This is a genomic window from Burkholderia contaminans, assembly GCF_029633825.1.
GTDB lineage: Bacteria > Pseudomonadota > Gammaproteobacteria > Burkholderiales > Burkholderiaceae > Burkholderia > Burkholderia contaminans.
On the sequence record NZ_CP090641.1, the window covers coordinates 2,513,668 to 2,629,010 of the forward strand.

Consider the following 115,343-nt stretch of genomic DNA (forward strand, 5'->3'; position numbering starts at 1 on the left):
CCGGCGCGCGTAGTCAAGATACACGTCGCCTTCGGGCGTCAGCATCATGCGCCGCGTCGTGCGGTTCACGAGCGTCACGCCCGCGCGCCGCTCCATCTGCGTGAGCCGCTTGCTGACGGCTGCCGCGGTGAGCCCGAGTTCGCGCGCGGCCGCGCTCAGGCTGCCCGACGCGGCCAGCGTCGAGAAGAAGCCGAGATCGGCCGGCTGGACGGTATCCGCCATGTCGCGATTCATGAATTAAAGTTAAAGATGCTTTGAGTCTAGCACCGGTTCCCGCACTGTCGGTTCGGTAAAGTGAATCCACGCTGACGATCAATCGAGGATGTGCGCATGAAGACCTACCGTATCGCAACGATTCCCGGCGACGGGATCGGCAAGGAAGTGGTGCCTGCGGCCAAGCAGGTGCTGGAAGCGCTGGCCCGCGGCAGCGACCGCTTTGCGTTCGAGTTCGAGGATTTCGACTGGGGTGCCGACTACTACCGCCAGCACGGCGCGATGATGCCGGCCGATGGCCTCGACGCCTTGCGCGGCAAGGACGCGATCCTGTTCGGCTCGGCGGGCGACCCCGACGTGCCGGATCACGTGACGCTGTGGGGGCTGCGCCTGAAGATCTGCCAGGGCTTCGACCAGTACGCGAACGTGCGCCCGACGCGCATCCTGCCCGGTATCGACGCACCGCTGAAGCGCTGCGGGCCCGACGACCTGAACTGGGTGATCGTCCGCGAGAACTCCGAAGGCGAATACGCGGGCGTTGGCGGCCGCGTGCACCAGGGTCACCCGATCGAGGCCGCGACGGACGTGTCGATCCTCACGCGCGCCGGCGTCGAACGCATCATGCGCTTCGCGTTCCGGCTCGCGCAGTCGCGCCCGCGCAAGCTGCTGACCGTGATCACGAAGAGCAACGCGCAGCGGCACGCGATGGTGATGTGGGATGAGATCGCGAAGCAGATTGCGCGGGAATTCCCCGACGTCACGTGGGACAAGGAGCTCGTCGATGCGGCGACCGCGCGCATGGTCAACCGGCCGGCGTCGCTCGACACGATCGTCGCGACCAACCTGCACGCGGACATCCTCAGCGATCTCGCCGCCGCGCTCGCGGGCAGCCTCGGCATCGCGCCGACCGGCAACATCGATCCCGAGCGCCGCTATCCGTCGATGTTCGAGCCGATCCACGGCTCCGCGTTCGACATCATGGGCAAGGGGCTCGCGAATCCGGTCGGCACGTTCTGGTCGGTCGTGATGCTGCTCGAACATCTCGGCGAAACGGCAGCCGCCGCGCGCGTGATGCAGGCGATCGAGGCCGTGACGGCCGACCCGTCACTGCATACGCGCGACCTCGGCGGCAGCGCGACGACCGCGCAGGTGACGGCGGCTGTGTGCGAGCGCGTCGCGAACGCGGTGGTCGCAGCCTGATGACAAGGGTGGCGATGTGCAGGCGGGCCGCGACATAGCGGCCAGCGACGAGCGACCAACGGCGGCGCGTGTGCGCAACCGGTTACCGCGCGTCGCCCGTTCATCGTCCCCGGGATTTTCCTGCCCCGAGACTCGCGCGCCCGACGCGAGCCGGGCGCGCCGGCTCACGCGTTTCGCCGCGGCGCCGGCGAGCATTCATACACCGAGCACGACTCGACGGCTCGACCTCGAAGGAGGAGACACATGCAAGCGGATCTGGAAACCCGCGTCGCGCGGAAGCTGATGTGGCGCATCATTCCGTTCGTGATGCTGCTTTACTTCGTCAGCTTTCTCGATCGCGTCAACGTCGGCTTCGCCGCGATGACGATGAACAAGGCGATCGGCCTGTCGCCGACCGCGTTCGGGTTCGGCGGCGGCCTGTTCTTCATCGGCTACTTTCTGTTCGAAGTACCGAGCAACCTGATCCTCCATCGCGTCGGCGCGCGCATCTGGATTGCGCGCGTGATGATCACGTGGGGGATCGTGTCGGCTGTATCTGCATTCGCGTCCGGGCCCACGAGCTTCTACGTGCTGCGTTTCCTGCTCGGCATGGCCGAAGCCGGGTTCTTCCCCGGCATCATCCTGTACCTGAGCCTGTGGTTTCCCGCGAAGCAGCGCGCGGTGGCCGCGGCGTGGTTCATGGCGGCCGCGCCGATCTCGACCGCGATCGGATCGCCGCTGTCGGGCGCGATCATGCAGATGCCGCCGATGTTCGGGCTCGCCGACTGGCAGATGCTGTACATCATCGAAGCGCTGCCGGCGGTCGTGCTCGGCTTCGTCGTGCTCAGGTGCCTGACCGATGCGCCGTCGAAGGCCGCGTGGCTGCGCGCGGACGAGCGCGACTGGCTGGTCGCGAGGTTGAAAGCCGAAGCCGATGCGCGCCACACGCATGCCGGGCATACGGCCGGCGCGTGGCAGGCGCTGCGCGACCCGCGCGTGCTGGCGCTCGCGCTGATCTACTTCGGCACGTCGGCGGGGCTGTACACGCTCGGCCTCTGGGCGCCGCTGATGGTCAAGCAGTTCGGCTTCACCGCGCTGCAGACGGGGTTGCTCACCGGGGTTCCGAGCATCGCCGCCGTCGTCGCGATGATCGTGTGGGCGCGGCACTCGGATCGCACCGGCGAGCGCACGTGGCACGTCGTGGTTCCGTGCGTGCTCGCGTGCATCGGCTTCGTGTTCGCGGGGCAGGCGAGCACGGCGCTGCTGACCGTGCTCGCGCTGGTGGTCGTCAACATCGGGATCAGCGCCGCGAAGGCGCCGTTGTGGGCGATGCCGAGTGCGTTCCTGTCCGGCGCCGGCGCGGCGGCGGGCATCGCGATGATCAATTCGATCGGCAATCTCGGCGGATTCGTCGGGCCGTTCGCGATCGGCTGGTTGAAGCACGTGACGGGCGGGTATGCGGCGGGGTTGTATGTGGTGGCGGGCACGCTCGCGGTGTCGGCGGTGGTGACGCTGATGTTGAGTCGGAAGGGGGCGAAGGAAGCCGTCGTGCCGGGTGTGCGGCATCACTCGTAAGCGCGACGCGTGCATCGAAACGCCGGACGGCCGCGCATGATGTGCGCCCGTCCGGCTTCATGCGTCTTGCCGAGCGATCAGCCATGCGTGAGCGTCAGCGCATGGAACTTCACGACGGTGCCGGGCGTCGTCAGCGGTGTGCCGGACACGGCCGTCTGGTCGTAGTCGCCCGCCTTGAAGTAGAAGCTTTCGCCGTCGAAGCTCGAATCCATCGTGAAGGTCTTCGTCGTGCCGTTCGCGGTGACGGTGATCGTCGTGCCGCTCAGGCTCAGCGCGTAGCTGAACTGCTTGCCGACGCCGACCGTGGTGATCGGCGTGGTCGTCGACTTACCGCCCTGGTTGGTGCTTTCGAGCAGCAACTGCACGACGCCGCCGGACGTGAACTGCAGCTCGCACAGTGGCTTGCTCGGGCCGGTGCCCTGGAAGATCTGGCCGATCGTCGTGTGATCGGGCACTTGCGTGACGGCCACCGTCGCATTCAGCCGGTTCGTGCCGGAGGTCGGCCAGATCGCGTTCTCGCGTAGTTCGGTGCGCGGATGCAGCGAGCCGGACGTCGTCCAGCCCTGCGTCGGGTCCATCATCACCATCGATCCGTCGCTGGCGTCCGTATAGAAATACGTCGGGTTCACATAGCCGCCCGCGAGCGACGAACCGCTCACGGTGTCGACCTTGCCGGACGCGCCGGTCGGCAACTGCAGCGTGAACGGCGCGAGGTTGAAGTTCGAGCCGGGCGGGTTCGACGGGCTGAGCGCCATCGCGGTGGCCTGCTGGCGGGCGGCGGCGGCCGGGCTGGCCGGATCGTCGCCGCCGCACGCGGACAGGCACGCTACGGACAAAACGGCGACGACGCACGGGATGATCCTGTTCTTCATGGTGTCTCTCTCTCTGATGGTCCGTGGCTGGGCGCCACGTTGTTGGATAACGTTTTCCTTTTAAGGCGCGCGATCGTCGGAGCGAGATCGGTTGCCCGTAGAAAGCACTCCAAAATACAGAAAGCAGGTGAGGCTCGGAAGTTGGAACAGCGATGCCGGGAATTGCGGAAATTTCAAGGCTTGCAATCGGCTTTCCGTGAATCTGGCCACGCCGATCGAGGACGATGCTAGCAAGAAGTGTCGGGAGAGTAAACGTTTTCCAATCCAGGCCGGAGAAATGGCATTTTGCTGGCTGCTGCGAGGTATCTGCGTGCCGGTGTGCCGTTCACGACTCCGTCGCCGCGACGTGCTGCGCAATCCTCGCCGCACAAGCATCGGGCGTCACATCGGACGTATCGAGCACCATCTGGCTGAACGGCCGCGACGCATAGCCTTCGCGATACATCTCGGCGATCCGGTTGCGCTCCCAGTCCGTCAACGCACGTGAGCCGCGATTCGACGACGCGATCGCTTCGGGCGGCGCGAGCGTCACGACGTACAACCGCGCACTGCATGCATCGCAGGCGGCGCGCAGCCGCTCGAATTCCGGCTCGCCGATCGGATAGGCGATGACCAGATGACGCTCGCGTGCGTGGGTGATCTGCGTGACGAGACGTTCGAGCGCGATCGCCCACTGCACGTCGAACGGCGCATCCTTGGGCGCATCGCGATCGTCGCCGTCGATTAAGCGCGCGTCGGGCAGCACGCGTGCGAGCGCGACACCGATCGTCGTCTTGCCGCTGTTGATTGGGCCGTTCAGGTGGATGACGGTAAGGGCGGTCATGGGTGAGCGCAGGACTCGGAAGATTCGCAGCTTGCCATGACTGGCGCGGCGATGCCGTGCCGTTGGCACGTCACGCGGGGCGAGGCGATTGCAGAGGGGAAAGCAGACAGGCGGGGGAGAGGCGGAGGAAGCGGCAGGCTGCGTGCGCGAAGAGGATGCGCCCACGCAGCCTGCCCGGCCGTACCGCATCCAGCGATGCGGCACGGCGTCGAGCGAAGCGACTTACTTCTCGTCGCCCTTGATCTGCGGCAGCGCCGACGTCTCACCCGGCGTCAGCAGCCCGACTTGCGAATACACGCGCAGCTTGTCGCGCGTATCGGTGATGTCGAGGTTGCGCATCGTCAGCTGGCCGATCCGGTCGCGCGGCGAGAACGTCGACGCCACCTTCTCCATCGACAGGCGTTCCGGCTGGTACGTGAGGTTCGGCGACTTCGTGCTCAGGATCGAGTAGTCGTTGCCGCGGCGCAGTTCGATCTTCACTTCGCCGGTGATCGCGCGGGCGACCCAACGTTGCGCGGTTTCGCGCAGCATGATCGCCTGCGGGTCGAACCAGCGGCCTTGGTACAGCAGGCGGCCGAGGCGGCGGCCGTTCTCGCGGTACTGCTCGATCGTGTCTTCGTTGTGGATGCCGGTGACGAGACGCTCGTACGCGATGTACAGCAGCGCGAGGCCCGGGGCTTCGTAGATGCCGCGGCTCTTCGCTTCGATGATGCGGTTTTCGATCTGGTCGCTCATGCCGAGGCCGTGGCGGCCGCCGATGCGGTTCGCTTCCAGCAGCAGCTCGACCTGATCCTTGAACTCGACGCCGTTCAGCGCGACCGGCTGGCCGGCTTCGAAGCGCACCGTCACTTCTTCGGCGGCGATCTTCACGTCGTCGCGCCAGAACGCGACGCCCATGATCGGGTTCACGATCTTGATGCCGCTTTCGAGGCTTTCCAGATCCTTCGCTTCGTGCGTCGCGCCGAGCAGGTTCGAATCGGTCGAGTAGGCCTTCTCGGCCGACATCTTGTACGCGAAACCGGCCTGATTCATGAATTCGGACATTTCGGCACGGCCGCCGAGCTCGTCGATGAACGTCTGGTCGAGCCACGGCTTGTAGATCTTCAGATCCGGGTTCACGAGCAGGCCGTAGCGGTAGAAGCGCTCGATGTCGTTGCCCTTGTACGTGCTGCCGTCGCCCCAGATGTTGACGCCGTCTTCCTTCATCGCGGCGACGAGCATCGTGCCCGTCACGGCACGGCCGATCGGCGTGGTGTTGAAGTACGTGACGCCGGCCGTCGTGATGTGGAACGCGCCGCTTTGCAGTGCCGCGATGCCTTCGGCGACGAGCTGCGCGCGGCAGTCGATCAGGCGGGCGCCGGCTGCGCCGTATTCGATCGCGCGTTTCGGGATCGCGTCGTAATCGTCTTCGTCGGGCTGGCCGAGGTTCGCCGTATATGCGTACGGGACGGCGCCCTTGAGTTTCATCCAGTGCAGTGCAGCGCTGGTGTCCAGGCCGCCGGAGAAGGCGATACCGACCTTCTGGCCGGTCGGGAGGCTTTCGAGAATCGTGCTCATAGGAATTACCGTGGATTGAAGCCGGTGGGATCGTATTTCGCGGAATATGCGAGTATCGGCTGTCCGGGAGGTTGGGGCAAGGGGTGAATTTTGCGCGGAACCGTCGTCGGGCCTGTCGCGGCGGGCCTGGCGGGCGGTTAACCGGGTGGAGAACACCCCGCCGGCCGGCGCGAAATCGCAGTAAAAGAGGGCGCAGACGTGCGCGGCCGCGAGCCATGTTTCCGGGGCCGGATCGACTGAGGGGCGGGGCGGCCCGCCGTCAGAATGTCGATGTACTGCAATGAAAGCTATATGAAAGTTTTGTGCGCGAAACCCGGATTCCCGCGACCGTCAGATGTTCCACGACTGCGCGGTATCGAGCAGCTTCTCGCGCAATTGATCGACTTCCCCGGCCAGCTTGGCCGTGATCGACACGTAGCCGGACAACTGCGGCGGCGGCGCGTCATGCGGCGGGTCGACCGGCTGGCGGCGCGGCGAGAGCCGGCTCGGCGTACCGAACTTGAGCGCGCGGCTCGCGCCGACCAGCGTGTCGCGGATGCGCCGGTTCACCGCCTTCATTTCGATCCGCATGTATTCGCGGGCGGCCAGGTCGTCGCGGGCCGGTACCGCGCTCGACAGGATCTCCAGATAACCGATGCACAGGCGCAGGCCGCGCTGGATCGCCTCGAGCTGCGTGACCGGGATATCGCATTCCTTCGATACCGACGGCATCAGCGAGCGCAGTTGCACGAGCAGCGCGCTCAGCGCGGCCATTTCCTTCAGGTGCGCGTCGTCGCTGACCTGGCGATCGCCCGCGAGCCGCGCATGCACGGCCGCGCACGCGCGCAGCGCGTCGGCGAGCTTGTAGCGCCACGAATAGGTCGCGTAGAGCGGCAACGCGAAGGAAAACGCCAGCGCGATCGCGATGCCGACCAGCACGTTCACCGCGCGCCACAGGCCGTCGACGATCTCGTTGTCGCCGTGCCCGGCGACGATCACCATCGTGATCGCCGACAACAGCGCGATGTAGCCGGCCTTGCCGATCGCGTGATACGCGCAGATACCGCACCCGACGGCCATCAGCAGGTAGATCGCGAACGGCGCGTGCAGGAACGAGTAGAGGAGGATCAGCCCGAGCCCGGCGAGCGCGCCGATCGACGTGCCGAGCGCGCGCTCGGCCGCCTTCTTGCGGATGTTGCCGTGGTGCTGCAACCCGCCGACGACGATCAGCACGGTGATCGTCGACCACTCGCCGTGCGGCACGTTCAGGCCGGTGGATAGCGCGATCGACACGAGAATCGCGAGCGAGACGCGCGCCGCATGGATCAGCTTCGCGTGCCGGTAGCGGCGATACGGGTCGAGTAGCGGGCGGAGCGCGTTGCGCATGAGTGGCGGCAGCCGGGTAGGGAGTGGGGTGGTCATGGTGGAGCTGGAGTGGCCGGAACGCGCACGGCGGGCTGCGCGGGCCGGCGCCGCGCCGCGTGCGCAGCAGGTGTAACGCTAGCCGAACACGGGAGGGCTGTCCACGGCGCGGTCATCCGGCCCGGCCGGCCGCCACGCGGCTGCACGTCACGTCACGACGATGTCATGCGCCGGCGGCGCTCGGTTGCGCCTCCAGCACGCGGTTGCGGCCGCCGGACTTCGCGCGGTACAGCGCCTCGTCGGCCCGCCGCAGCAGCGTCGCGGCGTTCACGCGGCCGTCGGTGGCGGTCGCCGCGCCGATGCTTGCCGTGACGCGCCCGTACGGGCTTTGCACGTGCTCGATGTCGAGCCCTGCGATCGCGCGCCGGATACTTTCAGCGACGTTCAACGCGCCTTGCGCATCGGTGTCGGGCAGCGTGACGACGAATTCTTCGCCGCCGTACCGTGCGACGTGATCGCTGTCGCGGCGCAGGCACTGCGATGCGGTTTGCGCGACGCGCCGGAGCACGTCGTCGCCGGCCGGGTGGCCGTAGTAATCGTTGAACGCCTTGAAGTGATCCACGTCGACGAACAGCACCGACAGCGGGCGGCCGCTGCGCGACGCACGCTGCGTCTCCTTCGCGAGCACCGTGTCGAACGTGCCGCGGTTGTCGAGGCCCGTCAGCGCATCGGTGTGCGCGAGCCGGTACAGCTTCGATTCGGCGACCTGCCGGCGCTTCAGCTCGCGCGACAGCGCCAGCGACCCCCACGCGATGAACCCGGTGAACAGGCACATTAGCACGACGGTCCAGATCGCGCGGTGGTGCCACGGCGCGTAGATGTCGATCTCGGCGGGCGCGACGTCGACGATCAGCGGCAACGCGGCGAGATGCTTGTAAACATAGATGCGCCGGATGCCGTCGATCGCGCCGACCCCGGTCAGCACGCCGTCGCGGGCGCGCTGCGATTCGATGAACAGCGGCGAGTTGTGCAGGTCGAGGCCGACCACGTGCGGGTCGTACGGCAGGCGCGACACGAGCGCGCCGTTGTCCTCGACGATCGCCGCGCTGCCGTGCTTGCCGACCGCAAGGCCGTCGAGCAGCGCGCGGAAGTAGTCGATGCTGAGCGTGCCGACGACGATGCCGGCGAACGTGCCGTCGGGCCGGTTGATCCGGCGGCTGAGCGCGATCGTCAGTGCGCCGCCGCGCAGCCGGGCCGCATACGGCTTGCTGATGTAGAGGCCCTGCGCGAGCCCGTCGCGATGGACGGCGAAGTAGTCGCGGTCGCCGAAATTGCCTTGCCGCGCGGGCGATGCGCTCGAATCGATCACGATGTTGCCGTGCGCGTCCATCACGAAGATCGACCCGAGAAATTCGCCGGTGGCCGCGCGGTCGAACAGCAGCCGGTGGCGCTGGCGCGGCGGCAAGGCCATCAGTTCGGGGTCGGCAATGCCGTCGACGACGTTCTGCAGCGACAAATCGTAGAGCTCGATATTGCGCGCGATATCGCGTTCGATCAGCAGCATCAGGTTGCGTGCATTTTCTACCGCATGGTCATATGCATCGCGCCGCGCCTCGATTAAAAGCGACGTGGAAAGCCCCCAGCTGAACATCAGCAGTACGATCCCCGCAACGAGCACGCCGCGGGGCGACAGAATGCGTGCCACGATCGACGCGGTATAGCGGCGCAGCGTGGCGGGCAGCGTGAATGACTTCATCCTCGAGGGGCTGGCGGGCGGCGGATTTTCGCGTCGTCGGCGATTCCGTACGCTGATTATTTCGAATCGGGCCGCATTATCTCGCGAATTCCGGCCATTCGCGTGTTGCATGCAAAACATGCATGCAGATACGGCGATTCCGATCTGTTACGCATCGTTACTGCTTTACTCCGGATGATTTGATTTGAATCAATCGCCGCGACCGGTTCTATTGTCTGAATAATATCGCGATTACCCGGCGATTAAGTCTGTCGGCGCGGTATCGGGCGGATGGCGACAGGAAAACGGCGAAACGACGGGTGGGCAGGAGAACCGGATGACTGCCCGCGTCGCGTGCTCTTTACGCGGGCACGCGGCCCCGGCTCGCTCCGGCGCGGCCAACTCCTTGATTCTGCTGAATCTCCGCGGCGGTGGTGGCGCGCGGCGGCAGGCGGCGCCACCTGAGCGGCCCCCGTGACGAATCAGGTAGAATCCGCGCTTCGCCGCAGGCGCCCGCCGCGCAACGCGTATCGGGGCCGCATCGAATGCATCGCAGGACGCGCACCGCGCTCCGATTTCGCATGCGCCGGCTACGGATGCCGGCCCGCTCAACGTTCGTCTCGTTTATGTCCGCACTTCCGAAATCCGACCCATCCGGTTCGTCAGCGAACCCACCCAAGCTTCATCGCGCGCTGAAGGCGCGCCACCTGACGATGATCGCCATCGGCGGCTCGATCGGCACGGGCCTGTTCGTCGCGTCCGGCGCGTCGATCTCGCAGGCCGGCCCCGGCGGCGCGATGGTCGCGTACATGGCGATCGGCCTGATGGTCTACTTCCTGATGACGAGCCTCGGCGAAATGGCCGCGTTCATGCCGGTGTCCGGCTCGTTCGCGACCTACGGCGCGAAATACGTGGACGAAGGCTTCGGCTTCGCGCTCGGCTGGAACTACTGGTACAACTGGGCCGTGACGATCGCGGTGGAGCTGGTCGCCGCGCAGCTCGTGATGCATTACTGGTTTCCGGACGTGCCGGGCGTGTGGTGGAGCGCGGCGTTCCTCGGCGTGATGTTCCTGCTCAACGCGCTGACCGTGCGCGGCTTCGGCGAAGCCGAATACTGGTTCGCGCTGATCAAGGTCGTCACCGTGGTTGCGTTCATCGGCGTCGGCCTGCTGATGATCTTCGGCATTCTGAAGGGCGCGCCGAGCAACGGCTGGGGCAACCTGACGATCGGCGACGCGCCGTTCGCGGGCGGCCTGCCGGCGTTGATGGGCGTCGCGATGATCGCCGGCTTCTCGTTCCAGGGCACCGAGCTGATCGGCGTCGCGGCCGGCGAATCGGAAAACCCGCGCACGACGATCCCGCGCGCGGTGCGCCAGGTGTTCTGGCGGATCCTGCTGTTCTACGTATTCGCGATCTTCGTGATCGGCGTGCTGATTCCCTATACCGACCCGAACCTGCTGAAAACGGACGTGACCGACATCGGCGTGAGCCCGTTTACGCTCGTGTTCCGCCACGCAGGCCTCGCGTTCGCGGCCGGCGTGATGAACGCGGTGATCCTGACGGCCGTGCTGTCGGCCGGCAACTCGGGCATGTACGCGTCCACGCGGATGCTCTACAACCTCGCGACCGAAGGCCGTGCGCCGAAGATCTTCGCGAAGCTGTCGCGCGGCGGCGTGCCGCGCAACGCGCTGTACGCGACGACGGCAGTCGGCGCCCTGTGCTTCTTCACGTCGCTGTACGGCGACAAGACCGTATATCTGTGGCTGCTGAACACGTCCGGGATGACCGGTTTCATCGCGTGGCTCGGCATCGCGGTCAGCCACTACCGGTTCCGCAAGGGCTACGTGAAGCAGGGCTACGCGCTCGACCAGCTGCCGTACCAGTCGAAGTGGTTCCCGTTCGGTCCGCTGTTCGCGTTCGTGCTGTGCCTCGTGATCGCGCTTGGGCAGGACTATCAGGCGTTCCTCGCGAACCGGATCGACTGGGCGGGCGTGGCCGCAACCTATGTCGGCATTCCGCTGTTCCTCGTCGTGTGGCTCGGCTTCCGGTTCCTGAAGAAGAGCCGCTTCGTGCGCTACGAAGACATGGAGATCGCGCCGTGGATCGCCGCGAGCCGCGGCGCGCAGCGCCAGCCGGTGGCGAACCGCGAAACCGCGGGCTGACGCGGGCGCGGCGCGTGGCCGCGTGACGTACGACGAAACGGGAAGCCTCGCGCTTCCCGTTTTTTTTGCCCGGCTTTTGCCTGAACGGGGTCAAAGCCGGTTATATTGCCCGACCCTACCGGGCCACGGCCCGGCCGGCGCGAGGCGCGCAGCGCGGATCGGCATCCGGCGCGCGCGACATGCGGCGGCCGGCGCGAGGCCCGGCGTTTTCATCGTTCCATCCGGGCCGATACGGCCCGCGGAGCGCGCAACCGAGAGGAATCCATGAGCGCATCACCCGCCGAGCGGAAGGCCGGACCCGTTTCCATCGTGCGACTCGAAGCCGCGATCAACGCGTGGCGCGAAGTGTACCCGCCGGCGCCGGACGGCGAGGACGGCTACGCGCTCGACGCCGGCAGCAATTGCCTCGCCGAGCTGTACGGCACGATGATCTGCTACCAATTGCCGGACGTGCCGCTCGACTCGCTGAGCGACGCGCAGCGCGACGCGCTGTACGCGACCGAGGGGTGATGCCCGGCCCACACGGTGCCGCGGCGCGGTATCGGTGAACGAACGGGAAGCGTTGGCTTCCCGTTTTGCTTTGCGCGGCGCCGGCCGCCGCTGCGAGCGCATTGCGGTTCGCGCCGGGATCGATGCCGGCTGAGGTATCGTGACGGGATCGGGAAGCAGGTGGCCGACAGGGCCGGTGTGGACGACCGGCGCCCGCGCGGTGCGCGGTGCCGAATGAACACCCGTCGCCTGCCCGGGAGGATTCGAACATGGAGTTGAGACACCTCCGCTACTTCGTCGCAGTTGCCGAAGAGCGGAATTTCACGCGGGCGGCCGAACGGCTGCATATCGCGCAGCCGCCGCTGAGCCGGCAGATCCAGCAGCTCGAGGAAGCGCTCGGCGTGCCGCTGTTCGAGCGCAATGCCCGGCCGCTGAAGCTGACCGATGCCGGCCGCTTCTTCTATTCGCACGCGGTGCAACTGCTCGCGCAGACGACCGAACTCGAATCGATGACGAAGCGGGTCGGCAAGATCGAGCGCAGCATGTCGGTCGGTTTCGTCGGCTCGACGCTGTACGGGATGCTGCCGAAGATCATCCGGCGCTTTCGCAGCGAGTATCCGGCGGTCGAGCTGAGCCTGCACGAGATGTCGACGATGGACCAGATCAAGGCGCTGAAGGAAGGGCGCATCGACGTCGGGTTCGGGCGCATCCGCCACGAGGATCCGAGCGTGCGGCGCGTCGTGCTGCGCGAGGAGCGGATGATCGTCGCGCTGCCGGTCGGCCATCCGCTCGACAGCGCGAAGCCCGTGCTGTCGCTGCACGATCTCGTGAACGACACGCTGATCATCTTTCCGAAGGCGCCGCGCCCGAGCTATGCGGACCAGGTGCTCGCGGCGTTTCACGATCGCGCGTTGCAGCCGCGCAAGATCTACGAGACGCGCGAACTGCAGATCGCGCTCGGCCTCGTCGCGATGGGCGAAGGCGTGTCGGTCGTGCCGCACAGCGTGTACGGGCTGAAGCGCGACGACATCAGCTACAAGCCGCTCGACGATCCGAACCTCGTGTCGCCGATCATCATGAGCATGCGGATGCTCGACGAATCCGAGGATATCCGCGCGATGCAGGCGCTGATCTACCGGCTGTACGACGAGGCGCAGATGGAGTATCTGCCGCCGCAACCCGAATGAACGCGCGGGCGGCGGGGGCTTGCTTGACGTTGCGTGCGGGGGCGGGCCACCATCGCAGGATCCGATCCGGCCGCCGAGGGGCGGCCGCTTTCATGCAGACGACACACACATGACCGATATCCCGATCGAGGAGACCACCGTCGAGACGCCGCAAGGGTGCCTCTTTGCGAAACGCTGGCGCGGTGGCTTGGCGCAACACGCGGCGGGGGCGTCGAAGGCGAATGTACCTGAGCCGGCCGCACCTGAGCCGGTCGCACCTGAGCCGGCCGCACCTGAGCCGGCCGCACCGATCGTGCTGCTGCACGATTCGCTCGGCTGCGTCGACCTGTGGCGCGACTTCCCCGCGCAACTCGCGCGCGCCACGCAGCGCGACGTGATCGCCTACGATCGCCTCGGCTTCGGCCGTTCCGACCGCCATCCGGGGGCACTCGGCACGACGTTCGTGCGCGACGAGGCCGATCATGCGTTCGCGGCACTGCTCGAACAACTCGATGTCGACGCGTTCGTCGCGCTCGGGCACAGCGTCGGCGGCGGGATGGCGGTCGGGTGTGCGGCCGCGCATCCGGCGCGTTGCCGTGCGCTCGTGACGATCGCCGCGCAGGCGTTCGTCGAGGATCGCACGCTGGCCGGCATTCGCGACGCGGGGCAGCAGTTCGACGAACCGGGCCAGCTCGACCGGCTCGCGCGCTATCACGGCGACAAGGCCGAATGGGTGTTGCGCGCGTGGGTCGACACGTGGCTGTCGCCGGCGTTTCGCGACTGGAATCTCGACGACGACCTGCCGCGCGTGCAATGCGCGACGCTCGCGATTCACGGCGAAGACGACGAATACGGGTCCGACGTGCATCCGAAGCGGATCGCCGCGCGCGTCGCGGGGCCGTCGTCGTATCTGTTGCTCGGCCAGTGCGGGCACATGCCGCACCGCGAGCGAACCGGCGACGTGCTGACCGCCGTCGCGACGTTGCTGCGCGACGTGCGCGCCTGAGCGCGCTCGCCATCGCCAGCGGGCGGACGCCCGCCGGCCGTCAGAACGAAAGCTGGATCGCGAGATCGATCGCCAGCAGCGCGATCGAGAGACCGATGCCGAGAATCACGTTCGGCAGCCGGTGCTCGAAGTCGCGATTGTCGCGACGCATCGCGGCGCCGAGCAGGAAGATCGCCTCGACGACGATCTGCAGCCCGACGAACAGCAGCATCAGCAGATACTCGTAACCCATCTGCTTGAACGCGGCGAATTGCATCCCGTGATCGCGGATCCATTGGCCGACGCGCAGCAGTTCGTACACGAACAGCAACGCGGGAAACAGGTAGCTGATGAAATAGGTCGGCGCGGTGGCGTGCCGTAGTTCGAGGTGGAAATGCTGATGCGTGGTGGCCATCACGAATCCCTCCTTGCAACGCATGATTGCGGTCGCGACGGCGGCGCGACAACGTGCAAACGAAGGGATAACCCGAAGCGTCGTGCGCGGCCGTACGACATCAGCATACTGCTGCGCGGGAAATTTGGCATGCGATGCGTGCGTTCGTCGTAAAAATGCATCTGCGCCGCGCGATTCCGCTATCGCACCGTATTCGCCGGATGCGCGGCGCCGGCCGCCTCAGTGGCGCTCGCGCCTTGCGGTCGTGCCCGGGCGCTTGCACCGGGCGAGCGCCCGAGCGGCCACCGGCCATCGCTTGCCGGCACCGTTCAGCGTTTCGCTTGAGCGCCTTCGACGAACAGCTTCGCCACCGCCTGGAACTCCCGTTTCAGCGACAACCCCGGCACGGTCAGCCAGCGCAGCATCGCCGCGAGATACAGGTGATGGAACCACGTGGCGAGCTGGTCGGCCCGCAGCGTGCCGTTCAGTTCGCCGGATTCCTGCCCGGCCGCGATCAGTTGCTGCCACACGAGCGCGATATCGCTGCCGCTCTCTCCGCCACTTGCCGATTCGACCGCGCCGATGCTCAGGAAACGATGGCGCAGATACGCGAGCAGGTAAGCGGGATGCTGCTCGCACCAGGCAGCCGACGCATCGAGCACGCAGCCGATGCGCGACGCGAAGGTCTTGCGCCGCGCGACGTCACGCTGCAGATGCGCGAGATCGCGTGCGAGCTCACCCTCCAGCCAGTGCGCGAGCACGGCTTCCTTCGTTGCAAAGTGGTTGTACAGCGTGCGCTTCGCGACATCGGCCTGCGCGGCGATCTGTTCCATCGTGACGGCTTCGTAGCCGTGCGCGTCGAACAGGCGTGCACCGGTGGCGGCGAGATGCGCGAGCATCTGGATACGTTTGCGTGCGCGGCGGCCCGGATCGTCGGTCGGCGTCGTCATGGCGGGGGATTGACTGAAAGTGTACGAGTTGCATTAGTATGCGACGTGCATTTTTTTGAATCCACCCATTGCCGTCGGGCACGAGGAGTCACGCATGAAACTCGTCATCGCCACCTACGGCACCGAAGGCGACACGCGCCCGCTTGCAGCGCTTGGCCGTGCGCTGATCGACGCCGGCCACGAGGTCCGGCTGCTGGCCGATGCGGCGACGCTCGGGTCGGCCGCGATGCTTGGCGTACCGTCGACGCCGTTGTCCGGCGATATCCGCCGGGCAATTGCGCCGGATGGCGCGTTGGCCGATGCGGTGCGCGGGCGCGGCGGCTTCAACGACACGTCGAAGGCGCTCGCGGCGATTGCCAATGCGAACACGGCAGCATGGATGCGCGAAATCGCGGATGCGTCGGAAGGCTGCGACGCGATCCTCGTGTCGGCGCTCGCATCGTTCGTCGGCTTGTCGGTCGCCGAGTATCGCGGCGTGCGGGCGATCGGCACCGGCATGATCCCGATCACGCCCACTGCGGCATTCGCGTCGCCGTTCCTGCCGCCGGGGAAGGTGCCGCGCTGGCTGAACCGTGCGAGCCACCGGTTCGTGAACGCGCTGTTGTGGCAGGCGTTCAAGAAGGCGACGAATGCGGCACGAGCGAGCGTGTGCGGGTTGCCGCCGCGCAAGCATGTGTGGACCGATCATCCGATGCTGTACGGCGTGTCGCCGGCGCTGCTGTCCGACCCGGGCGACTGGCCGTCGAATGTGCAGGCATGCGGCCAGTGGCGGATCGATGCGAGCGCCTGGGCGCCACCGTCCGAACTCCAGGCATTTCTCGACGCGGGCGATCGCCCCGTCTACATCGGCTTCGGCAGCATGGCCGGTTTCGACCGTGCCGCGATGGTCGCCGCGCTCACTCAAGCGCTCGCTGGCCGGCGTGCAGTGTTCTATCCGGGCTGGAGCGGTATCGATGCGTCGATGTTGCCGAAGAACGTTCACGTGATCGGCGATACGCCGCATGACCGGCTGTTCCCGCGCGTATCGATGGCGATCCATCACGGCGGCTCGGGTACCACGCATTCGGCGGCTCGCGCCGGCATTCCGTCGGTCGTCGTGCCGTTCGCGGGCGATCAGTTCTTCTGGGCGGACCGGCTGCAACGGCTCGGCGTCGCGGATGCGCCGGTGGCGGGGCGACGCGTGGACGCCGCTACACTTGCACGGGCCATCGCCGTTGCCGAACGGGCCGAAACGCAGGCGCGCGCGATCGAACTCGGCGCGCGCATCGCGCAAGAGGAAGGGTTGAAGCGGGCCGTCAGCGCGATCGAGCGATGGGGGCGACCGGGCGCGCGGTAAGCCCGCGCATCCACGTCAGAAATGCCCGGTGAACCGGTAGCGGCTGCCCGGGTGCCACAGATTGGCGACCGACGCGACCATCCCCTGCGACCACGTGCGCCGATGCAGCAGCAGGCACGGCTCGCGGTCGTCCATCGTCAGGTGGCGGCGCGTTTCGGTGTCGGGCATTGCGGCCTCGATCCGGTATTCGACGCGCTGCAGCGGCGCGACGCGCGTCAGGTACTGGTTCGGCGTCGTGGTCGTGAAGTCCTGCAACGCGTACTCGGGCGCGCAGGCCGGATTGACCCAGCGCTCCTCGAGCTGCACGGGCGTGTCGTTCTCGAAGTGCAGCACGCGCGAATGGAAGATCGGGCTGCCCGTGTCGATCTGCAACTCGTCGGCGAGCTTCGCATCGGCGACGGCCGCGCCCACCTGCAGCACCTGCGCGCGGTAGCCGTGGCCGCGCGCGGCGACTTCGTCCGAGATGCTGCGGATCGCGACGAGCGTCGATTCGTACTTCGGTGACGCGACGTACGTGCCGGAGCCGCGCGTGCGCGTGAGCACCTGTTCGGCCGTCAGCTCGCGCAGCGCGCGGTTGACGGTCATCCGCGCGACGTTGAATTCGCGCGCGAGCTCGTTCTCCGACGGCACCTGGTCGCCTTCCGCCCATTCGCCGGCATGAATGCGCGCGAGGATGAAGTCCTTGATTTCCTGATAGATCGGTGTGGTCATGGGATCACGATTCCAGAGTCGGCCGCGGCCCGCCGCCGAATGCCGATCCGGCGCGCGCCCGGCGCCGAGTGTACCGGTTTCGCAGGCGCGCGGGCCCGGATTCCCCGAATGATCCCTGTTCGGCCGGCGCGCGTCCATGCGGGATTGCACAGAGCGGCCGGCGCTGGGCGGCTGGCGATCGGTCAGAACCGATGCCGGATGCCGACCGTTGCGACCACCTGCGTGTTGGTCGACGAGGCCGCGAGCCCCGTGACGTTCGCAAAGCCGAGCGTCGCACCCGCCGGCACGCCGAACTGGTGCTGGTAGACGGTTTCCGCGTACACGTCGGTGCGCTTGCTCAGCGCGTAGTCGGCCATCAGCGTCACCTGATGCCATTTCGGCCGATGGCTGCCGGTTGCGTCGTCGTAGCGGCCGTCGGTGAACGTATAGGCGCCCGCGAACGAGACGGCCGGCGTCAGCGCATAGCGCGCATTGACCTCGAAGTTGTCGAAGCGCAGCGCATTCAGCGCGCCGGGCAGCGACGACGCGGCCGTTTCGTCGAACATCGAATGTGTCCACAGCGCGCCGACCGTCAGCCGGTCGAACGCGTAGCTGCCGCCCGCGCCCATCACCCGCTGGCGCACGGCCGGGAAGTTCGGGCCGTCGTTGGTCGACAGCGCCCCGCCGGCCGTCAGCCCGCCGCGGTTCAGCTGCAGGTACGCGGCGCCGAGGCTGACCGGCCCGTTCGCATACGACACGCCCGCGCTGTACGCGCGGTTGTTCGCGAAGCCGCCGGCCGCGTTGCTGAACCCGTACAGGCCGCCGAACTGCCAGCCGGCAAGCGTCGGGCTCGTGTATTTCACCGCGTTGTCGATGTAGAACGAATCGTCGATGTTGTCGTTGTCGAACGGATGCGACGCGAGGTTGTTGCCGTCGCCGTTGTTCGCCATCGCGAGCGGGCCGAGATAATCGACCACGGCATCGTACTGGCGGCCGAGCGTCAGCGCGCCGTACCGGTCGCTCTGCAGGCCGACGTACGCGCGGCGGCCGAACATCGTGTTCTTGTAGGACTGCGTGCCGTTGTTCAGGTTGAAGCCGTTCTCGAGGCGGAACAGCGCATGCAGGCCGCCGCCGAGATCCTCGTTGCCGCTCAGGCCGAAGACCGTATTCGACAGCAGGCCGCTGCCTTGCTGCCATGCGCTTTTACCCGACTGGTTGTTCGTATAGGCGATACCCGCATCGAGCATCCCGTAGAGCGTGACGCTGCTTTGCGCATGCGCGGCGGTGCTGAGGAATGCGAGGGAGAGGGTACCGGCGACTGCTTTTTTCATCGTGAGTGCTTCCTGGAAAGGCCCGTGGCGACGGGAACGACGATCCGGCGCGCGCACCGGTGGCGTACGGGCGCGGCTCGTGACGAACCGCACGCGTTCGCACCGCAGACGCGCGTTCGAATCGATGAAAGGGGAGCGGGCGCGTGACACGTGTCACGCGCGGCCGCATCGGATGCCGGCTAGTGCAGCAGCAGGCGGATCGTGCCGAACTCGGCGGCCGGCAACAGGCGGAGGATCGACAGGATCGCGGGCGAGGCCTGCGACCGTGCGACTTCGAGCTCGATACACGCGCGCCCGGTGCGGTTGTCGATCGCGGCCGTGTAGAGGTTGAGCGCGGCGCCGACCGCCTGGTGCAGCAGGCGCCGCACGACGGCGAGGTTGTCCGATTCGACGCGGATCGACAGCAGCACGAGCTCGTCGGCAGGGTGCCGGCGCCGTGCACGAACGGGCGGGAGATCGCGTGAAGCGGCGGATTCGGTTCTGGTCGGTTTCATGCTGGCATCCCCGGGTCGCATCGTGCTCCGCACCGCGGAGATCTCGTCTTGGACATGCCGCCCATTCTAGGAATGGCGGTGAAGATACGGTGTATAGACTCGTATTGGCCCTGAAAAGAACGCATAAAAACGCCATCGCCGCCGGCTTTCGTCTTTACGGCTTTTTTACTTTGCGTAAGGAAATTGAACACCGCTTTGATACGCGGATTTCTACACTGTCGCATCCCATTCGCCAACTGAGCATGGGGGCGTCACACGGGCCTGCGCCAGCGCGGCGAGGCCCGATGCGCCGACGATCGCGCGGCGTTGCCGCGCATACAGAAAAAAGGGGAAAGCCATGTTGTGGATCACCGGCGCATTGTCGCTCGCGCTCTTTATCTATCTGTTTCATGCGTTGATCCAACCCGAGCGGTATTGATCGGCGCGATTCAACAGGAATTCGAAAATATCGGTGAATGTCATGAGCGATCTGCTTTTCATTCTGTTCACGCTCGCGTTCTTTGCGTTGACGGCGGGTTTCATCACCGGCCTTGACCGGATCTGAGCGAGCGTCGACATGTTCAACAATCTCATTCAATTCGCGATCGTTCTCGCGATCATGCTGGCGCTGGTGCCCGTCGTCGGGAAATGGCTCGCGCACGCCTTTACGAGCCCGCGCCACGCGTGGGTCGAACGCCGTACCTATGCGCTGCTCGGCGTGAACCCCGACGAAGCGATGTCGTGGCAGCGCTACGGGATGGTGCTGCTGCTTAGCAATGCCGGGATGATGCTGCTCGGCTACCTGCTGCTGCGCATCCAGGACACGCTGCCGTTCGATGCGCTGCGGCGCGCGTCGCAAAGCCCCGACCTCGCGTTCAACACCGCCGCGTCGTTCATCACGAACACGAACTGGCAGGCGTATGCGGGCGAAAGCAGCCTGTCGAACTTCTCGCAGATGGCCGTCATCACGTTCCTGATGGTGGCCAGCGCGGCGACCGGCGTCGCGGCCGCGGGCGGCTTCATCCGCGGGCTGAGCCGCAAGAGCGCGGCGGACATCGGCAACTACTGGGTCGACTTCACGCGCGTGACCTATCGCGTGCTGCTGCCGCTCAGCTTCGTGATGGCGCTCGTGTACGTGTGGCAGGGCATGCCGCAGACGCTCGCGTCCGACGCATGGGCGACCACGCTCGAAGGCGCGCGCCAGCAGATCGTGATGGGGCCCGTAGCCAGCCTCGAATCGATCAAGCACATCGGCACGAACGGCGGCGGCTTCTTCAGCATGAACGCCGCGCATCCGTTCGAAAACCCGACGCCGCTCACCAACACGCTGCACATGCTGTCGATGCTGCTGATTCCGTCCGCGCTCACCTATGCGCTCGGCACGATGATCGGCCGGCGCCGCCAGGGCTGGGTGATCCTCGCCGCCTTCGTCGTGATGTTCGTCGGCTTCCTGGCCGTGATCTATTCGGCCGAGCAGCACGGCAATCCGCTCGTGACCGGGCTCGGCGTCGACCAGCAACCGAGCGCCACGCAGCCGGGCGGCAACATGGAAGGCAAGGAGATGCGCTTCGGCATCGCGCAGACGAGCCTGTTCGCCACCGTCACGACGGCCGCGACCACCGGGTCGGTCGATGCGATGCATGACTCGCTGACACCGCTCGGCGGGCTCGTGCCGATCGCGCAGATGATGCTGAACAACGTGTTCGGCGGCGACGGCGTCGGGCTGATCAACCTGTTCACGTTCGCGATCCTCACGGTGTTCCTGGTCGGGATGATGATCGGGCGCACGCCGGAATTCCTCGGCAAGAAGATCGAGGCGCGCGAGATGAAGCTCGTGATGCTCGCGGTGCTCGCGCATCCGTTCAGCATCCTCGGCTTCACCGCGGTGGCGTCGATGCTGCATTCGACGATGGACAGCCTCGCGAACCTCGGCCCGCACGGCTTCAGCGAAGTGCTGTACGCGTATACGTCGGGCACGGCCAACAACGGCTCCGCGTTCGCGGGCCTGAACGCGAACACGCCGTTCTTCAATACGACGATCGGCTTCGCGATGCTGATCGGCCGCTACCTGACGCTGCTGCCGATGCTCGCGGTCGCGGGCAGCCTCGCCGCGAAGAAGCGCGTGCCGGAAAGCGCGGGCACGCTGTCGACGTCGACGGGCCTGTTCGCCGGCCTGCTGGTCTTCGTGATCCTGGTCGTCGGTGGTCTCACGTTCCTGCCGGCGCTCGCGCTCGGCCCGGTCGTCGAGCACCTGATGATGTCGGGCGGCCAACTGTTCTGAGGAAAACATCATGATGCAAGGCAATCGCCAGGCAGCGGCCGCCGCCGCGCCGGCACCCGGTTCTTCGTTCGGCGCGGCGACGCGCGGCCTCGTGCGGCCCGTGATCGCGTCGTCGGTGCTGTTCATGCTCGTCACGGGTGTCGCGTATCCGCTGCTCACCACGGGCGCCGCGAACATGCTGTTCCCGTCGCAGGCGCGCGGCAGTCTCGTGCAGCGCAACGGCACGACGGTCGGCTCGGCCGTGATCGGGCAGAACTTCACGCGTGCCGGCTACTTCCACGGGCGGCCGAGCGCGACGGTCGGCACCGATCCGGCCGATCCGTCGAAGACGGTCGACCAGCCGTATAACGCAGCCGGCAGCGGCGCGAGCAACCAAGGCGCTACGAGCAAGAAGCTGCTCGCGGATATCGCACAGCGTGTGCGCGCCTACCGGCAGGAGAACGCGCTCGCCGCCGGCACGCCGGTGCCGGCGGATGCGGTGACCGCATCGGCGTCGGGGCTCGATCCCGAGATCTCGGTCGCGAACGCGCGGCTGCAGGCGGCGCGGGTCGCGCAGGCGCGCGGCGTCGATGCCGCGCAGGTTGCGGTGCTCGTCGACCGGATCGCCCTGCCGCGCCAGCTCGGCGTGCTCGGCGAACCGCGCGTGCGCGTGCTCGACCTGAACCTCGCGCTGGACCGCGCATTCGGTCACGCGGCCGGCGCGAAGCAATAGCAGGAACCACGGAGTCACTCATGTCCCATATCGAAACCCCGATCAATCCAGTGGCGATGCCGGTCGGCGGCGTGCCGCCGATGCGCTGGACGGCCGTGCTGCGCGAGGCATTCCGCAAGCTCGCGCCGCGCGTGCAGTTGAAGAACCCCGTGATGTTCGTCGTGTATCTCGGCAGCATCGTCACGACCGTGCTGTGGCTGCAGGCGCTGACCGGCACCGGCGACGCGCCGGCCGGCTTCATCTTCGCGGTCGCGTGCTGGCTGTGGTTCACCGTGCTGTTCGCGAATGCAGCCGAGGCGCTCGCCGAAGGGCGCGGCAAGGCGCAGGCCGACGCGCTGCGTGCGGCGCGCAAGCGCGTGTATGCGAAGGTGCTCGACGAGCCGAAGCAATTCGGCAGCACCAGCCATCGCGTGCCGAGCGACGAGCTTGCGGCCGGCAGCATCGTGCTCGTCGAAGCCGGCGACACGATTCCGGCCGACGGCGAAGTGATCGACGGCGTCGCGTCGGTCGACGAATCGGCGATCACCGGCGAATCCGCGCCGGTGATCCGCGAGTCGGGCGGCGATTTCTCGTCGGTGACGGGCGGTACGCGCGTGCTGTCCGACTGGATCATCGTGAAGATCACCGCGCAACCGGGCGAGGCATTTCTCGACCGGATGATCGCGATGGTCGAAGGCGCGAAGCGCGGCAAGACGCCGAACGAGGTCGCACTGACGATCCTGCTCGTCGCGCTGACGATCATCTTCCTGCTCGTGTGCGTGACGCTGCTGCCGTTCTCGCAGTTCAGCGTGCTGCTGAACGCGTCGGGCACGGCGGTGAGCCTGACCGTGCTGATCGCGCTGCTCGTGTGCCTGATCCCGACGACGATCGGTGCGCTGCTGTCGGCGATCGGCATCGCGGGGATGAGCCGCATGATGCGCGCGAACGTGCTCGCGACGTCGGGCCGCGCGATCGAGGCGGCCGGCGACGTCGATGTGCTGCTGCTCGACAAGACCGGCACGATCACGCTCGGCAACCGCGAAGCCGTGCAGTTCCGGCCGGCGCCGGGCGTGGACGAGCGCGCGCTGGCCGAGGCCGCGCAACTGTCGTCGCTTGCCGACGAGACTCCGGAAGGGCGTTCGATCGTCGCGCTCGCGAAGCAGCGCTTCTCGCTGGACGTGGCGGCAGTCGCCGGCAGCATCACCGTGCCGTTCAGCGCACGCACGCGGATGAGCGGCCTCGATATCGGCGAGCGTCAGGTGCGCAAGGGCGCGGCGTCCGCGATCCGCGCGCATGTCGATGCGCTCGGCGGCGTGTTTCCTCAAGCGGTCGAGACGGCCGTCAACGACATCGCGCGACGCGGCGGTACGCCGCTCGTCGTGGCCGACGGTTTCCGCGTGCTCGGTGCGATCGAGCTGAAGGACATCGTCAAGCACGGGATCGCCGCGCGTTTCGCCGAGCTGCGCAAGGTCGGCGTGAAGACCGTGATGATCACCGGCGACAACCGGCTCACCGCGGCCGCGATCGCGGCGGAAGCCGGCGTCGACGACTACCTCGCCGAAGCGACGCCCGAGGACAAGCTGCGGCTGATCCGCGAGCACCAGGCGAAGGGCCATCTCGTCGCGATGACCGGCGACGGCACCAACGACGCACCCGCGCTCGCGCAGGCCGACGTGGCGGTCGCGATGCACAGCGGCACGCAGGCGGCGAAGGAGGCGGCCAACATGGTCGACCTCGACAGCAACCCGACCAAGCTGATGCAGGTGGTCGAGGTCGGCAAGCAGATGATCATGACGCGCGGCGCGCTGACCACGTTCAGCGTGGCCAACGATCTCGCGAAGTATTTCGCGATCATCCCGGCCGCGTTCGTCGCGACGTATCCGGCGCTCGGCGCGCTGAACGTGATGGGGCTGCACAGCCCGACGTCGGCGATCCTGTCGGCGGTGATCTTCAACGCGCTGATCATCGTTGCGTTGATCCCGCTTGCACTGAAAGGCGTGAAGTATCGCGCGGAGCCGGCCGAGAAGCTGCTGGGGCGCAACCTGCTGATCTACGGCGTGGGCGGGATCGTCGCGCCGTTCATCGGCATCAAGCTGATCGACATGCTGTTGACGCCGTTTATCTGACCGAACGCGCCGTCGCGGCCCCGCTCATGCCTTCATGGCGTGCGCGGGGCCGTTCGGCGTTTCAATTGCCGGAAGCGATCATGGATGTGAATGTGAACGTGAGCGAAGCGAATCGACGGACAACGGGGCAGCGTGACACCGCTGCCCGCCTCAGTGGTGACGGCGTGGGTCGCGACCGCTGGCGCGGCATGCTGCGCGCATGCGCGGCACTGGCCGACCGCATCGCGGGCGCCGGACCCGACACGCAGCCGGCGCTGGCCGTGCGCGAAGCGCATCCGCGCACGCACGTATGGGTGTCGCAGTACGCGGCGCCGCTGCTGCTCGCCACGCTCGTGTGCGCGCTGGCCACACTCGCGGCGAGCGCGCTGCTGCGCGTGTTCGACCTGTCGAACGTCGTGATGCTGTTCCTGATGACCGTCGTGCTGATCGCGCTGCGGCTCGGCCGGCTCGCCGGCGCGTGGGCCGCGTTCGTGTGCGTCGGCTGCTTCGACTTCTTCTTCGTCGAGCCGAGGCTGTCGTTCGCGGTGTCCGATACGCAGTACGTGTTCACGTTTGCGCTGATGCTGGCCGTCGCGCTCGCGATCGGCCAGCTCGCGGCGCGCCTGCGTGCGGAGGCGCGGGCCGCACGCGCGAACGAGAAACGCTCGGCGGCGCTGGCGCGTGTCGCGCATGACCTGTCGGCCGCGATCGAGACCGAGCAGATCGCATCGATCTGCACCGGCACGATCGCGCCGCTGCTCGGCGTGCGCGTCGCGCTCGTGCTGCCGGATGCAAATGACCATCTGATGCCGGCGCAGCACGCCCGGTTCGTCGAAGCACCGATCGCCCGCTGGGTCTACGAGCATGCGCGCGGCGCCGGGTGCGGAATGCCGCCGTTCGAGCGCGCGGCCGCGCAGTACCTGCCGCTGAAGGCGCCGATGCGCGTGCGCGGCGTGCTCGTGCTGTTCGGCGACGCGCAGCCGGTCCCCACCGATCCCGACGATCGCCGCCTGATCGACGCGCTGTGCTCGTCGATCGCGATGGCGCTCGAACGCGTGCACTACGTCGGCGTCGCGCAGCACACGCTGGTCCGCATCGAAGGCGAGCGGCTACGCAACGCGCTGCTTGCCGCGGTATCGCACGACCTGAAGACGCCGCTGACCGCGATCCGCGGGCTCGCCGAGACACTGGAGCGGCCCGAGCGGCTGGCCGACGGGCAGCCGGCCGCACTCGCGCACGGCATCCGCAACCAGGCGGAGGCGCTGCACGGGCTCGTCGTGAACCTGCTCGACCTCGCGCGCATGCAGAGCGAGGGCGTGCGGCTGAATCGCGAGTGGCACATGCTCGACGAGATCGTCGGCAGCGCGCTCGCGCATTCGGCCGGCGTGCTGGCCGGCCGCGACGTGAGCGCCGACTTGCCGGCCGACCTGCCGCTGATCGACGTCGATGCGCTGCTGATCGAGCGCGTGCTGATGAACCTGCTCGACAACGCGGCGAAGTACGCGGGCACGGACGCGGCCGTGGCGGTGCGCGCGCGCGTGTTCGGCGAAACGCTGTACGTATTCGTCGAGGACGACGGGCCCGGCTTCATTGCGCGCAACACCGAGCCGCTGTTCGAGCCGTTCGAGCGAGAGCGCAAGGAATCGTCGATCAGCGGCGTCGGGCTCGGGCTCGCGCTGTGCCGCAGCATCGTCAACGCGCACGGCGGCTCGATCCGCGCGGTGCCGCTCGATCCGCACGGCGCGCGGTTCGAGATTCGCCTGCCACTGGGCGCGCCGCCCGATATCGAACACGAGAGCCGGACATGATCAGATCGCGCGTACTTATCGTCGAGGACGAGTCGGACATCCGCCGCTTCGTGCGGATGGCGCTGGAACAGGAAGGGCTCGACACCTGCGAGGCGTCGACGGCCCGCGAGGCGCGGATGTATGCGTCGAGCAGCAAGCCCGATCTCGTGATCGTCGATCTCGGGCTGCCGGACGACGACGGCAAGACCTTCATCCGCGAGTTGCGCGAATGGTCGACGGTGCCGGTGATCGTGCTGTCGGCGCGGCAGCAGGAAGTGGAGAAGGTCGCGGCGCTCGATGCGGGCGCGGACGACTACCTGCCGAAGCCGTTCGGCGTGCCCGAACTGCTCGCACGGGCACGCGCGCAGTTGCGGCGCGCGGCGTTCGTGTCGGCCGACGGTCAATCGTCGTCGATCGTGCGGTTCGGCGACGTGACCGTCGATCTCGGCCGCCACGAAGTGGCGCGCGGCGGCGAGCCCGTTCACCTGACGCGCCTCGAATTCCGGCTGCTCGCCGCGCTGATCCGCGCGCGCGGCGGCGTGATTGCCGCGCGGCAATTGCTGGCGGAAGTCTGGGGCATCCACGACGCGGACCGCGCGCACTACGTGCGCGTGTACATGACGAACCTGCGGCAGAAGCTCGAACCGGTGCCGGCGCGGCCGCGGCACCTGCTGACGGAGCTGCAGTTCGGCTACCGGCTGGTCGGCCTGGAAACGGTCGGCATGGCGGACGGGCCGCGCGGCGCGGTATCGGCAGGTCTAGACAACTGAAATCGCGCGTCCGGCCGTGCGCCGGCGCGCGGAGAAAGCTGTTGTTTAGCTCGATGTAATTCGCAATTAATTGAAATATAAGGAAATTTGCGACCCACGATCCTATTGAACCGACAATTAGAGATAAACACGGATTGCTGGCGCACCTTCTGAAAAGGCAAAGTTGTATGTACAACTTGGGGTGTCGCCGGAAGGGGCGGACTCCGGGTTGGAAGGGTTCACGGCGGCGCCGCCCGACGGGACCCCGCCCAGTTCGCCTCTGACAGGAACGCCATGAAGAAACTCGCGCTCAGTATTGCCCTTGCCTGCATCGCGGTCGGTGCCCACGCCAAGGATTGGTCGACGATCCGGTTTGGCGTCGACGCCAGCTATCCGCCGTTCGAATCGAAGGACGCAAGCGGCAAGGTCGTCGGCTTCGACGTCGATCTCGGCAACGAGATCTGCGCCCGCCTGAAGGCGAAATGCGTGTGGATCGAGAACGACTTCGACGGGATGATTCCCGCGCTGAAGGCGAAGAAGTTCGACGGCGTGCTGTCGTCGATGTCGATGACGCCGGCGCGTGCCGAGCAGATCGCGTTCTCCGACAAGCTGTTCAACACGCCGACGCGCCTCGTCGCGAAGAAGGGCACGAACCTGCAGCCGACGGCCGAATCGCTGAAGGGCAAGTCGGTCGGTGTCGAGCAGGGCACCATCCAGGAAACCTACGCAAAGGCCTACTGGGCGCCGAAGGGCGTGCAGGTCGTGCCTTACCAGAACCAGGACGGCGTGTACCAGGACCTGATGTCGGGCCGCCTCGACGCGGCGCTGCAGGACGCGGTGCAGGCCGACATCGGCTTCCTGAAGACGCCGCGCGGCGCGAACTTCGAGTTCGCCGGCAAGGACATCGACGATCCGAAGACGCTCGGCAACGGCGCCGGCATCGGGCTGCGCAAGGACGACGCCGACCTGAAGGCGAAGATCGACCACGCGATCGCCGACATCATCAAGGACGGCACGTACAAGAAGCTCGAGAAGAAGTACTTCGCGTTCGACGTCTACGGCGGTTGATTCCCCCCGCGGCGCGCATCGGTTGCGGTGCGCGCCGCGCCTGTCGTGGGTGCAACCCGCTTCGCGCGATGCGTCCGACTTGATGAGCAGGCTGCATCAGGTAGTGCGCAGATATCGTTTGATGCGCGGGTAATGGCTATTGACAATCCAGCCACATCGTTCTGGATCCCTCCTATGATCTTCCAAGGATTTGGCCCGCTGTTGTGGGCCGGCACGGTGGAAACCGTGAAGCTCGCGGTGCTGTCGCTCGCGGCGTCGCTCGTGCTGGGCCTCATCGGCGCAAGCGCGAAACTGTCGACGAACCGCATGCTCAAGTCGATCGGCACCTTCTACACGACGCTGATCCGCGCGGTGCCGGACCTCGTGCTGATGCTGCTGCTGTTTTACGGGATCCAGATCCTGCTGAACAACGTCACCGACATGCTCGGCTGGGACCAGATCGACATCGACCCGTTCGTGGCCGGCGTCATCACGCTCGGCTTCATCTACGGCGCGTACTTCACCGAGACGTTCCGCGGCGCGTTCCTCGCGGTGCCGCGCGGCCAGCTCGAAGCGGGCTTCGCTTACGGGATGAGCGGCTGGCGCGTGTTCCGCCGCATCCTGTTCCCGCAGATGATGCGCTTCGCGCTGCCCGGCATCGGCAACAACTGGCAGGTGCTCGTGAAGGCCACCGCGCTCGTGTCGATCATCGGCCTTGCCGACGTGGTGAAAGCGTCGCAGGACGCGGGCAAGAGCACGCTCGATTTCTTCTTCTTCACGCTGGCTGCAGGCGCGATCTACCTCGCGATCACGACGGTGTCCAACGTCGTGCTGCATCACCTCGAGAAGCGTTATTCCGTCGGCGTCCGGAGGCTCGTACTGTGATCGAACTCGTCAGCCAGTACTGGCAAAGCTATCTCTACACCGACGGCTACCGCTTCAGCGGCCTCGCGATCACGCTGTGGCTGCTGGTGGTGTCGATCGCGTTCGGCTTCGCGCTCGCCGTGCCGCTCGCGATCGCGCGCGCTTCGTCGAACCGCTGGATCTCCGGCCCGGTGTGGCTCTATACGTACGTGTTTCGCGGCACGCCGCTCTACGTGCAGCTGCTGATGTGCTACACGGGCATCTACAGCCTGCAGGTCGTGCACAACCACGTGCTGCTCGACACGTTCTTCCGCAACGCGATGAACTGCACGCTGCTCGCGTTCGTGCTGAACGAGTGCGCGTATGCTACCGAGATCTTCGCGGGGGCGATCAAGGCGACGTCGGCCGGCGAGATCGAAGCCGGCATGGCCTACGGGATGTCGCGCTTCAAGCTCTATACGCGGATCATCCTGCCTTCCGCGCTGCGCCGCTCGCTGCCGAGCTACAGCAATGAAGTGATCCTGATGCTGCACGCGACGACGCTCGCGTTCACCGCGACCGTGCCCGACATCCTGAAGGTCACGCGCGACGTCAATTCGGCGACCTACATGTCGTTCCAGGCCTACGGCATCGCGGCGGTGCTGTACGCCGCCGTCGTATTCACGCTCATCTGGGCGTTCCGCAAGCTCGAGACGCGCTGGCTCGCGTACCTCGCGCCGCGCGGCCACTAACGCTTTCGCAAGATTCGCAAGGAAGGACCCAGCATGTACAAGCTTACCGTTGACAACCTGCACAAGAAGTTCGGCGACAACGAGGTGTTGAAGGGCGTGTCGATGAAGGCGAAGGCCGGCGACGTGATCAGCATCATCGGCTCGAGCGGATCCGGCAAGAGCACGTTCCTGCGCTGCATCAACTTCCTCGAGCAGCCGTGCTCGGGGCAGATCACAATCGGCAGCGAGCCGATCCAGACCACGCGCGACCGCAACGGCTCGCTGCGCGTGGCCGACCAGAAGCAGCTGCAGCGGATGCGCACGAAGCTGTCGATGGTGTTCCAGCACTTCAACCTGTGGGCCCACATGACGGTGCTCGAGAACATCATCGAAGCGCCGATGGCCGTGCTCGGCGTCGGCAAGGACGAAGCGATCGCGCGGGCGCGCAAGTACCTGGAGAAGGTTGGCCTCGCGCCGCGCGTCGAGGGCATGTATCCGTCGCACCTGTCGGGCGGCCAGCAGCAGCGTGTGGCCATTGCACGCGCGCTGGCGATGGAGCCGGAAGTGATGCTGTTCGACGAGCCGACGTCGGCGCTCGATCCGGAGCTCGTCGGCGAAGTGCTGAAGGTGATGCAGAAGCTCGCCGAGGAAGGCCGCACGATGGTCGTCGTCACGCATGAGATGGGTTTCGCGCGCAACGTGTCGAACCACGTGATCTTCCTGCACCAGGGGAAGATCGAGGAAGAGGGGAATCCGCAGGAGATTCTCGTGAACCCGAAGAGCGAACGGCTCGGGCAGTTTCTGTCGGGGCGGTTGAAGTAAGCCGGCAGGCGGCGTCGCGGGTTGTCCGGGGCGCCGCACACTGGAACGCTAAATGCTTGTCACGCGGGATCCTTTCGATGAAGGAGCACCGCGATGAGCACACCGACCCCCACCGCCTTTTCCCATGTGAAGCCGCAGGACACCGCCTATCACGGCGAAGGCCTGCGCGACTTCTTCCTGTATCGCGATCTTGGCATCGCGGCCGCGACGAACGGCAAGGTCGTCGCGCAACTCGTCCGGGCGAATCATGCACCGGAGGCGGGCACCGGCTGGCACCGTCACGAGGCCGAGTTCCATATCGTGATCATGCTGAAGGGCTGGGCGCGCTTCATGTACGGCGAACGGGAGACGCTGGTGAGCGCCGGCGACTGCGTGCATCAGGCGCCGGGAATCGTTCACTACCTGTTCGACTACTCGCCGGACATGGAGTACCTGGAGATCGTCGGGCCCGCCGATTTCACGTCGATCGATGTCGAGGGGCCATGCGCGGTACCGCCGCCGACGCCGTGGGGAGAGGCGGGGGCGTAGCTGCCGCGCATGATGTGCACGCTTGCGACAAACCGCCTTCGGGCGGTTTTTTCGTTATGGCGCACCGAGCGCTTCCGTTGGCTCCGCGCGCACCCGCGATCCGCTTTCCCCTTCGTCACATTCTTTCGGATCCTGACGGTCGCGATGCTGAAGATCCGGAAAGAAAAGAAAGACATTCGTCAGCTTCGATGCGTTGACGGCGCCACGTTGTCAAAGATCGTCAATTGCGGGGGGATGCGGTGCACGGCCTGTCGTCGACCGGCGTTAAGGAGGTACAGCCGGATCACCGGTTGAGTTACCCGGGAGAGTTTCATGAAGCGTATCGCGAAGATCCTGACGGCCACCGCAGTGGCATGTGCCGTTCTCGCTCCGGCACTGGCCGAAGCGCATTCGCACCGTGTGTGTCATGTCGATCACCACCACCATCGCGTGTGCCGCTGGGTGCGGTAACCGCGACTTTCCCGGGGATACCCGGAACGCAGGCTTTATTCAGGCAAATCAGGAGAGGACTATGAAAAAGACGATGTTGATCGCCGCGCTGGTCGCTGGCATGGGTATGTCGATCGGTGCATTCGCGCAGGTTCCGGCCAGCGCGCCGGCCGGCACGACCGGTCTGTGCAAGGACGGCTCGTTCTACTCGGGCGCATCGAAGAAGGGCGCGTGCGCAGGCCACAAGGGTGTGAAGACCTGGTACGGCGCATCGTCGGCGGCAGCCGCGAGCGCACCGGCCGCAGCGCCGGCGACGGCAGCTTCCGCAGCAGCCCCTGCGTCCGGCACCGCGCCGGCGAAGAGCGCGGCTGCAACGACCGCGGCGGCAGCGCCGGGCGGCGGCGCGGGCAAGGTGTGGGCGAACGACAGCACGAAGGTCTACCACTGCTCGACCGACAAGTACTACGGCAAGACGAAGCACGGCAGCTACATGTCGGAAGCCGATGCGAAGGCGAAGGGTTACCACGCGTCGCACGGCAAGGCCTGTTCGTAACGCAGGCTGACGCGCGAGCCGCTCCCTCGCGCGTCGTCCGCACACTGCAGCAACGCACGCCCCGCCATCAACGGCGGGGCGTTTCATTTTCAGCGTCGTCCGGCTTCAGTGAGCTTGATGCGACGGCGTGTCGGTCGCCACCTCGCTCATGGTTGCGCGCGCATCGAGCAGCGCGCGCAGCGTCACGTAATGCGTGCCGTCCTCGTTGCCTTCCGCACCCGCGGTGCGATCGTACGGCTCGTTGTCGTGAATCGTCGCCCGCACGATCGGATAGATCTGCGTTTCCCAGCGGCTGCCGTTGAACACGCCGTAGTGGCCTGCGCCCGTCTGTACGTGATGCGTCTTCAGGTACGGCGGCAACCCCGAACACAGTTCCTGCGCGGCCACCGTCTGGCCCACTGCGCAGATATCGTCCTTCTCGCCTTCGATCGTCAACAGCGCGGTGCGATGAATCGCCGCCGGCTCGACGAGCCGCTCGCCGACCGTCAGCTCGCCGCGCGCGAGCGCGTATTGCTGGAACACCTTCTCGACCGTTTCCAGATAGAACTCCGCGGTGAGATCGGCGGTGGCGAAGTATTCGTCGTAGAAGTGCCGCAGCGTGTCGGCTTTTGCCGGGTCGCCTTTCGCGCGCTGGTAATACAGATCGGCGAACGATGCCGCATGGCGATCGGGATTCATCGACATGAACGCGCCGACCTGCACGAAACCCGGATACACGCGTCGTTGCGCACCGACGAAGCCCGCCGGCACGACGCTGATCAGGTTGCGCGCGAACCATTCGATCGGCTGGCTCGTTGCGAGCGCGTTGACCTTCGTCGGATTCACGCGGCAATCGATCGGCCCCGCCATCAGCGTCAGGCTCGCGGGCTGCGCCGGATCGCCGCCGGCGGCCATCAGCGCAACCGCCGCGAGCGCGGCAACGGTTGGCTGGCAGATCGCGAGCACGTGCGCATCCGGGCCGATCTGGTGGATGAAGTCGATCACGTGCGCGACGTATTCGTCGAAGCCGAACCGTCCGGCCGTCAGCGGGATGTCGCGCGGGTTGTGCCAATCGGTGATGTACACGTCGTGGTCGGCCAGCATCGTATGCACGGTGCCGCGCAACAGCGTCGCGAAATGCCCGGACATAGGAGCTACGATCAGCACGCGCGGCTGACGCGCCACCGGCCGCGCCTTGCGGAAATGCAGCAGCGTGCCGAACGGGGTGCCCGCGGCGGCTTCCTCGACGATCGGCACCGTTTCGCCGTCGACGACGATCGACGCGATGCCGAACGGCGGACGCCGATGCGAGAACGCGCAGCATTCGAGCAGTTCGCACAGCGCGTCGAGCATGCGGCCGGTCGGCGTCGCGGTGGCGGGCGGCCACAGCGACATCGTCGCGCGGGTAGCGGCGGCCCATGCGCGCGCCGGACGCGTGCATTCTGCAGACCATTGATAGAACGGATAGGCAAGCAGATTCATGGCTGTCGCTCGTTGTGCCGCGTTGCAAGGAACGAGGCAAGCGATGTGCCAGCTTGCGGCTGGCACGCGCGTTGCACGCGGTTCGGGAACGCGGCGACGCAGGCGGCGTGCGACAGCCGGCAGCCGCGCGCGATGCGTTGCCGGGCCGGTCGGACGTGCGACATGTGCAGCGACAGCGTGCGGCGCTGCGCCAGTTCGGCGAATGCGCGGCACCGGCATGGTGCGGGTGGCGCCACATGGCGTCTGTTTTGGTGCAGGGGCACGAACGGTCTTGAACAGGGGAGCGACATGGAAGTCACCGGAGGACAGACGACGCTGACCATCAGCAGCCGCAATTACTCGTCGTGGTCGATGCGCGGCTGGCTGCTCGCGAAGCTGAGCGGGCTCACGTTCGAAACGGTCAGCGTGCCGATCGATGCCGCGTCGCGCGCGGAGTTGCTGCTGTTGTCGCCGTCGATTCTCGTGCCGTGCCTCACACACGACGGCAACACGGTGTGGGACACGCTCGCGATCGCCGAGTACCTGAACGAAGTCCGGCCGCAGGCGCGATTGCTGCCGGAAGACCGGAGAGCCCGCGCGCATTGCCGGTCGATCTGCGGCGAGATGCATTCCGGTTTCAGCGCATTGCGCTCCGCGTTGCCGATGAACCTGCGCGCGCATTTCCCCGGCTTCCGCATCTGGTCGCGCGCGCAGCACGACATCGAGCGGATCGTGACGATCTGGCGCGAGTGCCTGGCCGCATACGGCGGCCCCTGGCTGTTCGGTGCGGAGATCGGCATCGCCGATGCGATGTATGCGCCGGTCGTCACGCGCTTCCTGACCTACGACGTGAAGCTCGAGCCCGACATCGCCGAGTACTGCATGCAGGTGCTCGCGCATCCGTTCGTCGCGGAGTGGATCGATGCGGCGAAGGCGGAGCACGAAGACATCGACGAACTCGACATGGAGTTCTGACGCGCCGGATCACGTGCGGCACTCGCGTTGTCACGCATGACGCGCTCAAATATCGGATGAATGGCGTCTGATCAAAGCGCGCTTAAATCGGACGAATCGCCGCCACGGCGTGAGGCCCCGTGCGGCGGGCCACGTGCGTTATCGGGGTAAACATCGCGGGCGCGGTGCCGATAACGCAGGTCCAGTGACCGCAAGAGAAACACGTGAAACCGTTCGTCATGCTTGTCTTTGCCGCTGCGCTCGTCACGTCAGCCGGCTGCGCCCAACTTCAACCCGCACACCAGGACGCGAATACGCACACCGATGCGCCGTCCGCATCGACGTCGCTCGTCGATTTCGTCATACCAGCCGATGCGCTTGGTGCGCGCGATCCTCAGTTGACCGCGTTGCTCGCGAAAGTCGGCGCGCTGGCATCGAAGCAGTCGCAACCGATGACGATTCGCGTGGCTGCGCTGCCGCAGGATTTCGGCTACCTGAACCAGTCGATCAAACGCGGCATTGCGACGCCGCGTGCTGCGGCGGTGCGCGTCGAGAACGTCGCGGCCGGCAGTTGCAGGCCGTACAGCGTCCAGGTCGGACCGAGCCAATAACAGGAGATCCCGCGATGCTACGACTGTCGATCTGTGCCGCCGTGTTCGTGTGCGGCACCGCGTGTGCGGCGACGCCCGGCGATGGCGTGCCGTTTGCCCCTGCTGCATCCAACCAGGTGTTTCCACCGCTGCCGCCATTCGCGTCGCTGCCGCCGGGAGCGGGCGGCGACGACGAAGTGCAGGCACCCGCACCGACGGGCGGCCGTCACGCGAAGAAGCTGCGCCACGCATCGCCCGCGAAGAAGGCGCCGGAATTGCAGGTGCGTCTCGTCGTGACCGACGAGTCGCGCGCGGCCCTCGCCGCCGAGGACAAGAAGCTCGACGACGCGTTGGCGAAAAGCACGCACGAGCGGCGCACGACGGGGGCCGGCGCGGCAGCGCTGGCGATGACGCCATGAGCCCGCGGATTCGAAACGGCGGATACGTGACGGCCCGAACCGGAGCGGCGTCGATGCAACGACGTTGCACGCCATGGCTGTGGTTCGCGATGTTGGTGTTGAGCGCGCTCATCGTCACGCCGGTGCGTGCCGCCGACGACGCGCCCGGCAACGAATGCTTCGAGCGCGCGGCCGGCTATCAGGGCGTCAACCCGCATATCCTGCGCGCGATCGCCTGGTACGAATCGAAGGGCAATCCGGCTGCCGTGCATCGCAACGCGGACGGCAGCATCGACGTCGGCCAGACCCAGATCAACTCGGTGCATTTCGGCGAACTGCGCCGCTATGGCGTGCCGCCACGCGCGCTGAAGGATGCGTGCGTGAACATCTACGTCGCGGCGTGGATGCTGAAACGCAAGATGGTCCGCTACGGGAACACCTGGCAGGCGATCGGCGCCTATCACTCGGAAACGCCGCGCTATCGGGACGAATACGCGCGAAACATCCATGCGGTGGTCGTGTCGTGGGGCTTGCACGAATGAGCCGCCTTTTGGTGAGTGTTGAAGGCCGGAAGTAAGGATCGCGGCGGGCTCGGCCGGTTCGACGAACGTGCCGCAGCCTGTCGTTTTCCCGAATGCATCAAGCCGATTCTGCTGCGCAAACGATTTACATCAAATTCTGCTCAAGGAACCCCTGCGACGAGGTTAAAGAACTCCACCGCGTATGTCGTAAACGGGAGCACGGGGAACGGCGGCGATGATCGCGCATGCAGCGCGACGCGCCGCCGCACAAGAAAGCAAGCGCAGCAGGGGAATCGACTTGAATCGTCAGCAATCGTGGACGCGTACGGCGGCGCCCGGAGAAATCATCTACTCCGAGGGCTTTGCGGGTGAGCCCGTCATCTTCTTGATCACCGACGGCAAGGTCGAGCTGTCCACACGATGCGAAGACAAGCGCGTCGTCGTCGCGACCCTCGGCCGCGGCGAGTTCTTCGGTGAATCGGCGTTGCTCGCGGCCGAGCCGCGCGCTCATACCGCGAAGGCACTTTCATTCTGTCAGCTCACGGTCGTGCCGGCCGGCATGCTCGATGAAGAAATCGAGCGCGTGTCGGCGCTGCTGCGCCACATCGTGCGAACGATGATCCGCCGCGTGAAGCGCAAGGACGACCAACTCGCCACCTACACCCATGCCGACTTCATGCCGGGCGTGCTGTCGTATGCGCATGTGCTGTCGCTGATGGCGGGCGCCGAAGCGCGCGATGGCGGCGACACGTGGGCGCGCCGGCCGATGCAGGCCCATGCGGCCGAAACCTCGGTGCCGCTCGCCGAAGTGATCCGCAAATGCCGCGCGATTGCCGGCCATTCGCGGCCGCACGTGCTCGCGATGCTGCGACGCATGGAGAAGCTCAATCTCGTCACGATCGAAGCAGCGCAGGCGGACCATGCGGGCGGGGCGGTCGACTACGCGGCGTCGTCGGATGCGCGCCAGGTCGTCACGTTCGACGCCGCGCGCGTGATCGATCGCGCGCAGCAGGTGGCCGATCACGATCTCGACCTGTCGATCAACAGCGAACTCGAACTCATCGAGCTGGCCGATCTCGAAGCGCTGATCGGCGTCGAGAAGACGATGCTGCTCAACAAGCTGTCGAACGGCGAGATTGCCGACGAGTTGTTCGCGTTCCGCAAATCGAAGGTCCTCAGTTACGTCGAACAGAAGGGCGTGACGTACTTCTCGCGGCGCAACGCGCGCCGTGGAGAGGTGCGCTCGCTGGAGGATCTCGTGTCGATCGACCAGCGCACGCTGTTCGACGTCATCAGCACGTTCGACACCTACGATCTCGCGAAGCTCGTCGCGAATCTCGACGATCGCGCGGTGGCCGACAAGCTGTTCTCCGTGATGACCGAGGCGCGGCGCAACGAGGTGTCGTGGGTGATGCGTCGCGAGCTCAAGCTCGATCCGGTCGAGATCGAGGATATCGAGCAGCGCGTGCTGGATGCCGTTCGCGCGGCAAAGGCGCCGGCGGTGGGCACCGTGCCTGTCGCATCGGCTTCGGACGCATGACGAGGAGACGCGCATGGACCTGTTGACCCTGGCCGGTGTGCTGTTGGGCGGTGCGGCGATCGTGTTCGGTTTCGCGCTGGAAGGCGGGCATTTCTCGATGCTGTTCCAGTTCGAGGCGCTCATCATTGTGCTCGGCGGCACGCTCGGCGCGGTGATGATCCAGAACACGTGGGCGCGCTTCTTTGACGCGGTGAAGCAGCTGCGGCTCGCGTTCGTCCGTGCGCGCGAGGTCGATCGCAAGAACCTGTCCGACCTGCTCGAATGGGGCGACCGCGCGAAGCTCGACGGGCTGCTTGCATTCGAATCGATGGACGTGAGCGGCATCCATCCGTTCGCGCGCCGCGGGCTCGAACTGCTGGCGAACGGCGTATCGACCGCCGTGCTCGAAGACGCGCTGCAGCGCGAACTCGATGCCTACGAACGCAGCCGCCTCGCCGCTGCGCGCGTGTGGCAGCAGGCGGGCGGCTATGCGCCGACGTTCGGCATTCTCGGGTCGGTGCTCGGGCTCGTGCAGGTGACGAGCCATATGCTCGAACCGGCGCAGCTCGGGCCGGGCATCGCGGTTGCGTTCATCGCGACGCTGTACGGGCTGGCGTTCGCCAACCTCGTGTTCCTGCCGCTTTACGGCAAGCTGCGCGCGCAGATCGACAGCGAGCTGCGGTTTCGCAAGCTGTATCTCGACGGCTTGCTCGCGATCTCGCGCAAGGAATCGCCGCACACGATCGAGACGCGCCTGACCGGCGACGTGCGCGGGCGCGCGGTCGAATCGCTCGCGTGATGCGCGTGTGTCGTACGACGAACCCGGAATGCCAATCGCATGACTGCTCGAACTGACGGCGCATCCGCCGCCGACCGCGACGACGACGAACTCGAAGGCGCGCAATCTGGCCGCTGGCTGATTTCGTACGCGGATCTCATCACGACGCTGATGGTGCTGTTTCTCGCGTTGTACGTGCTCCAGCTCGCGAAATACAACGCGCTCGATGCGCGGTACCAGACGCTCGCGCGGCATGCGGAAAGCGCGGTGAGTGCATCCGCTGCTGCGACCGCTACCGTGACGCCTGAGCACTCGCCGCCGTGGCTCGCCTTGCTCGATTCGTTGAAGTCGAATGGCCGGATCTCGCTCGTGAAAGCGCCGCATGGCGTCGAGATCGGCATCGACGCGAAGATCCTGTTCAACGTAGGCGATGCGCGCCTGCTGCCCGATTCGTCGCCGGTGCTGAACCAGATCGCGCAGGCACTCAGCGATCACGCGACCGGCGAGATTCTCGTCGAAGGCCACACCGACAGCGTGCCGATCGCGAACGCGAAATACGAATCGAACTGGGAGCTGTCGTCGGCGCGGGCGGGGAGCGTCGTGCGCTACCTGACCGAGCGCGGCGTCGCACCGCACCGGCTCGCGGCGATCGGGCGGGCCGATACGCAGCCGCTCGTCGCGGGGGACGATGCCGCCGCGCGGGCGCGCAACCGGCGGGTGACGATCTTCGTTGCATATTGATTGGCGCTGAATTTTCGTTGTTCGCGCATCTATAAGCGGCCGCATATGTCCGCCTGACAACGACATAACGAATCTCGCATGATGAACATGTGAGATCAGCGATGCGGTTCTGCGCGTGCATGCCGATAACCCAAACTGGCTCAGACCGAGCGGTTATCGAGGGTTCCCCATGCATTTCTGGCGCAAGCTTTCCATACAGAACAAGCTGATTCTCAGCATGACGAGTTGCCTGCTCGTGTTCGTCGCGATCTCGAGCGGGCTCAGCATCCGCCTGATCGGCAACGCGGTGCGCGATCGCGTCGTGCGCGAAGAGCTGCCGACGGCCGTGAACGGCATCCGCGCCGACGTGCAGCGGCAGATGGCCGGGCCGATCGCCGCGTCGCGGATTCTCGCGCGCGATGCGTTCCTGCTGCAATGGGAAGCCGAGGGCGAACCCGACGCCGGCACGCGCAACTGGATCCAGCTCGCGAAGAACGTGAAGGACGAGCAGAAGGCCGCGTCGGTGCAGTGGGTGTCCGTGAAGAGCGGCAACTACTACAACGAATCGGGCCTGCAGCGGAAGGTGACCGACAAGGATCAGTGGCTGACCGGCTTCCTGTCGTCCGGCAAGGCGTTCGACGTGAACATGGACCGCGAAGTGACTGTCGGCGGCTACATGATGTTCATCAACAGCCGTGTTGAACTCGATGGCGTGCCGATCGGTGCTGCGTGCATGAGCCTGTCCGTCGATGCGCTCGCGAAGGGTATCGCTGCTTACCGGATCGGCGAGACCGGGTTCGCGTATCTCGTGCGTCCCGACGGCGCGATCATGATGCATCGCGATTCGTCGCTGATCGACGGCAAGCATTTCATGAAGGATCAGCAGGGGTTGCCGGGGGATGCGTCGTCGACGCTGTTGGCCGGGCGGCCGTATGCGTACCTGAGCTACAACGGTGATGGCGGGGCGCGGTTCATCGCGACGTCGTTCATTCCGGAGTTGAACGCGTATGTGGTCGTCGAGGTGCCGCAAGCTGAGTTGCTGGGGCCGGTGACGCGTGCGATCCGCAGTGCCGCGCTGGTTGCGGCGGTGGTGGGGCTGGGTGTCGCGTTGCTCGTGATCTGGCTGGTGGGGCGTGCGATTGCCGCGCCGATTCGTCGCGCGGCGACACTGCTGTCGGAGATCGCCAGCGGGCAGGGTGACCTCACGCGCCGGATGACGGTCGAGAGCCAGGACGAGATCGGGCAGTTGTCGGATGCGTTCAACCGGTTCGTGTCGTCGCTGTCGACGCTGGTGCACAGCATTCGCGCGGCTTCCTCGTCGATTGCAACCGGGTCGGCGCAGATTGCGACGGGGAATGCGGACCTCAGCGAACGCACCGAAGGGCAGTCGAGCAACCTGGAGCGCACGGCTTCGTCGATGGAAGAGATCACGGCCGTGGTGCGGAACAACACCGAAACGGCAACGACGGCCGCGAAGATGATCAACGGTGCCGCCGATACGGCGGCGCGCGGCGGGCAGGTGGTGGGCGAAGTCGTGACCACGATGCAGGAGATCAGCGACGCGTCGCAGCGGATCTCCGAGATCATCGTGATGATCGACAGTATTTCGTTTCAGACGAATATTCTTGCGTTGAATGCGGCTGTGGAGGCGGCGCGGGCCGGGGAGCAGGGGCGCGGGTTTGCAGTGGTGGCTTCTGAGGTGCGGAATCTGGCGCAGCGCAGCGCGCAGGCGGCGAAGGAGATCAAGACGCTGATCGAGCATAGCGCGGGGACGGTGAATACCGGGTCGCGGCTGGTGAGTGAGGCGGGGAAGGTGATGCGCGATGTTGTTTCGCAGGTTCAGGGGGTGAGCGCGATGATGAGCGAGATCGCTGAAGCGAGCCTGGAGCAGAGCGCCGGGATCGATCAGATCGGGGACGCGGTGCAGTCGCTCGATCAGATGACGCAGCAGAATGCGGCGTTGGTGGAGGAAAGTGCAGCGGCTGCCGCGAGCTTGAAGCAGCAGGCGGCGGAATTGACTCGATTAGTGTCGGCTTTCAAGGTGGATGAGTAAAGTCTGATTCGCGATTTAGAATAAGGCGTTTCTGAGGGACGGCTGTCGTGGATTCACGGCAGCCGTTTTTGCATGTCGGCGCGGGATTCGGTAACGCTTATAAAAATGAAACGCATTTCCAAGTGGAAGATCGGAGTGGGGCCGGTGATGCTCGTCGCGGTGGTGGCTGCGGTGGGGCGAAGGTGATTGCGTTGTCTACCGATTCCTATCTTTCTTATCGGAAGAAAGCCGTCGACGCGATTACAGCAGCGCGGGTGGAGGATCAGGTGGATCTGGACAAGAAATACATGGTCGAGGTGAATGCGCGTCTGGTTAAGCTTGTTGGCGCCGTCAAGGCGAAAGGGCTTTCCGGGAAGGTGGGGACTACCGTGCAGAGCCTCGTTGTCGATAACGGGATGACGCCGAGGGCGGATGGGGTTTTCCTAAAGTCGAATGACGGGACGGTGAGCCTTGTTGTCACAACGGTGCCGCTTTTGAAGGCTTGGGTAGGGGATGTGGGGATCAAGTATACGGATGATGTTGCCGTTATCTTCGAGAGCGAGACGTTTTATACGGACTTGTTTGGGGATGATGAGGCGGTGTTTCCGTTTCCATGTCGAAACGAATGCAATTTATTCTGGCTTCCGCAACGCTTACCGTATACATTGAACAGACACTAAACCTAATGGCAGGTATCGCCTCTGTGAGGCCGACCGTGCCCACGACGTAGCACGGACTTGCCGGCAAAAAACGGGGACCATATGGGAAATATTATAATCGAGGCTATCGCTAATAAGAAATTAATTGAGTTTTATTATAATAATTGTCTGAGAATTGCCGAGCCTCATGTATATGGGGTTACAAATGGCGTCAGGCAAGTTCTCGCTTATCAAATCGGGGGGCAAAGCAGCAACGGTGTACTCCCTGACTGGCGGCGTTTCGACCTCGGCCAGATGTCAAAAATTGCGATCCTCGCTCAAACATTTCCTGGGCGCCGTCCCATCCCGTCTGGGAAGCATAGCTCTTGGGATTCGCGTATAGCCATCGTTGACTAGATTTCCGCAGACACGCGCTAATGGTTTTTGCTGGATACCTCAGCAAACCGGACAGTCGTAGGTCGCAAGATAGCGGTGCGATAAACGTTTGCAATTGAACCAGCGATAGAGTGCTTTTTGGGGATGCCACATCGGTGTCGGCAGATCTATCTTCGCTAAAAAGGCACAAGAAGCTCGAGCCCATAATGAAGATACAATCCGTTCGAATAAAAAATTTCCGCACGTTGAAAGACGTGGCGATTCCCTTCGATTCCATTACGACGTTCATCGGGCCCAACGGGGCCGGCAAGTCCACTGTGCTTCGTGCCCTCGACTGGTACTTTAACGGCAAACCCGGTTCACTAACGGAGAAGGACTGTTCTTTCGGGGCGACCGACGAAGACGTCGAGGTTCAGGTTACATTCGCTGACCTTACCGACAAGGATCGAGACGAGCTTGGCAAGTATGCTCCTGCAGGGGTCATGACCTTCACCGCGTGGAAGCGCCGCAGCCCAGACGGAGCTGAAAGTTTATCTGCGAACTCGAAGAGTTACCCACCATTCAACGCCATCCGCAGCAAAGGATCCGCTGCCGATAAGAAAGTGGCTTACAACGATCTGCGGAGCTCTGATTCGTCGCTGGCTCTTCCGGCTTGGACTAGTGCAGACGCTGCTAACCAAGTTATGACGGCTTGGGAGGCTGGCCATACTGAGCAACTGACCGAAGCTCCGGAGTCTTTGCAGACCAACTTTTTCGGCTTCAATAGCGGGGGCAAGATGAGTGGACTTTTTGACTTCGTCTTGGTCACTGCAGACCTTCGGGCGAGCGAGGAGTCGATCGACGGAAAATCGAGCATCATTGGTCGAATTCTTGAGCGTTCAGTCGATCGCGCTGCGGCTGATGAGGAGATTGCGAAGATCGTCGAGGAGTCACGCGCAAAGCAGCAGAATATTTACGAGGAGAAATTCAAAGCGCAGCTTGACGCCATAACGGCGCAGCTCAACGAAGTCGTCTCATCTTACTCACCCGGTCGGGCTGTCAGGGTTTCGCCTGCAGAGGTTGAGCTCAAGGCCCCTCGAACCACATTCGAGGTGGCGATACGCGACGGTACAACCGAGACTGCGGTAGAGCGGCAGGGGCATGGTTTTCAGCGCACGCTTTTGATTTCCGCGCTTCAGCTTTTGGCGCAGTCGGGGGCAGCGTCGACAGAAGGTGTCATCTGCCTGGCGATCGAAGAGCCAGAACTATTTCAGCACCCTATTCAAGCTCAGACGTTCGCGAAGGTGCTCAGGTCGCTTGCCGAGGACACCGGTAAGCGCATTCAGGTAGCTTATGCTACTCATAGCCCTTACTTCCTTGAGGCCCGACATTTCGATCAGGTCCGGAGGCTGACGAGATCATCTGACGAGATTCCTGTCGTAACTGTCCACCTCGCGACGGTTGCTGACGTGAAGGCCAAACTTAACGGTGTGGTTAGCGCCGACACAGTTGAGCGCCAGTTGGACGGCATCGTGGCAAATCAGCTTACTGTGGCACTCTTCGCGCATCGCGCCTTTCTCGTGGAGGGTACGACAGAGTCGTCAGTGTTCTATGGTATTGGCGATAAGACTTCGCTCGGCTCGCTTGAGGCCGCTGGCATCTCCATCGTCCCGGTGGGAGGTAAGGCATCCATTCCACTTGCTCACGCGATCCTGACTTGTATCGGTATCCCGGTCTACGCGCTCTTTGATGCGGATGGCGGATTTGAGGCGCGGGCGAAGGCCAATGGGAAGGCGCAAAGCAAGATCGATGAGGAGCGGAAGGGCCATGTAGCAGCGAATCGTGCGGCGCTTAGGTACTTCTGTCGAACCGAGGAGGATTTCCCATCTGCCATCGTTGCAGATCAGGTAGCGATCTTTGAGGATCACCTTGAATCATTCTTGACGGCGAACTGGGTTGAATGGATCACCGCTTGTAAAGACGTTGAGGCTGCGGCAGGAATTAGTCTCGCGAAAAATCAACTCGCATATCGGACGGCTACACTTAAGGCCGATGGCACGGTGCCAGAAATGCTCATGCAGATTCTGGCCAAGGTGGAGGGTGAGTAATCGTGCACGAAATCATCTGCCCGCATTGTGGGAGCCCGACGATGGCGACTAAATTCGCCGAACTTAAGAATGACGGCGCATCCGATTCTGAATGAGTCAGAGTACCTATGTCCGGGGCGCGTCTTGTACACGTAGATCACCTGTATAGGGCTGAGCCAGGCCAAACAGACAGCGTTATATCGTCTGACTCAGCTCGGCCAGTTTCGGTTAGTCGACATAGGCACTCGGATCGCCGACAATTACTGAAAATACGCACTTGCAAATGTGCACAAATTTCTTGCCGGAGCATGCATGACTCACGCCGCAACCGAACACGATTTCAATCGAATTTCGGAAACTGCCCTTGGCGACGCCGACCTCAAGGTACAACTGATCAAGTACTTCAAGACGGACAAGCTTTCATTACCGTCAAAGTCGGAGTTAGTTGCGTCTACTTGCGATGTAATCATGTGGGCCGTAATGCAAGCTCGGCACGGCTATGTGCGCAACCCCAAGCAACTCGTGTGTGTAATCTCAGCGTCTGAGCGTGCCAATGCCCTCGCCGTTTGGGGGGGCACGGGGCACGACTGGATTGTTATCAGCGAAGGTCTTATGAAAATCCTACACGCGGCGGCCGACGATATGGGAGATCGCGTTGCGGCAGCATTTCCGGAACTATTTGAATCGCGGCTTGGGCAGAGCTTGGTGGACATTCCTCCGCTGAAGGGCGGATTTCGGAGCACACTGGGATCTTTTTTGTATTTTGCGGGAATCTCGTATTTTGTCGGTCATGAGGCTGGCCATCATCTGTCGGGACACGATGGCTATTATCTGAGCGGCGCCCATGCCGAGGCCGACGATAACTTGGATCCGCAGCAGAGCGAGACGAAGATAACGGAGCAGGCGCTTGAGCATCAGGCCGACCAAGTGGGGCTCACAATATGCCGAATCGTCGTGACGAAGCTGCTCGCCAAGCTGTGGGATGTGCAGTCATTTAGCGAGGCCGAGAAAGTCGAGTATCAACGAGCGCTTGCGATACTACTCACCGGTGGCGCGATGATGTCTGTCGTTAAGATCAAGCCGACAACCTTCGATTGGTCCGATGTCCCGGGGCGAACTCACCCGCCGGCCGTAGTGCGCATAATCAGCGTGGCAATGCAACTATCAGCAGCTCTCAGGAAGAACTTCGGACACTTGGACAAGGTATCCCGCAAATGGATTCGTCTAAAGTGCTTGGAGGTTGCAGTTGGAGCGACGATAAAGCCAAGGTCCGAAGAAGACAAGATTTTTCAAGAACGGGCGAACCGAGGTGAACCTGCGGCAATTCGCGCGGTAGGGATAAGAAAAGCAATACATGATCCCCGGCTCAGGAAATACTACAGGCAACTCGCCGAAAGCCTTGAAGCCGTGCGCCCACAGTTGCGTCCGCGAACTGCGAACACTCCTAACTCATGAGATCCGTCTATCACTTGGCGATTGGAACGGGCCTGTCGGTGACCGGTAGCGATACGCGTGCGGAGTGCATAGCGTCAATTGCAGATGCGATGTGGCAAAGACGAGATTCACGTCAAGCTAGAAAGAGGCCACCATGTCGAAGGATCTAGCGAGAGGTCCGGAGTCGTACCGGAACGAGGAACTGATTCTTGAATTGCTGCCGGGCCTGCTCGAACAGAACGGGTTTTCCGGCGTCACCACGTCGAAGCATGGTGCGATGAAGTTTGTTGACGCAACGACAGCTGATGAGACAGCGGTACGGTTTTGGATGAAACAAGGTTGGACGGGTCCACAGAAATACGCAGCCATCCAGTTCGGAATGCTCGAGACGGGACATAAACCAGACGAGGACTTCATTGAGTACGTCGCGGCGCGCGTGCGCAGCGCAAAGAAGCATGGAGCCACGCATGCGTTGTTTGTTCACATGGGCGAGACGCACATCACAAATTATGTGGCACTGGAGATCGATGATGTTGATAGGGCATACCGTAGGCAGATTAAGCTGTGGCCGGAGCGAGCGCGTGCCACCAAGGCCCCGTCCCTCTGGTTCGAGGATTCCCGGGTGCACCATTCAGCCAACTGTGTCAGAGCGGTACTCGATTTTGAGCTTCCCCTATCTTCAATTTGTGGCGCGAACGACGAACCGAAAGGAACGGGTATTGGCTCAAAGAAGGTGACCGTCGAGATGGAACGACGCATGCGGCAGAGCATATTTCGCTTACGTGTCGGTGATCGCTGTCGCTGGCGATGCGTTGTGTCGGGGGCCGAAGTGAGAGCAGTGCTTGATGCGGCACATCTGCCCGGCCGGAACTGGCGTTTTCACAACGACGCGCATGATGGCGTGATGGTACGGACGGATATCCACCGTTTGCTGGATAAAGGGCTTGCGGAATTCAGGGATGGCGCGTTCTGGGTAGCTGATAAAGCTCGCAAGGGCGAATATGCGGAATTCCACGGGCGCTCGGTCAATGTGGGCTCGTAGGGACTACCGGTCTGGGAAGTTTGCAGCTGAACGTTCAAATGTCCGTTCTTGATTAATGTGAAAGACCGCTGTGGGTCGGTAACGGCTGCCCGCCGCCGTTAGGGGGTCGGCGCTCGCAAAGGGCGTTGGATGAGAAGGGCGAAGCCAAGCCGGCAGGCCGCACGAACCATCGCAACGGTACCAGCCGCAAGCGCATCGCGACCGACGACGATCTGCTCGACGTCGAGATTCCGCGCGACCGCGAAGGCACCTTCGATCCGGTGATGATCGCCAAGGGCGAGCGACGTTTCAGTTCGCTAAGTAGATCCATCGGATCGGGTGGATTTGTCTTGGCGAAAAACCCCATTCCAACAAGGATTGGCTGGTGTGTTGCTTTCAGCGAAGGCGAATTGGAATTCTTGCGGTAACCCAGTCGATAATGGTCGGCGGCATCGAGATCGTCCTTTTACTGTCGTACTCGTCCGCTGCGTCGAAATAGATCAACTTGGCATCGTGGATTTTGATCGAATCTTCACCTGGCCGGCCGTCCCAAAAAACGAAAAATAGGCGACTGGCGAGCACGGAACCGTGCGCATCGGTGACGACGAGCTTGACCTGCTCGTTCTGATCCGCAAAAAATCCATGTCCGCGAGGACCACTTCCGCAGACGTTGACGATGTAGGTCGTGCCGTCGACCTGTTTGATCCCACCATTCATCTTGTCGTTGTAGTTGAAGCGCTCACAATCGGTGCCGTCAACCGTGACCCCGCCAAAAATGATGAGCGAGAAGCAGCCCAACAAGCCCAATGTGGCGATCAACAGTCCTGCCCGCTTCGCTCGGCCGAAACGGGCGATATTTCCAAGAAGCCAGTAGAAGTAGGCTGCAAAGATGACTGCGCCGACGATGACGAACGCTGTCTTCCCGTTCCTGAGTGCGAAAATCGCGATCGCATTCGTGCCGTCAGGCGGAAGGAACGCCCACATGGCTGCGGCCATCAAGGTCACGGCCCCGACTACCAGGATCGTTCTGAGGATGGAGTGAGTCATCTTCATTGCTCCGCCGGGATTGGTTTGCATACGGTATCGAGTTTCAAAACTATCGGTTTGTCCAGTTTCACGAGTTTGGGCCTACTGTAAACCATGAAGTCCCCGCCACGATTGTGTATCGCTCTCCAGTCGCGGTACGTCTTGTTGTGCACCGGCCAGTACACATCCTTCTTCATGAACCTCCGAAAGAGACTCGTCCGTTTGTCAATCGGTTTGTTGACCTCTTCGCCTTCAGGGAGATAGTGCCACTTTTCGATGGTTGAGTTGCCGACGTTCAAGTTACTGCTCTTGAAGAAATCGTTGGCAGCAGCGACATACGACAGCACCATTCCGTTCTTGTTCCAGTGGCCAAGATACTGGCTCTTGGATGACGAATCATCATTGAATGAATAACTATCCTTGATGTAGACGTAGACATGGGTGATCTGCACAACAGGCTCGAAACAGAACGTTTTGTCCTTGCCTTCATACTTGTAGTAGCGTTCGCCGGTAACGATCGCCTTCCCGATAGCAGCGTAGAAATTGAAGTTTGCCAACGCGCCGGTTAGATCGGTCAACGCGGTACCGTCGAGTGTGTCGACGGATGACACCGACTGGTACTGAAATCTCCAAGCGATATGAAACTGAAGCAGATTCGTGAGAAAGGGCACAGTGTCGATCACGATACCTGCCGCATTCATTTGTCCGCCTACAAAGCTCTTCTCGATTACTGGCGCAAGCGTATTCCTCGCTGATTCAGCAGCATTCGGGGTGTAAATCGCTTTCCGGACGAGGTGATTGAACCGCTGAAGTGCACCGTCAAATCGCAACGCCCAATCGAGAGTGACTGTACTGTCGTCGATCGGTTGCACCGAGTTGAGTTGGTCGTTATAGACGTGCTTGGGACTTGCAAACCACTCTCGTGCCAGCTTGGCCGAGATCGGCCAGCCCATCTTGTCCATTGCCTTGGGAATGTCCTGCAGATCAAACTCTGGCAGTTTGTCCGCTTGTTCGGCGTCTTGAGGTTTATCACTCGGTTGTAGCTTGGTGGGTGGTTTGACTGGGGCTGGAGCAGGTGGCTTTTGCGGCGCGACTGGCGCAGCTGTCTTCGGTGGCGGTGGTGGCTCGTTGGGTGCAAGCCTATCGAACGAGATTTTTTGCTGCGTGTCGATTGGAACGCAGCCGACCACACCGGAATAACATTTCCACCGTTTGCTGGAATATAGAACCCCGGATTCTAGTTGGTAATATGGGATTTTTTTTACGTCTGGCATAGGGAATTGGATAACTCTGCATGTATTGGTTGCCGTTAGGACAATCGATGCCCTGACAAGTCCTGCGGAAATAATGAAAAAATCCGCTAGATCAGGCCGCGATCGTGCAGGATGAAAAGATTGAGGCAATTCGCGGCACGACAATTGGCACAGATGGCTTGTTCGCCAAGCGAGACAATGTTGTGCATTCTAGTATCTCGAGATGTTCGGATTCCAACTGGGGGATCGCGTTCAATTTCGATCCTCGGTACATCACCATCAAACCTGACCGGGGTGCGTTGAACTGGCGAGAGCAGCCTTATGGTGCGGCTGCCTCAAGAAGAGGAACAGGCATAAGCAGCGAGGGCCGCTTCGCGCGGCCCTCGCTGCTGGATTGCAGTTTTCGCGTGAACACGACCGAGAGCGGAGGGCTATTGCCGGCTCCGTGTCCGTGTTGATGCTCACCTTTAACGACTGTCACGACCGATATTCAACCCGTTGATGCCGCGAATTGATGAAAGCGCTCAGCCAGTGTATCGAAGTCCAATGTCGTTCGAGGCCACGCACCTCCCTATACCTAACGGCCAATCCCCCTCAATCCCCCATTTCTGAGATGCCAGCCCGACTACACTGGTCTTGAAGCTTTGCTTCTCGTCATCGGAAGTAGAACGCAGTCCCCTTCGCACCGATGGTCGAACGAAAGCCGTCTTGCCCAACAAGACGCAGCGAAGAGGGGAGAAAGAAGGGGAAACCCAAGGCATCAAAGAAGCGCGGGCCGCATGGGCGGCAACCCATACGACCCGCTGACCACCACCAACTCACCCAAGGAGTCGGAAATGGCTGACGCCAATACTAAGCCACGTCGTAGAAAGAACAAACCGGTCAACATGCAAAAGACGTTTGAGCTGGTCCTGCGCAACTACCCGGACCTTCCCAAGCGAGGCTGGCCGTATCTGCCGTGGATGAAGGCGATCGATATTGATTTCAAGATCTTCGGATTCAAGCCTGGCGACCGCGTATACGTGGACGCCAACTACGCGACCCGGCAGATCACGATCACGCCGGATTACAGCCAGTTGGCGTTGCGAGAGCAGCCGTACCACGATTCTGACCGTGGACCGTCGCCGCTATAACGCCTGCAAGGGCCGCTTGATGCGGCCCTAGCGAGTGGAATGCAGGCGTTTCCCGAATGCGACTGACTGCCGGGGCGACACCGCCCCGGCCATTGCCGCAAACGCCGCGACTCACACCTCCAGCCACCTTCAACAACTGTCACGACCGCAAGGCTCGTGAGGCGACACGTCGCCTGCCGAAACAGCCGAATGGCGTCAAATCATCAAATCAACGCCCGCCGGCTTGCCGCTTCACAAGCGTCCCCCGCTGCAACACATACTCGACCCGTGCGCCTTCATCGGCCACGACTCCGATATCCTCAAGCGGATTCCCATCCAGCACGACGAGGTCGGCGATCGCCCCCACGGCAATCACCCCAAGCTGCCCCTGCATATTGACGATCTCCGCCGCCACGGTCGTCGCCGATCTAAGCGCTTCCAGATTCCCCAGCACCTCCGCCCGAATCCGAAACTCTCCGCTTTGAAACGCGTGCATTTCCCCGAGCAGATCCGACCCGAACCCCATCTTCACGCCGGCGTTCGCATAGATTTCCAGCGATTCGCGTCCTTTCTGCTGAACGGAAGCCACCTTTGCCACCGATTCGGGCGGCATCCCGAACTCTGCGCCGTGTTTGGCCAGCGCGTCATAAGTGACAAGCGTAGGCACCACAAACGCCCCATGCTCATGCATCAACTTCGCCGCCGCCTCATCCACGAGATTCCCGTGCTCGATCGTCCTAACCCCACAGCGCACCGCCCGAGCAATCGCCCGCCCCGTATACGCATGCGCCATCACATAAGTATTCGCTGCCTCGGCCTCATCCACGATGGCCCGAATCTCATCCTCCGAATACTGCGTGTTCGCAATCGGGTCGGTCGGCGAAGCCACGCCACCTGACGCCATGATCTTGATCTGCGTCGCGCCTTTCTGAATTTCTTCACGCACCGCAAGCCGCACACCTTCGACCCCGTCCACCACCCGCGCAATCGCCCCCGTCCTGAAACAGCAAGAACAAGGCTCCAGCAAATCCCCGCGAGGCCGAAAATCCCCATGCCCACCGGTCTGCGACAACGCCTTTCCCGACGGAAAAATCCGCGGCCCCGACACCAGCCCGGTTTCGACAGCCTGCATCAAGCTCCAATCCGCGCCCCCTGCATCCCGCACGCTGGTAAACCCACGCGACAACATCGCATCGAGAATCGGCAACGACCGAATCGCCGCAAGAATATTCGGCTGCGTCGCATTCACACCGAGGTTCGCATTCGAAGCCAGCACGTGCACATGGCAATCGATGAACCCCGGCATCACGGTCTTGCCGCGCACGTCGATCGCCTGCGCATTCGGCAAATCCACCGGCCGATCGGTGACTTCGACGATCCGTTCGCCGTCGATCACGACATGATGATGTTCGAGCAGCACGCCCCGTTCGAGATCGAGTACGTTGCCGCCTTGAAGCACGGTAATGGTCATGGAGAGGGATCCTTATCGATTGACGGAAGCGGCCCGCTTCGCATCCTTCACGAAGCGCGTGCCGACGAAGCTGACGGCCGCCGCGAGCGTCACGTAGAAGGCCGGCGCCATGTTGCTGCCGGTGCGGGCGATGAGCCACGTGATCAGGAACGGCGCGAAGCCGCCGAAGATCGTGACCGCGAAGTTGTAGGCGACGGACAGCCCGGTCGACAGCACCTTGGTCGGGAACAGTTCGGCGAACGCCGCGAGGATCGGCCCCGTGTAGGTCGCGATCAGCACGCCGAACACGGCCTGGAACACGAGCAGCGACGTGAACCCGGGCGCATGGTTGATCCACGCGAACATCGGCCACGCGAGCACGAAGATGGCCAGCGCCGATCCGGACAGGAACACGCGCCGTCCCCACACGTCGGCGAGCCGGCCGACGATCGGCGAGCAGCACATGATCATCAGCCCGCCGACCATGCCCGCCGCGAAGCCGGTCGATTGCGGCAGATGCAGCGTGCGCACGGAATACGTCGGCATGTAGAAGAGCAGCACGTAGGTGCAGACGGTCCACAGAATGACCATCGAAAAGCTCGCGAACGTCTCGCGCGGGTAGGTGGACAGCACTTCCTTCAGCGGCGAGCTTTCTTTCGCCTGCGCTTCGACGGCACTGAACGCGGGCGTCTCGTCGATATGGCTGCGGATGTAGTAGCCCACGGGCCCGACGATGATCCCGAGCAGGAACGGCAACCGCCAGCCCCAGCTATGCAGCGCCTGCGCGTCGAGCGACGTCGTGACGAAGGTGCCGGTCGCGGCGCCGAGCAGCACCGCGAAGCCGATGCTCGACTGGATCCAGCTCGAGTAGTACGCGCGCTTCTCCGGCGGCGCGTATTCGGTGAGGAACGCGGTGGCGCCGCCCATCTCGCCGCCGGCCGAGAAGCCTTGCAGCAGCCGCGCGACGACGATCAGCAGCGGCGCGGCGATACCGGCCTGTTCGTAGGTCGGCGCGAGCCCGATGAGCGCGGTGCCGGCGGCCATCATGAGGATGGTGAGCGACAGCGCGGCCTTGCGGCCGACCTTGTCCGCGTAGATGCCGAGCACGATGCCGCCGACGGGCCGCATGAAGAAGCCGACGCCGAACGTCGCGACGGTCAGCAGCACGGACGTCAGTTCGTTGCCGGTCGGAAAGAACAGTTTCGCGATGATGACCGCGAAGAAGCTGTAGACGGTGAAGTCGAACCATTCGAGGCCGTTGCCGATCACGGTCGCGACGATGGCGCGGCGGCGCTGCTGCACGGCCGCGTCGACGGCAGGCGCGGCGCGCGGGGAAAGCGTTCCTTGCATGGTCTCTTCCTCTATCCGAATCAGAAGACGGGACGGCTGCCCCGCGTGAATCCATGCTAAAGACAGCCGGATTTTTTTCTGAAACGAAAGATTCGCATGCACGCATGCGCTGGGCGCATGCGTTGCGTTCCGGATGGGTCAGGGCGCCGTCTGTCGCTCCGCCTGTTCGAACAGCCAGCGGGTGAACAGGCGTGCGGCGTGGTTCTGCGCGCGGTCGTTGGGCGAGATCACGTAGTAGCCGCCACCGTTGCTCGCGGATGCGTCGGTCACGCGCACGAGCAGCCCGGCCTCGATGCACGCGTCGATCATGTAGCGCCAGCCGAGCGACACGCCCTGGCCGAGGATGGTCATCTGCACGATCTGCGGATACGAGTTGATGGTGATGTCCTGCGGCTGCGCCTTCTGCCGGTCGATGTCGTTCTGGTCGAACCATTCGGACCACGACATCCACTGACGCTGCCCGTCCTCGAGGCGCAGCAGCGTCTCGTGCGCGAGATCGGCCGCGTCGAGCGTGCGGCCGGCCAGGTAATCCGGCGCACAGACGGGAAACACTTCCTCGTCGAAGAGGCGCCGCGCGGTGTATTCGGCGGGGGCCTGCTGGCGCACGTAGTAGATGCCCACGTCGAACTCCGCCGGCGACATCGACGCGAGCCCGTCGCGCACGATCAGCCGCAGCTTGATGTTCGGATACGCGGTGCGAAACGCGGGCAGGCGCGGCGTGAGCCAGAGCAGCGCCACGCCGGACGAGCATGCGATCGTCAGTTCGAGATCGCCGTAGGGCTTCATCACGTCGTGCGTGGCTTCCGCGCACTGCGTGAGGAGGTGATGCACCTGCGCCGCGTATTGCTCGCCGGCGATCGTCAGCCGCAGCGAACGATGTTCGCGCACGAACAGCGAGCGGCCGAGGAATTCCTCGAGCTGCTGGATCTGCCGGCTGATCGCGCTTTGGGTCAGGTGCAACTCGGCGGCCGCGCGCGTGAAGCTCGCGTGCCGCACGGCGGCTTCGAACGCGACGAGGCACTGGAGGGGCGGCAGGGGCGTGATGCGCATGGCGGGCGTGAGGGTGGTGTGGCTCGCGACATCATAAGCGGGGATCGCGACGGAATCGCAACCCCCCGCATGAGTGAAAGCCCGACCCTCTGCAGCGTGCCCGCCTCAAGCCGCCGGCAGGTAGCGCAGCTTGTACTTGCGTTGAAGCGCGGCAAGCGCGTCGGCGGAAGGCTTGCCGGGGGCCGCCAGCCGCACGAGCTCGCCCGCTTCCTTGAAGAACCCTTCCGCCCCGCCGGGCGTGAACGTCGTCAGGAATCGGCAGGGCGCCGTGCCGGCATTGTGGAATTGCTGGGTGACCCCCTTGGGCGCGACCACATAGCTGCCCGCCTTTGCGGTGTACTGAACCTCGCCGATCTGCATCGTCAGCTCGCCTTCGAGAATGAAATTGTTCTCGTCCTCGTCCTCATGGATGTGCAACGGCACGGTTCCGCCGGGGGGCAGCACGGTTTCCATGAGCGAATAAGCCCCGCCCGTTTCGGCGGCGAAAACCTTGATGTTCATCCGGGCGCCCGACGGATGCAGGACAGGGTGTCCATCGGCGGATTCGATCATGCGCGCGATCGTGGTGGCGTCAGTCATTCGTTCTCCAGTGGCATGGGGCAGGGGGACGGAGGCGTCCGTCGTTCGGCATGCAGGTTACTGGAGGGGTAGGCTTGCGGATATCGTGTATTTTGACAAAAAATAGGTGTAACTCGACAAACCGTGGTGTGCATCTCCTCGCGCTTCGACTGATGACCTTTTCCGTGACCGCAGCGCGCTTCGGCGCCTTGAGTGAAAGCGTGGCAGGCCGCCGCCATACCCATCCTGACGGGCAGCTGGTTCTGTCGCTTCAGGGTGTGGTGGCTTGCGAGGCGCGCGATGCGCATTGGATCATCCCGCCGCATTGCGCACTGTGGCTCCCGGCCGGATTGCCTCACGTCAGCCGCGCTTCGCCGGCGGCCGAAGGGTGCTTCGTCTTCATTCACCCATCGGTGACGGGGCTGCCGGATGAATGCCGCACGCTGCGCATCAGCCCGATGCTGCGCGAGATCATCGTCGAATTGGCAAACAGGCCACCCCAACCCGGCGTCAGGCGAGACGCGTTGATGGTCGAGCTGTTGATCGAAGAGCTCGCCATCATGGAGCGGGTGGACACGCACTTTCCGATCCCGAGGCACCCTCGTATCAGGCAGATCGCGCAGGCGCTGATCGCGTCGCCGGGCGATCGCCGTACCGTGGAAGAATGGTCCCGCCACGTCGGCATGGGCGAGCGAACGTTGTCGCGGCGCTTGTTCGAGGAGACCGGCATGTCGTTCGGCAAATGGCGGCGGCAGTTGCATCTGATGGTCGCCCTCGAGGCGCTGGCGAAAGGCAGAAGCGTGCAGCAGGTCTCGGATGAACTGGGCTACGAGGCCGTGACGAGCTTCATCAACATGTTCAAGCAGGCGCTGGGTACGACACCCGCGAAATACCGCGCGCTTCAACCCAGGCCGTAGTGCGCCCCGGCCGCCGAACGCCGGCATGGCGAAGCGCGCCACCGGAGCCGGTCGGCAAGCCGGTCCCGTATGGCGGATGACATTGGGTCGCGTTGACGGCAGGCTCGTCGCCCTGCGCGATTCATGCGACGATTGGCGATCAATCTCCATGAATCGAGGCAGACGTGACCCGATCAACCTCCGAGAGCAAGCCGGACGCCGCCCATCCGCCGTGGATGCCCGTCGCGATGGCCGAACTCGGCATTCGCCGCCATCCTCCCGGAAGCGTCAACCCGCGCATCGTCGAATACAACAACCAGACGAACCTGGTCGGCTACGACGACAAGATTTCCTGGTGCTCGTCGTTCGTCAACTGGTGCATGACGCACGCCGGCGTTCGCGGCACGGGCTCCGCGCTCGCGCGCTCGTGGCTCGAATGGGGCCGGCCGCTGGAGCGCCCGGTGTACGGCTGCATCGCGATCCTCACGCGCGACGATCCCGCGAGCTGGAAAGGGCATGTCGGGTTCTACCTGCGTCACGACGACGAACAGGTATATCTCTTCGGCGGCAACCAGCTGGAAGAAGTCCGCGAGCTTGCGTACCCGTTGACCGAAGTGATCGGATACCGCTGGCCCGACGCCGGATGATCTCGCCGCGGCAGCGGACACAAAACTGCAATCAACGGCGCATCTGCTGCTGCTAACCTGTCGCACAACCGCATCGACCCACCCGAAGCCTGTCGGCGCATCAACGAGCCGCCGCCGGCCTTCGCACCCACAAGGAGCCAGCAGTGCAAACCGGTCATCTCCGTCTCTACGCCGATACGCAATACGCGAGCCCTTACGCGATGTCGGTTTTCGTTGCGCTCGAGGAAAAGGCGCTGCCTTACGAACTGGTGACCGTCGATCTCGGCAACCGCGCGCATTTTGCGCCCGACTACGCGGCGACGTCGCTGACGCAACGCGTGCCGACGCTCGTGCACGACGATTTCGCGCTGTCGGAATCGTCGGCGATTACCGAGTATCTCGACGAGATCTTCCCGGGCACGCGGCTCTATCCGGTCGAGCCGCGCCAGCGCGCGCGGGCGCGGCAGGTGCAGGCGTGGCTGCGCAGCGACCTGATGCCGGTTCGGACGGAGCGGTCGACCGAAGTGCTGTTCTACGGGCCGTCGAGCGAGCCGCTGTCGAGCCTGGCGCAGGCGGCCGCGCAGAAGCTGTTCACGGCCGCCGACAAGCTGCTCGCGCCGGGCGCGGCCAACCTGTTCGGCGAGTGGAGCATTGCCGATGTCGATCTTGCGGTGATGCTGAACCGGCTGGTGCTGAATGACGATCCGGTGCCGCAGCGCCTCGCCGACTATGCGCGGGCGCAGTGGGAGCGGGCGTCGGTGCAGCGCTGGGTGAAGCTGAAGCGGCCGCCGCTGTAATTCGAGGAGGCGGTGGCGCAGGCACTCGACCAATTCAGGCGGTCCAGGGACCAGGGCGCCTAGAATAGTCGAGTGCTCTCCTCAGTGATTGCCTGGGTGGTGGGTTCTTTTTCGCATTTTGCGAATATGCGAAAACGCCACCGTCGCAACCGCTGAAAATGGTGGTTTGGCACGATGCACGGCCCGGTAAGCCTTATGCGCCGGAGCTTTCCAGCCTTCGGCCGTAGCCAGACTGGAAGCGGCCAACGTGTTTCCGGTTTAACGCGTTAACGTACTCGTACGCTACGAGGCTTGTGAGGTTTGCGAGGCGCCGGAGTCCCGAGTATCTGCGCGACCTTCTTGTCGTACTCCCAGCGAAGCAGGTCGTATTCATATATTGTTCGGTGACTCCTGTACCTCGTGACATATGAGTATCCCGCTTCCAGCCTCTGGAGTTGATGCCATTGGTCCAACGTCTTGCAGGGCATGAGCTTAATCATTTCATACGCAGACTTCCTGGCAGACGGGGAACAACCAAAAGCTGAGTACGACAAGGCTGCATAGACCCTGCGGCCCTTATCTTCGTGACTTAGAAACGGCAGAAGGCGAGCGGCAAGCTCGGTATGCGGCGCGCACGCCGACCCATTGGAATCAAAGTAGATAGGTCTGCGCGTCGTAAGCGCTAGCGTTCCTACTAAATCGCACCAATTGATACAGCCCAGAGCCTTGGCAATGACCTCTTGCGTACGTTGGAGGCCCAGAGGGCGTGCCTCGCTGTCGTTCGCCGCCGACGCGTAGCTCAAGCAATAGAACTGAAAGGCCTTATGTAGTGCAAGGGCGTTCTCTTTTGCTTCGGCGATGCTGAAAAATGGGAGTATGTGCACGTCGAACCTCTTGTCTTGATGCGGGTCGACGGTTGCTCGCTCACCTGGGACCCGCTACAAGAAGCTGGTGCAATGGTATGGAAATGCGGCAGAGCCCGACTGGGTTTCTCCATTCGCGAGCGGAACGCTATCTGCGAAGCGTTGGCCTCCATTGTGAGCGAATGAACCTGCTTAATGCAAGGGCAGCCAATCCAATTGCATTTGTTGGCCACTGGCTCGCTGCTCGCAAGGCGCACCTCGGTATCTGCGCAGTTTTGAGCAGATACTCCCGGACATCAGAGGTGGCCTCGCTCGTTCGGACAGATTTCTGAGATTATTAAGTGGGCCGTCCGAGGTAATCATGCTGCCGATTTGATCGCAGGCAGCGTCGCGAAGTATGCCTCATCCGGTGTCTGATCCGCCAGGCTCGAATGGGGTTGTTTTCGGTTGTACAGCTCACTGTATTCGACGATGGAACGTAAGGCGTGGCTGACCGACTCGTATGCTTTCAGATTGTGTAATCTTTTCTTACGCGGAGTCGTATCGTGCAGGGCAGTGGTGCGCCAACCCTGCACAACCGGGCGCTCAGTTCTTCGCCACCGCAACCACCCCGGGCCCACCCGCCGTATCATTCCTGCTCCACCCACCCCCAAGCGACCGATAAAGCGCCACCGCCGCCAGCGCATGCTCGCGCTTGACCTGATTCAGCGAATCCGAATCCCGCAGATACACCTCCTGCGCGGACAGCACATCCAGAAAATCCGTCGCACCGCCCTTATAGAGCTGATTCGCCAATCCGAGCGCTTTATCCGACGCAGAAAGCGCGCTACCGAGCTTCTGCGTTGCCTCATCGGAGCTGACGAGATTCGCGCGCGCATCCTCGACTTCCCTCAACGCCTGCAGCATCGTCTGCCGTAGCCCGAGTTCCGACTCGCGCATCCGGCTTTCGCTCTGCGAGATGTCGGCGGTAATGCGCCCCGCATTGAAGATCGGGCTCGTCGCGCTCAGTGCCGCGCTGAACAGGTTATCGGTCAACGTCGGCAAGCCAAGATACGAAGCGGCCAGAATCCCGTCCGTCAGGTTCAACGAAAACTTCGGATACCGCTCGGCCTTTGCCACGCCGACTTGCGCGGCCCGCCGCTCGACCTGCGCATAAGCCGTCAGCACATCCGGCCGCCGCAATAACGCCTGCGAAGGCAGCGTCCCCGGCGCGCCAACCGGCGGCGCCGGAATTTCCCCCGCCTGCGCCAGCACGAGCCGATCGACCGATTCCGGCGTCCGCCCCGAATACACCGCGATCAGATTGAGCTGATGCGCGATCTGCGCCTGCGTCGGCGGAATCCGCGCTTCGAGCGCATCGAGCTGATTCTGCGCACGCGTAACGTCGAGCTCGGTCGACAGCCCGAACGCCTGCCGCTTGCGCGTGAGTTCGAGCGCATGCTGCCGGATCTTCGCGTTGTCCTGCAGGATCTTCAGTTCCTGCTGCGCCCAGCGCAGATCGACATACGCGGAAGCCGCATCGGCCGCGAGCGCGAGCCGCATCGCGTCTTCCGCATGTTTCTGCCCGACGAGCTCGGCCTGCGCGGCCAGCAGATCGAGCCGTTCGCCGCCGAACACATCCGGCGACCAGCTCAGCGCGAGCCCCGCGCCGGCCTGCCGCACATACCCGAGCGGCGGCGGCGTGTTCTGCCGTGCGTCGGCCGCATGCGCGGTCGCATCCAGTTCGGGCAGCAGCACCGCGCGCTTCTGCACGGTCAGCGCCTGCGCCTGCTTCACGCGTTCGGCGGCGGCCTGCAGATCGAGGTTGCCGTCGAGCACGGTGGCGATCAGCCGGTCGAGCACGGGATCGTGGAACTGCGCCCACCATGCGGCGGCGTCGATGTCCGCGCGCGGCACATCGGTATCCCAACCATCCGCTGCGAGCGTTCGAACCGATTCCTGAAGCGCCGGATGCTGCGCGGGCTGCACCGCACATCCTGCGGCGAGGGCGCTGACGGCGAGGGCGACGAGAAGTTTTTTCATGATGGTGATGACCTCAACCTCAGTGCGCGTCCGGCGGCGGCGCGTTCAGGGAAATGGGTTTGGAGAAGACGACCGCGATCAACGCGACGACGAAGCACAGCGACAGCGCGTAGTACGCATCCGCATAGGTGAGCGTCAGCGCTTCGCGATAGATCAGGTGGTGCAGGTTCGCGAGCCCGGCTTGCGCGGTGTCCAGCGTGTTGCCGGCCACGGACGACCAGTACGCGGCCTGCCGATCGAGCAGCGACGCGACCTGCGGCTGGCCGGCGCTCACGTGCTCGTTCAGGCGCAGGTAGTGAAAGTTCAGCCGGTCGTTGAGCATCGTCGCACTCACCGCGATGCCGATCGCCCCGCCGAGATTACGCATCAGGTTGAACAGGCCGCTCGCCGATTTCAGGCGCGACTGCGGGAGCGAGCCGAGCGCCATCGTTACGATCGGCGGCACGCTGAACTGCTGGCCGATGCCGCGCAGCGCCTGCGGCAGCAGCAGTTCGCGCCAGCCCCAGTCGTGCGTGATCGGCGTGTACAGATAACAGCCGAGCCCGAAGCAGATCAGCCCGAACACGAGCAGCGAACGCAGGCTGAAGTAGCGCGCGGCGAACGCATACGCACAGAGCGCGACCAGCTGGAACGCGCCGACCGACAGCAACGCGATGCCGATCTGCAGCGAGCTGAACGCACGCACCTGCGCAAGAAACAGCGGCGTCAGGAACACGGTCACGAAGATCCCGATGCCGGTCACGAACGACAGCAGGCTGCCGATCCCGAAGTTGCGCACGACGAGGGCGCGCAGGTCGACGATCGGGTCCTTCGCGGTCAGCGCATGCACGATGAACAGGAAGCCGCAGATGCCGGAAATCCACGCACAGATCACGATCGCGTCGTCGCCGAACCAGTTCTTGCGCGGGCCTTCTTCCAGCACATATTCGAGGCAGCCGAGGAAGCCCGACATCAGCACGATGCCGAGATAGTCGCCGCGCTTGATGAGGCTGAGGTCGGGTTCGTCGATGTGCACGTAGCGCGGCACGAGCGCAGCCACCGCGATGCCCGGCACGAGGTTCAGGTAGAACAGCCAGTGCCACGACCATTGATCGGTGATCCAGCCGCCGATCACGGGGCCGATCGCGGGGGCGAGCGACGCGAGCGCGCCGATGGTCGTCGACGCAATCAGCCGCTGCTTGCCGGGGAACAGCACGAACGCGGTAGTGAACACGGTCGGGATCATCGCGGCGCCGAGCGCACCCTGCAGCCCGCGAAACAGGATCATCGAGTTGATGTCCCATGCGACGCCGCACAGCATGCTGGTGATCGTGAAGCCGACTGCCGATGCGGCGAACAGCCAGCGCGTCGACATCACTTTCGACAGCCAGCCCGACATCGGGATCACGATGATCTCGGCGATCAGGTAGGCCGTTTGCACCCACGACAGTTCGTCCTGGCTGGCGGAGAGACCGCCGCCGATGTCGCGCAGCGACGATGCGACGATCTGGATGTCGAGCGTCGCCATGAAGAAGCCGATGCACATCAGCGCGAACGCGAACACGCGCTGCTTGGTCGGTTGCGACGCCGGGTCGCCGGAAAACGCGGTGGTCATCGTCGTCTCCCGCTCAGTTCGCGCGGTCGGTATGCACGGTCACGACCGCGGAGAGCCCGGGGCGCAGCACCTGCTCGAGGCCCGGCTGCGGATCGAGATGCACGCGCACGGGCACGCGCTGGACGATCTTCGTGAAGTTGCCGGTCGCGTTCTCGGGCGGCAGCACGCTGAAGGTCGCGCCGGTGGCGGGCGCGAGGCTGTCGACGCGGCCGTGCAGTTTCGTGCTCGACGCATCGAGCGACACGTCGACGCGATCGCCCGCGTGCATCTTGCGCAGCTGGTCTTCCTTGAAGTTCGCGTCGATCCACAGGCCGGACGCCGGCACGACCGTCAGCAGCGGTGCGCCGACGTTCGCGAGCATCCCGACGCGGCCCGTGCGATTGCCGACGTAGCCATCGACCGGCGAGCGGATCGTCGTGTATTCGACGTTGAGCGCGGCGACGCGCTGCGCGGCAAGTGCAGTGTTCACGCGGGCCCGCGCATCGGCGAGCTGCGCGCCGAGCACGTCGAGCTGCCGCTTCGACGCGAGCAGCGCGGCGTCACTGCGCTCGACGGCGGCGCCGGCCTTCGAGTAGTCGGCGTCGGCACGTTCGACGATCTGGTTCGACACGGCGTCGGATTTCACGAGCTCGCGGTAGCGCACGCGATCCGACGCGGCACGCGTCAGCTCGGCCGACGACGCGTTCTTGTCGGCCGCCTGCTGGCCGATCACCGCGTATTGCAGTTGCTGCTTCGCCTCGAGTTCGGTCACGGCGGAGCGGGCGCTGTCGACTTCGGCGCTGGCCTGCGCGAGCTTCGCGTCGTAGTCGCGCGCGTCGAGCTGCACGAGCACGTCGCCGGCCTTTACGCGCTGGTTGTCGGTCACGAGGATCTTGTCGACGAAGCCGTTGACCTTCGGCGCGAGCACCGTCACGTCGCCGCCGACATACGCATCGTCGGTGCTCTCCTGAAAGCGCAGCACGAACAGCCAGTCGAGCGCGGCGGCGACGACGACGACGGCGACGGCACCCACCGCGATGCGCATCCACGGCACGCGGCGCTGTTGCTTCGCGGGCTGGTCGAGTGTGGCTGCTTCACGGGATGAGGCAGCGGCTTGGGTCGTATCCATCGATTCACCTATGTATATGCACTTATCAAGTCGATCGACGGCATGTCGTCGATCGGGGAAGGGGCTAGCGTTCCGGCAGGTTGTGCGTGATCCGGAACAATTCGTCTCTCAGGCGGGCCGCCTGCGTCGACCCGAACCGCTGCTCGAACGCTTCCTGCGCGGCGAGCCAGTGCACCTGCGCGTCGGCGACCTTCGTTTCGCCGTGCGCGGTCAGCGCGAACGTCTGGCGGCGGCACCGCGGCTCGATCTGGCCCGCCACCAGCGCCGCGCCGACGAGCGGCTTGAGCGCGCGCAGCAGCGCGGTGCGTTCGATCACCAGCACGGTCGACAGCGTCGCCATCGTCAGGCCGGGCCGGTCGCGCAGCAGCGCGAGAATGCTGTACTGCGACGGCGTCACGCCCGCCTGCGACAGGTAACGCTCGTAGAACTGCGAGATCCGGCGGGCGGCTTGGCGGACCGCGAAGCAATCGTCATCGGTGAGCGTCATCTTGTGCATGTACACATGTTAGGGGGCAATGCCGCCCGGAGCGAGCGGCGGGGCGCGATCAGATTGTTGCCGCGGCCGTACCAATCGGCGTCAGGCTGCAGCCGGGACGATCCAGCCTTCGCGGTCGCAATAGGCGGCCGTGTAGTCGATGAATGCCTTGACCTTCGCGGGCAGCAGCGCGCGGTTCGCGTAAGCCAGTTTGATCTCGACGAACTTGTCGACGAGGTCGGCATCCGCGAGCAGTTGCACGAGCGCGCCCGACGCGAGTTCGGCCTGGACGAGCGTTTTCGGCACGACGCCGATGCCGAAGTCGTGCATCACCATCTCGCGGTTGAAGACGGGGCTGTTCGACGAGATGTCGAAGCGGAACGGCACGGTCAGCAGGTCGCCGTCGACGCGGAACGACAGCGCGGGCCGGCGCAGCGACGGCGACATCGGCACGAACAGATGGTCGGCGAGATCCGCCGGCGCGACCGGGTGGGAATGGGCGCGCAGGTACGCGGGTGTCGCGACGATCACGAGCGGAATCCGCTCGATCATTCGCACGACGGTCGATTCGTTGGTCAGCATGTACGGCACGACGATGCCGATGTCATAGCCTTCGCCGACGAGATCGACCGGGCGCTCGGTCAGCGTCACGTCGAGGCGCACCTTCGGGTGTGCGGCCTTGAAGCCGGCGATCAGCGGTACCAGCCGGTTCAGCGCGGCCGTCGTGTGCGCGACGAGCCGCAGCAGGCCTTCGGGTTCGCGCGTGGGCGCCTGCGCTTCCGCTTCGAGCGAGTCGAGTTCGTCGAGCACGGCCGCGCAGCGCTCGTAGATGCGCTCGGCCGTTTCGGTCAGCGACACCTGGCGCGTGGTCCGGTGCAGCAGCCGGCTGCCGAAACGTGCTTCCAGATCCGCGACCGCGCGCGACACGACAGGCCGCGCGAGGCCATGCATGTCGGCGGCACGCGTGAAGCTGCGCATCTCCACCACCGACCGGAAAATCCGCAGCTTGTCGATGTAGTCCATGTCCGTCTCCTTGACGCGAGGGCCGGCCGCCGGCCTTGTTACGGCGGAGTGTACATTGACTTTATGCATATGCACATTTAAATTGCGAAACATGAACGACACCTCGATTGCCCAAGCGTGCCACTGTCTCGCGCTGCGCCAGGCGGCGCGCTTCGTCACGCAACTGTACGAGCGCCATCTGGCCCCGGTTGGCGTCACGCCCGCCCAGTTTTCGATCATGGCGAACCTGACGCGCCAGCCCGGCCTGTTGATGAGCGAACTCGCCGATGCGCTCGTGATGGATCGCACGACGCTGCTGCGCGCGCTGAAGCCGTTGCAGCGCGACGGGTTCGTCGCGACGGCCGCGTCCGAGCACGATACGCGTGCGCATGCGCTGAGCCTCACGAAGCTGGGCGAGCGCACGTTCGCCGAAGCGAAAGTCGCATGGCAGGCCGCGCAAGACGAATTCGAGACGCGGTTCGGCCGCGATCGCGCGAAGGCGCTGCGCGACGAACTGTTCAGTGTGACCGCGGAACGCTAGACGGCGGGCTGGCGGCAAACTGGAGCGGAATTCGAGCCATTGGTCGCTTCCGTGGCGCTCAGTGGCGTAAATTGGTTTTTGAAACTGTCCGGATCGATGGCGATCTGGACAGTTTTTATTTCCAGTTGTAGAGTCCCCTGACGGATTTCACGAGCCGGCGCCGCCGGCACGCGTCAGAGGAGCAACCGATGCTGCAGTTGAGTGACCGCGACAGCGCCATGCTGCGCGGGGATTTCGGCGACGGCGTCGCGCGCGCGATGCGGATCGTCGCGCGCACGGCGCAAGTGATGTCCGCGCCACGCCTGATCGACATCACGTCCGCCCATATCGACGGCTGCCTTTACCACGGCCAGACCAGCCTCGACTTCGTCGAGTATTTCGTCGATACGGGCGCGAAGGTCGCGGTGCCGACCACGCTGAACGTCGGGTCGCTCGACCTGATCCATCCCGAGCTGTACCACGGCGACCGCACGATCCGGCGCGATGCGCAGCGCCTGATGGACGCGCATCTGCAGCTCGGATGCGAATCGAGCTTTACGTGCGCGCCCTATCAACTGAAGAACCGTCCCGCGAAAGGCGAGCAGATCGCATGGGCAGAATCGAACGCGATCGTGTTCGCGAATTCGGTGCTCGGCGCGCGGACGAGCCGGTACGGCGATTTTCTCGACCTGGCTGCCGCGATCACCGGGCGTGCGCCGTACGCGGGGCTGCATGTCGAAGCGAACCGCGCCGCGCGGATCGTGTTCAACGCACCGGATTTCAGCCGCCTGGCGTCGCGCGACATCCATTTCGCCGCGCTCGGGCTCCTGATCGGGCGGATCGCGGGCGCGGTGGTGCCGGCGATCGTCGGGCTGCCGGCGGACACCACGGAAGACGAACTCAAGGCGTTGGGCGCGGCTGCCGCATCGAGCGGCGCCGTCGCGCTGTTCCATGCGGTTGGCGTGACGCCCGAGGCGCCCACGCTCGACGCCGCGTTGCACGGGCAAGCGGCGCAACGCACGGTCGATGTCACGATGGCCGATCTCGACGAGATTCGCCGCACGCTGAACCACGGCGCGGCCGGCGATGCGCTCGTCGCGGTGGCGCTCGGCACGCCGCATTTCTCGCTGGCCGAATTCCGCACGCTCGATACGTTGCTCGACGCGTTCGACGGCAAGCCGGCCTGTGATTTCTACGTGAACACGAGCCGGTTCATCCTGTGGGAGCTGGAAGAAGCCGGCCTCGCGGAGAAATTCGCCGCACGCGGCATCCAGATCGTCGTGGACACCTGCACGTACATCACGCCGGTGATGAAGCAACTGTCGGGGCTCGTGATGACCAATTCGGGGAAATGGGCGTCGTATGCGCCCGCGAACATCGGCGTGATGGTCGCGTACGGCAGCATGCGCGAATGCGTTCGTTCGGCATACGAAGGAAAGGTGCGATTCGATGACTGACGCCACGCACAAGGGTTTGACGGGCGACACGCTCGTGCCGGGCAGCGCGTGCGCGCGCCCGTTCGTGCTCGACAAGCCGCTCAGCTTCTGGGGCGGCTACGACTCGGGCGCAGGAAAGATCGTCGATCGCGGGCATCCGCAGGCCGGTGCGAGCCTCGCCGGCAAGGTGATGGTGATGCCGCACGCGAAGGGCTCGAGTTCGAGCAGCAGCGTGCTCGCGGAAGCCGTGCGCAACGGCACGGGGCCGGTCGCGATCGTGCTGAAGGAGCGCGACCTGATCATCTCGATCGGCGCGATCGTGGCCGCCGAGCTGTATGCGATCGCGGTGCCGGTGGTGTGCGTGAGCGATCACGTGTACGACGCGATCGTCGCCGCGACGGGGGACGTGCGGATCGAAGCGGAAGAAGGGGATGGCGGCGCGAGGATTTGCGTCGACCTCTGACGTTTCGTGCGCGGGATCGGCTCAGATGAAGCGAATGTGCGACGTTTCTTCGTTCGAGAGCGACAGTGCGTGCCGGGCAGCATTCATCTCGCGCTTGCCGCCTGGCTGCCTGAGCCGCCGGATCTCGGGCCACAAGATTGCGCCGAACACGGTGCGCAGGATCGTGCTCAGCAGGAAGAGCGCGATCGCGGCGCCGCCGAACCACGTGGATATCTCCAGCACGCTGTCCGTGCTGCGTTCCGTCGCGGACACGAGGCCGATGGTGATGGCCATGGCGACCAGCATGCCGATCGTTACGACGATATCCATGCGGGCAGCCGCGACTTTCGCAGTGCGAACGAGATATACCGAGCCGTCGGTCGCGTTGCGGATAGCGTAGATGGCGCGGCGATCCCGATCTTGCGTGTATGCAACGGTCAACCGGTCGCCCGCGACGATGAACACGCTTCGCGTGCTGTCCGTCCTGAGCGTGAGCGGTGCGTCGACCGTGTCGAGCTGGAGCGCAATCTCCTCGATGCTTTGCGTGGTCATGCCGAGGTTGTTGCTCCAGACCTTCGTACTGATCGTGTTCTGGCTGACCGACGTCACGCAACCGGACGCGATCTGCATGGTGCGATCGCTCATCCGTTGCTCCTTTCCGCCGTGAAACTGGCCGGTTCGTATTGCCACTTTTCCTGGGCTTCGCGCCGCTGGGGCCGGAAGACCAGTTCGGACAGGCCGGCGATCGCGAGCAGGGTGCCCAGCAGGCTGATGATGCCGACGACCAGGGTCACCGCGCCGACGAACGCCCAGCCCGATTTGAAGGCGGCGCCGTCGATCAGCAGGCTCAGCATGAAGATGCATGACGCCCAGATGAGGAGCGACACGTTGCTGCTCTTTTGCCTGAACACGTTGTAAGGAGCGATTGCGACGTCGTTGCCTTTGATCCACGCGATGCTGCGGCGACCGCGATCGTCGAAGACACACGCGCGCACCGCCATCCCGGGCTTCAATCGATCGATCTGCTTGAACGCCTCCGCATCGATATCGTCCGCCGCGATGAAGTAGCACGCGCCCTGCATCGTCAGGCGATACAGCGGCACCTTCTTGATATCGGACGCGACACGAATGAGGTTCGTGTCGATACGGTCGATCGTCGCATCGATCAGGGCGGTGTGATTGGGCATGGGGCGGGAGAGTGCGCCGGCGGGCGCCGCTTTGGCGTGGCATTGATCATACCGATGAAATGCCGCGCAGGCACGTCGTGCCGCCCGCAGCCCCGCATCATTCGTGCGACGTGCCCGCGGCGGCGTCCCGATACGCACTCGGCGTCTGCCCGGCCCAGCGCCGGAACGCGCGCGTGAAATTCGCCGGGTCGGTGAATTGCAGCCGCTCGGCGATCGTCTTCAGGTCGAGATCCGACGCGGCAAGCAACTGCTTCGCGTCGCGAAACCGCGCTTCGTCGAGCAATTGCCGATAGCTCGAACCGGCTTCTTCCAGCCGGCGCCGCAGCGTGCGTGTGGATACGAGCAGCGCGTCGGCAAGTGTCTCCGGCCCCGGGTAATCGCCGGCGCCGCGTGCCAGCTCCGCGCGCACGCGTTCGACCAGGTCGCCTTCCTCCTGGCGCACCTGCGCATATTCACGCTCCACCTGCACGAGTGCCTGCCGGTGCGCGACTTCATCCGCGAGCGGCAGCGGCCAGTCGAGCACGTCGCGCGCGATCCACAGCGCGTTGGCGGCGCAGCCGAATTCGACCGGCGGGAGCTGGTCGCGATAGCGCGCGAAATAGGGCGGCTCCGGCCACGCGAATTGCAGCTTGATCGGCGGCGACACGCGCCCCGCCCATTGAGAGATGTTCTGCGCGAGCCCCGTCAGTACAAATTCGAACATCACGTGATGCTGCAGCACGGGGCTCGCCTGCACGCCGTGCAGTTCGAGCGTCGCGCCGCGTTCGTCTTCTGCATAGGTCAGCCGATATTGGCGGTTGCGCATCCGGAAGTAGCGCTGCGTGACGGAGAGCGCTTCGCGGATGTCCCGCGCGGTCAGGGTCGCATAGCCGAGAAAGCCGTGCACGGTCGGCTTCAGCAGCAGCCCGAACGCGAGCCCGATGCCCGGATCGCCGCTGATCTCGATCGCGTTGAGCACGAGCCGCCCCCATTGCGACGGCGCGACGCGCGCGTCCGGTTCGGCCAATACCGCGTCGCGCAGGCCGGTGCCGGCGCGCACGGCGGCCAGGTCGACACCGCGCGCGGCCAGCGCCTGCAGCAGCAGGCGCGGATAGGCGACCGGAATCGTCGGCCGGCGCAGCCCGAGGCGATCCTTGGCGAGAGGGGAGGTCATGTCGTCTTGGCCGGAAATGACAAGCATTATGGCTGTTTGCCCCCTCACGTTCAAGGCGGCGCGCGCCTACGATGTCACGCATCGCTCATTGGCACGAATTGGCACGCTCATCATGACCACGACCTTTCCCCACCTGCTTGCCCCGCTCGATCTCGGCTTCACGACGCTGAAGAACCGCGTGCTGATGGGCTCGATGCACACGGGCCTCGAGGACAGCCGCAAGACGCTGCCGCGGCTCGCCGAATATTTCGCCGAACGCGCGCGTGGCGGCGTCGGCCTGATCGTGACGGGCGGCTTCGCGCCGAACGTGGCTGGCTGGACCAAGCCGTTCGGCGGCACGCTGATGACGTCGGCCGCTGCACGGCGGCATCGCGAGATCACGCAGGCCGTGCACGCGGAGGACGGCAAGATCGCGCTGCAGATTCTGCACACCGGTCGCTACGGCTATCACCCGTTCGCGGTCGCGCCGTCGAAGATCAAGTCGCCGATCTCGCCCTTCGCGCCGCACGAACTGAGCGCGCGCGGCGTCGAGCGGCAGATTCGCGCGTTCGTCCGCTGCGCGAAGCTCGCGCGTGAAGCCGGGTACGACGGCGTCGAGATCATGGGCTCCGAAGGCTACCTGATCAACCAGTTCATCTCGATGCATACGAACAAGCGCACCGACCAATGGGGCGGTTCGTACGAGAACCGCATCCGGCTGCCGATCGAGATCATCGAGCGCACGCGCGAAGCGGTCGGCCGCGATTTCATCCTGATCTACCGGCTGTCGATGCTCGACCTGATTCCGGACGGCAGCGACTGGAGCGAAACCGTGCAGCTCGCGAAGGCCGTCGAGCGGGCAGGCGCGACCATCATCAACACGGGGATCGGCTGGCACGAGGCGCGGGTGCCGACGATCGCGACGTCGGTGCCGCGCGGCGCGTTCGCGTGGGTGACGAAGAAGATGAAGGGCGAGGTCGGCATTCCGCTCGTGACCACCAACCGGATCAACCGCCCCGAAGTGGCCGAGCAGATCCTCGCGGACGGCTGCGCGGACATGGTGTCGATGGCGCGCCCGCTGCTCGCGGATGCCGAGTTCGTGGTCAAGGCCGCGCAGGGCCGTGCCGACGAGATCAATACGTGCATCGGCTGCAACCAGGCGTGCCTCGATCACGCGTTCAAGAACAAGATCGCGTCGTGCCTGCTGAACCCGCGCGCGTGCCACGAGACGGAGCTGAAATACACGCCCGCCGCGCAGCCGAAGCGTATCGCGGTGGTCGGCGCGGGGCCGGCCGGGCTCGCGTGCTCGACCGTGCTCGCGCAGCGCGGCCATCAGGTCGACCTGTTCGACGGCGCGGCCGAGATCGGCGGCCAGTTCAACATGGCGAAGCGGATTCCGGGCAAGGAAGAGTTTCACGAAGCGCTGAGCTACTTCGGCCGCCAGGTCGAACTGACCGGCGTGAACCTGCACCTGAACCGCCGCGTGGACGCGAGCGACCTGATCGCGGGCGGTTACGACGAGATCGTGCTCGCGACCGGCGTCGCGCCGCGCGACCCGAAGATCCCGGGGCAGGACGGGCCGAACGTGCTCAGCTATATCGACGTGCTCGCGGGCAAGCGGCCGGTCGGCCGGCGTGTCGCGGTGGTCGGGGCCGGCGGGATCGGCTTCGATGTCGCCGAGTATCTGGTGCAGGAGGGTGAGTCGCCGGCACTCGACCTGGAAGAGTGGAAGGCCGAGTGGGGCGTGACCGACCCGGTCGTGACGCGTGGCGGCGTGACGCGTGCGCAGGTGACGGCGCCCGCGCGCGAAGTGACGTTGCTGCAGCGCAAGGCCGCGCCGCTCGGCAAGGGGCTCGGGAAGACGACCGGCTGGATTCACCGCGCGACGCTGAAGATGAAGCAGGTGAAGATGATCGGCGGCGTGAACTATGAACGGATCGATGCGCGCGGGCTGCACGTGTCATACGGCGAGCAGCGCACCGATCACGAGCTGATCGAAGCCGACACGATCGTGCTCTGCACGGGGCAGGAGCCGCAGCGCGCATTGCTCGCGCCGCTGCAGGCGGCGGGGCGCTCGGTGCACCTGATCGGCGGCGCGGAACTGGCCGCCGAGCTCGACGCGAAGCGCGCGATCGATCAGGGCTCACGGCTCGCCGCGCGGCTATAACGGGCGGCTGCCGCAATGGCCACCCGAAGGTACGCCGCGTGGCGGTGATCCGCTTGCGCGGCGGTTCCTGGCCCTTCGGTTGATGCACTGATTCGCGGGCGCAGCGCTGCAACGAGCAGCAGCGCCGGCCGCGCCGCCACGCAATGTGGCGGCGCTACGCCGACAGACCGTGGCCGCGAACGGCCATCACATCGCTCACGCTGCTTCGGCGCGTTCTTCCTCTTCCGCTTCCAGCATCGCCTTGACGATCAGGTAGATGGCCGGCAGGTCGTCGTCGTCGCGGCGCCAGTCGACCGGCTCCTCGACATCCGCGGCGACCAGGCGGCTGTCGCGCAGCCGGATGAACGCATCGACGACGGCCGGATCGTTGCGGCTCAGGAAGCCGGCATTCGAGAATGCCAGCTCTTCGACGTTCAGCAGTGCCTGCCAGCTCATCGTGCGGACGGCCGCGGGATGGGTGCGCCGCCGCAGGCCAAGCGCCCGCTGCGCGGGGCCACCCGCGACACGTTGCAGATCGACGACCGCCCGCTGCGCGGCGCGCTCGAAGTGGACGGGGTTGAAGCCGGGTTGCTCGGGATCGAATGCGGATGCCTGGAACATGGTCGCCTCACAAAAGTCCGTTCGTCTGTGAATGACGGAATTCGGGTCAAATGGTGCAAAAGCACTGTAAATATATACAGTGTTTGGCGCGGTTTCAAGCCCCGGATGAAGGATTTCGTGCGATGGCGATCGAAGCGGGCGGCAGCACCGGGCAGGCGAACCATCTACACCGCTGCCGCGATCGTCTCCCGCAACCACCGGTGCGCCGGATCGCGATGCACGCGTTCGTGCCACAGCATCGACATTTCGTAGCCGGGCACCTCGACCGGCGCTTCCACCACCCGTAATGCGGGGACGTCGCGCACCAGCCGCTCGGGCACCATCGCGACGAGATCGGTGCTGGCCACGGCCGACATCACGAACAGGAAATGCGGCACCGACAGCACGACGCGCCGCGTGGCGCCCGCCTTCGCGAGCGCTTCGTCCGTCACGCCGAAGAAGCCGCCGCCGTCGGGCGACACGATCACATGCTCGAGCGTGCCGAACTGCGCGAGGCTCGGGCGCCGCTTCAGCTTCGGGTGGCCGGCGCGGCCGATGAGCACGTAACGCTCGGCGAACAGCGGCAAGCGCCGCATGCCGGGCGGCGACCCTTCGGTCGTATGGAACGCGAGATCGATGCCGTTTCGTTCGGCATCCTGCTCGATACGAGGCGGCACCAGCTCGACCACGGCGACGCGTGTGGCGGGCGCGGCCGAACGCAGCGTGTTCAGCGCGGGCAGCACGATCGTCGATTCGCCGTAGTCGGTCGCGGCCACACGCCACGTGTTCGTCGCGGTCGCGGGATCGAACGGCGTGGCCGGAACGACCGCGCGCTCGACCGCTTCGAGCGCATCGCGCAACGGTTCGCGCAGCGCTTCCGCGCGCGCGGTCGGCCGCATTCCACGCGGCCCCGGCAGCAGCAGCGGATCGCCGAACACGTCGCGCAGCTTCTGCAATTGCACGCTCACCGACGGCTGCGACATGTTCAGTTTTTCGGCCGCACGCGTGACGTTGTGCTCGGCGAGCAGCACGTCCAGCGTGACGAGCAGATTGAGATCGAGTCGCCTGAGATTATTCATGGCTATACCTGGAATATCAGGAATTCATTTCAAATATACCGTTGGCAGCGGCATCCTGCAGTCATTCAATCAACGGAGTACCGAACATGAATGTGCTGATCGTCTATGCCCATCCCGAACCGCGTTCGCTGAACGGCGCATTGCGCGACTTTTCCGTTGCGCATCTCGAAGGGTCCGGCCACGCGGTGCAGGTGACCGACCTGTATGCAATGAACTGGAAGGCTGCGTTCGACGCGGACGACTTGACCGGGCGTGAGCCGGACGCTCGTTTCGACCCGTCGAACGACTCGAAGCACGCGTTTGCAACCGGCACGCAGCGCGAAGACATCGCGCGCGAGCAGGACAAGCTGCGGTGGGCCGATGCGGTGATCCTGCAGTTCCCGCTGTGGTGGTTCTCGATGCCGGCGATCATGAAGGGCTGGTTCGAACGCGTGTATGCGTGCGGCTTTGCCTACGGCGTGGGCGAGCATTCCGATACGCATTGGGGCGATCGTTATGGAGAAGGCTCGTTTGCCGGCAAGCGCGCGATGGTGATCGTCACGGCAGGCGGATGGCAGTCGCATTACAGCCCGCGCGGCATCAACGGACCGATCGACGACGTGTTGTTCCCGATCCAGCACGGGATGCTGTATTACCCGGGCTTCGACGTGCTGCCGCCGTTCGTGATCTACCGGACGGGGAAGATGAACGACGTGCGCTTCGACGAAACGCGTGCGGCGCTCGGCCGGCGCCTGGACGAACTGTGGACCACGCAGCCGATCCCGTTCCGGCGGCAGAACGCGGGCGATTACGAGATTCCGGCGTTGACGCTGAAGGACGAGATCGTGCCGGGGAAGGTGGGGTATGCGGTGCATCTGGCGCACGAGGGCTGATCGCGCGTGATCATGAGCGGGCGACGTACCGTTCGATGCGCAGGCGCCCGGGCGGCTCGAAGTAGGTGCCGAAACGGACGAGGCCGGCGTTCTTCAAATGGCAGGTCATTTCGAAGCTGACCAGGATGCCGGGATCGCGGTTGTCGACGATCCCGATGTCGATCGCGCGAATGCGCGGCTCGTACGTCAGCAGCGTCGCCTCCATCTGCTGCTTGAGCAAATGCGACGACGCGGGGAGTGCCTTGTAGATGTTTGTCAGGTCGGGCAGGCCATAGTCGGGCAGGTGCTTGAGCGCGCCTGCCCGCGTATTGAGAATGCGGCGCACGTTTTGCTGCACGCTCAGACATTCGAGCGTCCGGTCGTCGTATGCGCCGATCGGCGCGCCGCCGATCTGGCCAAGCAGCATGTCGTAGAGGGAGGGGCCGGCGGTCATCGGTGGCTCCATTGCTCGGTGCCGTCGTCGCTCGCCGTCGGTGCATCGACGAAGTCGATCGTCAACTCGCCTGCGGCCGTCGCGGACAACGCGATCTGCCGTGGCGTGATGGCCGATGCCATCCGCGCCAGTAATTCACGAGACACGGCGGGCAGCACGCGCTGGTTCAGGAACGCGTCGACACTGCGTGCGCCGGACTCCCGCGACACGCAGTGCTGCGCGATCGATTCGACAAGATCGTCCGCATACGCCAGTGTCACGGCGTGTTGCCAATGCAGGCGTTCGGCGATCTTGTCCAGTTTGATTCGCACGATCGACGCGAGCGCCGCAGCATCGAGCGGTCGATAGACGAGCGTCTGGAAGCGCGCGAGCAGCGCCGGCTGGAAATGCGCGACGAGTTGCGGATGAATGGCCTCACGCAACGCGGCTTGTGCGATCGAGGCGTCCTCGGCTGTCGCGTCGTCGATCTGCGTACTGCCGAGATTGGACGTCATCACGATCACGCAGTTGCGGAAATCGATCTCGCGCCCCTCGCCGTCGCGCATCGTGCCCCGGTCGAATACCTGATAGAAGATGTCGAGTACATCGCGATGCGCTTTCTCGACTTCATCCAGCAGCACGACGCTGTATGGACGCTGGCGCACTGCTTCAGTAAGTACGCCGCCGCGCCCGTAGCCGACGTAGCCGGGCGGCGAGCCCTTGAGTTGCGATACCGTGTGCGCTTCCTGATACTCGGACAGGTTGATGGTCGTCAGCGCGGCCTCGCCGCCGAACAGCAGATCGGCGAGCGCCAGCGCGGTCTCGGTCTTGCCGACGCCGGATGGCCCGGCCAGCAGGAAGACGCCGAGCGGCGCACGTTCGCTCTTCAGGCCCGCCTTGGCCGTGCGCAGGCTTTCGGCCAACGCGCCGATCGCCTCATCCTGTCCGACCACGCGTGTGGCGAGCGTCGCTTCGAGCGCGAGCAGGCTGCGCAATTCGTCCTCGACGAGATTGCCGACCGGCACGCCCGTCCATTCGGCGACGACTCGCGCGATGGATTGCGCATCGACGTCGGCAGAGATCATGGGTGCTTTGCCCTGAGCGGTCGACAACGCGTCGAGCGCGTTGGAAATGGCTGCCGGGTCGGGCGCCTGATCGGTTGCGCCACGGAGGGCGCGCAAGTTGCCGACGAGTTCTTGTTCCCGCGTGTACTGGCCGAGCAGCGCATCGGCGGTGCCGCGCATGTCTTCGTGTTCCCTGTCGATCGCGGTGCGCCGTTCGGCGATGTCGACGATCCCGGCGCCGACGTCCGCATCGAGTGCGGCGCGCTCCAGTTCGAGCGCCTCCAGTGCAGCGCGCGCCTGCTGCAGTTCCACAGGCGGTACGTCGAGCGCCATCCTCACGCGCGCGGCGGCCGTATCGATCAGGTCGACGGCCTTGTCCGGCAGTTGCCGGGCTGGAATGTAGCGGCGCGACAGCCGCACGGCCGCGACGATCGCCTCGTCGCGAATGTGGACATCGTGATGCTTCGCGTAGCGGCTCGCGAGCCCGCGCAGCATCAGGCAGGCAGCTTCATCATCGGGTTCGTCGACCTTGATGAGCTGGAAGCGCCGCTCGAGCGCGGCATCGCGTTCGAAGTATTCCTTGTATTCGGCCCAGGTGGTGGCCGCGATCGTGCGCAACTCGCCGCGTGCGAGCGCCGGCTTGAGCAGGTTGGCCGCGTCGGCGCCGCCTACCGCGTTGCCCGCGCCGATCAGCGTATGCGCTTCGTCGATGAACAGCAGAATCGGCGTCGTCGAAGCGCGCACCTCGTCGATCACGTTCTTCAGCCGTTGCTCGAATTCGCCTTTCACGCCTGCCCCGGCCTGCAGCAAGCCGAGATCGAGCGTCAGGATGCGTGTGTCACGGATCGTTTCCGGCACGCTGCCGTCGACCACGCGCAACGCGAGCCCTTCGACGAGCGCGGTCTTGCCGACACCCGGCTCGCCGACCAGGATCGGGTTGTTCTTGCGGCGGCGCGCGAGCACGTCGATCATCTGCCGGATCTCGCGGTCGCGTCCGAAGACGGGGTCGATCTCGCCACGACGCGCCTTTTCGGTCAGGTCGAGTGCGAAGCGGGCGAGCGCATCATGCTCGATCGCGCGCGCGCGCGGGTGTGGTGCGGCGGGGGCTGACGTCGTCGCTCCTTCGGTGCTCAACCTGTCGACCGGGTCGGTTTCGTGCGTCGATACGGGTTCGTCCGCTGCGTTTTCGCAAGACCGTCGTCCGAGCCGGGGCAGCACGCGCCGGATCTGCACGCTGGAGATCGACAGCAGCGGCCACGCCCGCTGGGTGCGCAGCGAGTGTGGCGCATCGACGATGGCCTGCAGCAGATGCCCGGAGCGAATGCTGCCGTCGGGATCGTCGGCCATTGCATGCGCCCACGCATCCTCGATCACGGTGGCGAGCTGTCGCGACAGCGACGGCATGCCGCGCAACGTGCGTGGCATGCGGTCGATCACGTCGATCATGGCATCCCAGACGGCATCGATGTCGAGGTCGTAGTGGCGCAGAAGGGCGGGAATGTCGCCGTCGTCCGCTTCAATCAGCTTCAGCACCCAGTGTTCGACCGCGATTTCGTCCGCGAGCCTCGTTTGGCAAAGGCTGGCGGCGGCCTCGAGTGCGCGGGTGCAGTGGGGGTTGAGGCGACGAAGGAGATGGGAAGCGTCCCGGAGCGGCGGCGTCATGTCGGTAACGGGTCAGGAAGGGAAGAGGGCGGGCGCCCGGAGCGGCGGGATCGCGCCGCGCAAGCGCGGCGGATGCCGCCAGCCGTTCAGTCCATCAGGAACGTTCGTTCCAGGTGTCCTTGTGGATGATGTTGCCGTCCTTGTACGACCAGGTGATCGTCTCGTAACGCAGTTCCACGTCTTCGAGATGGTTGTGCTTCTCGTAGTCGGGGTTCTTGATGTCGAGCATTTTCGGCTTCACCGCGACGATCTTCACGTTGTCGAGCTTGGTGTTGAAGTATTCCTTCTCCTTGCCCGCGTCGTCGATGCGGTACCACTTGATCTCGACCGACTTCAGCGTCTGGCCGCTCGTCACGGCCTTGTATAGATACGGCGTCGACGCGTCGGTTTCCTTCGTCAGCGTGATCGGTTTGTGCACGCGCGTGCCGGTCAGCTTGCCCGTATTGCCATCGGTCGGGATATGCACGCCGTGATCGAACGCAACCAGTTCGACGCTGCCCTCGCGATCCTGGACGGTCACCGAACCCTTGATGTCCGCGCCACCGTCGTCCTTGAGCCACATGTAGGCCGGAATTGCCATTTGTTCACTCCTTCTTCTTCGTACTACGAATCGCCGGAACCGGATTCCGGCGCTGACAATCCCGGGGCGGTTGCCCCGGGAACCCAAACGCGTATTACCTGGCGGCGCCGGTCGGGACGGCCGACACCTGTGTATCGGGCACGAGCGTGATTTCGACCCGACGATTCTTTGCACGCCCCTCCGGTGTGGCGTTATCCGCGACCGGTCGCGTATCGCCATAGCCCTGGATCGCGAACTGTGTCGGTGGGATGCCGGATGCCTCGACAAGCCAGTCGCGCACGGCCGACGCACGATCGATCGACAGCTTCAGATTGCGATCGGGCCGGCCCTGATCGTCCGCATAGCCGGCGACGAGCACGCGCTTGCCGGGATGGGCGTTGATCAGTGTGAGCGCATCGACCATCGCGCGCGTGGTGCCCGTCTTGAGCTGCGCTTTGCCACTGTCGAACAGCGACATGCTGTCCAGCGTGACGACGGCGGGCGGCGGTGGGGGCGGTGCGTACGAGGCGATCGCTTCGTTGAGAACCGGCAGCAACGGTGCGCCACGATAGGTGCCGAACGACAGCCGGAGCGGAACGCCGACACGCGCGTACCGGTCGAGTTGATCGCGATCCGACGCAAGGACCCGGAGGGCGTCGCGTTTTGCCGCGTCCTGTGTGGCAGGGATACCGTTGTAGCGTTCGAGGTGTTCGCCGATCCGCGTCATCAACGCGTCGTTGTTCTTCGCGGCTCCGCAGATGGCGGCGATTGCCGCGCAGGCAACGATCGCAATGACGTGCGCGACAGCGGTGATGCGTGGCGATCGCCACGGTCGAGGCGGCATCGCGTCGATCAGCGGCTGCGGCAAGGGCCAGGGTAGCGGCGATGCAGGCAGTGCGGCCGGGGCGATACCCGTCAGGCTGCGCACTTCACGTTCCCACGGTTTGCCGGGACCCGTTGCCGGGCCATGGTCGATCCAGCCGACGCCGAACAATCGCCAGGGCGATGCGGGCTGGCGTCGGTCCGTCAGCGTGTCGAACACGATGCGTCGGGCCCATCCGACCATCGAAGCGATTCCGGCAGCGCGTGCCGCAACCGCCTGATTTCCATCGGCATGGAGGGCATCCGATTCGGCTGCGTCGATTGCGGCGTCGAAGCGGTGCAGATCGACGATTGCCGATCCCGTCGACATGCCATACCACCGGGCCTCCGGCATCGTCGCGGTATCCGCGTTCGAGAGTCGCTGATAGAGGGCGACGTAGCCTGGCAGCGACGTGCCGAGCATGCGAGACGCATCCGCAACGGCCTGACGGATCACGCGCAGCGACTGCGACAGCGTATCGTCGTTCGCATGAAGGCCAGGTGCGACTGACAGCACGACGCAATCGGGCGCATGGCCGTCGCGCCACTGGCGGACCGCAACGGCGAGCCGGGCGAGATCCTGAGGGTGATCGGCGCGCAACCAGATCGCACCGTCGCCGACATGGACGAAACGCGATCGTTCCGTATCGCGATCGAACAAGGCGGACAGGCCGTCGCCGGTAACGAGCGCGAGCGGCATTCTCGTGCGCAGTGCGACGGGCAGATCGGCGGTTGCTGCGCCGAGTTGCGCGATGACGTGCACGTTTCGTTCGCGAGCACGCGACAATCTGCGCGCATGCAGCCAGAGGATCAGCACGGAGAGCGCGACGACGATCGCAACCCATCCCCACATGACGCCGCGGTCGACGGGCAGGACCCAGCCGATGACGGCCAGCGCCAGTGCTGTCGACAGGGTCACGACCGTGCGCAGCGGATAGCCGAGACCTGACAGGGCCGCGCGTGCCGCATCGGAATCGGTGCGGGTCGCCGCTGAGGGGAGCGCAGTGTCCGAAGTCACGGCCGTTTCACTTTCTGGACGAGTTGTGCCAGTTCCGCATCGAGGATGCGATCCCACGCGAACCAGACGAGTATCGCGATCACGCAGACTGTTCCCGCGATCACCCATGGCGACAGGCTCCTGAGGCGATCAATCAGTCGCGTGTTCGAGCGATCGTTGACGAAGCCCGGCCGCGTGGCCGGCCGCAACCGATCGATCTGCGCCACGAGCGCGGCGATCAAGGACTGTCGCTTCGTCTCGCCGTCGTGGGTGTTCGCCGACGAGCCCGAACGGGCGGCGTGGCAGCCGCGGAAACCCAGGCCCAGAATGGCCGCATAGCATTCGAGCAAGTCGACGTTCGGTGCGGGTTCGCGCATCCGGTACTCGAGCCGTTCGTAAATGCGCGTGCCTGCGTCGTGCGTGCCGAATCGGTCGACCTGCAACGGCCGGGACTCCCATTCCGACTTGCTGGCGGCCGGCAGATTTCGCAGTGCGGCTTCGTCGATCAGCCCGCACTGGGCGAGGACGGCATCGTCCCGTACGTCGGCGGCAACCCCTTGCGCATCGAGCGTGGTCGAGAACTGCGCGACGAGCCGGAGACATTGCCGACGCAGGCTTTCATGGCTGTCGACCTGACCGCCGTTCGACAGGTGAGCGACGAGTAGCGCCGTATCGCGCAGCAGCGCACGCATGGGCGCTTGGGACGAGTGACCGGACGACGGTTCCCGCGCGAGCAGCGCGGATTCGTGACGCGTGGAGACGATGGTGTTCATCAGCGCAGCACCGCATAGAGTTCGATTGACGCGTCGGGAACCGACGCCGGCAGATAGATCTGGCAGGCGCGCGCGGCGAGCATCCTCGCATGCGCGGCATCGTGCGCATCGAGTGCGAAATAGTGGTTGTCCAGCCGGACCGGAATGGCGCCGGGCACCCGCTGCACAGCCTTGAGCGGAATTCCCGCTACGGCGGAATTGACGATGTGTTCGACGTCGTCCGGTGCGCCGATCTTGCACAGGCGCGGGAACTGTTCGACGAGCTCGAATGCCGGCAGTGCAACGTTGACGGACAGATACCAATCAGCCGCGCCCTCGGCGATGCGCTCGTCGAGGAACTGCCCGACCCAGGTGGTCGGTGTCGTATGTGAAAGCCCGATCGAGACGACACGCGAAGGGATGATCGCGTCGAGCAGATCGCGAATCAGCGATTCGAGCGTCGTGAACACGTCATGGGCGCTCGCATGATCGTAGGGGGGAATATCAGTCAGCGAGACGCGCGTCGAGAACGTGGTCAGCGAGCCGGCCAATTGGGTGAGTACCTGGTACAGGCGATCGGTCGGCTGCCCCGGGTGCGACGCGAGGAAGCGCAATTGCGGCCAGGCCTGATGAATGCAGTTCAGGAGCCAGAAGAGCTGGACGTCGGCGACACCGTACTCGGCCACCTGCTCGATGCGCTCTCTGCGGCGCGCACCGAGGATCGCGCTTTTGGCGGCGAGGATATCGGCGATCCGTTGGACGCGCTCGATATGCAGCGCGTGACCGGATAACGTCAGGCAAGGCGGGACATATCGGCGATCGACCTGGAACTGCCCGCTCGTCGTCCGTATCAGTCGTGCGATCGCGCATGCCGTGTCGTCCGCGTGCGACTCGAAGCCGAACAGCAACCGGACGGCGTGGCGCTCGGCGGCGATTTCGGTTTCGCTTGCGCCGTTCAGGTCTGTCACCTTGACGAATTCGCGATACGTGCGCCGCGGGCGGGCCAGCGCCGTTTCGTCGAAGCGGCAGTTGTTGCCGTTCGCATCGGGCAGTGCGAGCGCGGCCAGCACGTCGATGGTTTGGGCATCGACAGGAATTTCGCTGGCCAGGTCGCGCGCGGGCGGCAACGCATCGGCGACGGTCGTGTCGATCGGCGTGCCGTCGGGGAAACGCAATTGCAGCCGGGTGAGCTTCAGGCGACCGGCGGCCAATGCCTCTTCGTCGACGTCGACGTTCAGCGTTCCCCATGGCGCAACGGCGATCGTCGAAGCCAGTTGTTGCAGCGCGAACCCGTTCCAGCGTTCCTGCTGCTGGAAATGCTGCTGCGTAAGAATCAGCCCTTCATGCCAGAGCGGCTTTTCGATCCGCATGGTGTGGTCGATAACGATATAGGAATTATGAGGCGCCGATTCTATACATCGTTTCGTGATTTCGTATACCCCATTTTATTTGAATGTGTTGGAAAGTGTGTCTATTAAATTGAGATAGAGGGGGATTTGTTGCGAGATTTTTCGGGTGCGGGAAGGTTGCGGGAGGTGGAGCGATCGGCGCGATTTTTTATTGGGATTTATGTTTACTTGGTATGTAATTATTTATGATTGAAATCAAGTGTTTGCGTGAATTTTGTGAGTTTGTTTGATAGTGTTCGGTCGATGGTGATCGGGTGGTAGGGTAGGTGGTTTGCGAGTGTGGAGAAATCTGACTCGTCTTATTCGTTAAAGTCTCCGTGTCGTTAATTTTCGAATTTCAGTGTTTAGGGTTTACTCGTCGATAAAGAGCGTGATATTTTCTGCCGCCTGAGTCGGATATCGGGCCGCGAATATCCGACTCGGTCGTTCGTCGATGCACGTTGCGGGGTTCGGCATGGGGCGGTGCGGACGACGGAGCATCCGTGGTCGTGGGTGCGTGTCGCGGAGTCTTCAAGCTTCCTGAGATAAGGAGAACGAATTGGATAGCTTTCAGCGAGAGATCCCGAAGAGCCGGGTGTCGATCACCCTCGATCTGCATACGGGCGGGGCGCAGAAGAAGGTCGAGCTGCCCCTGAAGCTGCTGGTGGCTGGCGACTTCAGCGCCGGGCGCGAACAGGCGCCGCTGGCCGAGCGCAAGAAGGTCAACATCGACAAGAACAACTTCGATGCGGTGCTGGCCGACTACGCGCCGGATCTCAAGATCGCCGCGGACAACACGCTGGCCGGCGATGGGTCGGAGCTGCCCGTCAACCTGTCGTTCCGGTCGATCAAGGATTTCGAGCCCGAGCAGGTGGCGCGCCAGATTCCCGAACTGCAGGCGCTTCTCGCGATGCGCAATCTGCTGCGCGACCTGAAATCGAATCTGCTCGACAACGGCACGTTCCGCCGCGAGTTCGAGAAGGTGCTGAAGGACGACCGCCTGTCCGCGAAGCTGCGCGGCGAGCTCGCGCAGATCGCGACCGCCGCGACGCAGCCGGAAGGGCATGCGTGAACGCAGCTGGGCAAAACGCGCATTCAGCGCATTCCGCAACATCGTAGCGATTCGATCGCAGACAGGACCCGAGATGAAATCCACTGAAACCCAGCAGAGCGGCGCGACCGAGACCGTCGTGCTGGACGCCCCGCACGGGGATATCGACAGCGTCTACGCGTCGCTGTGCAGCAAGATCAACCTGAAGCCCGTCAGCGAGGCACGTCCGCTCGAGGCGTTCCGCGACAACGACATGCTGTCCGAGGCGTCGGCCGACGAGCGGATCGCGCGCGGGATGGGCGCGTTCCTCGAACTCGTTGCGAAGGCGAGCCAGCCGGTGGACCGACTGGACAAATCGCTGCTCGACTTTCATATCGGCCAGATCGATCGCCAGATCAGCCGCCAGCTCGACGCCGTGATGCATACGTCGGAATTCCAGGCGCTCGAAGCGCGCTGGCGCGGCCTGAAGATGCTTGTGAGCCGCACCGATTTCCGCAAGAACGCGCGCATCGAAGTGCTGGACGTGTCGAAGGACGCGCTGCAGCGCGACTTCGAGGATACGCCGGAGCTGATCCAGAGCGGCCTGTACCGCCTGACGTACATCGAGGAATACGACACGCCGGGCGGCCAGCCGATCAGCGCGATGATCAGCGACTTCGAGTTCGCGAATTCGCCGATGGACGTCGCGCTGCTGCGCAACATTTCGAAGGTGGCCGCTGCCGCGCACATGCCGTTCATCGGCTCGGTCGGGCCGGCGTTCTTCGGCAAACAGTCAATGGAGGAAGTGGCCGCGATCCAGGATATCGGCAACTACTTCGATCGCGCCGAGTACATCAAGTGGAAGAGCTTCCGCGATACCGACGATGCGCGTTACGTCGGCCTGACGATGCCGCGCGTGCTCGGCCGTCTGCCGTACGGCAAGGACACGGCGCCGGTGCGGGCGTTCAACTACGAGGAGGCCGTCAAGGGCCCCGATCACGACAAGTACCTGTGGATGAATGCGTCGTTCGCGTTCGCGGCCAACATGGTGCGCAGCTTCGTGAGCAACGGCTGGTGCGTGCAGATTCGCGGGCCGCAGGCAGGCGGCAAGGTCGAGGATCTGCCGGTCCACCTGTACGACCTCGGCACCGGCTACCAACCGAAGATCCCGACCGAAGTGCTGATCCCGGAAACGCGCGAGTTCGAGTTCGCGAATCTCGGTTTCATTCCGTTGTCGTTCTACAAGAACCACGACTTTGCGTGCTTCTTCTCGGCGAACTCGGCGCAGAAGCCGGCGCTGTACGAGACCAGGGAAGCGACCGCGAACAGCCGCATCAATGCACGGCTGCCGTACATCTTCCTGCTCTCACGTATCGCGCACTACCTGAAGCTGATCCAGCGCGAGAACATCGGCACGACCAAGGATCGTCGTCTGCTCGAGCTCGAACTGAACAACTGGATCAAGGGGCTCGTGACCGAGATGAAGGATCCGGGCGACGAGCTGCAGGCGTCGCATCCGCTGCGCGAGGCGAAGGTCACGGTCGAGGATATCGAGGACAACCCGGGCTTCTTCCGGATCAAGCTGTTCATCGTGCCGCACTTCCAGGTCGAAGGGATGGATATCGGGCTGTCGCTCGTGTCGCAGATGCCGAAGGCCAAGAACTGATCTGACGTTTGATCGCGAGCCGCCGGGGTGACGATGGTTGCCCCGGCGGTGTCGTGTGGTTGCGCAACCGAGAGAGTCGATGTCGATGATTTTGCCTACGCAGGCTTATGAATTGAAGCTGGCGCCGCATCCGGCGCCTTTCTCGATCCTGAAGTTCACCGGGATGGACCGCGTGAGCCAGCTTTATCGATACGAGATCGAATTCACAAGCCCGGCGGCGGGGATTCCGATGGACCAGGTGCTGGGGCGGCCGGCAAAGTTCATTGCTGATCCGGTCGATCCGGACATGAATTACCTGCGGAAGATGTTCGGAGAGAATGCGGCGCAGTTCAGTGCAAAACCGATGGCCTATACGGTTCACGGTGTCATCACGCAGTTCGGCGAGCTTGAGACGTCGGCGGACGAGACGCGCTACCGGGTCGTGCTGGAACCGACGCTGGCGGATCTCGATCGTGGCGTGACCAGCCGGCTGTTTCAGAAGCAGTCGGTCGAGGAGATCGTGACCGACACGCTGCGGCATTACGGGTATCGCGCGGGTGTCGATTTTCAGTTTCAGTTGCGTGGGCAGTACAAGCGTCGGGAGTACGTGACGCAGTATCACGAGACGACGTTCGCCTTCATTCAGCGCATTTGTGCGGAAGAGGGGATCTGGTTTCGCTGGGAGCAGAAGAAGGATCGCGCGGTGGTCGTGTTCGGCGACGATCTGGATGCGTATGCGCGCAAGCAGCGCACGGTGCCATATCGGCGTGACTCGGGGCTCGAAAGTGTTGGCGCCGATGCGATCAAGGCGCTCGGGCGAGAGATGAAGCGTGTGCCGGAGGCCGTGCGGTTGCATGACTACAACCATCGGCAGGCCGGGGTATCGCTGCTGGTCGAGGAAAACACGGCGCGCGACGACAAGACGACGAATGCCGTCGATTACCACTGGGGCGAGCATTACGAGACGCCCGAAGAGGGGAAGCGGGTTGCTCGGTTGAGGCATGAAGCGTATCTGGCCGAGCAGATTACATTCAAGGGGACGGGCAATCCGTTCTGGCTCGAAGCGGGCGAGGTGATGCGGGTCGAGCCCAATCCGGTCGACGCGAAGCACGGGGTTTTCGTTACGTTGGTCGAGTCGCACGGCGGGCGGAACGAGTCGTACCAGTTGTCGTTCGAGGGGATTCCGTCGGATCGTGTGTGGCGCACGTCGGTGGCTTCGGTTTCGCGGCCGGTGGTCGACGGGATTCTGCCGGCGCGGATTACGTCGCCGGGCAACTACAAGTATGCGTATCTGACCGAACAGGGCTGGTACGTGATCAAGCTGCCGTTCGATCTCGATGAATGGAGCCCGGGTGGGACGAGCCGGCCGGTGCGGTTTGCGAAGCCCTATAGCGGTGACAACTACGGGCATCACTTTCCGTTGATTGATGGGGCGGAGGTGGCCATTGTCTTTACCGACGGCCATCCAGACAGGCCCGTGATGATTGGGGCCATGCATGACAGCCTGCATCCGGACCTCGTCAACAACCTGAACCATACCCGCAACATTGTTCGCACCGCAGCCCAGAACGAAATGCGGATGGAGGACAAGGAAGGCGTCGAGCACATTCATCTGACGACGCCGTTCCAGACCAGCGAGCTCAACCTTGGCCACATGGTCGACGAGAACCGCAAGGAACGTGGGCAGGGAGCAGAACTGCGCTCGGACGGTCCAGTTGCGGTGCGAGGTAAGGGTGTATTTATAACGGCGAAGGTCCAAAGTGCCGCAGATGGAAAACAACTCGCCATGGATGATGGCGTGTCGCAACTGCAAGGCGCACATCAGCTCACTCAGTCGCTTGCCTCCGCAGCGGATGCCGCAGGTGCCATCACGGCCGACGTTTCCGAACAACAAACGACCAGTGCTGAGCTGAAAGATCTCAATTCACCCGCAGTATTCGTCACTGCTCCGGCGGCCATCGGTCTCGCGACAAACAGTGGCATACAGTTGGCCGCGCGAAACAGCATAGCGGCAACAGCTGGCAAAGATCTTTCGGTCAGCATACTCAGACGCCTGACTGCTGCTGTTGGGGAGTCGATTTCGCTCTTTGCTCAGAAGCTCGGCATCAAACTCGTTGCCAATCGCGGTCCGGTGGACATTCAGGCACAAAACGACGCTATGTCTTTGCTCTCCAAAGGGGACATGACGATATCAAGCGTCGGCGGAACCACGAAAATCCAGTCCGGGCAGGCGATTGTTCTCGAGTCCGGTGGCGCATTTATCCGCATAGCCGACGGAAATGTCACGATTGGCGGGCCCGGTGATCTTATCCTCAAGGTGATCACCATGCAGAAACAGGGCGCGTCGTCTCTCAGCGATTCGATTCCTACGCCCCCGGGTCCAAGCAGTCTCTACGACGAGCAGTTTACGTTGGTCGATAAGAATACCGGCAAGATCATGCCGCACACGCCTTATAAAATCGAGTCGGCCTCCGGTGAAATGATCGAAGGTGTTAGTGATGAATTGGGGCGGACTGTTCGCGTAGCTTCGGCCAAAGCCGAGGGTCTCAAAATCTTCAAGGGAGGAATTGATGAGTAACGGAGAAACCTCCACTCAGCAGCCAATTGGCGAAGCTAAAACAAATAGCACGAATGTTGGAAGTAGTACTGTTAGACAGGAGATTCCTGGTGAAGCCCTCGCCTATTTGCATACGGGCTCGGGTGAGATTGTCATTGTGCCTCCAGAGCAGAGTGGTGAATTGCTGACGGAAGCGCGGCTGCTCAATGATGCGGTTGCGCAGTTTCATTCGGCGAACCTTGCGGTGCAAACACTCGATGAGTACCGGCGGCAGAATTATAACAATCCGAAAGAGCGTGCGAAGGCAGATAGCGCACTTGGAAAAGCTCTCGAATGGCAGGATCAGGCGTATCAGAACTATCACCAGATATTCATGGGGCTCGAACCGCTCCCCGCCGATGATAAAACTTCGAATCAGGAAGGAAGCAAGGGTGCTGAAAACAACACTGGAGAAAAGAAAAAGGAGGATTCGCTAAAACTCAACGGCACGGCCAAGAAGTTGACTGAGCTAGTGTCGTTGAAGGGGCTGAGCGCGGAAGAGCGGGCAAAGAAGAAGGAAGATGACAAGAAGGGCAAGATGGCGGATGGCACGTATACGAAGAAGTTGCTGGAAGCCAAATCGGTTGATCGTCTCAAGGAAATTGCGAAATACCCCAAGACCCCGACAGAGAAGATCATCTACGTTCGTCGTGACAAGATCCAATGGCCGAAAATGAAGGTCATGGAGAATAATGGGTGGAAAGACGTTCAAGTTACCGATCCGAAATCTGGCAAGACCACGATTGACCGGAAGAAGTTGCGAACGTACGTAGCCGACAAGGCTGTAAAGTCAGGTGTTTCCTGGCTCAAGAAGAAATTCAAGGAAAATCTCGAATACAGCAACAGCGATACGATCGATTGCAGCGTATTCAAAGTCGTCGACAGCTGGAACAAGCTGCTTCAGACGGAACAGCAAGCCCAGCTTGACAACGGTCCACTCCCGGTGGGCATCGATCTTGGTGCAAACGCGCAGTTGATGCGCTATTCGTACGGTGTCAGCCTGGATCCCGATCTTGAGTTTTCGACGAAAAAGATCTCCGTGCGAGCCGAAGGGCACGCTGAGGTCAACGCAGCCAAGGGCGAGGCCAAGATCACACTCTACTTCCCACGCAAGGAGGGGTGGGTGTGGACGCGCACGGGTAAGAATGGTGAGTCGCAAGATATTGTCGCCATTGTTTGCCAGGTCACGGCCAGCGCCAGTGCAGTTGTTGGGGCTAGCATTGCGTGTGAATTGTCGATTCAGACGAGCGCTAATGAAGTTACAGCGACGCCCCCAAAGCTTAAAGGGAAGCCCGGAAAGAAGGGGTACAAGGCACGCCGGCAGAACCGCATGGAATTGAAGAAGGGTGACGAGATCAATCCAGTTGGTCTGGACGCGGGAGCAAGCGTGTTCGCGGGCGCGAAAGCCGACGCTCAGATCGAGGGTGGATTGCAGTGGCGGGATCCTGGAGACCAGAAAAAGCATAATTTTGCGACGATCGCTAGTATCGCACCTGCAGTCGGCGGCATGGCAGGTCTGGCGGGCGGACTGAAGCTGGCGATCGAGTACGTGCGCGGTATGTTTCGCGTGACCGCGCACGCTAGTCTGTGCTTCGGACTGGGGGCAGAGGGAGTTTTAACTTTCTCGGTCAGCAAGGACGAAATTGAGAATTTCTGCAAATGCATTTTCTATAAAATAGCTTACGCAAAATTCGAAAACATTGGGATATTTATTCGTGGTTCATTCAATGTCCTGAATAACATGAAACTTCTTGCTGCACTTGATGGCAGCAATTCGGTTCTTGCATACTATGGACGGGATGCGGTCGAGCTAGGTGGAGACGCGGAGACGCGTCTTGCGTCCGCGTCTGCAAAGCAGCTCCTGGCGGCATCAGCGCCCGACGTATTAGCCTATGCCCTACCTGAGGCCAAAGGTGCCTTGATCTGTCAGATGTGCAAGGTGCAGTTGGCGTCGGAGAATCCATCTGCAGTGAGCGATGCACAACAAGGTATCCTGAATGTAATACGAACCGCTGTAACGCCAGCAGACGCTGCCAACATCATCCAGCATGCAACAAAGGACGGAAGTAAAGGAGTAGAAGAAGTTATCAGGACAGCACTAGAAAGCTTCTTCAAGCTTGGCGCAGCTGGAAGTGGCGCATCCCGATCAGATATGGCTTTCAATAGCGATACTTCGTCCACCAATGCGCTCGACAGCATCGCACTTTCGGGAGATTTCAACGGGTGGTACGACACCTTTACTTCTGGATTGGTATCTGAGTTGCCTCGAGGATTCCCCATTGCAATGGCGGGGACACCGGCCTATGAGGTGTTGAGATTGCGCGAAGGAAGCGATCATCCTCTCTACACGTCAGAGGGATGGAATGCGTTTTACCAAGACGAGGCGTGACTATGAAATTCCCATCTTTCTTGCTGATGGTCGTTGCGGCGGCGCTTCCTGTAGTGGTGTCAGGTGAAGAGCCGGCGCAGCCACCCAAGATACCTCGCATCTCGGCAGATCCTTCAGCGGAGGCAGTACTCAAATTGCCACGCAAAGTACAACCTGAAGCCTTGCATGAGCAGCTAGCAGGCTTGAAGGACGGTACGATGGATGAACGCATCGGCAAACTCAAGGCCAAGGTTGTGGGCGATCTTGTCTTCATGCAAGGCGGCCCATTCATGATGGGCGACTTTGGTCCGCTGTGGTCTCCCGGTGGCACGAATTACACGATTGAGAAGGACAACAAGCCAGCGCACAAGGTGATGCTAACGTCGTTCAGTATCAGTCGGTACAAGACCACCTATGCTGAGTACGACGTATACCTCGATGCCACGAATCAGCCGCACGAGGAACGCAAGGTGTTGCCGTATCGTAATGCGTTTGTTCCTGCGGGGATGACCTGGTTTCAGGCGAAGAATTATTGCCAGTGGCTTGGCAAGCAGGCCGGAGTACCGTTTGATTTGCCGACCGAGGCGCAATGGGAATATGCAGCCCGTAGCCGGGGACAGTTCTTCGTCTTTGGAACTGACAACGGGAATCTGGATTTCGGCAGAAACATCGATGCTTATGAGGAGCTGAAGCTGATTAGACCACTCTCGGACAATGCGGACACGCGGGGTAACCATCGGCAGGTGTGGAACTATCCGGTTGGGATGTTCCCGCCCAGCCCGATGGGCCTGTATGACTTGAACACGGACGGCTGGGAATGGACGGGGGACTGGTATGCAGAGGATTACTACAAGCAAAGCCCTGAAGTAGACCCGCTTGGACCTTCTGCCGGCGTGTGGAAGGTGGCAAGATCGACCGAGATTGGCGAAGGGCCAAGTGGTATGGTCAATATGATGCGCTATCCAAAAGATCCCAATGCGAGGCTGGAGTTCCCTTCCGGTAGACCGCGATTGATGTTTGATCCAGTCGCTTACGGCGTTCGATGCGCAGTCAATCTTGATCATCCGGTGGCGAAGCAAAATTAGTGAGATGCCGGGTGTCAACGGCTCGACTGCGGAACTCGCAGATTTCCTGACGATGCGTTCAATTTTTCATATTTTTCGCAGATTATTCCCGGCATTCCTATGGCCCGACAAGAACAAACTTCAGGCGATCGCCACGTTCGGCCGCACAACCTCCCCGGATATATCCGGCCCGCTTGTGCGCTGGTGCTAACACTAGCCTGGACCATTGTCGCCTGTGCACAAGTCAATAAGGGAAAGGAAGAACTCGAACAATTTCTCGGAAAGGTTGGGGACCTTCCTGCTTGTGCACACGCCAGCCAAGAGAGTCCTTTTCGCGAGGGAATCTATTTCCCTAACCATCTGGCGACTCCGGCGCAGCAAAAGGAGGGTCTGAGGAGCGGACAGTTGGTAGGTCTTGATCCGCCGCCCTACATCGAAATTGCGGCAGATCGATTGGCTTGCCCTGGGCGCCTTGAAGTTCGCACCATGTTTGCGAATTTCGCTCCGAATCCGGACCTGCCTCTGTTTCCGGCCATCCAGATTCCATGTTTCACGGAGAAAGGGCTGCGAGTACGAGTTCGCGGAAACGTGAAGAGCACATGCGATGAAACGCTAGAGGATGAAAGAAAAGTAACGCTTTTTTTTGTACAGAAGCAGAATCCTCTTCGACTGGAGTGTGACGGGTGTGAGTCTATCGGATTGCCGAAAAGGTGGATTTATGTTGGGAAGCGCAAGGCATTTCCGGATGACATGTCTGCCCTAAAGGCGCTGTATGAATACTTTGGCGTTCCAAAAATTGAAGATAATAAAGAGTCTGGATCGAACAAATAAACACGTAGCTTCATCCAGGAAATTGACGTTTGCATCTCGAGGTATGCTGATGAAAGGTCTTGTATTTGAAGGTGACCCCACCGATCACGACGGCTACGTCATGACTGCCACGTCGACGATCATCGAAGGTGGAAAGCGCGCGGCGCTTGTCGGCGATCTGGTCTACTGCCCGCGCGACGCACATGGCGTCAACCCGATTGTCGAAGGCGATCCGACCATGATGGATAACGGGAAATATCTCGTGACCGACCTGAGCCGGGCGGCATGCGGATGTCGGATCTTCGCACGCCACACGACATTGCTCGCGGGCTGACCGATGCCGTGGCCAATACCTGAGCTCCCGTCGTCTGAACCGCCCAAATCCATCGACTGGCGGATATGGTCGCTGATTTTCGTGGCGGTCTTCGGTCTTGGCTCGGCAACAGTCGTTCTTCTTTGGCCGCAAGGTCGAACAACACACACGGTGATGTTCTGGATGCTGGTGATTGGCGTGCCGTTGTGCCTGTTCGCCGTCATGTTCGGCGCGAAGCTGAACGACTGGGAGCAACGTCAACTCGAACACGAAGAGCGTATACGTGAAAACGCGCGACTGATGTCACTTTGGCACGAATGGGCAAATCGGGGTGTGTTCGCAGTTAGTGCAACCTGCTTGCCTGGTGGTGTGGATAGCACCCAAGAATGGGAAAAGCCGGACTATCTGCTGCCAGTCAATCTGGGCCGTGTCCACCCACTGGAGTGGTTGAAATCGATCGCCGCTGAAAAGCGGCGCGAGACGATCATTGCCTTGATTGCCGATCGTTTTTCAGCGCAGCTATCGACCTTTCGAAGTCTGCATGTCTCGCTGCTACTGGATGAGAAGTCCGTAGAGGAAAAAGCCGAATGGGAGGCAACTGTTCGCAGTACGCTCGCTGCATATCCTATTGAGCTTTCGGTCGACTGCCGCCCGGCTTCGGAAGGGCTCTCATCGCTATCAAACTCGATCGACCAGCATGAAGTGCCTGCAACGCTGATTCTCGCTGGCCAGTTCTGGACAGCTGGCACCAATCCCGGCTACAGCGAGGGCGTTGCAGGAATCCTGCTGCGCTCAACGAAGCCTGCTGCTCGATCGCACGACAAGAACGAGTTCAGTGGCTGTCGACTTTTGCGACCGATCTTGTCGGAGGCCGACGAGGTCGGCCCGGATCTGCACTCTGTTACGCAGTTCCAGGTTGTATCCAACGGAGTCAGCGGTGCGTGGCTCAGCACGCTTGATAATGAGGCAGCCTCCAATCTGCGCTTGGGAATCAGCAATTGTTCTCCGACGAAACGGGCGGCAATACGCGATATGGATGGTGCGCTGGGTATTCCAGGGCCGGCAAGCCCTTGGCTGACGCTTGCTATCGCGATCGAAATGAGTTTGCGAAGCCGGAAACCGCAACTCGTCGCAATTCTTGACGGCGCGAGCAAGCGTTCGGTGTTGTGCATGCTTCTGCCGGAAATGGCAAAGGATCAATCGAAGTGAAGAACAAGTACGCGTGGGGCCGGTGGCTTGCCCTACTGGGGATCGGGGTTGCGGCTACGCTGCTTGTCTATCTCACGGTAGACGAAGCCCAACTCGTGAAGTGGTTCAGTCGCTACGGTCGCTTTCTCGTAGGCGCAGTGCTCGTATCCTTGATCGTGCTCGCCATTGTGCTCCCGCGGAGAAAGCAGGTTCGCCTTGACCTGCAGCTTGCATCGAAAGAACGGGGCCTAGAGCCTCCCAAGCCAGAGGGAAAGCCGGAACACCGTGAGTCTCGGGACGCACGGACTCGCGCGATTGCTCTGCGAGACGTTCTTGTTGACCGCCACGGCTGGTGCTGGCGCTACCGTGACCGCTGGGTGCTCGTTGCCGGCGACACCCCCCTCGTCAAGCGTCTCGCCCCCGAACTGGCCGAGATCGGATACGTCGTTTTCGGTAACACGGTCGTATTGCATGCAAACCAGATCTGCGACCAGTTGGACACCGAATGGCTCGATCGAGTCCGCCGCCTGCGACGCCGTCGCCCGGTTGACGCCATCGTGGCGGTAACCCGTAACCGTAGTGCCACGAATACCGCATTCGATACCGACGAGCTCGCGACACGCCTTGCGCGCCATGCACGCACGCTACGCTGGGCTGCGCCTGCTTATCTTCTGAACGCCACGGATTTTGGTAGCGAGTGGCAGGATCCAGACGAAGCCATTGGCTTGACGTGGGCCAATACGCGGATGAATGAAGAGACGATCGATGCATCGCTGCGAAGCCTCGTCGACAACCTCGCGGATGCGGGTGTTGTGCGTCTCGCGGCGGATGCCCGTGATCGTTATCCTGCGGAACTGTCTCAGCATGTTTCGAGGCTGCACGATGCACTATCGAATCTGATACAGCAAGCCACTGAATCCCGCGTCTGGCGGCATGCGGTCCACGGTCTGATGTTTGCGCCGCTGTTCAAGGAGCGTGACTTAACGCCACCGGGTTCCGATCCTGAGAACGACGACGATACGCCCGGCAATCCTCAACACCGAACCATCTGGCAAACCATCGCCGACCACAGCCGCAAGGTTCACGGTCGCCGCATCGGCTTTTCTTTGTCAACCACGACAGCCTGGATGACGACTGCCCTGATCGGCTGCTGGTTCGTCGGCACGATGCTGTCCGGTTTTGCCAATCGTGCAACGATCGGAAGCGCAACGGATACGGTCGCGAAGCTCACCGGGCCCCTAAACCCGACGCAGTCGCTGCAAACGCTTGTCGATTTCGACCGGCAAATGGACACGCTCGAAATCCATCAGCGCACCGGTGCGCCTTGGGCTACCCGTTTCGGCCTGAACCGCGACCACGCGCTACTCGGCGCCCTTTGGCCGTACTACACCGAAGCCGCACACCGCGTCCTCGTCGGCCCGATCCGCCAGAAGCTCGAAGCGAGACTGCATCAGCTCGCGTCCCTGTCCGACGCGGAAATCGCCAGCGGCGGCGACGCCCAGGTACAGGCCGCTTACGATACGCTCAAAACCTACATGATGCTGGCCAAACCCGAACGGGCGACATCTGCATTCCTGATACCGCAACTCGCTGCGACGTCGGCACCCGAACGCCCGACCAATTCCCAACTGTCGAAAGGCAACTGGGAGGACTTGCGTCAGCAAGCGATCACGTTCTTCGCGAATCACGTTGGCCGTGGCGCCGCATCCAGTCAAGTCGCGCCGGCGATTGTCCCCGATAACAACCTGATCGCGTCAACCCGCCAGACGATCATCGGTGTCCGAGGCATCCAGAACTCAGGAGACGCGATCTACCAGCAGATCATCGACGAAGCATCACCGAAATACCCGCCGCTCGCACTCGCGACGCTGCTCGGCGACGCGGCAACGCAATCCTCTGCAGGCAGCGCAACGAGCCGCGGCCTGTTCGGCACGACCGCGACCGTACCGGGCGTATTCACGCGCGCGGCGTGGGAAGAGCGAATCTCGAAGGCCATCGACGAAGCCGGCGAGCAACGTGATGTGGCAAGCGACTGGGTGCTTTCCGATACCAAGGTTGCCAACGCGTCACCCTCGACATTGAAAGCCGAACTGCGCCAGCGCTATTTCGACGACTTTGCGCGAGCATGGACGCTCTTCCTCAACAGCCTGCGCTGGCAACCCGCCCCGACGCTGTCGGCCACGGCCGACCAGTTGACGCTGCTGGGTGATCCGCAACGCTCGCCGCTCGTCGCGTTGATGAATGCGATCGCCTATCAGGCAGGTACGGGAGCCAACGCACAGTCGCTGTCCGATACGCTGATCAGCAAGGCGCAACAATTGGTCGGCACGGACGAAAAGGACCCGTCGAAGCAGGCAAAACCTCAGCTTGCACCGCTTGCCGCCGCGTTCGGCCCGATCCTGCGTTTGACCGGTAGCGATCTCGCTTCCGGAGCGCCATCCGGCGGCAAGGGGAACACACCGCCGGCCGCAACCGGCGACCTGAGCCTGGCACGCTATCTGGAGCGGATCACGGCGATGCGCCTGAAGACATCGCAGATCGTCTCCAGTCCGGACCCGGACGCGATCGCACGTCTGGCCGCGCAATCCGTGCTGCAGGGCAAGACGTCCGATATCGCCGACAGTCGCGATTACGCGAGTCGTGTCGCTGCGAGCCTCGGCGAACAATGGTCGGGCTTCGGCGCATTGTTCCGCGCGCCGTTCGATCAGTCGTGGCAGGTCATCGTGCAACCTGCCGCATCGAGCCTGAACGAAATCTGGCGCACCGCGATCCTCGCTGACTGGAACAAGACGTTCGGTGGGCGCTATCCGTTTGCGGATTCCGACAACGACGCATCGCTGCCCGAGATGGCGCGCTTCATGCGTCTGGATAGTGGCGTGATCGCGCAGTTCGTGACATCGCAACTGGCCGGTGTCGTCGAACGGCAGGGCGACCGGTGGGTCGCGTCGCAGGGAGCCGATTCCGGCGCACTGACGATCGATCCGGCGTTTCTCAACGGGTTGAACAAGCTCACGCGCACGTCGACGGTCCTGTTCCCGTCCGGTGACGCACGCGTGCGTTACGAACTGCGGGCCGAGCCGACGCCGGGCGTCACCGACATGAGATTCGTGCTGTCCGGCCGCGAACTGCATTACTTCAACCAGAAGCAGGAATGGACACCGTTCGAATGGCCGGGGCAGTCGCTCGAGAACCTGTCGCATATCGAATGGCAGACGGAGCAGGGCGGGATGCGCACCGCGCTCGATTCGCAGGGACGCTTCGGTCTAATCCGGCTGCTGGAGCGCGCGAAGGTCGCACAGCAGGATAACGCCCGCTATCTGCTGACCTGGACGCCCGACACGAGCCAGGGCATTCCGCTCAAGGTGCAATTACGCAGCGAATCCGGCGGCGGTCCGCTCGATGTTCTGCAGTTGCGGAATTTCACGTTGCCGACACGCGTTTTCGTGACGGGATCTCAGAACACGGGGCAGCGGGTTTCGACGATCGGCCTGCCGCCGTTGCCGGCGTCGGCGATCGCTGCTGCGAAGCATGCAGCTGTGCCATTGCCGCCGGGGCTTCCGGGCGGGCGCCCCTTGCCGGACGAGGCCATGCCGGCGACGACAGCGCAGGCATCCGGTCAACGCGCCACGCTCGAACTTGCTCAGGCGAAAACGCGAACCGCTGAACCTCGGTCGGCGAAACAGACGGCCGCGCCGAAGGCTGCGATATCGCCATTGGCGACCACGTCGGGACTTGCCGATTCCCCCTCCGGTCCGTTCGGGCATGCCCTCAGGCTGCTGGGCGACGCATTCGTTTTTTGAGGCCAGCCATGACGCTTGCCAAGTTTGTGAAGACACTCGTCGGCGGTTCCCTCATCGATTCGCTCCAGCAGGCACGGATGGATACCTGGGCCGCATGGGTTGCGCCGATACCGGGCGAGCGCGCATGTGGACGCGATCCCGGCTACGAAGACGCGTTCTTCGAGCTGAAGGACGAAGCCGGCAAACTGTCGGGAATCGATGACGGGCTGATCGTCCGCGCATGCGAACACCTGCTCAAGGAGACCGGCAAGGATTTACGCCTCGCCGGCTACTACGCGTTCGCACGTCTGCGACAGGACGGCCCGACCGGGTTCGCCGACGGGCTTGAACTGGCCGCTGCGCTCGTCGACCGGTTTGGCGAGACGGCTTTGCCTGCCCGTTACGAAGCAAAGAAAGCCGCGCTTGAAATGCTGGCGACTGCGCGCGTGATCGAGACGCTGGATAGTCGTGGCGACTTTGTGCAAGTCGATCTCGAGCGCACGTTGGCCGCGCTCGATGTGCTCGTGACGCATACGGCGGCGTGGCCCGATGCTGCCCGTCCGAATCTGCAGCCACTCGTTTCCCGCTTCGAGAAAAAGGAAGCGCCGGCACGCAGCATCGATTCCGGCATGGCTATGCCGGCAGCGACCGCTCCGGGAAAAACGTCGGCCGGTTCAATTGCGTCGACACGCGATTTGCTCGATCAGGCACGCGCGATGTCGGCGTGGCTCCGCGATCAGGAAAACGGCTACTTGCCTTCGGTACGCCTCGTGCGAAGCATTCGGTGGGACACGCTTCATGACGTGCCGCCGTCGGATGCGGCGTCACATACGCGTCTGGCGCCGCCACGCGCTGAGTTGCGTCAGCAGATGAAGCGCCTCGTGCTGCAGAAGCACTGGCACGAGTTGCTGGAGCGTGTCGAAGGGGCCTTCATGGAAGGCGTGAATCACTTGTGGTTCGATCTGCAGTACTTCCAGCACGCGGCGCTCGATCACATCGGTACGCCGTACAGCGCGTGGCGAGAATTGCTGCGTGCCGACTTTGCACTGTTTCTCGAACGATTGCCGGGCATCGAACGGCTGGCGTTCATCGACGGCACGCCGTTTGCCGACGACACCACACTCGAATGGATTGCCCGGCATGCGGTCGTACGTGATCTGGAAGCCGGCGAGACGGTTGCGCCGCTGCCAGTTTCCGCGGATAGCGAGAGCGATGCAGCCGGCGACTGGCCGGAGATCGAAGCCCAGGCGCGTGAACTGGCTGCCCGCGAGGGCATCGAGACGGCTTTTGCCTGGCTCGAAGCGTTGCCCGGCATGAAAACCGATCGACATCGCTATTTGCAGCGGCTTGTGATGGCCAGGTTGGCCGATCATGCCGGCCGCCACGATGCTGCGCTCGCCCTGCTCGCCGAACTCGACGGAGCGTCCCGCTCGCTGCCGCTGATGCGCTGGGAGCCGGCGCTGACGTTCGAGGTCAAGCAACAACTGGTCAAGGCGCTGAAAGCGATGAGCAGCCGCAAGGACGCCGACAAGCCGGCGCTTTTCCACCGTATCAGCGAGCTGCAGGCGGAGCTCACGGTACTCGATCCCGCGCGCGCATTGACCCTTTCGTAACGGATTCCCATGGACAACTACGATCCCATCCTGCGCTACTACGAAGCGGAAATGCGTTACCTGCGCGAGTCCGGCAAGGAATTCGCGAAGGCGCATCCTGACCGCGCGCGCCTGCTCAATCTCGACCGCGTCGGCGATCGCGATCCGTACGTAGAACGTCTTTTCGAGGGCTTTGCCTTCCTGACGGGGCGGCTTCGACAAAAACTCGACGACGAATTGCCTGAACTGACCGAAGGGCTCGTCAGCCTGCTGTGGCCGCACTATCTTCGGATGATTCCGTCGCTGTCGATCGTCGAGTTGACGCCGTTCGCGGAGAAACTGCAGAAGACGGAAGTCGTACCAGCCGGCGTGCCGGTGCGGTCCGCACCGATCAACGTGCCGTCGCCGGGCGGCGCGGAAGGCGTGACGCCGCGGACGGTGCAATGTCTGTACCGGACGACGCAGGCCGTTGCGCTGCAGCCCGTGTCGATCACGCATGCCGGGCCGGCGGTGCGCCACGACGGTCGCTCGGTGATCCGTCTCGGCTTCTCGCTGCAAGGGTCGGCGCTGCGCAGCGAAACGAACCTGTCGCGGCTTCAGTTGCATCTGAATGCGGATCTGCCGACCGCATTCGCGATGCATCTTGCGTTGACGCGGCAGGTCGATGCGATTTATTGGCGTGTCCCGGAAGTCCGCGACGGCGAACCGGTGGCGCTCACGGGCGTGACGATCGAGCCGGCGGGTTTTTCGACGGAAGAACGGCTGTGGCCCAAGGCCGATGCGGCGTTCTCCGGATATCAGCTGCTGCTCGAATACTTCACGTTCCGTGAGAAATTCCTGTTCGTCGATCTATGCGGACTGGATATCTCGACACTGCCCGAGAAATCGACTCGCTTCGAGCTGGAGATCCTCCTGAAGGGCGCGTATCCGTCGGACCAGCGTTTCAACGCGGAGAACGTGCGGTTGTTCTGTTCGCCGGTCATCAACCTGTTCGAACTGGATGCCGAGCCGATCGAGATCGACCATCACGAAACCGAATATCGCGTGGTGCCGGCCGGCCATCAGGGCGAGCACGTCGAAACGTATTCGGTCGACGCGATCGCGACGTTCGATCACGATACGGCCGAGCGATACGAATACGTGCCGTTCGCGACGTTCCGGCACCGCGGCGGCATGCTGCGGCACGAGGCACCGGAACGCTATTTCCACACGCGCGTGCGCTCGGGTGTATCGGGGCTGCACGAAATGTGGGTGATTATCGGCGGCCACGCGTGGGAAACGATGGACACGCTGCCCGAGGAAAGCCTGTCGCTGCGTGTGACGGGCACGAACGGGCTGCTGCCGCGCAAGGGGCTGCGCGAAGCGAGCCTCGACGAACTGGCGGCCAGCACGCCCAATGTCTCGGGCGTGCGCAATCTTGTATCGCCGACGTTACCGCTGTATCCGCCGACCGAAGATCGCTTCCAGTGGCGCGTGCTGTCGCATCTCGCGCCGAACTTCCTGTCGATGATGAACGCGGAGGTGCTGCGTGGCGCTTTGGCGCTGTACGACTGGACGAACGAGGAACTGAACCGGCGGCGGCTCGCCGGCATCCTGCATGTGTCGCAGGAAATGATCGAGGAGGTATCGGGAGGAGCGGTCGAACGCGGCGTGCTGATCGAGGTCACGCTCGATGCGCATGCGTTTTCCGGCGAAGGCGACGTGATGCTGTTCGGCGAGTTGTTGCACCGGTTCTTTGGTGCGTATGCCGAGATCAATCTGTTCACGACGCTGGCGATCGTCAGCCTGCCGTCGCGGTCGCGGACGGAGTGGCCGCGCAGCAAGGCTCAGAGGGCACCGCTATGAGTCTTTCGATCGATCGGATGAGTGCTGAAGCCGTTGAACCGAAAAGCCTGCCGGCGGTGGCCGTGAAGTTGTTCGAGCGTGCGCCGAAGATGACGTTCATGCAGTTCTGTCGTCTGCTGGAGGCATGTTCGCCCGAACGCCCCGGGTTCGGTACGCGCGATACGCCGGAGCATGAGCCGGTGCGATTCCGGCCGCGTCCGCGGTTGGGGTTTCCGGCGGGTGAGGTGGCCGCTGTCGAATTCGACGACGAGCACCTCGATGCGCCGCCGACCGTACGCACGACTTTCATGGGTCTTTATGGCGTCGATGCGGCCATGCCGTCGCACATGATCGACGAGATCGTGTTGCGGGAGGAGGGACATGAAGCGGTCGAGGCGTTTCTCGATCCGTTCAACCACCGGGCGGCGACGCTGCTGTATCGCGCATGGAAGAAATACCGCTATCCGGAGCGTTTTCGGGCCGGCGGTGTCGACGATTATTCGCAGAGCCTGTTGTGTCTGGCGGGATTTGGATGGGGCGACAAGCCTTCGCGGGCAGGCCTGCCGAACTCGCGGATGCTTGCGTTGCTGGGGCTGTTGATTCAGCGGACGCGCACGTCGGAAGGGCTGGCCGGCGTGGTGGCGCTGGCCGCGCCGGGGGCCGATGTTCGTGTCGACGAATTCTGGGCGGTGACGACGGGTACCGGGCGACCGAAGCCATTGACGTCGGTGAAGCCGGAAAAGGATGGGTTGTCGGACGGGAAACGCAGCGGGCTCGGTGGTGGTTACGTGCTCGGCAGGCGTCTCGCGTATCGCAGCCGGGCGGTGCGTTTGACGTTGCGGCCTGCCGATGCGCAGCAGGCCCAGGATCTGTTACCGGGCGCATGGTTGCATCGGGAGGTGATGGCATTCATCCAGCTGTATGTCGGCATCAAGGCCGATGTGCATTTGCGGATGAAAGTGTCGTCACGATTCGTGCCGAAGCCGGCTGTCGGGAGCGAGCGTGCCAGCCCGGCACCGCGTCTCGGCTGGACGACGGTGTTGCCGTCAGTCGATGAACGACTGATCGACATCGCCTTGGGTGTCTATGAGGCGTTGCCCGCGCCGCGACCCAATCCGCACCTCGTGCCGCGCACGATCTGATTCCGGAGTGTTTATGTTCTATCGAATGGGTGCGGCCACTGCCGCTGCCGTGTTGCTGCTGTCAGGTTGCGGTGCGTGGCAATCCGTGTCGGATGCATCGTCGAATGCGTATCGTGCGGTGTTTTTCAAGCAGGTGAAGGTGCTTGATGTCGATCTGACTGCGCGTGCCGCATTGAATCCGGACGACGTAGGACGGCCCACGTCGGTTGCCGTGCGCGTCTATCAACTGAAGGATCGCAAGGCGTTCGATGCAGCGTCGTATGACGATCTGTTGAAGAACGATCGGACTGTGCTGGCTCAGGATCTGCAAGCGGATATGTCGGCTGTTGTGAACCCCGGCGCCTCGTCGAGCTTGTCTCAACCGATGCAACGCGAGACGGAGTATGTGGCGATCCTTGCGTTGTACCGCGTCCCCGGAGCAGCGGCAGACTGGAAGCGGGTCATCGAGAAAAAGAAGCTTGATTCGGATAAGCCTCTACGTCTCGGCTTGACGTCGAATGGATTGCAAATGGCGGAGGATAGGCCGAAGTGAACGTCATGCGACCCATTCGGAGTGGGAATAAGCCATTCACGCAAACCAAACAACTCGGGCTGGCAGTTTTGCTTGGCGTTGTCGTGTCCGTTCACGCGGTGGCTCGAGATGTGCCGTCTCCATCCATTGCGCCGCTCGCTGGAAAGCCGGACGGTTTCGTTCCCAAAGGCTGGAAGCTGGAATTTCAGACGAAGGGTGACCTGAACGGTGATGGCCGCGACGATCTTGTGCTGATCTTGCGTGATAATGATCCTGCGAACGTGATATCGCATGACGGCATGTGCGAGAACCCGTTCGACGCGAATCCGCGCATTCTGGTCGTTGCCTTTGCGCAGCCAGACGGCCGGTACGCTGTCGCGTTGCGAAACGATACGCTCATACCGGCCCGGGAATCCCCCTGTCTCGCGGATGCTCTGGAAGATGAGGGCGTGATTATCGACCGGGGCGCGTTGCGGGTCACGCTGCGTCGCTTTGCCAGTGCAGGCAGTTGGGAAATGGGATCCACCACCTATACATTCCGATGGCAAGACCGGAATTTCATGCTGATCGGCTATGACAAATTCTCGACGATGCGCAATACGGGCGTCGTACGAAACCTCAGTGTGAACTACTCGACAGGCAAGGCCAAGATATCGATCGGAGATGTGTCCGACGACCGCGAGCGTACACGATGGGTAAAGCTGCCTACGCAGCGTCGCTGGACGCTGGACCAGATTGGCGACGGCTTCGAGTTTTCCCGGTCGCTACCGAGCATCGAATAGTCGTCGATGCCGGCGTGCATGGCGTCACCACGACGCCATGTTCTGCGACCCATGCGCCGGACAACCGGCGGCATGGGCCGCACCGGCATCACCGATCGTCTTCCCGCACCGAAGAAGGATGCCGGCACAGCGCCCGCACTTCCATCTCCATATACGGAAACAACGGCAGCTGGCTCAGCAGGTCATGCAGTTGCTGCACGCTTTCGACGTCGAAGATGCTGACGTTCGCATACTGCCCGGCGATCCGCCACAGATGCCGCCAGGTTCCTTCGTTCATCAGCCGCTGGCACATCGCCTTTTCTTCGGCCTTCAGCGTGGCCGCCTTGACCGGATCCATGTCCGTCGGCAGACGGACGGTCATTTCCACATGAAACAGCATCCTGCACTCCTTGCGTTATCGGTTCGTCGAATCGGCAGGCCGCTCACGCCTGCGCGCGGGCCCGCTCGACTTCGCTGCCCGGCACGTCCTGCTTTTCCTTGAGCAGCGAGAAATCGAAGTCGATCAGCGCGAACTGCCCGTCGACGCCATACGGCTTGCCTTCCGCGCCTTCGGCCTGCTTCACCGGCGGGATCAACCCGTCGCGCGTCGCGAACGCGAAGTCGTCCCACAGGTGCGGATCGCCATCGATGTTGATCTGCGTCGTCAGCTTACGATAACCGTCCGCCGAAACGAAGAAGTGAATGTGCGCCGGGCGATGGCCGTGGCGGCCGAGCTGGTCGAGCAGTTGCTCGGTCTTGCTGCCCGGCGGCACGCTGTAGCCCACCGGCAGCACGCTGCGGAAGCTGTAGCGGCCTTCGGCATCGGTACGGATCGAGCGGCGCAGGTTGAACGCAGGCTGCGACTGATCGAAGTACGAGTAGTTGCCGAGATGGTTCGCGTGCCACACCTCGACCAGCGCGTTCGCGATCGGCGCGCCGTCCTGGCCCAGCACCTGGCCGCGCATGATGAGCGTCTGGCCGGGATCGGTGCCGTCGTCGAGACGCGCATGGCCGACCGATTCCGGCGCGCCGGCGACATACAGCGGCCCTTCGATCGTGCGCGGCGTGCCGCCCTGGATGCCGGCCTTTTCCTCGGCTTCGTCCATGCGCACGTCGAGGAAGCGCTCGAGGCCGAGGCCCGCGGCGATCAGCCCGAATTCGCGGCCGGCTTCGTTCAGGTAGTTCAGCGCCGTCCAGAATTCGCTCGGCTGCACGTCGAAGTCCTCGATCGTGTAGCAGATGTCCTTCACGATCCGGTTGACGATCGCGCGCACGCGCGGGTTGCCCGGCTTCTCGGCGGCGTCGTCGAAGGTCTTCAGCAGTGCGTCGATGGCTTGCTTGTTCATCTGTGTCTCCGGTTTCGGTTGTCGTGTGGGGTCAGCGGGCGTCGCGTCGCATCCGTTCGATGCGGGCCCAGTCGAAGGTGATGCCGAGGCCGGGCGCGGCCGGCAGGTGCAGCTTGAAATCCGCGTAGCGCAGCGGCTCGACGAGGATTTCCTCGGTGAGCAGCAGCGGGCCGAACAGTTCGGTGCCCCATTTCAGCGAGTCGAACGTGCTGAACAATTGCGCGGACGCCATCGTGCCGGCCGCGCCCTCGAGCATCGTGCCGCCGTACAGTTCGATGCCTGCCGCCGCCGCGATCGACGCGACGCTCGCCGCACCCTGCAGGCCGCCCGACTGCGCGATCTTCACCGCGAACACGTCGGCCGCGCGATCCTGTGCGAGCGCGAATGCATCGACGGGGCCGTGCAGCGCCTCGTCGGCCATGATCGGCACCTGCGCCAGTTGCGTGAGGCGTTTCAGCCCCGCGCGGTTGGTCGCGGCAATCGGTTGCTCGACAAGGCTCACGCCGGCTTCGGCGAGTCGTGCGCCGGCCCAGATCGCGTCGGTTTCACTCCATGCCTGGTTCACGTCGACGCGCACGTCGCCGCGTTCGCCGAGCGCGCGCTTGATCGCGATCACGTGGGCCACGTCGTCGGCCACGGCATTCGAGCCGATCTTCAGCTTGAACGCGCGGTGGCGGCGCGCGTCGAGCATCGCTTCGGCTTCCGCGATGTCGCGCTGCGTATCGCCGCTCGCAAGCGTCCATGCGACATCGACCGCATCGGTCCGGCGTCCGCCGAACAGTTCGGACAGCGGCACACCGAGGCGGCGCGCCTGCGCGTCGAACAGCGCGGTCTCGAGCGCGCACTTCGCGAAGCGGTTGCCCTGGAACAGCTTGCGGGCGCGCGCCAGCGCGGCGCCCGGGCGGGTCGCGTCCATGCCCTGCAGCAGCGGCGCGAAGTAGGTGTCGATGTTGACCTTGATGCTTTCGGGGCTCTCCTCGCCGTACGCGAGACCGCCGATGGTCGTCGCCTCGCCGACGCCTTCGATACCGTCCGTGCATCGAACACGCACCAGTACGAGGGTCTGGCAATTCATCGTGGCGACCGACAATTTGTGGGGCCGGATCGTTGGCACGTCGACGAGCAGCGTCTCGATGCGTTCGATGGTGGCGGCAGTTGCTATCATGCGATTCCTCCTGTTGGTGCACATGGTAGGAATTCCCGCCCCGCGTCGTCCAACACTCTTTCCGACTACTTCCATACCTTTGAGGCATGAAATGGAATTGCGTCAGCTCCGCTACTTCATCGCCGTCGCCGAGGAAATGAACATCACGCGGGCGGCCGAGCGGTTGCACATGACGCAGCCGCCGCTCAGCCGCCAGCTCCAGGCGATCGAGGACGAGATCGGGCTGCCGCTGTTCGAGCGCGGTGCGCGGCCGCTGAAACTGACCGATGCGGGGCGCGTGTTCTACGCGCAGGCGAAGCGCCTCGTCGACCAGGCCGACGAGCTCGGCCCGCTGACACGGCGGCTCGCGCAGCTGTCGGAGCGGATCGTGATCGGCTTCGTGCCGTCGACGCTGTACGGCGCGCTGCCGGACGTGATCCGCGCGTTTCGCGAGGCGCAGCCGGACGTCGAGTTGTCGCTGATCGAAATGTTCACGCTCGAACAGCTCGGCGCGTTGAAGGGCGGGCGGATCGACGTGGGCTTCGGCCGGCTGCGCTTCGACGACGACCAGCTGGTGCGCGAGGCGCTGATCGAGGAAAAGCTGATCGCGGCGCTGCCGGTCGGGCATCCGCTTGCCGATCCGGCCCGGCCGCTGACGCTCGCCGATATCGCGAACGAGACGCTGATCGTCTATCCGAGCACGCCGCGGCCGAGCTTCGCCGATCAGCAACTGTCGGCGTTGCGCGACGGCGCGCTGGTGCCGGCGGCCGTTCACGAGGTGCGCGAGCTGCAGACGGCGCTCGGGCTCGTGGCCGCGCAGGTCGGCGTGTCGCTGGTGCCGGAGAGCGTGGAAGGGGTGCGCGTGAAGGGCGTGGTCTACCGGCGGTTGCCGGAGCCGGCCGCGACGTCGCCGATCATCATGAGCCGCCGGCTGCACGGCGAAAGCGCGGCGACGGCCGCGTTTTGTGCGATTGCGCGGGAAATGATCGTGCCGGTGGCGTGACGAGCGTTATTCACTTCATTAAATCGCAACTAACGGTCTGTTTCGGCGGACGCGCCCAAATGCGGGGAGGGCATCGCGGCCTCATGCCCTGTCGAGTGAGCGCTTTCCCGGTTACGCAAGCCACCGGCCGTGCGAGCATGCACGACGACGCTACCGCTTCCCGTCGAGCGTTTCCGACGGCGATTCCCCGAACTTCTCCCGATACGCGATCGCGAACCGCCCGAGGTGGGTAAATCCGCAATCGAGCGCGACATCGGCGATCCGCCGCTCGGACGCCGCGCCGCGCAGCAGCTCGCGCGCATGGTCGAGCCGTGTCGCGCGCAGGTATTGCATCGGGCTCATCCCGCGGAACTGCAGGAACGCGTCGCGCAGGGTTCGTTCAGGCACGTTGGCGGCCTGGACGATATCGGCGAGCTGCAGCGGCTGTGCGTAGTGCGCGTTCACGAACTCCTGCGCGCGCCGCACGAAGCCCGGCGCCGGGTCGCGGTGCGACGCCTGCAGCACGGACGGCGGGTGGCCTTCGATCAGCAGGTCGATCAGCAGGTGCTCGAGCTGGGACGCGACGCGCGGGTTCGCGTTCGCGCGTTCGAGCAGCTCGGGCGAGCGCGCGACGAGCATCAGTTGCTGGCGCCACGCGGCAAGCGCGGCGTCGCTGACGTGCAGTACGGGATCGAGCGTCGCGCGCGGGTCGCCGGTTAGCGAGCCGACGGTCGCCGCGTCGATGCGCAGCACGAACTGCTCGCAATCGGCCGACAGCACCGCGTCGAAGCGTTCGCCGGGCGCACACAGCACGCCGGTCTGGCCGTCGACGCCGAGCTGCCGCCCCATCGCGCGCACCTCGGCCTGGCCGGACAGGCAGAACATCAGCAGGTAGTAGCCGTCGACCGCATCGACCTGCACGCGCATCGCGTCGCCGAACGCGATCGTGCCGATCCCGAGCCCGCCCAGCCTGACGAAATCCATGTGCGACGCGCCGCGCGTGCGGCCGTTCGGCAGCAGCGCATGCGGCTGCATCACGCGCGAGATGCGCTCGCGCGTCTCGTCGAGATCGCGGGATTCGAACAGCCGGTGCGCGCGCAGCGCGAGCGGCTCGAACGACGTTGGGGACATGGGCATCAGCCTTGGTGTGGACGGCGAACGCTTCGATCCGATCAATGGGTCGGGATCGTGCGCCGGGTCGTGTGTGTCGTCATGCTAGCGCAGAAATCCGCCGAAAGTGGATATTGCACCGCCGCAATCGCACTTTCCGGATAGACGGCGAATATTAGCTTTTCAAAAATCGGCTCCATGCAATCAACGCAACGGATCGACAAGGAGTCCGACATGGAGCAGACAGAATCGCCCGTCGTTTTCGCCACGCGCGACGACGCGTCCGACGTGACCTTTCCGCACGACGACGGCTCGCGCGTGCCGTACAAGGTGTTCAGCTCGCGTGCGGTCTACGATCGCGAGCAGGAACGCATTTTCCGCGGCCCGACGTGGAACTTCGTCGCGCTGGAAGCGGAAATCCCGAACGCCGGCGACTTCAAGAGCACGTTCGTCGGCGATACGCCGGTGGTCGTCACGCGCACCGAGGACGGCACGCTTTCCGCGTGGGTGAACCGCTGCGCGCACCGCGGCGCGCAGGTATGCCGCAAGTCGCGCGGCAACGCGAGCTCGCACACGTGCGTCTATCACCAGTGGAGCTTCGACAACTCGGGCAACCTGCTCGGCGTGCCGTTCCGGCGCGGCCAGAAGGGGATGTCCGGGATGCCGGCCGACTTCGATCCGAAGCAGCACGGGCTGCGCAAGCTGCGCGTCGACAGCTATCGCGGCCTCGTGTTCGCGACCTTCAGCGACGACGTGATGCCGCTGCCCGACTATCTCGGCGAGCAGATGCGGCCGTGGATCGACCGGATCTTCCACAAGCCGATCGAGTATCTCGGCTGCACGCGCCAGTATTCGAAGTCGAACTGGAAGCTGTACATGGAGAACGTGAAGGACCCGTATCACGCGAGCATGCTGCACCTGTTCCATACGACCTTCAACATCTTCCGCGTCGGGATGAAGGCGCGCTCGATTCCGGATGCGAACCACGGGCTGCACAGCATCATCACGGTGACGAAGACGGGCGACGACACGTCGGCCGCGTACAAGCAGCAGAACATCCGTTCGTTCGACGAAGGCTTTCATCTGGAAGACGAATCGATTCTCGACCTCGTTTCGGAATACGACGAGGACTGCACGAACCATATCCAGCCGATCTTCCCGCAGCTCGTGATCCAGCAGATCCACAACACGCTGGTCGCACGGCAGATCCTGCCGAAAGGCCCCGACAACTTCGAACTGATCTTCCACTTCTTCGGCTACGCGGACGATACGCCCGAGCTGCGTGCACTGCGCATCAAGCAGGCGAACCTCGTCGGGCCGGCCGGCTACATCTCGATGGAGGATACGGAGGCGACCGAGCTCGTGCAGCGCGGCACGGTGCGCGACGGCGACGCGACGTCGGTGATCGAAATGTCGCGCGGCAATCCGGACCAGCAGGACACGGTGATCACCGAAAGCCTGATCCGCAAGTTCTGGGTCGGCTACCAGAAGCTGATGGGCTATTGAGGCGGGAGCGAGCAATGATGGAAAACCTGACGGAAGACATGAAGACGTGGTTCGAGATTTACATGCTCCAGAACCGCTATATCGGGCACCTCGACAACAACCGGCTCGAAGCCTGGCCGACGATGTTCACCGAGGACTGCACGTACGAAATCGTGCCGAAGGAAAACGCCGACCTCGGGCTGCCGGTGGGGATCGTCCACTGCACGAACCAGCGGATGCTGCGCGACCGCGTGGTGTCGCTGCGGCACGCGAACATCTACGAAGAGCATACGTACCGGCACATGACGTCGGGCCTGACGATCGTCGCGGAACGCGACGGCGAGATCGACACGGAGAGCAACTACGTCGTCGTGCAGACGCGCAGCAACGGCGAGTCGAACGTGTACCAGGCCGGCAAGTACTACGACACGGTCGTGCGCACGCCGGACGGGCTGCGCTACAAGACCAAGCGGGTGATCTACGACACGTCGCGCGTGCAGACGCTGCTCGCCACCCCGATCTGATACGGAAGCAAGGAACAGACATGACCGAAGCAACACTGGCCGAGTGGCATCCGCTCGGCGCTTTCGACGAATTCTCCGAAGACGAACCGGCGGCGCGCGTCGCCGGCCAGAAGCCGATCGCGGTGTTCCGGATCGGCGACGAACTGTTCGCGATGCACGACCTCTGCTCGCACGGCCACGCGCGGCTGTCAGAAGGCTATGTGGAGGACGGCTGCGTCGAATGCCCGCTGCACCAGGGGCTGATCGACATCCGCACGGGTGCGCCGAAATGCGCGCCGATCACGGAGCCGGTGCGGACCTATCCGATCCGGATCGTCGACGGGCAGGTGGAAGTCAATGTCGGCTGATCCGTTCGTGATCGTCGGCGCCGGGCATGCCGCGCGGCGCACGGCCGAAGCGCTGCGCGAGCGCGACGCCGCGGCGCGCATCGTGATGATCGGCGCGGAGCGCGAGATGCCGTACGACCGGCCTGCACTGTCGAAGGATGCGCTGTTGACGGACGGCGGCGAGCAGCGCGCGTTCGTGCGTGACGCGGCGTGGTACGACGCGCAGGGCATCGAGCTGCGGCTCGGTACGCGCGTCGACGCGATCGAGCGCGATGCGCAGCGTGTGAGGCTCGACGACGGCGCGACACTCCCGTATGCGCGGCTCGTGCTCGCGACAGGCTCGCGGGTGCGCACGTTCGGCGGCGCGATCGACGAAGGCGTCACGCCGCATTACGTCCGCACGGTCGACGATGCGCGGGCGTTGCGCGCGCAGCTTGTGCCGGGTCGCCGCGTGGCGGTGCTCGGCGGCGGGTTCATCGGGCTCGAGGTCGCGGCGGCGGCGCGCCAGCTCGGCTGCGACGTGACGGTGATCGATCCGGCGCCGCGCCTGCTGCAGCGTGCGTTGCCGGAAGTGGTCGGTGCGTATGCGCATCGGTTGCACGATGCGCGCGGCGTGGTCTTCCAGATGGCGACATTGCCGCGCGCGATCCGTCGCGCGCCCGGCGGCGGCGCGATCGTCGAGACCGATCACGGCGACGTGCCGGCCGATCTCGTCGTGGTGGGCATCGGTGTGGTGCCGAATGTCGAGCTGGCGCAGGCGGCCGGGCTCGATGTCGACAACGGGATTCGCGTCGACGCGGGCTGCCGCACGGTCGATCCCGCGATCTTCGCGGCGGGCGAGGTGACGATGCACTTCAATCCGCTGCTCGGGCGCCACGTGCGGATCGAATCGTGGCAGGTCGCCGAAAACCAGCCGGCCATCGCGGCCGCGAACCTGCTCGGCGCCGACGAGGCCTATGCCGAATTGCCGTGGCTGTGGTCCGATCAGTACGACTGCAACCTGCAGATGCTCGGGCTGTTCGGCGGCGAGCGTACGATCGTCGTGCGCGGCGATCCGACGAACGGGCCGTTCACGGTGTTCGGGCTGGGGGATGACGGCAGGATCGTCGCGGTGGCCGCGGCGAACCTCGGGCGCGACATCGGCGCATCCCGCCGGTTGATGGCGGCGGGGGCGGTGCCGGACCCGGTGAAGCTTGCGGATCCGGCGGTGAACCTGAAGACGTTCATGTAGCAGGCGCACGGTCGTCCGGCCCGGCATGCGGTGACGATGCCGGCCGGCGCCGTGGGTGATCCGCCGGTACGATCCGGCGGTGTGCGTGTCGCTCGGCACGCGTCGCAATGTTTGTCGGCAGCTCGGCATCCGGTGCATATTAGCGGCATCGTTCGCCCGACCCGTTGCCCATGACGCCAGACAAAGCCCTCGAACTGAAACGCAGCAAGCGCCGCGCGCTGTGGCTGCTGCTGGCCGCCGTCGCGGTGTTCGTCACGACGATCCTGCTGCCGCGCGGCCCGTGGGTCGACGGCATCAAGGCCGTGGCCGAAGCCGCGATGGTCGGCGCGCTCGCCGACTGGTTCGCGGTCGTCGCGCTGTTTCGCCGCGTGCCGATCCCGTTCGTGTCGCGCCACACCGAGATCATTCCGAAGAACAAGGACAAGATCGCCGACAACCTCGCGGTGTTCGTGCGCGAGAAGTTCCTCGGCCCGGATGCGCTCGCCGCGCAGATCCGCCAGCACGATCCCGCGCAGAAACTCGGCGCGTGGCTCGGCGAGCCGGCGAACACCGACGCGCTAGGCGGCTACGTGACGAAGCTGATGAGTTTCGCGCTCGACATGACCGACGACGCACGGATCCAGACGTTCGTGCATGACGCGTTTCGCGCGATGATCGACCGGATCGACCTGTCGCAATCGGCCGGCGCGATCCTCGATACGCTGACGAAGGACGGCCGCCACCAGGCGCTGCTCGACGATGCGATCGAACAGGTGGTGGACGTGCTCGACAAGGAGGAGAACCGCGAGGTGATCGCGGGCTTCATCGTCGAATGGCTGAAGACGCAGTACCCGAAGGTCGAGAAGATCATGCCGACGCAGTGGTTCGGCGAGAACGGCGCGCGGATGCTCGCCAGCGCGGTGAGCCGTGTGCTGGAAGGCGTGGCGGCCGACCCCGAGCACGAACTGCGGCAACGCTTCGACCGGACGGTCGTGCGGCTGACCGAGCGGTTGAAGCACGACCCCGCGTTCATCGAGAAGGGCGACGAGATCAAGCGCTATATCCGCGACGGCGCCGCATTCAACGACTATGCGCGCGACCTGTGGGATCAGTTGCGCGCGTGGCTGAAGGCCGATCTCGCGCGCCCCGATTCGGCGCTGCACCGGCAGGCCGCGATGCTCGGCGGCTGGCTCGGTGCGCGGCTCGCGGAGAGCCCGGCATTGCGTGCGTCGCTGAACGAGCACGTCGAGAAGGCCGTGCACGAGATGGCGCCGGATTTCGCGGATTTCCTGATGCGCCACATCCGCGACACGGTGCGCAACTGGGACGCGCGCGAGATGTCGCGGCAGATCGAGTTGAACATCGGCAAGGATCTGCAATACATCCGCATCAACGGCACGCTGGTCGGCGGGCTGATCGGGCTCGGGTTGTATCTGGTGTCGCTGGTGCCGCGCTGGGCAGCCGGCTGGCTGCACTGACACGGCCGCGCGTATCGCGCGGCGGGCACGACGGGCCGGGCCCGCGCATCATGCGTGCGCTTTCGAGCCGTGCAGTTGCAGGCCGAGCGCCTTGATGACCTTCAGGATCGTGCCGAAGCTGGGGTTGCCGTCGTGCGACAGCGCCTTGTACAGCCCTTCGCGCGACAGGCCCGCATCGCGCGCGACCTGCGACATGCCGCGTGCACGCGCGATCACGCCGAGCGCATGCGCGATGAAGGCCGGATCGTCGCCGGCTTCCTGCAGGCACGCTTCGAAGTAGTCGGCCATGTCGTCTTCGGTTTTCAGATGATCGGCCGAATCCCACGGCCGGGTGCTGATCTTGTCCATCGGTTACTCCATGTCGAGATGCGCGAGCATCGCGTGCGCGGCGCGGATGTCGGCCTGTTGCGACGATTTATCGCCGCCGCAGAGCAGGATGACCCAGATCGTTCCGCGCCGGACGTAGTAGACGCGATAGCCCGGGCCGTGGTCGATCCGCATCTCGACGACCGGCGAGCCGGCGGACTTCCAGTCGCCCGGATTGCCCATCGAGAGGCGGTCGATGCGTGCCTGGATGCGGCGCTTCGCGACGCGATCCTGCAGGCCGGCAAACCAGGTGTCGAAGACGCCGGTGGTCCGGATGCTGAACGTAGGCGCACTGTAGGGCATGGATTGCAGTATGTCAACCATGGTTCACATGTTGGATGAGTTGAATGTCGATGCCGCTACGGTAGGGCCGCGCGCTTCGCTTGTGTGCCGAATGGCCGTTCGGCCGAAGTCGGGATCTTCCGAATCCGTCTACAATCAAAAACGTCTTTGCCGCCTGTGCGTGTTTGCCGCGCGCGGGCGGGTCCGTTTGTCCTCCGGTATCCGGAGGCGCCGCCGTGCATTGCGGGTTGCGTGGCGGGCAGTGCCGTGGTTCGTGTCCAGTAGGTAAAGCGTCCGCGTGCCGTAGGCCGGCGCGCGTTCTGAACGCTGCGTGTCCGTAGGCCGGGCAGGCGGCATCAACCGAGAGTCCCCCATGAAAGCATCGGATCTGTTCGTGAAGGCGCTGGAAGCCGAAGGCGTCGAGTACGTGTTCGGCATTCCCGGCGAGGAAAACCTCGATCTGCTCGAATCGCTGCGGCGATCGAAGATCAAGCTCGTGCTGACCCGGCACGAGCAGGCGGCCGGGTTCATGGCCGCCACCTACGGCCGCCTGACGGGCCGCACCGGCGTGTGTATCGCCACGCTCGGGCCCGGTGCGACGAACTTCGTGACGGCCGCCGCGTATGCGCAGCTCGGCGGCATGCCGATGCTGATGATCACCGGGCAGAAGCCGATCAAGTCCAGCAAGCAGGGCCACTTCCAGATCGTCGACGTGGTCGACATGATGCAGCCGCTCACGAAGTTCACGCGGCAGATCGTGTCGATCGGCAACATCCCGTCGGCCATACGCGAGGCGTTCCGCCGCGCGGAGGAGGAGCGCCCGGGCGCCGCGCACCTCGAGCTGCCGGAAGACATCGCGCACGAGGAGGGCGACGGCAAGCCGATTCCGCGCAGCTACAGCCGGCGGCCGGTGGCCGAGGAGAAGGCGGTCGCGCACGCGGTCGACGCGATCCAGGCCGCGCGCCATCCGCTCCTGATGATCGGCGCGGGCGGCAACCGCAAGACCACCTGCAAGATGCTGCTCGAATTCGTCGACAAGACGGGCATCCCGTTCTTCACGACGCAGATGGGCAAGGGCGTGATCGACGAGACGCACCCGCTGTGGCTCGGTAACGCGACGCTGTCCGACGGCGATTTCGTGCACCGTGCGATCGAGCATGCTGACTGCATCATCAACGTCGGCCACGACGTGATCGAGAAGCCGCCGTTCTTCATGCGTACCGACGACAAGACCGTGATCCACGTGAACTTCCTCGGCGCGCAGGTGGATCCCGTCTATTTCCCGCAGATCGAGGTAGTGGGCGACATCGCGAACGCGGTGTGGCAGATGAAGGAGGCGCTCGCACCGCAGCCGCACTGGGATTTCGCGCGCTTCGCGATGATCAAGGAGCATTTCGACGCCCATCTGGAGAAGGGCCAGCACGATCCGCGCTTCCCGATGTACCCGGTGCGGATCGTCAACGATCTGTACAACGCGATGCCGGTCGACGGCATCGTCTGTCTCGACAACGGGATGTACAAGATCTGGTTCGCGCGCTACTGGCGCGCGCACGAGCCGAATTCGCTGCTGCTCGACAACGCGCTCGCGTCGATGGGTGCGGGCCTGCCGTCGGCGATCGCGACGAAGATCGTGCATCCGCAGCGCAAGGTGATCGCCGTGTGCGGCGACGGCGGTTTCATGATGAATTCGCAGGAACTCGAAACGGCCGTGCGGCTGAAGCTCGACCTCGTCGTGATGATCCTGCGCGACGACGCGTTCGGGATGATCCGCTGGAAGCAGGAGAACATGAATTTCCCCGATTTCGCGATGACGCTGCAGAACCCAGATTTCGTCGCATATGCGCAAAGCTACGGTGCGCACGGGCATCGCGTCGAATCGGCCGACGATCTCGAGCCGCTGCTGCGCGAGTGTTTCTCGTCGCCGGGCGTGCACGTGATCGACGTGCCGATCGATTACTCGGACAACGAGCGCGTGCTGAACCGCGAGATCAAGCGCCTGTCGGCGCAACTCTGAATGTCCCGTTCACAGGAAGGAGTCGTTCCATGTTGAAGGAAACCTATCCGTACTACCTCGCCAACGAAGCCGTCTACGCGAACACCGATCTGGACGTGACGGACAAGTTCAGCGGCAAGGTCGCGACACGCGTCGCGCTGGCCGACGCGAAGGCCATCGACGCGGCGATCGGCGCGGCGGTCGATGCCGCGAAGCCGATGCGCGAGCTGCCGGCCTACAAGCGGCAGGCCGTGCTCGACCATTGCGTCGCGCGCTTTCGCGAGCGCTTCGACGAGCTCGCCGAGGCGCTGTGCATCGAGGCCGGCAAGCCGATCAACGATTCGAAGGGCGAAGTGACGCGGCTGATCGACACGTTCCGCGTGGCGTCCGAGGAATCGGTACGCATCGACGGCGAAATCATCAACCTCGAGATCTCCGCGCGCGCGCAGGGCTATACGGGCTACACGAAGCGCGTGCCGATCGGCCCGTGTTCGTTCATCTCGCCGTTCAACTTCCCGCTGAATCTCGCCGCGCACAAGGTCGCGCCCGCGCTCGCGGCCGGCTGCCCGTTCGTGCTGAAGCCGGCGAGCCGCACGCCGATCGGCGCGCTGATCATCGGCGAGGTGCTCGCGGAAACCGATTTGCCGAAGGGCGCGTTCTCGGTGCTGCCCGCGCATCGCGACGGCGCCGACCTGTTCACGACTGACGAGCGCTTCAAGCTGCTGTCGTTCACGGGTTCGCCGGCCGTCGGATGGGCGCTGAAGGAGAAGGCCGGCAAGAAGAAAGTCGTGCTGGAGCTCGGTGGCAACGCGGCCGCGATCGTCGATGCGGATCAGCGCGAGCAGCTCGACTACGTGGTCGAGCGGCTCGCGTTCGGCGCGTATTACCAGTCGGGCCAGAGCTGCATCGGCGTGCAGCGGATCCTCGTGCATGCCGACCTGTACGACGCACTGCGCGAGAAGCTGATCGCGAAGACGCGTTCGCTGAAGATGGGCGACCCGAAGGATCCGTCGACGTTCGTCGGCCCGATGATCTCCGAATCCGAATCGCGCCGGTTGTCGGGCTGGATGGATGCGGCCGTCGCGGCGGGCGCGAAGATCGTCGCGGGCGGCAAGGTCGATGGCGCGATGTTCGAGGCGACGCTGCTGGAAAACGTCGGGCACGAGCAGGACCTGTACCGGAAGGAGGCATTCGGCCCCGTCGCGATCCTCGAGAAATTCGACCGGTTCGACGATGCGCTCGCACGCGTGAACGACAGCGACTTCGGGCTGCAGGCCGGCGTGTTCACCGATTCGCTCGCGCATGCGCAGCGCGCGTGGGAGGAACTGGAGGTCGGCGGCGTCGTGATCAACGACGTGCCGTCGTTCCGCGTCGACAACATGCCGTACGGCGGCGTGAAGGATTCGGGCCTCGGCCGCGAAGGGATCCGCTACGCGATCGAGGACATGACCGAGCCGCGGCTGATGGTCGTGCGGCGCCGGTAACGCGCGGGCAGGCAGCGCGGTGCCGCGACGGCACGCGGGCGGGCGATCGGGCCGGCCCGCGTGCCGTTTTTCATGGCGCTGCATGCGTCGCGCCGGCATCGGGCCTGCACCGTACCCGCAGCGTGTGCAGCGCTGCCCGAACAGGCTCGACTGCGGACGTCGCCTCATGATGTAATCGCGCGAAACTGCCGACCGGGGTACGACGCCGGAAAGCGCGAATTCATTCTTCACGAGGTCGATTCATGTCCCCCGTCTCGGCATTCAAGCTGGTTTTGTTGTCATTTCTCGCGATCGTCGCGCTCGAATGCATTGCCAAGCGGCTGCGGTTGCCGCCCGCGGCCGCGCTGCTGATCGGCGGGATCGGCATCGCGTTCAT

The 115,343-nt window shown here is 63.9% G+C and carries 105 protein-coding genes and 1 pseudogene (2 of these 106 only partly in view); 64 read left to right on the plus strand and 42 right to left on the minus strand.

Annotation, left to right across the window (positions count from 1 at the left end; translation table 11 throughout):
* Positions 1–222, minus strand: the start of a protein-coding gene (locus tag LXE91_RS28985) for a LysR substrate-binding domain-containing protein (protein WP_039349277.1). The gene continues 687 nt to the left of window position 1, outside the view; the window shows 222 of its 909 coding nt (coding positions 1–222); the start codon lies at positions 220–222; the stop codon falls past the left edge of the window.
* 108 nt (positions 223–330) lie between these two features.
* Here LXE91_RS28985 and LXE91_RS28990 point away from each other — a divergent pair, with 108 nt between their 5' ends.
* Entirely contained in the window at positions 331–1,413 is a 1,083-nt protein-coding gene (locus LXE91_RS28990; RefSeq protein ID WP_039349274.1) for a tartrate dehydrogenase, read from the plus strand.
* Positions 1,414–1,656: 243 nt separating this feature from the next.
* On the plus strand, positions 1,657–2,967 hold the full coding sequence (locus LXE91_RS28995; RefSeq protein ID WP_039349271.1) for an MFS transporter: 1,311 nt from the start codon (positions 1,657–1,659) through the stop codon (positions 2,965–2,967).
* Positions 2,968–3,044: 77 nt separating this feature from the next.
* Here the strand turns inward: LXE91_RS28995 and LXE91_RS29000 are convergent, their stop codons facing one another.
* The 5 genes from LXE91_RS29000 to LXE91_RS29020 form a co-directional block, all read right to left on the minus strand.
* Positions 3,045–3,839, minus strand: coding sequence for a polysaccharide lyase family 7 protein (locus LXE91_RS29000; protein WP_052760175.1), 795 nt, complete (start codon positions 3,837–3,839; stop codon positions 3,045–3,047).
* A 325-nt stretch (positions 3,840–4,164) separates the two neighbouring features.
* A complete protein-coding gene (locus tag LXE91_RS29005; RefSeq protein ID WP_039349268.1) occupies positions 4,165–4,662 on the minus strand; it encodes a nucleoside/nucleotide kinase family protein in 498 nt (165 codons plus the stop codon).
* 222 nt (positions 4,663–4,884) lie between these two features.
* The gene (gene argG / locus LXE91_RS29010) at positions 4,885–6,219 is read right to left on the minus strand and encodes an argininosuccinate synthase (protein WP_039349265.1); all 1,335 of its coding nucleotides are present in this window, start codon (positions 6,217–6,219) and stop codon (positions 4,885–4,887) included.
* 330 nt (positions 6,220–6,549) lie between these two features.
* Positions 6,550–7,620: an FUSC family protein gene (locus LXE91_RS29015; protein ID WP_039349262.1), complete on the minus strand. Its 1,071-nt coding sequence runs from the start codon at positions 7,618–7,620 to the stop codon at positions 6,550–6,552.
* Between the two features lie 163 nt (positions 7,621–7,783).
* Positions 7,784–9,316 carry a sensor domain-containing diguanylate cyclase gene (locus LXE91_RS29020; RefSeq protein ID WP_039349260.1) on the minus strand — a complete coding sequence of 511 codons (1,533 nt, stop codon included), beginning with the start codon at positions 9,314–9,316 and terminating at the stop codon, positions 7,784–7,786.
* 605 nt (positions 9,317–9,921) lie between these two features.
* Here LXE91_RS29020 and LXE91_RS29025 point away from each other — a divergent pair.
* From LXE91_RS29025 to LXE91_RS29040, 4 genes are all read left to right on the plus strand, one after another.
* On the plus strand, positions 9,922–11,457 hold the full coding sequence (locus LXE91_RS29025) for an amino acid permease (protein WP_039349257.1): 1,536 nt from the start codon (positions 9,922–9,924) through the stop codon (positions 11,455–11,457).
* A gap of 264 nt (positions 11,458–11,721) precedes the next feature.
* Positions 11,722–11,967: a DUF3717 domain-containing protein gene (locus LXE91_RS29030; protein ID WP_039349254.1), complete on the plus strand. Its 246-nt coding sequence runs from the start codon at positions 11,722–11,724 to the stop codon at positions 11,965–11,967.
* Positions 11,968–12,215: 248 nt separating this feature from the next.
* Complete coding sequence (locus LXE91_RS29035) at positions 12,216–13,133, plus strand: LysR family transcriptional regulator (RefSeq protein WP_039349252.1); 918 nt, start codon at positions 12,216–12,218, stop codon at positions 13,131–13,133.
* Between the two features lie 109 nt (positions 13,134–13,242).
* The gene (locus tag LXE91_RS29040) at positions 13,243–14,118 is read left to right on the plus strand and encodes an alpha/beta fold hydrolase (protein ID WP_039349250.1); all 876 of its coding nucleotides are present in this window, start codon (positions 13,243–13,245) and stop codon (positions 14,116–14,118) included.
* Between the two features lie 40 nt (positions 14,119–14,158).
* Here LXE91_RS29040 and LXE91_RS29045 read toward each other — a convergent pair whose 3' ends face one another.
* Together LXE91_RS29045 and LXE91_RS29050 are read right to left on the minus strand one after the other, a co-directional pair.
* Positions 14,159–14,512, minus strand: a complete 354-nt coding sequence (locus LXE91_RS29045) for a hypothetical protein (RefSeq protein WP_039349247.1) — start codon at positions 14,510–14,512, stop codon at positions 14,159–14,161.
* A 308-nt stretch (positions 14,513–14,820) separates the two neighbouring features.
* A complete protein-coding gene (locus LXE91_RS29050; RefSeq protein ID WP_039349244.1) occupies positions 14,821–15,441 on the minus strand; it encodes a TetR/AcrR family transcriptional regulator in 621 nt (206 codons plus the stop codon).
* 94 nt (positions 15,442–15,535) lie between these two features.
* Here LXE91_RS29050 and LXE91_RS29055 point away from each other — a divergent pair, with 94 nt between their 5' ends.
* Positions 15,536–16,777 carry a glycosyltransferase gene (locus tag LXE91_RS29055; RefSeq protein WP_039349241.1) on the plus strand — a complete coding sequence of 414 codons (1,242 nt, stop codon included), beginning with the start codon at positions 15,536–15,538 and terminating at the stop codon, positions 16,775–16,777.
* 15 nt (positions 16,778–16,792) lie between these two features.
* On the opposite strand, the gene hutC is transcribed toward LXE91_RS29055, so the two are convergent.
* The 4 genes from hutC to LXE91_RS29075 all read right to left on the minus strand — a co-directional run bounded on the left by hutC (position 16,793) and on the right by LXE91_RS29075 (position 19,869).
* The gene (gene hutC, locus LXE91_RS29060; RefSeq protein ID WP_039349239.1) at positions 16,793–17,488 is read right to left on the minus strand and encodes a histidine utilization repressor; all 696 of its coding nucleotides are present in this window, start codon (positions 17,486–17,488) and stop codon (positions 16,793–16,795) included.
* Between the two features lie 182 nt (positions 17,489–17,670).
* Positions 17,671–18,798: a porin gene (locus tag LXE91_RS29065; protein WP_039344941.1), complete on the minus strand. Its 1,128-nt coding sequence runs from the start codon at positions 18,796–18,798 to the stop codon at positions 17,671–17,673.
* Between the two features lie 179 nt (positions 18,799–18,977).
* Complete coding sequence (locus tag LXE91_RS29070) at positions 18,978–19,292, minus strand: hypothetical protein (RefSeq protein WP_046196682.1); 315 nt, start codon at positions 19,290–19,292, stop codon at positions 18,978–18,980.
* 154 nt (positions 19,293–19,446) lie between these two features.
* On the minus strand, positions 19,447–19,869 hold the full coding sequence (locus LXE91_RS29075; RefSeq protein ID WP_232352823.1) for a hypothetical protein: 423 nt from the start codon (positions 19,867–19,869) through the stop codon (positions 19,447–19,449).
* Here LXE91_RS29075 and kdpA point away from each other — a divergent pair.
* From kdpA to LXE91_RS29135, 12 genes are all read left to right on the plus strand, one after another.
* Positions 19,849–21,552 carry a potassium-transporting ATPase subunit KdpA gene (gene kdpA / locus LXE91_RS29080; RefSeq protein WP_039344935.1) on the plus strand — a complete coding sequence of 568 codons (1,704 nt, stop codon included), beginning with the start codon at positions 19,849–19,851 and terminating at the stop codon, positions 21,550–21,552. The two genes, LXE91_RS29075 and kdpA, sit on opposite strands and share 21 nt — an antisense overlap.
* 10 nt (positions 21,553–21,562) lie before the next feature.
* Complete coding sequence (gene kdpC, locus LXE91_RS29085) at positions 21,563–22,264, plus strand: potassium-transporting ATPase subunit KdpC (RefSeq protein ID WP_039344932.1); 702 nt, start codon at positions 21,563–21,565, stop codon at positions 22,262–22,264.
* 56 nt (positions 22,265–22,320) lie between these two features.
* Complete coding sequence (kdpB, locus tag LXE91_RS29090) at positions 22,321–24,369, plus strand: potassium-transporting ATPase subunit KdpB (RefSeq protein WP_046196681.1); 2,049 nt, start codon at positions 22,321–22,323, stop codon at positions 24,367–24,369.
* 80 nt (positions 24,370–24,449) lie between these two features.
* Complete coding sequence (locus LXE91_RS29095; RefSeq protein ID WP_039344929.1) at positions 24,450–26,156, plus strand: DUF4118 domain-containing protein; 1,707 nt, start codon at positions 24,450–24,452, stop codon at positions 26,154–26,156.
* Complete coding sequence (locus LXE91_RS29100) at positions 26,153–26,905, plus strand: response regulator (protein ID WP_039344926.1); 753 nt, start codon at positions 26,153–26,155, stop codon at positions 26,903–26,905. Before LXE91_RS29095 ends, LXE91_RS29100 begins: the two co-directional genes overlap by 4 nt.
* Positions 26,906–27,178: 273 nt before the next feature.
* Positions 27,179–27,952, plus strand: coding sequence for an ABC transporter substrate-binding protein (locus tag LXE91_RS29105; RefSeq protein WP_039344924.1), 774 nt, complete (start codon positions 27,179–27,181; stop codon positions 27,950–27,952).
* Between the two features lie 174 nt (positions 27,953–28,126).
* On the plus strand, positions 28,127–28,816 hold the full coding sequence (locus tag LXE91_RS29110; protein ID WP_039344921.1) for an ABC transporter permease: 690 nt from the start codon (positions 28,127–28,129) through the stop codon (positions 28,814–28,816).
* Positions 28,813–29,526 (plus strand): ABC transporter permease, encoded by a 714-nt coding sequence (locus LXE91_RS29115; RefSeq protein WP_039344918.1) that lies wholly within the window; start codon positions 28,813–28,815, stop codon positions 29,524–29,526. Before LXE91_RS29110 ends, LXE91_RS29115 begins: the two co-directional genes overlap by 4 nt.
* 33 nt (positions 29,527–29,559) lie before the next feature.
* Positions 29,560–30,327 (plus strand): ABC transporter ATP-binding protein, encoded by a 768-nt coding sequence (locus tag LXE91_RS29120; RefSeq protein ID WP_039344915.1) that lies wholly within the window; start codon positions 29,560–29,562, stop codon positions 30,325–30,327.
* A 93-nt stretch (positions 30,328–30,420) separates the two neighbouring features.
* Entirely contained in the window at positions 30,421–30,855 is a 435-nt protein-coding gene (locus LXE91_RS29125; protein ID WP_039344912.1) for a cupin domain-containing protein, read from the plus strand.
* A gap of 312 nt (positions 30,856–31,167) precedes the next feature.
* Complete coding sequence (locus LXE91_RS29130; RefSeq protein ID WP_167316040.1) at positions 31,168–31,305, plus strand: HHHH-motif protein; 138 nt, start codon at positions 31,168–31,170, stop codon at positions 31,303–31,305.
* 61 nt (positions 31,306–31,366) lie between these two features.
* Positions 31,367–31,837, plus strand: coding sequence for a DUF3761 domain-containing protein (locus tag LXE91_RS29135; protein ID WP_039344907.1), 471 nt, complete (start codon positions 31,367–31,369; stop codon positions 31,835–31,837).
* Positions 31,838–31,942: 105 nt separating this feature from the next.
* Here LXE91_RS29135 and LXE91_RS29140 read toward each other — a convergent pair whose 3' ends face one another.
* Entirely contained in the window at positions 31,943–33,298 is a 1,356-nt protein-coding gene (locus tag LXE91_RS29140) for a polyhydroxyalkanoate depolymerase (protein ID WP_039344904.1), read from the minus strand.
* 288 nt (positions 33,299–33,586) lie between these two features.
* On the opposite strand from LXE91_RS29140, the gene LXE91_RS29145 reads away from it, so the two are divergent.
* The 13 genes and pseudogenes from LXE91_RS29145 to LXE91_RS29205 form a co-directional block, all read left to right on the plus strand.
* Positions 33,587–34,252: a glutathione S-transferase family protein gene (locus LXE91_RS29145; RefSeq protein WP_039344901.1), complete on the plus strand. Its 666-nt coding sequence runs from the start codon at positions 33,587–33,589 to the stop codon at positions 34,250–34,252.
* 218 nt (positions 34,253–34,470) lie between these two features.
* Entirely contained in the window at positions 34,471–34,842 is a 372-nt protein-coding gene (locus LXE91_RS29150) for a hypothetical protein (RefSeq protein ID WP_039344989.1), read from the plus strand.
* A 14-nt stretch (positions 34,843–34,856) separates the two neighbouring features.
* Positions 34,857–35,240, plus strand: coding sequence for a hypothetical protein (locus LXE91_RS29155; RefSeq protein ID WP_046196679.1), 384 nt, complete (start codon positions 34,857–34,859; stop codon positions 35,238–35,240).
* An 89-nt stretch (positions 35,241–35,329) separates the two neighbouring features.
* Positions 35,330–35,761 (plus strand): lytic transglycosylase domain-containing protein, encoded by a 432-nt coding sequence (locus tag LXE91_RS29160; protein WP_039344980.1) that lies wholly within the window; start codon positions 35,330–35,332, stop codon positions 35,759–35,761.
* Between the two features lie 277 nt (positions 35,762–36,038).
* A complete protein-coding gene (locus LXE91_RS29165; protein ID WP_039344977.1) occupies positions 36,039–37,280 on the plus strand; it encodes a cyclic nucleotide-binding domain-containing protein in 1,242 nt (413 codons plus the stop codon).
* Between the two features lie 13 nt (positions 37,281–37,293).
* Positions 37,294–38,058 (plus strand): flagellar motor protein, encoded by a 765-nt coding sequence (locus tag LXE91_RS29170; protein ID WP_039344897.1) that lies wholly within the window; start codon positions 37,294–37,296, stop codon positions 38,056–38,058.
* A gap of 39 nt (positions 38,059–38,097) precedes the next feature.
* Positions 38,098–38,778 (plus strand): OmpA/MotB family protein, encoded by a 681-nt coding sequence (locus tag LXE91_RS29175; RefSeq protein WP_039344894.1) that lies wholly within the window; start codon positions 38,098–38,100, stop codon positions 38,776–38,778.
* Positions 38,779–38,947: 169 nt separating this feature from the next.
* Positions 38,948–40,810 carry a methyl-accepting chemotaxis protein gene (locus LXE91_RS29180; protein ID WP_039344891.1) on the plus strand — a complete coding sequence of 621 codons (1,863 nt, stop codon included), beginning with the start codon at positions 38,948–38,950 and terminating at the stop codon, positions 40,808–40,810.
* A 47-nt stretch (positions 40,811–40,857) separates the two neighbouring features.
* Positions 40,858–41,469, plus strand: a complete 612-nt coding sequence (locus LXE91_RS29185) for a hypothetical protein (protein WP_135370724.1) — start codon at positions 40,858–40,860, stop codon at positions 41,467–41,469.
* Positions 41,470–42,029: 560 nt separating this feature from the next.
* Positions 42,030–43,910 carry an ATP-dependent nuclease gene (locus tag LXE91_RS29190; RefSeq protein WP_039344887.1) on the plus strand — a complete coding sequence of 627 codons (1,881 nt, stop codon included), beginning with the start codon at positions 42,030–42,032 and terminating at the stop codon, positions 43,908–43,910.
* 291 nt (positions 43,911–44,201) lie between these two features.
* Entirely contained in the window at positions 44,202–45,344 is a 1,143-nt protein-coding gene (locus tag LXE91_RS29195; protein WP_039344883.1) for a hypothetical protein, read from the plus strand.
* 133 nt (positions 45,345–45,477) lie between these two features.
* Positions 45,478–46,365, plus strand: coding sequence for an HNH endonuclease signature motif containing protein (locus tag LXE91_RS29200; protein ID WP_039344881.1), 888 nt, complete (start codon positions 45,478–45,480; stop codon positions 46,363–46,365).
* Positions 46,366–46,493: 128 nt separating this feature from the next.
* A pseudogene (locus LXE91_RS29205) lies at positions 46,494–46,676 on the plus strand (transposase); the annotation flags it as partial.
* Between the two features lie 64 nt (positions 46,677–46,740).
* Here LXE91_RS29205 and LXE91_RS29210 read toward each other — a convergent pair.
* Both LXE91_RS29210 and LXE91_RS29215 read right to left on the minus strand, forming a co-directional pair.
* Positions 46,741–47,421 (minus strand): hypothetical protein, encoded by a 681-nt coding sequence (locus LXE91_RS29210; RefSeq protein ID WP_039344878.1) that lies wholly within the window; start codon positions 47,419–47,421, stop codon positions 46,741–46,743.
* A complete protein-coding gene (locus LXE91_RS29215) occupies positions 47,394–48,644 on the minus strand; it encodes a DUF6402 family protein (RefSeq protein ID WP_039344875.1) in 1,251 nt (416 codons plus the stop codon). Before LXE91_RS29215 ends, LXE91_RS29210 begins: the two co-directional genes overlap by 28 nt.
* Before the next feature lie 815 nt (positions 48,645–49,459).
* On the opposite strand from LXE91_RS29215, the gene LXE91_RS29220 reads away from it, so the two are divergent.
* Entirely contained in the window at positions 49,460–49,756 is a 297-nt protein-coding gene (locus tag LXE91_RS29220) for a hypothetical protein (protein WP_039344872.1), read from the plus strand.
* 208 nt (positions 49,757–49,964) lie between these two features.
* Here LXE91_RS29220 and LXE91_RS29225 read toward each other — a convergent pair whose 3' ends face one another.
* From LXE91_RS29225 to LXE91_RS29240, 4 genes are all read right to left on the minus strand, one after another.
* The gene (locus LXE91_RS29225) at positions 49,965–51,206 is read right to left on the minus strand and encodes a metal-dependent hydrolase family protein (protein ID WP_039344869.1); all 1,242 of its coding nucleotides are present in this window, start codon (positions 51,204–51,206) and stop codon (positions 49,965–49,967) included.
* 12 nt (positions 51,207–51,218) lie between these two features.
* Positions 51,219–52,535 carry an MFS transporter gene (locus LXE91_RS29230; RefSeq protein ID WP_039344866.1) on the minus strand — a complete coding sequence of 439 codons (1,317 nt, stop codon included), beginning with the start codon at positions 52,533–52,535 and terminating at the stop codon, positions 51,219–51,221.
* 138 nt (positions 52,536–52,673) lie between these two features.
* Positions 52,674–53,585: a LysR substrate-binding domain-containing protein gene (locus LXE91_RS29235; protein WP_039344863.1), complete on the minus strand. Its 912-nt coding sequence runs from the start codon at positions 53,583–53,585 to the stop codon at positions 52,674–52,676.
* Between the two features lie 105 nt (positions 53,586–53,690).
* Positions 53,691–54,164 carry a cupin domain-containing protein gene (locus tag LXE91_RS29240; RefSeq protein ID WP_052760177.1) on the minus strand — a complete coding sequence of 158 codons (474 nt, stop codon included), beginning with the start codon at positions 54,162–54,164 and terminating at the stop codon, positions 53,691–53,693.
* Between the two features lie 152 nt (positions 54,165–54,316).
* Between LXE91_RS29240 and LXE91_RS29245 the strand changes: the two genes are divergently transcribed.
* From LXE91_RS29245 to yfcF, 3 genes are all read left to right on the plus strand, one after another.
* Positions 54,317–55,060 (plus strand): AraC family transcriptional regulator, encoded by a 744-nt coding sequence (locus tag LXE91_RS29245; RefSeq protein WP_052760178.1) that lies wholly within the window; start codon positions 54,317–54,319, stop codon positions 55,058–55,060.
* Positions 55,061–55,275: 215 nt separating this feature from the next.
* The gene (locus LXE91_RS29250; protein WP_039344965.1) at positions 55,276–55,686 is read left to right on the plus strand and encodes a TIGR02594 family protein; all 411 of its coding nucleotides are present in this window, start codon (positions 55,276–55,278) and stop codon (positions 55,684–55,686) included.
* A 143-nt stretch (positions 55,687–55,829) separates the two neighbouring features.
* A complete protein-coding gene (gene yfcF / locus LXE91_RS29255; RefSeq protein WP_039344860.1) occupies positions 55,830–56,462 on the plus strand; it encodes a glutathione transferase in 633 nt (210 codons plus the stop codon).
* Between the two features lie 1,201 nt (positions 56,463–57,663).
* On the opposite strand, the gene LXE91_RS43785 is transcribed toward yfcF, so the two are convergent.
* The 6 genes from LXE91_RS43785 to LXE91_RS29280 all read right to left on the minus strand — a co-directional run bounded on the left by LXE91_RS43785 (position 57,664) and on the right by LXE91_RS29280 (position 63,526).
* The gene (locus LXE91_RS43785; protein ID WP_113976497.1) at positions 57,664–57,990 is read right to left on the minus strand and encodes an integrase core domain-containing protein; all 327 of its coding nucleotides are present in this window, start codon (positions 57,988–57,990) and stop codon (positions 57,664–57,666) included.
* Complete coding sequence (locus tag LXE91_RS29260; protein ID WP_039344857.1) at positions 57,890–59,326, minus strand: efflux transporter outer membrane subunit; 1,437 nt, start codon at positions 59,324–59,326, stop codon at positions 57,890–57,892. Before LXE91_RS29260 ends, LXE91_RS43785 begins: the two co-directional genes overlap by 101 nt.
* A gap of 19 nt (positions 59,327–59,345) precedes the next feature.
* Complete coding sequence (locus tag LXE91_RS29265; RefSeq protein WP_039344854.1) at positions 59,346–60,920, minus strand: DHA2 family efflux MFS transporter permease subunit; 1,575 nt, start codon at positions 60,918–60,920, stop codon at positions 59,346–59,348.
* 13 nt (positions 60,921–60,933) lie between these two features.
* Entirely contained in the window at positions 60,934–62,028 is a 1,095-nt protein-coding gene (locus LXE91_RS29270; RefSeq protein ID WP_039344851.1) for an HlyD family secretion protein, read from the minus strand.
* Between the two features lie 64 nt (positions 62,029–62,092).
* Complete coding sequence (locus tag LXE91_RS29275; protein WP_039344962.1) at positions 62,093–62,524, minus strand: MarR family winged helix-turn-helix transcriptional regulator; 432 nt, start codon at positions 62,522–62,524, stop codon at positions 62,093–62,095.
* Between the two features lie 81 nt (positions 62,525–62,605).
* On the minus strand, positions 62,606–63,526 hold the full coding sequence (locus tag LXE91_RS29280) for a LysR family transcriptional regulator (RefSeq protein ID WP_039344849.1): 921 nt from the start codon (positions 63,524–63,526) through the stop codon (positions 62,606–62,608).
* 91 nt (positions 63,527–63,617) lie between these two features.
* Here LXE91_RS29280 and LXE91_RS29285 point away from each other — a divergent pair, with 91 nt between their 5' ends.
* The 3 genes from LXE91_RS29285 (at position 63,618) to LXE91_RS29295 (ending at position 65,924) form a co-directional block, all read left to right on the plus strand.
* Positions 63,618–64,046 (plus strand): MarR family winged helix-turn-helix transcriptional regulator, encoded by a 429-nt coding sequence (locus tag LXE91_RS29285; RefSeq protein ID WP_039344846.1) that lies wholly within the window; start codon positions 63,618–63,620, stop codon positions 64,044–64,046.
* Positions 64,047–64,234: 188 nt separating this feature from the next.
* Positions 64,235–65,482, plus strand: coding sequence for an aconitase X (locus LXE91_RS29290; RefSeq protein ID WP_039344841.1), 1,248 nt, complete (start codon positions 64,235–64,237; stop codon positions 65,480–65,482).
* Positions 65,475–65,924, plus strand: coding sequence for an aconitase X swivel domain-containing protein (locus tag LXE91_RS29295; protein ID WP_039344839.1), 450 nt, complete (start codon positions 65,475–65,477; stop codon positions 65,922–65,924). Before LXE91_RS29290 ends, LXE91_RS29295 begins: the two co-directional genes overlap by 8 nt.
* Positions 65,925–65,945: 21 nt before the next feature.
* Here LXE91_RS29295 and LXE91_RS29300 read toward each other — a convergent pair whose 3' ends face one another.
* Genes LXE91_RS29300 through LXE91_RS29310 form a run of 3 tightly spaced genes read right to left on the minus strand, consistent with a single transcriptional unit; the run spans position 65,946 to position 68,270 of the window.
* Positions 65,946–66,548 (minus strand): hypothetical protein, encoded by a 603-nt coding sequence (locus tag LXE91_RS29300; protein WP_063779050.1) that lies wholly within the window; start codon positions 66,546–66,548, stop codon positions 65,946–65,948.
* The gene (locus LXE91_RS29305) at positions 66,545–67,228 is read right to left on the minus strand and encodes a hypothetical protein (RefSeq protein WP_223274273.1); all 684 of its coding nucleotides are present in this window, start codon (positions 67,226–67,228) and stop codon (positions 66,545–66,547) included. Before LXE91_RS29305 ends, LXE91_RS29300 begins: the two co-directional genes overlap by 4 nt.
* Positions 67,188–68,270, minus strand: a complete 1,083-nt coding sequence (locus tag LXE91_RS29310; RefSeq protein WP_039344833.1) for an AraC family transcriptional regulator — start codon at positions 68,268–68,270, stop codon at positions 67,188–67,190. Before LXE91_RS29310 ends, LXE91_RS29305 begins: the two co-directional genes overlap by 41 nt.
* An 85-nt stretch (positions 68,271–68,355) precedes the next feature.
* Between LXE91_RS29310 and LXE91_RS29315 the strand changes: the two genes are divergently transcribed.
* Positions 68,356–70,389: an NADPH-dependent 2,4-dienoyl-CoA reductase gene (locus tag LXE91_RS29315; protein WP_039344958.1), complete on the plus strand. Its 2,034-nt coding sequence runs from the start codon at positions 68,356–68,358 to the stop codon at positions 70,387–70,389.
* 195 nt (positions 70,390–70,584) lie between these two features.
* Here LXE91_RS29315 and LXE91_RS29320 read toward each other — a convergent pair whose 3' ends face one another.
* Positions 70,585–70,989 carry a DUF2471 family protein gene (locus LXE91_RS29320; RefSeq protein WP_039344831.1) on the minus strand — a complete coding sequence of 135 codons (405 nt, stop codon included), beginning with the start codon at positions 70,987–70,989 and terminating at the stop codon, positions 70,585–70,587.
* Positions 70,990–71,153: 164 nt separating this feature from the next.
* The gene (locus LXE91_RS29325; protein ID WP_039344829.1) at positions 71,154–72,047 is read right to left on the minus strand and encodes a LysR family transcriptional regulator; all 894 of its coding nucleotides are present in this window, start codon (positions 72,045–72,047) and stop codon (positions 71,154–71,156) included.
* Positions 72,048–72,133: 86 nt separating this feature from the next.
* On the opposite strand from LXE91_RS29325, the gene LXE91_RS29330 reads away from it, so the two are divergent.
* Positions 72,134–72,919: an NAD(P)H-dependent oxidoreductase gene (locus LXE91_RS29330; protein WP_039344826.1), complete on the plus strand. Its 786-nt coding sequence runs from the start codon at positions 72,134–72,136 to the stop codon at positions 72,917–72,919.
* Positions 72,920–72,929: 10 nt separating this feature from the next.
* Here the strand turns inward: LXE91_RS29330 and tssE are convergent, their stop codons facing one another.
* The 6 genes from tssE to tssK all read right to left on the minus strand — a co-directional run bounded on the left by tssE (position 72,930) and on the right by tssK (position 80,596).
* Complete coding sequence (gene tssE / locus LXE91_RS29335; RefSeq protein ID WP_039344823.1) at positions 72,930–73,352, minus strand: type VI secretion system baseplate subunit TssE; 423 nt, start codon at positions 73,350–73,352, stop codon at positions 72,930–72,932.
* Entirely contained in the window at positions 73,349–76,057 is a 2,709-nt protein-coding gene (tssH, locus tag LXE91_RS29340; protein ID WP_039344820.1) for a type VI secretion system ATPase TssH, read from the minus strand. The genes tssE and tssH overlap by 4 nt, the downstream gene beginning before the upstream one ends.
* Positions 76,058–76,151: 94 nt before the next feature.
* The gene (locus tag LXE91_RS29345; protein ID WP_006750272.1) at positions 76,152–76,637 is read right to left on the minus strand and encodes an Hcp family type VI secretion system effector; all 486 of its coding nucleotides are present in this window, start codon (positions 76,635–76,637) and stop codon (positions 76,152–76,154) included.
* A 94-nt stretch (positions 76,638–76,731) separates the two neighbouring features.
* A complete protein-coding gene (locus LXE91_RS29350; protein WP_039344813.1) occupies positions 76,732–78,495 on the minus strand; it encodes an OmpA family protein in 1,764 nt (587 codons plus the stop codon).
* Positions 78,492–79,247, minus strand: a complete 756-nt coding sequence (locus tag LXE91_RS29355; RefSeq protein WP_039344811.1) for a DotU family type IV/VI secretion system protein — start codon at positions 79,245–79,247, stop codon at positions 78,492–78,494. The genes LXE91_RS29350 and LXE91_RS29355 overlap by 4 nt, the downstream gene beginning before the upstream one ends.
* Positions 79,247–80,596: a type VI secretion system baseplate subunit TssK gene (gene tssK / locus LXE91_RS29360; RefSeq protein ID WP_039344808.1), complete on the minus strand. Its 1,350-nt coding sequence runs from the start codon at positions 80,594–80,596 to the stop codon at positions 79,247–79,249. The genes LXE91_RS29355 and tssK overlap by 1 nt, the downstream gene beginning before the upstream one ends.
* Before the next feature lie 577 nt (positions 80,597–81,173).
* On the opposite strand from tssK, the gene tssB reads away from it, so the two are divergent.
* From tssB to LXE91_RS29430, 14 genes are all read left to right on the plus strand, one after another.
* Positions 81,174–81,686, plus strand: coding sequence for a type VI secretion system contractile sheath small subunit (tssB, locus tag LXE91_RS29365; protein WP_034185094.1), 513 nt, complete (start codon positions 81,174–81,176; stop codon positions 81,684–81,686).
* 73 nt (positions 81,687–81,759) lie between these two features.
* Positions 81,760–83,310 (plus strand): type VI secretion system contractile sheath large subunit, encoded by a 1,551-nt coding sequence (tssC, locus tag LXE91_RS29370; protein ID WP_039344803.1) that lies wholly within the window; start codon positions 81,760–81,762, stop codon positions 83,308–83,310.
* A gap of 79 nt (positions 83,311–83,389) precedes the next feature.
* Positions 83,390–85,867, plus strand: coding sequence for a type VI secretion system Vgr family protein (locus tag LXE91_RS29375; RefSeq protein WP_039344800.1), 2,478 nt, complete (start codon positions 83,390–83,392; stop codon positions 85,865–85,867).
* Positions 85,860–88,274 carry a hypothetical protein gene (locus tag LXE91_RS29380; RefSeq protein ID WP_135370723.1) on the plus strand — a complete coding sequence of 805 codons (2,415 nt, stop codon included), beginning with the start codon at positions 85,860–85,862 and terminating at the stop codon, positions 88,272–88,274. The genes LXE91_RS29375 and LXE91_RS29380 overlap by 8 nt, the downstream gene beginning before the upstream one ends.
* Positions 88,275–88,276: 2 nt before the next feature.
* The gene (locus tag LXE91_RS29385; protein WP_157644937.1) at positions 88,277–89,338 is read left to right on the plus strand and encodes a formylglycine-generating enzyme family protein; all 1,062 of its coding nucleotides are present in this window, start codon (positions 88,277–88,279) and stop codon (positions 89,336–89,338) included.
* Between the two features lie 99 nt (positions 89,339–89,437).
* The gene (locus tag LXE91_RS29390) at positions 89,438–90,148 is read left to right on the plus strand and encodes a hypothetical protein (RefSeq protein WP_135370722.1); all 711 of its coding nucleotides are present in this window, start codon (positions 89,438–89,440) and stop codon (positions 90,146–90,148) included.
* A gap of 43 nt (positions 90,149–90,191) precedes the next feature.
* Positions 90,192–90,461: a PAAR domain-containing protein gene (locus LXE91_RS29395; RefSeq protein ID WP_225935973.1), complete on the plus strand. Its 270-nt coding sequence runs from the start codon at positions 90,192–90,194 to the stop codon at positions 90,459–90,461.
* 153 nt (positions 90,462–90,614) lie between these two features.
* Complete coding sequence (locus LXE91_RS29400; RefSeq protein WP_046196677.1) at positions 90,615–91,649, plus strand: hypothetical protein; 1,035 nt, start codon at positions 90,615–90,617, stop codon at positions 91,647–91,649.
* Positions 91,646–95,428, plus strand: coding sequence for an ImcF-related family protein (locus LXE91_RS29405; RefSeq protein ID WP_223274274.1), 3,783 nt, complete (start codon positions 91,646–91,648; stop codon positions 95,426–95,428). The genes LXE91_RS29400 and LXE91_RS29405 overlap by 4 nt, the downstream gene beginning before the upstream one ends.
* Positions 95,429–95,436: 8 nt before the next feature.
* The gene (gene tssA / locus LXE91_RS29410) at positions 95,437–97,020 is read left to right on the plus strand and encodes a type VI secretion system protein TssA (RefSeq protein WP_039344791.1); all 1,584 of its coding nucleotides are present in this window, start codon (positions 95,437–95,439) and stop codon (positions 97,018–97,020) included.
* Between the two features lie 9 nt (positions 97,021–97,029).
* On the plus strand, positions 97,030–98,844 hold the full coding sequence (tssF, locus tag LXE91_RS29415) for a type VI secretion system baseplate subunit TssF (RefSeq protein ID WP_039344789.1): 1,815 nt from the start codon (positions 97,030–97,032) through the stop codon (positions 98,842–98,844).
* Between the two features lie 17 nt (positions 98,845–98,861).
* The gene (gene tssG / locus LXE91_RS29420) at positions 98,862–99,965 is read left to right on the plus strand and encodes a type VI secretion system baseplate subunit TssG (RefSeq protein ID WP_039344947.1); all 1,104 of its coding nucleotides are present in this window, start codon (positions 98,862–98,864) and stop codon (positions 99,963–99,965) included.
* A 13-nt stretch (positions 99,966–99,978) separates the two neighbouring features.
* Positions 99,979–100,497: a type VI secretion system lipoprotein TssJ gene (tssJ, locus tag LXE91_RS29425; protein WP_039344787.1), complete on the plus strand. Its 519-nt coding sequence runs from the start codon at positions 99,979–99,981 to the stop codon at positions 100,495–100,497.
* Positions 100,494–101,258, plus strand: a complete 765-nt coding sequence (locus LXE91_RS29430) for a hypothetical protein (RefSeq protein ID WP_198113728.1) — start codon at positions 100,494–100,496, stop codon at positions 101,256–101,258. The genes tssJ and LXE91_RS29430 overlap by 4 nt, the downstream gene beginning before the upstream one ends.
* Positions 101,259–101,346: 88 nt before the next feature.
* Here the strand turns inward: LXE91_RS29430 and catC are convergent, their stop codons facing one another.
* Genes catC through LXE91_RS29445 form a run of 3 tightly spaced genes read right to left on the minus strand, consistent with a single transcriptional unit; the run spans position 101,347 to position 103,748 of the window.
* On the minus strand, positions 101,347–101,637 hold the full coding sequence (gene catC / locus LXE91_RS29435) for a muconolactone Delta-isomerase (RefSeq protein WP_011355923.1): 291 nt from the start codon (positions 101,635–101,637) through the stop codon (positions 101,347–101,349).
* 43 nt (positions 101,638–101,680) lie between these two features.
* Positions 101,681–102,583, minus strand: a complete 903-nt coding sequence (gene catA / locus LXE91_RS29440; protein ID WP_039344784.1) for a catechol 1,2-dioxygenase — start codon at positions 102,581–102,583, stop codon at positions 101,681–101,683.
* A gap of 31 nt (positions 102,584–102,614) precedes the next feature.
* A complete protein-coding gene (locus tag LXE91_RS29445) occupies positions 102,615–103,748 on the minus strand; it encodes a muconate/chloromuconate family cycloisomerase (RefSeq protein WP_039344781.1) in 1,134 nt (377 codons plus the stop codon).
* 91 nt (positions 103,749–103,839) lie between these two features.
* Here LXE91_RS29445 and LXE91_RS29450 point away from each other — a divergent pair, with 91 nt between their 5' ends.
* Entirely contained in the window at positions 103,840–104,730 is an 891-nt protein-coding gene (locus LXE91_RS29450; RefSeq protein ID WP_039344778.1) for a LysR family transcriptional regulator, read from the plus strand.
* 150 nt (positions 104,731–104,880) lie between these two features.
* Here the strand turns inward: LXE91_RS29450 and andR are convergent, their stop codons facing one another.
* Complete coding sequence (andR, locus tag LXE91_RS29455; RefSeq protein WP_039344773.1) at positions 104,881–105,840, minus strand: anthranilate 1,2-dioxygenase regulatory protein AndR; 960 nt, start codon at positions 105,838–105,840, stop codon at positions 104,881–104,883.
* Positions 105,841–106,053: 213 nt separating this feature from the next.
* Between andR and andAc the strand changes: the two genes are divergently transcribed.
* The 5 genes from andAc (at position 106,054) to LXE91_RS29480 (ending at position 110,842) form a co-directional block, all read left to right on the plus strand.
* The gene (gene andAc / locus LXE91_RS29460; RefSeq protein ID WP_039344770.1) at positions 106,054–107,325 is read left to right on the plus strand and encodes an anthranilate 1,2-dioxygenase large subunit AndAc; all 1,272 of its coding nucleotides are present in this window, start codon (positions 106,054–106,056) and stop codon (positions 107,323–107,325) included.
* A gap of 14 nt (positions 107,326–107,339) precedes the next feature.
* Positions 107,340–107,828, plus strand: a complete 489-nt coding sequence (andAd, locus tag LXE91_RS29465; RefSeq protein WP_011355917.1) for an anthranilate 1,2-dioxygenase small subunit AndAd — start codon at positions 107,340–107,342, stop codon at positions 107,826–107,828.
* 20 nt (positions 107,829–107,848) lie between these two features.
* Complete coding sequence (gene andAb / locus LXE91_RS29470; RefSeq protein ID WP_039344765.1) at positions 107,849–108,175, plus strand: anthranilate 1,2-dioxygenase ferredoxin subunit AndAb; 327 nt, start codon at positions 107,849–107,851, stop codon at positions 108,173–108,175.
* Positions 108,165–109,385 (plus strand): anthranilate 1,2-dioxygenase system ferredoxin--NAD(+) reductase, encoded by a 1,221-nt coding sequence (gene andAa, locus LXE91_RS29475; RefSeq protein WP_039344761.1) that lies wholly within the window; start codon positions 108,165–108,167, stop codon positions 109,383–109,385. Before andAb ends, andAa begins: the two co-directional genes overlap by 11 nt.
* Positions 109,386–109,555: 170 nt before the next feature.
* Positions 109,556–110,842: a DUF445 domain-containing protein gene (locus tag LXE91_RS29480; protein WP_039344759.1), complete on the plus strand. Its 1,287-nt coding sequence runs from the start codon at positions 109,556–109,558 to the stop codon at positions 110,840–110,842.
* A gap of 48 nt (positions 110,843–110,890) precedes the next feature.
* On the opposite strand, the gene LXE91_RS29485 is transcribed toward LXE91_RS29480, so the two are convergent.
* Both LXE91_RS29485 and LXE91_RS29490 read right to left on the minus strand, forming a co-directional pair.
* Positions 110,891–111,190 carry an addiction module antidote protein gene (locus LXE91_RS29485; protein WP_039344756.1) on the minus strand — a complete coding sequence of 100 codons (300 nt, stop codon included), beginning with the start codon at positions 111,188–111,190 and terminating at the stop codon, positions 110,891–110,893.
* Positions 111,191–111,193: 3 nt separating this feature from the next.
* Positions 111,194–111,511 carry a type II toxin-antitoxin system RelE/ParE family toxin gene (locus LXE91_RS29490; RefSeq protein ID WP_095146199.1) on the minus strand — a complete coding sequence of 106 codons (318 nt, stop codon included), beginning with the start codon at positions 111,509–111,511 and terminating at the stop codon, positions 111,194–111,196.
* 352 nt (positions 111,512–111,863) lie between these two features.
* On the opposite strand from LXE91_RS29490, the gene LXE91_RS29495 reads away from it, so the two are divergent.
* The 3 genes from LXE91_RS29495 to LXE91_RS29505 all read left to right on the plus strand — a co-directional run.
* Positions 111,864–113,504 (plus strand): acetolactate synthase large subunit, encoded by a 1,641-nt coding sequence (locus LXE91_RS29495; protein ID WP_039344750.1) that lies wholly within the window; start codon positions 111,864–111,866, stop codon positions 113,502–113,504.
* A 29-nt stretch (positions 113,505–113,533) separates the two neighbouring features.
* Positions 113,534–114,967, plus strand: coding sequence for an aldehyde dehydrogenase family protein (locus LXE91_RS29500; protein WP_039344747.1), 1,434 nt, complete (start codon positions 113,534–113,536; stop codon positions 114,965–114,967).
* A 242-nt stretch (positions 114,968–115,209) separates the two neighbouring features.
* Positions 115,210–115,343, plus strand: partial view of a Na+/H+ antiporter gene (locus LXE91_RS29505; protein ID WP_039344744.1) — the start only. 1,450 nt of this gene lie beyond the right edge of the window; only the first 134 of its 1,584 coding nucleotides appear in the window; its start codon is at positions 115,210–115,212; its stop codon lies off the right edge, out of view.

Bases quoted from the DNA above. Each gene is read 5' to 3' on its own strand.
- LXE91_RS29015 (WP_039349262.1), bottom strand. From the start codon at position 7,620: ATGACCACCCCACTCCCTACCCGGCTGCCGCCACTCATGCGCAACGCG.
- LXE91_RS29500 (WP_039344747.1), top strand. From the start codon at position 113,534: ATGTTGAAGGAAACCTATCCGTACTACCTCGCCAACGAAGCCGTCTAC.
- LXE91_RS29215 (WP_039344875.1), bottom strand. From the start codon at position 48,644: ATGCCAGACGTAAAAAAAATCCCATATTACCAACTAGAATCCGGGGTT.
- LXE91_RS29480 (WP_039344759.1), top strand. From the start codon at position 109,556: ATGACGCCAGACAAAGCCCTCGAACTGAAACGCAGCAAGCGCCGCGCG.
- andR (WP_039344773.1), bottom strand. From the start codon at position 105,840: ATGTCCCCAACGTCGTTCGAGCCGCTCGCGCTGCGCGCGCACCGGCTG.
- LXE91_RS29030 (WP_039349254.1), top strand. From the start codon at position 11,722: ATGAGCGCATCACCCGCCGAGCGGAAGGCCGGACCCGTTTCCATCGTG.
- LXE91_RS29125 (WP_039344912.1), top strand. From the start codon at position 30,421: ATGAGCACACCGACCCCCACCGCCTTTTCCCATGTGAAGCCGCAGGAC.
- LXE91_RS29195 (WP_039344883.1), top strand. From the start codon at position 44,202: ATGACTCACGCCGCAACCGAACACGATTTCAATCGAATTTCGGAAACT.
- catC (WP_011355923.1), bottom strand. From the start codon at position 101,637: ATGCTGTTTCATGTGGAAATGACCGTCCGTCTGCCGACGGACATGGAT.
- LXE91_RS29490 (WP_095146199.1), bottom strand. From the start codon at position 111,511: ATGCCCTACAGTGCGCCTACGTTCAGCATCCGGACCACCGGCGTCTTC.
- LXE91_RS29230 (WP_039344866.1), bottom strand. From the start codon at position 52,535: ATGCAAGGAACGCTTTCCCCGCGCGCCGCGCCTGCCGTCGACGCGGCC.
- hutC (WP_039349239.1), bottom strand. From the start codon at position 17,488: ATGACCACACCGATCTATCAGGAAATCAAGGACTTCATCCTCGCGCGC.
- LXE91_RS29050 (WP_039349244.1), bottom strand. From the start codon at position 15,441: ATGACGACGCCGACCGACGATCCGGGCCGCCGCGCACGCAAACGTATC.
- LXE91_RS29145 (WP_039344901.1), top strand. From the start codon at position 33,587: ATGGAAGTCACCGGAGGACAGACGACGCTGACCATCAGCAGCCGCAAT.
- LXE91_RS29095 (WP_039344929.1), top strand. From the start codon at position 24,450: ATGGATGTGAATGTGAACGTGAGCGAAGCGAATCGACGGACAACGGGG.
- tssC (WP_039344803.1), top strand. From the start codon at position 81,760: ATGAAATCCACTGAAACCCAGCAGAGCGGCGCGACCGAGACCGTCGTG.
- LXE91_RS29485 (WP_039344756.1), bottom strand. From the start codon at position 111,190: ATGGACAAGATCAGCACCCGGCCGTGGGATTCGGCCGATCATCTGAAA.
- andAc (WP_039344770.1), top strand. From the start codon at position 106,054: ATGGAGCAGACAGAATCGCCCGTCGTTTTCGCCACGCGCGACGACGCG.
- LXE91_RS29310 (WP_039344833.1), bottom strand. From the start codon at position 68,270: ATGCTTGTCATTTCCGGCCAAGACGACATGACCTCCCCTCTCGCCAAG.
- LXE91_RS29450 (WP_039344778.1), top strand. From the start codon at position 103,840: ATGGAATTGCGTCAGCTCCGCTACTTCATCGCCGTCGCCGAGGAAATG.
- LXE91_RS29070 (WP_046196682.1), bottom strand. From the start codon at position 19,292: ATGAAACCGACCAGAACCGAATCCGCCGCTTCACGCGATCTCCCGCCC.
- LXE91_RS28990 (WP_039349274.1), top strand. From the start codon at position 331: ATGAAGACCTACCGTATCGCAACGATTCCCGGCGACGGGATCGGCAAG.
- andAb (WP_039344765.1), top strand. From the start codon at position 107,849: ATGACCGAAGCAACACTGGCCGAGTGGCATCCGCTCGGCGCTTTCGAC.
- LXE91_RS29320 (WP_039344831.1), bottom strand. From the start codon at position 70,989: ATGTTCCAGGCATCCGCATTCGATCCCGAGCAACCCGGCTTCAACCCC.
- LXE91_RS29160 (WP_039344980.1), top strand. From the start codon at position 35,330: ATGTTGGTGTTGAGCGCGCTCATCGTCACGCCGGTGCGTGCCGCCGAC.
- tssE (WP_039344823.1), bottom strand. From the start codon at position 73,352: ATGACCGCCGGCCCCTCCCTCTACGACATGCTGCTTGGCCAGATCGGC.
- LXE91_RS29265 (WP_039344854.1), bottom strand. From the start codon at position 60,920: ATGACCACCGCGTTTTCCGGCGACCCGGCGTCGCAACCGACCAAGCAG.
- LXE91_RS29260 (WP_039344857.1), bottom strand. From the start codon at position 59,326: ATGAAAAAACTTCTCGTCGCCCTCGCCGTCAGCGCCCTCGCCGCAGGA.
- LXE91_RS28995 (WP_039349271.1), top strand. From the start codon at position 1,657: ATGCAAGCGGATCTGGAAACCCGCGTCGCGCGGAAGCTGATGTGGCGC.
- LXE91_RS29380 (WP_135370723.1), top strand. From the start codon at position 85,860: ATGAGTAACGGAGAAACCTCCACTCAGCAGCCAATTGGCGAAGCTAAA.
- LXE91_RS29355 (WP_039344811.1), bottom strand. From the start codon at position 79,247: ATGAACACCATCGTCTCCACGCGTCACGAATCCGCGCTGCTCGCGCGG.
- LXE91_RS29155 (WP_046196679.1), top strand. From the start codon at position 34,857: ATGCTACGACTGTCGATCTGTGCCGCCGTGTTCGTGTGCGGCACCGCG.
- LXE91_RS29325 (WP_039344829.1), bottom strand. From the start codon at position 72,047: ATGAATAATCTCAGGCGACTCGATCTCAATCTGCTCGTCACGCTGGAC.
- LXE91_RS29235 (WP_039344863.1), bottom strand. From the start codon at position 53,585: ATGCGCATCACGCCCCTGCCGCCCCTCCAGTGCCTCGTCGCGTTCGAA.
- LXE91_RS29100 (WP_039344926.1), top strand. From the start codon at position 26,153: ATGATCAGATCGCGCGTACTTATCGTCGAGGACGAGTCGGACATCCGC.
- kdpB (WP_046196681.1), top strand. From the start codon at position 22,321: ATGCCGGTCGGCGGCGTGCCGCCGATGCGCTGGACGGCCGTGCTGCGC.
- LXE91_RS29270 (WP_039344851.1), bottom strand. From the start codon at position 62,028: ATGGATACGACCCAAGCCGCTGCCTCATCCCGTGAAGCAGCCACACTC.
- LXE91_RS29315 (WP_039344958.1), top strand. From the start codon at position 68,356: ATGACCACGACCTTTCCCCACCTGCTTGCCCCGCTCGATCTCGGCTTC.
- LXE91_RS29210 (WP_039344878.1), bottom strand. From the start codon at position 47,421: ATGCAAACCAATCCCGGCGGAGCAATGAAGATGACTCACTCCATCCTC.
- LXE91_RS29275 (WP_039344962.1), bottom strand. From the start codon at position 62,524: ATGCACAAGATGACGCTCACCGATGACGATTGCTTCGCGGTCCGCCAA.
- LXE91_RS43785 (WP_113976497.1), bottom strand. From the start codon at position 57,990: ATGCGCTGGCGGCGGTGGCGCTTTATCGGTCGCTTGGGGGTGGGTGGA.
- LXE91_RS29035 (WP_039349252.1), top strand. From the start codon at position 12,216: ATGGAGTTGAGACACCTCCGCTACTTCGTCGCAGTTGCCGAAGAGCGG.
- LXE91_RS29105 (WP_039344924.1), top strand. From the start codon at position 27,179: ATGAAGAAACTCGCGCTCAGTATTGCCCTTGCCTGCATCGCGGTCGGT.
- LXE91_RS29240 (WP_052760177.1), bottom strand. From the start codon at position 54,164: ATGACTGACGCCACCACGATCGCGCGCATGATCGAATCCGCCGATGGA.
- tssF (WP_039344789.1), top strand. From the start codon at position 97,030: ATGGACAACTACGATCCCATCCTGCGCTACTACGAAGCGGAAATGCGT.
- LXE91_RS29385 (WP_157644937.1), top strand. From the start codon at position 88,277: ATGAAATTCCCATCTTTCTTGCTGATGGTCGTTGCGGCGGCGCTTCCT.
- catA (WP_039344784.1), bottom strand. From the start codon at position 102,583: ATGAACAAGCAAGCCATCGACGCACTGCTGAAGACCTTCGACGACGCC.
- LXE91_RS29020 (WP_039349260.1), bottom strand. From the start codon at position 9,316: ATGAAGTCATTCACGCTGCCCGCCACGCTGCGCCGCTATACCGCGTCG.
- LXE91_RS29400 (WP_046196677.1), top strand. From the start codon at position 90,615: ATGTTCTGGATGCTGGTGATTGGCGTGCCGTTGTGCCTGTTCGCCGTC.
- LXE91_RS29065 (WP_039344941.1), bottom strand. From the start codon at position 18,798: ATGAAAAAAGCAGTCGCCGGTACCCTCTCCCTCGCATTCCTCAGCACC.
- LXE91_RS29000 (WP_052760175.1), bottom strand. From the start codon at position 3,839: ATGAAGAACAGGATCATCCCGTGCGTCGTCGCCGTTTTGTCCGTAGCG.
- LXE91_RS29245 (WP_052760178.1), top strand. From the start codon at position 54,317: ATGACCTTTTCCGTGACCGCAGCGCGCTTCGGCGCCTTGAGTGAAAGC.
- tssK (WP_039344808.1), bottom strand. From the start codon at position 80,596: ATGCGGATCGAAAAGCCGCTCTGGCATGAAGGGCTGATTCTTACGCAG.
- LXE91_RS29345 (WP_006750272.1), bottom strand. From the start codon at position 76,637: ATGGCAATTCCGGCCTACATGTGGCTCAAGGACGACGGTGGCGCGGAC.
- LXE91_RS29300 (WP_063779050.1), bottom strand. From the start codon at position 66,548: ATGAGCGATCGCACCATGCAGATCGCGTCCGGTTGCGTGACGTCGGTC.
- tssA (WP_039344791.1), top strand. From the start codon at position 95,437: ATGACGCTTGCCAAGTTTGTGAAGACACTCGTCGGCGGTTCCCTCATC.
- LXE91_RS29040 (WP_039349250.1), top strand. From the start codon at position 13,243: ATGACCGATATCCCGATCGAGGAGACCACCGTCGAGACGCCGCAAGGG.
- LXE91_RS29390 (WP_135370722.1), top strand. From the start codon at position 89,438: ATGGCCCGACAAGAACAAACTTCAGGCGATCGCCACGTTCGGCCGCAC.
- LXE91_RS29055 (WP_039349241.1), top strand. From the start codon at position 15,536: ATGAAACTCGTCATCGCCACCTACGGCACCGAAGGCGACACGCGCCCG.
- LXE91_RS29225 (WP_039344869.1), bottom strand. From the start codon at position 51,206: ATGACCATTACCGTGCTTCAAGGCGGCAACGTACTCGATCTCGAACGG.
- kdpA (WP_039344935.1), top strand. From the start codon at position 19,849: ATGTTCAACAATCTCATTCAATTCGCGATCGTTCTCGCGATCATGCTG.
- LXE91_RS29175 (WP_039344894.1), top strand. From the start codon at position 38,098: ATGACTGCTCGAACTGACGGCGCATCCGCCGCCGACCGCGACGACGAC.
- LXE91_RS29135 (WP_039344907.1), top strand. From the start codon at position 31,367: ATGAAAAAGACGATGTTGATCGCCGCGCTGGTCGCTGGCATGGGTATG.
- LXE91_RS29045 (WP_039349247.1), bottom strand. From the start codon at position 14,512: ATGGCCACCACGCATCAGCATTTCCACCTCGAACTACGGCACGCCACC.
- LXE91_RS29375 (WP_039344800.1), top strand. From the start codon at position 83,390: ATGTCGATGATTTTGCCTACGCAGGCTTATGAATTGAAGCTGGCGCCG.
- LXE91_RS29170 (WP_039344897.1), top strand. From the start codon at position 37,294: ATGGACCTGTTGACCCTGGCCGGTGTGCTGTTGGGCGGTGCGGCGATC.
- tssH (WP_039344820.1), bottom strand. From the start codon at position 76,057: ATGACGCCGCCGCTCCGGGACGCTTCCCATCTCCTTCGTCGCCTCAAC.
- LXE91_RS29130 (WP_167316040.1), top strand. From the start codon at position 31,168: ATGAAGCGTATCGCGAAGATCCTGACGGCCACCGCAGTGGCATGTGCC.
- LXE91_RS29180 (WP_039344891.1), top strand. From the start codon at position 38,948: ATGCATTTCTGGCGCAAGCTTTCCATACAGAACAAGCTGATTCTCAGC.
- LXE91_RS29285 (WP_039344846.1), top strand. From the start codon at position 63,618: ATGAACGACACCTCGATTGCCCAAGCGTGCCACTGTCTCGCGCTGCGC.
- LXE91_RS29140 (WP_039344904.1), bottom strand. From the start codon at position 33,298: ATGAATCTGCTTGCCTATCCGTTCTATCAATGGTCTGCAGAATGCACG.
- LXE91_RS29200 (WP_039344881.1), top strand. From the start codon at position 45,478: ATGTCGAAGGATCTAGCGAGAGGTCCGGAGTCGTACCGGAACGAGGAA.
- LXE91_RS29280 (WP_039344849.1), bottom strand. From the start codon at position 63,526: ATGGACTACATCGACAAGCTGCGGATTTTCCGGTCGGTGGTGGAGATG.
- LXE91_RS29190 (WP_039344887.1), top strand. From the start codon at position 42,030: ATGAAGATACAATCCGTTCGAATAAAAAATTTCCGCACGTTGAAAGAC.
- LXE91_RS29025 (WP_039349257.1), top strand. From the start codon at position 9,922: ATGTCCGCACTTCCGAAATCCGACCCATCCGGTTCGTCAGCGAACCCA.
- LXE91_RS29120 (WP_039344915.1), top strand. From the start codon at position 29,560: ATGTACAAGCTTACCGTTGACAACCTGCACAAGAAGTTCGGCGACAAC.
- LXE91_RS29445 (WP_039344781.1), bottom strand. From the start codon at position 103,748: ATGATAGCAACTGCCGCCACCATCGAACGCATCGAGACGCTGCTCGTC.
- LXE91_RS29495 (WP_039344750.1), top strand. From the start codon at position 111,864: ATGAAAGCATCGGATCTGTTCGTGAAGGCGCTGGAAGCCGAAGGCGTC.
- argG (WP_039349265.1), bottom strand. From the start codon at position 6,219: ATGAGCACGATTCTCGAAAGCCTCCCGACCGGCCAGAAGGTCGGTATC.
- LXE91_RS29150 (WP_039344989.1), top strand. From the start codon at position 34,471: ATGCTTGTCTTTGCCGCTGCGCTCGTCACGTCAGCCGGCTGCGCCCAA.
- andAd (WP_011355917.1), top strand. From the start codon at position 107,340: ATGATGGAAAACCTGACGGAAGACATGAAGACGTGGTTCGAGATTTAC.
- LXE91_RS29330 (WP_039344826.1), top strand. From the start codon at position 72,134: ATGAATGTGCTGATCGTCTATGCCCATCCCGAACCGCGTTCGCTGAAC.
- LXE91_RS29110 (WP_039344921.1), top strand. From the start codon at position 28,127: ATGATCTTCCAAGGATTTGGCCCGCTGTTGTGGGCCGGCACGGTGGAA.
- LXE91_RS29250 (WP_039344965.1), top strand. From the start codon at position 55,276: ATGCCCGTCGCGATGGCCGAACTCGGCATTCGCCGCCATCCTCCCGGA.
- LXE91_RS29220 (WP_039344872.1), top strand. From the start codon at position 49,460: ATGGCTGACGCCAATACTAAGCCACGTCGTAGAAAGAACAAACCGGTC.
- LXE91_RS29295 (WP_039344839.1), top strand. From the start codon at position 65,475: ATGACTGACGCCACGCACAAGGGTTTGACGGGCGACACGCTCGTGCCG.
- andAa (WP_039344761.1), top strand. From the start codon at position 108,165: ATGTCGGCTGATCCGTTCGTGATCGTCGGCGCCGGGCATGCCGCGCGG.
- tssG (WP_039344947.1), top strand. From the start codon at position 98,862: ATGAGTGCTGAAGCCGTTGAACCGAAAAGCCTGCCGGCGGTGGCCGTG.
- LXE91_RS29395 (WP_225935973.1), top strand. From the start codon at position 90,192: ATGCTGATGAAAGGTCTTGTATTTGAAGGTGACCCCACCGATCACGAC.
- kdpC (WP_039344932.1), top strand. From the start codon at position 21,563: ATGATGCAAGGCAATCGCCAGGCAGCGGCCGCCGCCGCGCCGGCACCC.
- LXE91_RS29005 (WP_039349268.1), bottom strand. From the start codon at position 4,662: ATGACCGCCCTTACCGTCATCCACCTGAACGGCCCAATCAACAGCGGC.
- LXE91_RS29290 (WP_039344841.1), top strand. From the start codon at position 64,235: ATGCTGCAGTTGAGTGACCGCGACAGCGCCATGCTGCGCGGGGATTTC.
- tssJ (WP_039344787.1), top strand. From the start codon at position 99,979: ATGTTCTATCGAATGGGTGCGGCCACTGCCGCTGCCGTGTTGCTGCTG.